This window comes from Cupriavidus phytorum (assembly GCF_003254285.1).
Lineage (GTDB): Bacteria > Pseudomonadota > Gammaproteobacteria > Burkholderiales > Burkholderiaceae > Cupriavidus > Cupriavidus phytorum.
The window spans coordinates 57,192-172,534 of the sequence record NZ_QKZN01000007.1; the positions used below are offsets into that span (position 1 = coordinate 57,192).

At 65.1% G+C, this 115,343-nt stretch carries 96 protein-coding genes (2 of these 96 cut by a window edge); 46 read left to right on the top strand and 50 right to left on the bottom strand.

The window, feature by feature from the left end; genetic code table 11:
- From C7416_RS18550 to C7416_RS18570, 5 genes are all read left to right on the top strand, one after another.
- Nucleotides 1-268: the 3' portion of an alpha/beta hydrolase gene (locus tag C7416_RS18550; protein WP_111520295.1), read on the top strand. Its footprint begins 659 nt before the window's first position; the window shows 268 of its 927 coding nt (coding positions 660-927); its start codon lies off the left edge, out of view; the stop codon is at nt 266-268.
- A 150-nt stretch (nt 269-418) separates the two neighbouring features.
- Nucleotides 419-703 carry a hypothetical protein gene (locus C7416_RS18555; protein ID WP_010812500.1) on the top strand — a complete coding sequence of 95 codons (285 nt, stop codon included), beginning with the start codon at nt 419-421 and terminating at the stop codon, nt 701-703.
- Between the two features lie 119 nt (nt 704-822).
- The gene (locus C7416_RS18560; RefSeq protein WP_111520296.1) at nt 823-1,515 is read left to right on the top strand and encodes an alpha/beta hydrolase; all 693 of its coding nucleotides are present in this window, start codon (nt 823-825) and stop codon (nt 1,513-1,515) included.
- Nucleotides 1,516-1,572: 57 nt separating this feature from the next.
- Nucleotides 1,573-1,941, top strand: coding sequence for a hypothetical protein (locus C7416_RS18565; protein ID WP_062803234.1), 369 nt, complete (start codon nt 1,573-1,575; stop codon nt 1,939-1,941).
- A gap of 110 nt (nt 1,942-2,051) precedes the next feature.
- A complete protein-coding gene (locus C7416_RS18570; protein ID WP_111520297.1) occupies nt 2,052-2,306 on the top strand; it encodes a hypothetical protein in 255 nt (84 codons plus the stop codon).
- Between the two features lie 146 nt (nt 2,307-2,452).
- Here C7416_RS18570 and C7416_RS18575 read toward each other — a convergent pair whose 3' ends face one another.
- Complete coding sequence (locus tag C7416_RS18575) at nt 2,453-3,580, bottom strand: AGE family epimerase/isomerase (RefSeq protein ID WP_111520298.1); 1,128 nt, start codon at nt 3,578-3,580, stop codon at nt 2,453-2,455.
- A 134-nt stretch (nt 3,581-3,714) separates the two neighbouring features.
- On the opposite strand from C7416_RS18575, the gene C7416_RS18580 reads away from it, so the two are divergent.
- Both C7416_RS18580 and C7416_RS18585 read left to right on the top strand, forming a co-directional pair.
- Nucleotides 3,715-3,963, top strand: a complete 249-nt coding sequence (locus tag C7416_RS18580) for a hypothetical protein (RefSeq protein ID WP_111520299.1) — start codon at nt 3,715-3,717, stop codon at nt 3,961-3,963.
- Between the two features lie 240 nt (nt 3,964-4,203).
- Nucleotides 4,204-4,482, top strand: a complete 279-nt coding sequence (locus C7416_RS18585) for a hypothetical protein (RefSeq protein ID WP_111520300.1) — start codon at nt 4,204-4,206, stop codon at nt 4,480-4,482.
- A gap of 33 nt (nt 4,483-4,515) precedes the next feature.
- Here the strand turns inward: C7416_RS18585 and C7416_RS18590 are convergent, their stop codons facing one another.
- Nucleotides 4,516-6,150, bottom strand: coding sequence for an acyl-CoA synthetase (locus C7416_RS18590; protein WP_111520301.1), 1,635 nt, complete (start codon nt 6,148-6,150; stop codon nt 4,516-4,518).
- 197 nt (nt 6,151-6,347) lie between these two features.
- Between C7416_RS18590 and C7416_RS18595 the strand changes: the two genes are divergently transcribed.
- Nucleotides 6,348-7,064: a Crp/Fnr family transcriptional regulator gene (locus tag C7416_RS18595; protein ID WP_111520487.1), complete on the top strand. Its 717-nt coding sequence runs from the start codon at nt 6,348-6,350 to the stop codon at nt 7,062-7,064.
- Nucleotides 7,065-7,181: 117 nt separating this feature from the next.
- Nucleotides 7,182-7,826: an AraC family transcriptional regulator gene (locus tag C7416_RS18600; protein WP_111520302.1), complete on the top strand. Its 645-nt coding sequence runs from the start codon at nt 7,182-7,184 to the stop codon at nt 7,824-7,826.
- A 135-nt stretch (nt 7,827-7,961) separates the two neighbouring features.
- On the opposite strand, the gene C7416_RS29340 is transcribed toward C7416_RS18600, so the two are convergent.
- Nucleotides 7,962-8,291, bottom strand: coding sequence for a hypothetical protein (locus tag C7416_RS29340; RefSeq protein ID WP_240988275.1), 330 nt, complete (start codon nt 8,289-8,291; stop codon nt 7,962-7,964).
- Between C7416_RS29340 and C7416_RS18605 the strand changes: the two genes are divergently transcribed.
- The 3 genes from C7416_RS18605 (at nt 8,278) to C7416_RS18615 (ending at nt 12,423) form a co-directional block, all read left to right on the top strand.
- Nucleotides 8,278-9,642, top strand: a complete 1,365-nt coding sequence (locus C7416_RS18605) for a hypothetical protein (protein WP_240988274.1) — start codon at nt 8,278-8,280, stop codon at nt 9,640-9,642. The two genes, C7416_RS29340 and C7416_RS18605, sit on opposite strands and share 14 nt — an antisense overlap.
- A gap of 310 nt (nt 9,643-9,952) precedes the next feature.
- Complete coding sequence (locus C7416_RS18610) at nt 9,953-10,585, top strand: response regulator (RefSeq protein ID WP_111520304.1); 633 nt, start codon at nt 9,953-9,955, stop codon at nt 10,583-10,585.
- Nucleotides 10,582-12,423 (top strand): ATP-binding response regulator, encoded by a 1,842-nt coding sequence (locus tag C7416_RS18615; protein ID WP_111520305.1) that lies wholly within the window; start codon nt 10,582-10,584, stop codon nt 12,421-12,423. Before C7416_RS18610 ends, C7416_RS18615 begins: the two co-directional genes overlap by 4 nt.
- A gap of 44 nt (nt 12,424-12,467) precedes the next feature.
- Here C7416_RS18615 and C7416_RS29190 read toward each other — a convergent pair whose 3' ends face one another.
- The 7 genes from C7416_RS29190 to C7416_RS18645 all read right to left on the bottom strand — a co-directional run bounded on the left by C7416_RS29190 (nt 12,468) and on the right by C7416_RS18645 (nt 22,910).
- A complete protein-coding gene (locus tag C7416_RS29190) occupies nt 12,468-12,635 on the bottom strand; it encodes a hypothetical protein (protein ID WP_010812488.1) in 168 nt (55 codons plus the stop codon).
- Nucleotides 12,636-12,842: 207 nt separating this feature from the next.
- The gene (locus tag C7416_RS18620) at nt 12,843-13,265 is read right to left on the bottom strand and encodes a VOC family protein (protein WP_111520306.1); all 423 of its coding nucleotides are present in this window, start codon (nt 13,263-13,265) and stop codon (nt 12,843-12,845) included.
- 29 nt (nt 13,266-13,294) lie between these two features.
- Complete coding sequence (locus tag C7416_RS18625; protein WP_111520307.1) at nt 13,295-14,410, bottom strand: NADH:flavin oxidoreductase/NADH oxidase; 1,116 nt, start codon at nt 14,408-14,410, stop codon at nt 13,295-13,297.
- Nucleotides 14,411-14,973: 563 nt separating this feature from the next.
- Nucleotides 14,974-16,095, bottom strand: coding sequence for a T6SS immunity protein Tli4 family protein (locus tag C7416_RS28960; RefSeq protein ID WP_146604286.1), 1,122 nt, complete (start codon nt 16,093-16,095; stop codon nt 14,974-14,976).
- Nucleotides 16,092-18,623: a phospholipase D-like domain-containing protein gene (locus tag C7416_RS29375; RefSeq protein ID WP_146604287.1), complete on the bottom strand. Its 2,532-nt coding sequence runs from the start codon at nt 18,621-18,623 to the stop codon at nt 16,092-16,094. The genes C7416_RS28960 and C7416_RS29375 overlap by 4 nt, the downstream gene beginning before the upstream one ends.
- Nucleotides 18,624-18,625: 2 nt before the next feature.
- Nucleotides 18,626-21,922, bottom strand: coding sequence for a type VI secretion system Vgr family protein (locus C7416_RS18640; protein ID WP_111520308.1), 3,297 nt, complete (start codon nt 21,920-21,922; stop codon nt 18,626-18,628).
- Between the two features lie 151 nt (nt 21,923-22,073).
- Entirely contained in the window at nt 22,074-22,910 is an 837-nt protein-coding gene (locus C7416_RS18645) for a hypothetical protein (protein WP_111520309.1), read from the bottom strand.
- Between the two features lie 276 nt (nt 22,911-23,186).
- On the opposite strand from C7416_RS18645, the gene C7416_RS18650 reads away from it, so the two are divergent.
- The 6 genes from C7416_RS18650 (at nt 23,187) to C7416_RS18675 (ending at nt 31,843) form a co-directional block, all read left to right on the top strand.
- On the top strand, nt 23,187-24,044 hold the full coding sequence (locus tag C7416_RS18650; RefSeq protein WP_111520310.1) for a M15 family metallopeptidase: 858 nt from the start codon (nt 23,187-23,189) through the stop codon (nt 24,042-24,044).
- An 87-nt stretch (nt 24,045-24,131) separates the two neighbouring features.
- Entirely contained in the window at nt 24,132-24,401 is a 270-nt protein-coding gene (locus tag C7416_RS18655; RefSeq protein ID WP_018007548.1) for a PAAR domain-containing protein, read from the top strand.
- Nucleotides 24,402-24,459: 58 nt separating this feature from the next.
- A complete protein-coding gene (locus C7416_RS18660; RefSeq protein WP_111520311.1) occupies nt 24,460-25,953 on the top strand; it encodes a hypothetical protein in 1,494 nt (497 codons plus the stop codon).
- Between the two features lie 60 nt (nt 25,954-26,013).
- On the top strand, nt 26,014-29,982 hold the full coding sequence (gene tssM, locus C7416_RS18665; RefSeq protein WP_111520312.1) for a type VI secretion system membrane subunit TssM: 3,969 nt from the start codon (nt 26,014-26,016) through the stop codon (nt 29,980-29,982).
- Nucleotides 29,979-30,968 carry a type VI secretion system-associated protein TagF gene (gene tagF, locus C7416_RS18670; RefSeq protein WP_111520313.1) on the top strand — a complete coding sequence of 330 codons (990 nt, stop codon included), beginning with the start codon at nt 29,979-29,981 and terminating at the stop codon, nt 30,966-30,968. The genes tssM and tagF overlap by 4 nt, the downstream gene beginning before the upstream one ends.
- A complete protein-coding gene (locus C7416_RS18675) occupies nt 30,965-31,843 on the top strand; it encodes an OmpA family protein (RefSeq protein ID WP_111520314.1) in 879 nt (292 codons plus the stop codon). The genes tagF and C7416_RS18675 overlap by 4 nt, the downstream gene beginning before the upstream one ends.
- A gap of 54 nt (nt 31,844-31,897) precedes the next feature.
- Here the strand turns inward: C7416_RS18675 and tssA are convergent, their stop codons facing one another.
- Complete coding sequence (gene tssA, locus C7416_RS18680) at nt 31,898-32,989, bottom strand: type VI secretion system protein TssA (protein WP_111520315.1); 1,092 nt, start codon at nt 32,987-32,989, stop codon at nt 31,898-31,900.
- Nucleotides 32,990-33,048: 59 nt separating this feature from the next.
- Between tssA and C7416_RS28970 the strand changes: the two genes are divergently transcribed.
- Nucleotides 33,049-33,630: a hypothetical protein gene (locus C7416_RS28970; RefSeq protein ID WP_146604288.1), complete on the top strand. Its 582-nt coding sequence runs from the start codon at nt 33,049-33,051 to the stop codon at nt 33,628-33,630.
- Here C7416_RS28970 and C7416_RS28975 read toward each other — a convergent pair whose 3' ends face one another.
- The 15 genes from C7416_RS28975 to C7416_RS18750 all read right to left on the bottom strand — a co-directional run bounded on the left by C7416_RS28975 (nt 33,631) and on the right by C7416_RS18750 (nt 54,483).
- On the bottom strand, nt 33,631-34,128 hold the full coding sequence (locus tag C7416_RS28975) for a DUF6708 domain-containing protein (protein WP_146604289.1): 498 nt from the start codon (nt 34,126-34,128) through the stop codon (nt 33,631-33,633). It abuts the gene before it with no gap.
- 150 nt (nt 34,129-34,278) lie between these two features.
- Entirely contained in the window at nt 34,279-35,418 is a 1,140-nt protein-coding gene (locus C7416_RS18695) for a DUF6708 domain-containing protein (protein WP_111520318.1), read from the bottom strand.
- Between the two features lie 128 nt (nt 35,419-35,546).
- Nucleotides 35,547-36,617, bottom strand: a complete 1,071-nt coding sequence (locus C7416_RS18700) for a DUF6708 domain-containing protein (RefSeq protein ID WP_146604290.1) — start codon at nt 36,615-36,617, stop codon at nt 35,547-35,549.
- A gap of 207 nt (nt 36,618-36,824) precedes the next feature.
- Nucleotides 36,825-37,904, bottom strand: coding sequence for a hypothetical protein (locus tag C7416_RS28980; protein ID WP_146604291.1), 1,080 nt, complete (start codon nt 37,902-37,904; stop codon nt 36,825-36,827).
- A 19-nt stretch (nt 37,905-37,923) separates the two neighbouring features.
- Nucleotides 37,924-41,163, bottom strand: a complete 3,240-nt coding sequence (locus C7416_RS28985) for a toxin VasX (RefSeq protein ID WP_146604292.1) — start codon at nt 41,161-41,163, stop codon at nt 37,924-37,926.
- Nucleotides 41,164-41,165: 2 nt separating this feature from the next.
- Nucleotides 41,166-42,095: a DUF4123 domain-containing protein gene (locus tag C7416_RS18705; protein ID WP_111520320.1), complete on the bottom strand. Its 930-nt coding sequence runs from the start codon at nt 42,093-42,095 to the stop codon at nt 41,166-41,168.
- 7 nt (nt 42,096-42,102) lie between these two features.
- A complete protein-coding gene (locus tag C7416_RS18710; RefSeq protein ID WP_111520321.1) occupies nt 42,103-44,892 on the bottom strand; it encodes a type VI secretion system Vgr family protein in 2,790 nt (929 codons plus the stop codon).
- A 40-nt stretch (nt 44,893-44,932) separates the two neighbouring features.
- Complete coding sequence (gene tssH, locus C7416_RS18715; protein WP_111520322.1) at nt 44,933-47,662, bottom strand: type VI secretion system ATPase TssH; 2,730 nt, start codon at nt 47,660-47,662, stop codon at nt 44,933-44,935.
- Between the two features lie 80 nt (nt 47,663-47,742).
- Nucleotides 47,743-48,834 (bottom strand): type VI secretion system baseplate subunit TssG, encoded by a 1,092-nt coding sequence (gene tssG, locus C7416_RS18720; RefSeq protein ID WP_111520323.1) that lies wholly within the window; start codon nt 48,832-48,834, stop codon nt 47,743-47,745.
- The gene (tssF, locus tag C7416_RS18725) at nt 48,798-50,645 is read right to left on the bottom strand and encodes a type VI secretion system baseplate subunit TssF (protein WP_111520324.1); all 1,848 of its coding nucleotides are present in this window, start codon (nt 50,643-50,645) and stop codon (nt 48,798-48,800) included. The genes tssG and tssF overlap by 37 nt, the downstream gene beginning before the upstream one ends.
- Nucleotides 50,646-50,734: 89 nt before the next feature.
- Nucleotides 50,735-51,208, bottom strand: a complete 474-nt coding sequence (gene tssE, locus C7416_RS18730; protein ID WP_012355845.1) for a type VI secretion system baseplate subunit TssE — start codon at nt 51,206-51,208, stop codon at nt 50,735-50,737.
- A gap of 60 nt (nt 51,209-51,268) precedes the next feature.
- Nucleotides 51,269-51,772 carry an Hcp family type VI secretion system effector gene (locus C7416_RS18735; protein WP_012355844.1) on the bottom strand — a complete coding sequence of 168 codons (504 nt, stop codon included), beginning with the start codon at nt 51,770-51,772 and terminating at the stop codon, nt 51,269-51,271.
- A gap of 94 nt (nt 51,773-51,866) precedes the next feature.
- Entirely contained in the window at nt 51,867-53,357 is a 1,491-nt protein-coding gene (tssC, locus tag C7416_RS18740) for a type VI secretion system contractile sheath large subunit (protein ID WP_062803262.1), read from the bottom strand.
- Nucleotides 53,350-53,865 (bottom strand): type VI secretion system contractile sheath small subunit, encoded by a 516-nt coding sequence (gene tssB, locus C7416_RS18745; RefSeq protein ID WP_012355842.1) that lies wholly within the window; start codon nt 53,863-53,865, stop codon nt 53,350-53,352. Before tssB ends, tssC begins: the two co-directional genes overlap by 8 nt.
- A 36-nt stretch (nt 53,866-53,901) precedes the next feature.
- Nucleotides 53,902-54,483, bottom strand: coding sequence for a tetratricopeptide repeat protein (locus C7416_RS18750; RefSeq protein ID WP_111520489.1), 582 nt, complete (start codon nt 54,481-54,483; stop codon nt 53,902-53,904).
- 302 nt (nt 54,484-54,785) lie between these two features.
- On the opposite strand from C7416_RS18750, the gene tssJ reads away from it, so the two are divergent.
- From tssJ to C7416_RS18790, 10 genes are all read left to right on the top strand, one after another.
- Nucleotides 54,786-55,478 carry a type VI secretion system lipoprotein TssJ gene (gene tssJ / locus C7416_RS18755; RefSeq protein WP_111520325.1) on the top strand — a complete coding sequence of 231 codons (693 nt, stop codon included), beginning with the start codon at nt 54,786-54,788 and terminating at the stop codon, nt 55,476-55,478.
- Nucleotides 55,479-55,518: 40 nt separating this feature from the next.
- On the top strand, nt 55,519-56,865 hold the full coding sequence (tssK, locus tag C7416_RS18760; RefSeq protein ID WP_018007532.1) for a type VI secretion system baseplate subunit TssK: 1,347 nt from the start codon (nt 55,519-55,521) through the stop codon (nt 56,863-56,865).
- Nucleotides 56,862-57,656 carry a type IVB secretion system protein IcmH/DotU gene (gene icmH / locus C7416_RS18765; RefSeq protein WP_111520326.1) on the top strand — a complete coding sequence of 265 codons (795 nt, stop codon included), beginning with the start codon at nt 56,862-56,864 and terminating at the stop codon, nt 57,654-57,656. Before tssK ends, icmH begins: the two co-directional genes overlap by 4 nt.
- A 78-nt stretch (nt 57,657-57,734) precedes the next feature.
- Nucleotides 57,735-60,569 carry a type VI secretion system Vgr family protein gene (locus C7416_RS18770; protein WP_240988273.1) on the top strand — a complete coding sequence of 945 codons (2,835 nt, stop codon included), beginning with the start codon at nt 57,735-57,737 and terminating at the stop codon, nt 60,567-60,569.
- A gap of 2 nt (nt 60,570-60,571) precedes the next feature.
- The gene (locus tag C7416_RS28990; protein ID WP_146604293.1) at nt 60,572-62,323 is read left to right on the top strand and encodes a hypothetical protein; all 1,752 of its coding nucleotides are present in this window, start codon (nt 60,572-60,574) and stop codon (nt 62,321-62,323) included.
- A 9-nt stretch (nt 62,324-62,332) separates the two neighbouring features.
- On the top strand, nt 62,333-63,427 hold the full coding sequence (locus tag C7416_RS18775; RefSeq protein WP_111520327.1) for a PoNe immunity protein domain-containing protein: 1,095 nt from the start codon (nt 62,333-62,335) through the stop codon (nt 63,425-63,427).
- Nucleotides 63,428-63,530: 103 nt separating this feature from the next.
- A complete protein-coding gene (locus C7416_RS28995) occupies nt 63,531-64,496 on the top strand; it encodes a hypothetical protein (protein WP_146604294.1) in 966 nt (321 codons plus the stop codon).
- Nucleotides 64,497-64,613: 117 nt separating this feature from the next.
- Nucleotides 64,614-65,636 carry a PoNe immunity protein domain-containing protein gene (locus tag C7416_RS18780; protein ID WP_240988272.1) on the top strand — a complete coding sequence of 341 codons (1,023 nt, stop codon included), beginning with the start codon at nt 64,614-64,616 and terminating at the stop codon, nt 65,634-65,636.
- Between the two features lie 382 nt (nt 65,637-66,018).
- Nucleotides 66,019-67,098, top strand: coding sequence for an Imm71 family immunity protein (locus tag C7416_RS18785; protein ID WP_111520491.1), 1,080 nt, complete (start codon nt 66,019-66,021; stop codon nt 67,096-67,098).
- A gap of 109 nt (nt 67,099-67,207) precedes the next feature.
- Nucleotides 67,208-68,143 (top strand): hypothetical protein, encoded by a 936-nt coding sequence (locus C7416_RS18790; RefSeq protein WP_111520328.1) that lies wholly within the window; start codon nt 67,208-67,210, stop codon nt 68,141-68,143.
- A 193-nt stretch (nt 68,144-68,336) separates the two neighbouring features.
- Here the strand turns inward: C7416_RS18790 and C7416_RS18795 are convergent, their stop codons facing one another.
- Nucleotides 68,337-68,768: a hypothetical protein gene (locus C7416_RS18795; protein WP_240988270.1), complete on the bottom strand. Its 432-nt coding sequence runs from the start codon at nt 68,766-68,768 to the stop codon at nt 68,337-68,339.
- Between the two features lie 129 nt (nt 68,769-68,897).
- On the opposite strand from C7416_RS18795, the gene C7416_RS18800 reads away from it, so the two are divergent.
- Complete coding sequence (locus C7416_RS18800) at nt 68,898-70,736, top strand: bifunctional metallophosphatase/5'-nucleotidase (protein ID WP_181461271.1); 1,839 nt, start codon at nt 68,898-68,900, stop codon at nt 70,734-70,736.
- 24 nt (nt 70,737-70,760) lie between these two features.
- Here C7416_RS18800 and C7416_RS18805 read toward each other — a convergent pair whose 3' ends face one another.
- A complete protein-coding gene (locus tag C7416_RS18805; RefSeq protein ID WP_111520330.1) occupies nt 70,761-72,101 on the bottom strand; it encodes an MFS transporter in 1,341 nt (446 codons plus the stop codon).
- A 277-nt stretch (nt 72,102-72,378) separates the two neighbouring features.
- Between C7416_RS18805 and C7416_RS18810 the strand changes: the two genes are divergently transcribed.
- The gene (locus tag C7416_RS18810) at nt 72,379-72,972 is read left to right on the top strand and encodes a TetR/AcrR family transcriptional regulator (RefSeq protein ID WP_111520331.1); all 594 of its coding nucleotides are present in this window, start codon (nt 72,379-72,381) and stop codon (nt 72,970-72,972) included.
- A gap of 109 nt (nt 72,973-73,081) precedes the next feature.
- Entirely contained in the window at nt 73,082-74,386 is a 1,305-nt protein-coding gene (locus C7416_RS18815) for an MFS transporter (RefSeq protein WP_111520332.1), read from the top strand.
- A 63-nt stretch (nt 74,387-74,449) separates the two neighbouring features.
- On the opposite strand, the gene C7416_RS18820 is transcribed toward C7416_RS18815, so the two are convergent.
- Together C7416_RS18820 and C7416_RS18825 are read right to left on the bottom strand one after the other, a co-directional pair.
- Entirely contained in the window at nt 74,450-75,088 is a 639-nt protein-coding gene (locus tag C7416_RS18820; protein WP_111520333.1) for a CDP-alcohol phosphatidyltransferase family protein, read from the bottom strand.
- 8 nt (nt 75,089-75,096) lie between these two features.
- Nucleotides 75,097-75,387, bottom strand: a complete 291-nt coding sequence (locus C7416_RS18825) for an antibiotic biosynthesis monooxygenase family protein (RefSeq protein WP_026164392.1) — start codon at nt 75,385-75,387, stop codon at nt 75,097-75,099.
- A 154-nt stretch (nt 75,388-75,541) separates the two neighbouring features.
- Between C7416_RS18825 and C7416_RS18830 the strand changes: the two genes are divergently transcribed.
- On the top strand, nt 75,542-77,353 hold the full coding sequence (locus C7416_RS18830) for an ExeM/NucH family extracellular endonuclease (protein ID WP_111520334.1): 1,812 nt from the start codon (nt 75,542-75,544) through the stop codon (nt 77,351-77,353).
- Here the strand turns inward: C7416_RS18830 and C7416_RS18835 are convergent.
- From C7416_RS18835 to C7416_RS18860, 6 genes are all read right to left on the bottom strand, one after another.
- Nucleotides 77,305-77,772 (bottom strand): DUF2127 domain-containing protein, encoded by a 468-nt coding sequence (locus C7416_RS18835; RefSeq protein WP_111520335.1) that lies wholly within the window; start codon nt 77,770-77,772, stop codon nt 77,305-77,307. The two genes, C7416_RS18830 and C7416_RS18835, sit on opposite strands and share 49 nt — an antisense overlap.
- A 90-nt stretch (nt 77,773-77,862) precedes the next feature.
- Nucleotides 77,863-78,984, bottom strand: a complete 1,122-nt coding sequence (locus C7416_RS18840; RefSeq protein WP_111520336.1) for a YbhB/YbcL family Raf kinase inhibitor-like protein — start codon at nt 78,982-78,984, stop codon at nt 77,863-77,865.
- 103 nt (nt 78,985-79,087) lie between these two features.
- Complete coding sequence (locus C7416_RS18845; protein WP_240988269.1) at nt 79,088-80,623, bottom strand: efflux transporter outer membrane subunit; 1,536 nt, start codon at nt 80,621-80,623, stop codon at nt 79,088-79,090.
- Nucleotides 80,624-80,634: 11 nt separating this feature from the next.
- Nucleotides 80,635-83,823 carry an efflux RND transporter permease subunit gene (locus C7416_RS18850; protein ID WP_111520338.1) on the bottom strand — a complete coding sequence of 1,063 codons (3,189 nt, stop codon included), beginning with the start codon at nt 83,821-83,823 and terminating at the stop codon, nt 80,635-80,637.
- Nucleotides 83,824-83,923: 100 nt separating this feature from the next.
- Entirely contained in the window at nt 83,924-85,165 is a 1,242-nt protein-coding gene (locus tag C7416_RS18855) for an efflux RND transporter periplasmic adaptor subunit (RefSeq protein ID WP_111520339.1), read from the bottom strand.
- A gap of 244 nt (nt 85,166-85,409) precedes the next feature.
- Nucleotides 85,410-86,318 carry an alpha/beta hydrolase gene (locus tag C7416_RS18860; protein ID WP_026164391.1) on the bottom strand — a complete coding sequence of 303 codons (909 nt, stop codon included), beginning with the start codon at nt 86,316-86,318 and terminating at the stop codon, nt 85,410-85,412.
- Nucleotides 86,319-86,736: 418 nt separating this feature from the next.
- On the opposite strand from C7416_RS18860, the gene C7416_RS18865 reads away from it, so the two are divergent.
- Both C7416_RS18865 and C7416_RS18870 read left to right on the top strand, forming a co-directional pair.
- On the top strand, nt 86,737-87,672 hold the full coding sequence (locus C7416_RS18865; RefSeq protein WP_092312674.1) for a LysR family transcriptional regulator: 936 nt from the start codon (nt 86,737-86,739) through the stop codon (nt 87,670-87,672).
- Between the two features lie 172 nt (nt 87,673-87,844).
- Nucleotides 87,845-88,417: a superoxide dismutase family protein gene (locus tag C7416_RS18870; protein ID WP_111520340.1), complete on the top strand. Its 573-nt coding sequence runs from the start codon at nt 87,845-87,847 to the stop codon at nt 88,415-88,417.
- 62 nt (nt 88,418-88,479) lie between these two features.
- Here C7416_RS18870 and C7416_RS18875 read toward each other — a convergent pair whose 3' ends face one another.
- Nucleotides 88,480-89,478 (bottom strand): isopenicillin N synthase family dioxygenase, encoded by a 999-nt coding sequence (locus C7416_RS18875; RefSeq protein ID WP_111520341.1) that lies wholly within the window; start codon nt 89,476-89,478, stop codon nt 88,480-88,482.
- Nucleotides 89,479-89,900: 422 nt separating this feature from the next.
- Here C7416_RS18875 and C7416_RS18880 point away from each other — a divergent pair, with 422 nt between their 5' ends.
- On the top strand, nt 89,901-91,478 hold the full coding sequence (locus C7416_RS18880) for a phospholipase D family protein (protein ID WP_111520342.1): 1,578 nt from the start codon (nt 89,901-89,903) through the stop codon (nt 91,476-91,478).
- 12 nt (nt 91,479-91,490) lie between these two features.
- On the opposite strand, the gene C7416_RS18885 is transcribed toward C7416_RS18880, so the two are convergent.
- Together C7416_RS18885 and C7416_RS18890 are read right to left on the bottom strand one after the other, a co-directional pair.
- On the bottom strand, nt 91,491-91,754 hold the full coding sequence (locus C7416_RS18885) for a hypothetical protein (RefSeq protein ID WP_092312685.1): 264 nt from the start codon (nt 91,752-91,754) through the stop codon (nt 91,491-91,493).
- Nucleotides 91,755-91,879: 125 nt separating this feature from the next.
- Nucleotides 91,880-93,139: a M20/M25/M40 family metallo-hydrolase gene (locus C7416_RS18890; protein ID WP_111520343.1), complete on the bottom strand. Its 1,260-nt coding sequence runs from the start codon at nt 93,137-93,139 to the stop codon at nt 91,880-91,882.
- 182 nt (nt 93,140-93,321) lie between these two features.
- Between C7416_RS18890 and C7416_RS18895 the strand changes: the two genes are divergently transcribed.
- Nucleotides 93,322-94,425: a GlxA family transcriptional regulator gene (locus C7416_RS18895; protein WP_111520344.1), complete on the top strand. Its 1,104-nt coding sequence runs from the start codon at nt 93,322-93,324 to the stop codon at nt 94,423-94,425.
- A gap of 18 nt (nt 94,426-94,443) precedes the next feature.
- Here the strand turns inward: C7416_RS18895 and C7416_RS18900 are convergent, their stop codons facing one another.
- Nucleotides 94,444-95,175, bottom strand: coding sequence for a BON domain-containing protein (locus C7416_RS18900; RefSeq protein ID WP_111520345.1), 732 nt, complete (start codon nt 95,173-95,175; stop codon nt 94,444-94,446).
- A gap of 178 nt (nt 95,176-95,353) precedes the next feature.
- The gene (locus C7416_RS18905) at nt 95,354-97,018 is read right to left on the bottom strand and encodes an AMP-binding protein (RefSeq protein ID WP_111520346.1); all 1,665 of its coding nucleotides are present in this window, start codon (nt 97,016-97,018) and stop codon (nt 95,354-95,356) included.
- A 233-nt stretch (nt 97,019-97,251) separates the two neighbouring features.
- Between C7416_RS18905 and C7416_RS18910 the strand changes: the two genes are divergently transcribed.
- A complete protein-coding gene (locus tag C7416_RS18910; protein ID WP_111520347.1) occupies nt 97,252-97,926 on the top strand; it encodes an SOS response-associated peptidase in 675 nt (224 codons plus the stop codon).
- Between the two features lie 157 nt (nt 97,927-98,083).
- On the opposite strand, the gene C7416_RS18915 is transcribed toward C7416_RS18910, so the two are convergent.
- On the bottom strand, nt 98,084-100,297 hold the full coding sequence (locus C7416_RS18915) for a TonB-dependent siderophore receptor (RefSeq protein ID WP_111520348.1): 2,214 nt from the start codon (nt 100,295-100,297) through the stop codon (nt 98,084-98,086).
- A 258-nt stretch (nt 100,298-100,555) separates the two neighbouring features.
- On the opposite strand from C7416_RS18915, the gene C7416_RS18920 reads away from it, so the two are divergent.
- Nucleotides 100,556-100,825, top strand: coding sequence for a BrnT family toxin (locus C7416_RS18920; protein WP_111520349.1), 270 nt, complete (start codon nt 100,556-100,558; stop codon nt 100,823-100,825).
- Nucleotides 100,809-101,147, top strand: coding sequence for a BrnA antitoxin family protein (locus C7416_RS18925; protein ID WP_111520350.1), 339 nt, complete (start codon nt 100,809-100,811; stop codon nt 101,145-101,147). Before C7416_RS18920 ends, C7416_RS18925 begins: the two co-directional genes overlap by 17 nt.
- A 14-nt stretch (nt 101,148-101,161) precedes the next feature.
- On the opposite strand, the gene C7416_RS18930 is transcribed toward C7416_RS18925, so the two are convergent.
- From C7416_RS18930 to C7416_RS18940, 3 genes are all read right to left on the bottom strand, one after another.
- Nucleotides 101,162-101,710 (bottom strand): TetR/AcrR family transcriptional regulator, encoded by a 549-nt coding sequence (locus tag C7416_RS18930; protein WP_111520351.1) that lies wholly within the window; start codon nt 101,708-101,710, stop codon nt 101,162-101,164.
- 113 nt (nt 101,711-101,823) lie between these two features.
- The gene (locus C7416_RS18935) at nt 101,824-103,215 is read right to left on the bottom strand and encodes a dihydrolipoyl dehydrogenase (protein ID WP_111520352.1); all 1,392 of its coding nucleotides are present in this window, start codon (nt 103,213-103,215) and stop codon (nt 101,824-101,826) included.
- Between the two features lie 155 nt (nt 103,216-103,370).
- On the bottom strand, nt 103,371-104,102 hold the full coding sequence (locus C7416_RS18940) for a glutathione peroxidase (RefSeq protein ID WP_111520353.1): 732 nt from the start codon (nt 104,100-104,102) through the stop codon (nt 103,371-103,373).
- Between the two features lie 256 nt (nt 104,103-104,358).
- Between C7416_RS18940 and C7416_RS18945 the strand changes: the two genes are divergently transcribed.
- Entirely contained in the window at nt 104,359-106,131 is a 1,773-nt protein-coding gene (locus tag C7416_RS18945) for a dipeptidase (RefSeq protein ID WP_111520354.1), read from the top strand.
- Between the two features lie 52 nt (nt 106,132-106,183).
- Here the strand turns inward: C7416_RS18945 and C7416_RS18950 are convergent, their stop codons facing one another.
- Nucleotides 106,184-106,663, bottom strand: coding sequence for a nuclear transport factor 2 family protein (locus tag C7416_RS18950; RefSeq protein WP_111520355.1), 480 nt, complete (start codon nt 106,661-106,663; stop codon nt 106,184-106,186).
- A gap of 209 nt (nt 106,664-106,872) precedes the next feature.
- Between C7416_RS18950 and C7416_RS18955 the strand changes: the two genes are divergently transcribed.
- Together C7416_RS18955 and ada are read left to right on the top strand one after the other, a co-directional pair.
- Nucleotides 106,873-107,679, top strand: a complete 807-nt coding sequence (locus C7416_RS18955) for a 2OG-Fe(II) oxygenase (RefSeq protein WP_258401120.1) — start codon at nt 106,873-106,875, stop codon at nt 107,677-107,679.
- Between the two features lie 7 nt (nt 107,680-107,686).
- Nucleotides 107,687-108,769 carry a bifunctional DNA-binding transcriptional regulator/O6-methylguanine-DNA methyltransferase Ada gene (gene ada, locus C7416_RS18960; RefSeq protein WP_111520357.1) on the top strand — a complete coding sequence of 361 codons (1,083 nt, stop codon included), beginning with the start codon at nt 107,687-107,689 and terminating at the stop codon, nt 108,767-108,769.
- Between the two features lie 13 nt (nt 108,770-108,782).
- On the opposite strand, the gene C7416_RS18965 is transcribed toward ada, so the two are convergent.
- Nucleotides 108,783-110,519, bottom strand: coding sequence for an FAD-dependent oxidoreductase (locus C7416_RS18965; RefSeq protein WP_111520358.1), 1,737 nt, complete (start codon nt 110,517-110,519; stop codon nt 108,783-108,785).
- 205 nt (nt 110,520-110,724) lie between these two features.
- Here C7416_RS18965 and C7416_RS18970 point away from each other — a divergent pair, with 205 nt between their 5' ends.
- The 3 genes from C7416_RS18970 (at nt 110,725) to C7416_RS18980 (ending at nt 113,280) form a co-directional block, all read left to right on the top strand.
- Complete coding sequence (locus C7416_RS18970) at nt 110,725-111,456, top strand: YceH family protein (RefSeq protein ID WP_111520359.1); 732 nt, start codon at nt 110,725-110,727, stop codon at nt 111,454-111,456.
- Between the two features lie 205 nt (nt 111,457-111,661).
- On the top strand, nt 111,662-112,564 hold the full coding sequence (locus tag C7416_RS18975) for a patatin-like phospholipase family protein (RefSeq protein WP_111520360.1): 903 nt from the start codon (nt 111,662-111,664) through the stop codon (nt 112,562-112,564).
- Nucleotides 112,565-112,680: 116 nt separating this feature from the next.
- Nucleotides 112,681-113,280: a TetR/AcrR family transcriptional regulator gene (locus tag C7416_RS18980; RefSeq protein WP_111520361.1), complete on the top strand. Its 600-nt coding sequence runs from the start codon at nt 112,681-112,683 to the stop codon at nt 113,278-113,280.
- Between the two features lie 17 nt (nt 113,281-113,297).
- Here the strand turns inward: C7416_RS18980 and C7416_RS18985 are convergent, their stop codons facing one another.
- The 3 genes from C7416_RS18985 to C7416_RS18995 form a co-directional block, all read right to left on the bottom strand.
- A complete protein-coding gene (locus C7416_RS18985) occupies nt 113,298-113,804 on the bottom strand; it encodes a hypothetical protein (protein WP_111520362.1) in 507 nt (168 codons plus the stop codon).
- 195 nt (nt 113,805-113,999) lie between these two features.
- A complete protein-coding gene (locus tag C7416_RS18990; RefSeq protein WP_258401121.1) occupies nt 114,000-114,731 on the bottom strand; it encodes an Hpt domain-containing protein in 732 nt (243 codons plus the stop codon).
- A 1-nt stretch (nt 114,732) separates the two neighbouring features.
- Nucleotides 114,733-115,343, bottom strand: the 3' portion of a protein-coding gene (locus tag C7416_RS18995) for a response regulator transcription factor (RefSeq protein ID WP_111520493.1). It continues 13 nt past the right edge of the window; the window shows 611 of its 624 coding nt (coding positions 14-624); its start codon lies beyond the right edge, outside the window — the gene reads right to left on this strand; its stop codon occupies nt 114,733-114,735.

Consider the following 115,343-nt stretch of genomic DNA (forward strand, 5'->3'; position numbering starts at 1 on the left):
TGCGAGCAAGCTGGAACGGCCGCTGCTGGTGGTGCACAGCCGTGACGACGTTGTCATCGTGCCGCCCCATGCGGAACGTGTGGCAAGCGCCGCCAGGCATCTGCATGCGCTGGTCATGCACGATGCCATGCCACACGATGCGGCCATATTGCCCGAGCATATCGACACCTTCTGGCCGCCGATCCTGCGCTTCATGCAGGCACAGGCAACCGGTCCCGAAGCGCCATCGCAGCAAGCGCGTGATAGCGGGCACATCATGGCCGATTAATCTAACGTAGAGTCCCGCAAGCGGCAATCATCCTTGTGGGCGAGGCGCCACGGCCAAGTGTCCGAGGGACGCTGTCGCGATTTCTTGTCTATATTTGTCCTCATGGCGAAAGCCCGCAAACTCGCTGTTGACAGCACTGGAGGTACTGCCATGCGTTGGCTTGCAAACTTGTTCAGTCCGCCGACCCCGGAAAAAATCGCCGAAAGGGAACTGCAAGACATGAGGCTGACGCTATTCCAGGCCGAACGGCGCTTGCTCGAGGCACAGATGCAGGTGGCCTACTACCGCGACATGGTGGCCTTCCTGGAAGATGTCGCGGCCAAGGGCGTCGAAGACGTGGTCGACAAGCGCCGCGCCACACCGCCCGCCATGCCCGAGCTGCCGGCGCGCACGCCCGGCCTGACCACGGTGCCGATCGTCCCGTCCGCGGCCTGAAGCAGCCCCATGCCGCGGCGCGTGCCAGGGCATGCGCCAAGGCAGGTCCGGACCTGTGCGATACTCGCGCTGCCTGACGCCCCCATGGCGCAGGCAGACCACCCACAGGAACCGGCCTCATGAGCGAACTGCTGCCCGCGATCGAAATTGAAACCGCGCCCAATCCCGGCTGCGCCGTTATCTGGATGCACGGCCTGGGCGCCGATGGCAGCGACTTCGCTCCGGTGGTGCCCGAGTTGCGGCTACCAGCCGCGCCGGGCGTACGCTTTATCTTCCCGCATGCGCCGGCAATACCGGTGACCTGCAATGGTGGCTATGTCATGCCGGCATGGTATGACATCGTTTCTCTCGACCAGGCAGGCCGCCGCGCCGACGAGGCCGGCATCCGCGCATCCTGCGAGGCCATTCGCGCGCTGATCGCACGAGAAAATGCGCGCGGCATCCCGAGCGGGCGCATCGTGCTGGCCGGCTTCTCGCAAGGCGGCGCCATCGCCTACACCGCCGGACTGACCCATGCGGAGCCGCTGGCCGGCATCGTCGCACTGTCCACCTACATCCCCGCACCGTCGACGCTCGCTGCCGAAGCCAACCCGGCCAACGCCGCCACGCCGGTGTTCGCCGCGCATGGCACGCAGGATGACGTGGTGCCGCTGGCCATGGGCGTGGCCGCACGCGATTTCGTGCAGGCGCGGCAGAATCCGGTCACATGGCACACCTATCCGATGGGCCATGCGGTGTGCCTGGAAGAGATTGCCGAGATCGGCGCCTGGCTGGCTTCGCGCTTTGCGCAGGCCGGCGCCGCACCTGCCTGACCGCCTTCGACATGACCACGGCCGGCCCGCTGCGCCGGTCCGCACCAAGCTGCAAGCATGACCCTCGCCCCACCCCGCCGGATCGATTTCAATACCCGCAAGGCGCTACTGTTCGCGCTGGCCGCGGAACGCCTGTCGGCCTACTACGAACACCGCAAGTGGATGACCGACGCCCAGGGCGCCACGCTGGCCGGCGAATGGCTGTCGCGCTCGAAGCTGCAGTTGCCGCTGTCGGAACGGCGCCTGCTGTCCGAACTGAGCGACCAGTTTGCGCGGCAGCTCGCCGAGACCCTGTCGCGCGAAGCCGGCCTCTATGCCGCGCACGAAATGATGGAAGCGCTCGACCCGAACTACCAGTCCGCGTTCGCCTACGACATGCTCGAGGAATGCGAGCGGCTGCTGCACGAGCACGGCGTCACGGAATAAGGACGACGGCGAGAAAGCCTGCAAAGCTGCTGCGTTTGCAAAGGTTGACAATCGCCCGGCGTACGCGCGCTTAAACTTCGCGCACCAATGACGCCCCACTGTCCGCCACCATGGAACGCAAGCACTGCCTGGCCTGGATTGCGCTGAGCATGATCGCGGCAGCCTTGCTGACGCTGCTGTGCCTGATCCTGAACGACCACGCCGAAACCCAGGCGCAGAAGCGCGTCGAGCAAATGGCTGTGCGCGTCAAGCCGGCCGGCGCAGGCCTGATCCAGGCCAATGCCCCTGCACCCTCTTCGCAATCTTCGCAACGCCCTCAGCCGGCCCGGCATGCCGAACGGCTGCAGCAGGCCAGCGCGCGCTGAACCAGCGCAGGCGCGCCCCGGCCCGCAACTTCAGAACGACGACCAGGTAGTTAAGAAGGATTGCGATGCAGGCCGGAGCGCGGGCTTGAGTGTAGACGCGCGCTTTCCCGGCAACTGCAAAGAATTGACAACGTCCTTCCGTGGGGTCATGCAGCCGGCGCCGGCCATTGCAGCCCTGCCGCCGCAGCCAGCGCCTGGTAAGACGTCGCCAGGTGATAGGGCGAGGTCGAGGGCATCTCCGCACGCACCACGTCGCTGCTCGGCGCCAGGCACTCATGCCAGCCTTGCGCAGACAGGAAACGGTTGCGGAACTGCGCGGCCCAGTCAGCCAGCGTGGCCAGCGACTGCGCCGAGCCTTCCACTGCCAGCGCGCGCGCGAACTCGGTCTGTGCCCAGATGCGCTCGGTGCCGTCGATCCGTGCGCCGCCCGCCTCCAGCGCCGCGCAAACGCCCAGCGTGCCCGCCGCCACGCCATGCTGCTGCGCAAACGCGAAAGCGCGGCGCAAGGCATCCGACAGCGGCAGGTCACCAAACAATGCCGGCCTGCCGGCCACCAGCGAAAACCATTCGAACTGGTGACCGGGTTCGATGCGGTTGTCCGCGCTGCCTTGCGGCAGCTCCGCCACGCAGCCGCTGGCGGGATCGACAAAACGCTCGTGCACCGCCATCGCAATCTCGCGCAGGCGTTCCGCATACCACTCGTCGCCGGTCGCATCCAGCGCGGCCAGGTAGGCCTCGGTCAGGTGCATGACGGGGTTCTGCAGCACGCCCGCGCCCTTGGGCCGGAAGTGCTCGGTCAGCGCGGCGTGGTACAGGCCCTGTCCGTCGGCGAAGCGGTCTTCGACGATATCGACAGTTTCATCGAGCACCTCCAGCGCATCCTCGTTGCCGAAGCGCGCGTAATACGCGGCGCAGGCGAAGATCACGAAGGCGTGCGTATAGAGGTCGCGGGTGCTGTCAAGCGGCGCGCCGGCCGGGTCGACGCTGTAGATCCACGCGCCCTCGCCATTGCCGAAATAGGCCTGCAGCGAGCCGAACAGCGTATCGGCATGCGCCTGCTGCCCTGCCAGCGAAAACACGTACAGCTGGCGCGCGCACGCCATGGCGCGATAACGCACGGGTGGCAGCGGCGCGGCGCTGCCGCCGTCGAGCCCTTCATAGGGCAGCAACAGGTCGGGATTCCAGCCGGAGGCGGTCCACAGCGGCAGCACGACGGCATCGTAATGCGCCGTCAGGGCGGCGATCCGTTGGTTGAGCTCGGGCGAGAGAGGCATGTTCAGGCGACAAGATCCGGCGCGGCAGCTGCCGCAAAGGCCGTATCTTGCCATGGCGCGGCCGCAATGCCTCATGGCATTTACGGCGCACACTTGCTAGCATCAATGCGCCTACCTGCGAACGGGAGACACCCATGTCGACTTTGCCTCTCACGCTGACCGACAATTACCGCACCCTGGTGCTCCATGTCCTCGAGGACGGGACGGGCCAGTTCACCTGGCGCATCGTCATGGAAGAACGCTGCGGCGCCGCCGACGAGGACTGCACGGTCGCGGCACCGGGCACCTACCGGTCCTATGCGGAAGCCGAAGCCGCATGCTGGGCCGCAGGCAACGGCATCCTGAACGGCCCGCGCGCCGCAGGCGAACTGCGCATCACCTGACACCCGCAAAACTCCGCGATTTACTTGCACTACGCGCCGCGTGACCTAGTCTGGAAGCGTGGCAGTGGCAACGCGGGCGATGCATTGCCTGCGATTCTCCGTTCCGGCCACGTCCCGGGCACGCACTGCTGCCCGGTGCGCTTTTCTGCCACCTGCCTGTCATCTTCCTGGCCTTTACTGACCTGGTCGCCATGCCGCCCCAAGAAACGGGTACGGTGGCCAAGGCCGCAGGAGCATGCAATGGACAAGCCGGTCGTCACACCCCAGCGCTTCGTTGAACTGATGAACGAACGCCTGACCAAGCACCCGCTGTTCCGCGAGGGCATGCGGGTCTATGCGATTCCGCAGCACAGCGACCATCCGCGCAGCCTGGTCTGCGTGGGACCGCGCGGCACCGAATGCGTATGCGCCACCATCGAGAGCATCGTGCGCGGAGAATGCGAGGTCTTCCCCGACATCGGCCCGGACTGGCACCAACCGCCGAGGACCGCAACGCCGCCCGAGCTGCGGGCGCGCTGAACGAACGCGGCGCCGTATGGCGCCGCTTGCATTTCAGACGTCGATGGCCGAATCCGACTTCACCTTGCGGCGCAGCTCGAATTTCTGGATCTTGCCGGTAGAGGTCTTGGGCAACGGTCCGAAGTAAACCGCCTTGGGCACCTTGAAGCCTGCCAGCAGGGTGCGGCAATGCGCGATCAGTTCTTCTGCGCTGACGCTGGCCCCGTCCTTCAGTTCGACAAAGGCGCACGGCGTTTCGCCCCACTTGGCATCGGGCTGCGCCACCACCGCCGCGGCCAGCACCGCAGGATGCCGGTAGAGCGCATCTTCCACTTCCACGCTCGAAATGTTCTCGCCGCCGGAAATGATGATGTCCTTGCTGCGGTCCTTGATCTTGATGTAGCCGTCGGGCATGCACACACCCAGGTCGCCGGTATGGAACCAGCCGCCGGCGAAGGCTTCGCGCGTGGCCTTCTCGTTCTTCAGGTAGCCCTTCATGCAGATGTTGCCGCGGAACATGATCTCGCCGATGGTCTCGCCGTCGGCCGGCACCGGCTGCATGGAATCGGGATCGAGCACGGCCACCTGCGACTGCAGGTGATAGCGCACGCCCTGGCGCGCCTTCCTGACCGCGCGATCCTGCTCGGACAGCGTGCTCCAGTCGTCCTGCTCGGCGCAGACCGCAGCCGGGCCGTAGACCTCGGTCAGGCCGTAGACATGGGTCAGCTCGAAGCCCATCGCCTCCATCTGCGCCAGCACCGCGGCCGGCGGCGGCGCGCCGGCCACCATGCCGCGCACCGGCCCGCGCACGCCCTCGCGCCATGCAGCGGGCGCATTGACCAGCGCGGTATGCACGATCGGCGCGGCGCAGTAGTGGGTCACGCCCTCGTCGCGCATCAGGTCGAACACCAGCTTGGGCTCGAACTTGCGCAGGCACACGTTGACGCCCGCGCGTGCCGCCACCGTCCACGGGAAACACCAGCCGTTGCAGTGGAACATCGGCAGCGTCCACAGGTAGACCGGGTGCTTCGGCAGGTCCCACTCAAGGATATTCGAGATGGCATTGATGGCCGCGCCGCGGTGATGGTAGACCACGCCCTTGGGATCGCCGGTGGTGCCCGACGTATAGTTCAGCGCGATCGCATCCCACTCGTCGGCGGGCAGTTGCCAGGCGTACGCCGGGTCGCCGCCGGCGAGGAAGGCTTCGTAATCGGTCTCGCCGAAGGGTTCCGCCTGCGGGCCCAGCACATCGTGCACGGCAATCACCTTCAGCCCCGGGAGTTCCAGCGCCATCTGCCGCGCCACGTCGGCAAACTCGGTATCGGCCAGCAGCACGCGCGCCTCGCCATGGCGCAGCATGAACAGCAGGTTGGCGGCGTCGAGGCGGATATTCAGGGCATTGAGCACGGCACCGGCCATCGGCACGCCAAAATGCGCTTCCACCATCGCCGGCGTATTGGGCAGCAGCGCGGCGACGGTATCGCCCTTGCCGACGCCGGCGCGTGCCAGCGCGCTGGCCAGGCGCCGCGCGCGCGCATAGGTGTCGCGCCAGTTCTGGCGCAGCGGGCCGTGCACGATGGCCAGGCGATCGCCATACACCTCGGCGGCGCGGACCAGGAAATCAATGGGTGTCAACGGCACGAAGTTGGCCGCGTTGCGGGCCAGGCCGCTGTCGAAATCGGTTGGCATTACGGGTGTCTCCGCCTTATCGAGTCAATCGGGCGCTGTCATTCGGGCGCCTTGCGGCGCTGTCACTTTTTCCGGCACAAGGCTATCATCGCACACGCCGGCGCACTGTCGTCGAGACGACAAACCTGCCGCAAACCCGCGCCAGGCAAGGCTTACACGATTCTTACAGGATGCGGCGCAGCCCGCCCGTCCGTGCCATGAGCGAACCCGCAGACCTCACTTCCCTCCCCGCCCCGGCGCCCGCCGCGGTGCTGGCCGGCCATGCCTGGTTCGGCGAACTGGCCCCGGCGCACCAGGGCCTTGCCGCGCGCGAAACCCTGCTGCAGTCCTTCGCCGCGGGCAGCTTCATCGCCCGGCGCGGCGAGCCATCACGCCACTGGATCGGCGTCGACAGCGGCCTGATCAAGCTGGCGGTGTACACGCCCGATGGCCGTGGCTGCACCTTCTCTGGCGTGCCTGCCGGCGGCTGGTGCGGCGAAGGCAGCGTGATCAAGCGCGAGGACCGCCGCTACGACGTGATCGCGATCCGCGACTCGCAGGTGCTGCTGGTGCCCGAGCCGGTGTTCAACACCTTGCTGGCGCAGAGCCTGCCATTCGCCAGCTTTGTCGTGCGCCAGCTCAACGAACGCATGGGCCAGTTCATCGCCACCGTGCAGAACGACCGCCTGCTTGGGGCCGATGCGCGCGTGGCGCAAGCCATCGCGCAGCTGTTCCATCCGGACCTGTATCCGCGCACCAGCCCGGTCCTTGAGCTGTCGCAGGAAGAGATCGGCCTGCTTACCGGACTCTCGCGCCAGCGCGTCAACCAGGCGCTGCGCCGGCTGGCCGATGCGGGCATGGTGCACCTGTCGTACCAAAGCATCCGCGTGACCGACCTGCCACGGCTGCGCCACTTCGGGATGTCTGACCTGTAACGCGGCCGCCACCAGGGGCCAGGCCGACCTTAAACCGCTGTCCGCGGCTTGCGCCGTCCGCCGAATCCTGCGACAGTTACCCGCCGCACCGCCGCCAGCTTCCGGGTCGTTTTCCGCATGCCGCTTGTCAGCCGTCACCACGTCCGCTTTGCCCGCCTGCGCTTTCCCTTTGCCGTCCATGTGCAAGCCCTGCACGGCACGGCCAGCTTGCGCGATGCCAACGCGCGGCGCGAAGTGCGGCCCGGCGACCCGTTCGTGGTGCACGCCTTCGCCCACTTCGACTGCGACCTGCCTGGCACCTGGCAGCAACCCTGCGCCATCGTCCTGACCGCCGTACCGGACAGCGACTGTCCGCGCCTGGCCGGCAAGCCCGCGGATCGTCCGTGGTCGCGCCAGTTCGCCGGCCTGGTCTTTTCCCGCCCCGACACCGACTGGAACGCCGAGCGCCTGGCGGCGCAATGGCAAGTACCGGCGCGCCTGGTGCGCGCGCGCCTCTTTGCCGAAGGCGAGGCGCTGCATCCGCTGCTGCGCGAGCAACGCGCCGCGCATGCGCTGCACGCGCTGGCCAGCGTCGGCGGCCTGGTGCCGGCGCTGGACCAGCTGGCCGCGCATGCGGGCCTGCGTTCAGCCAGCGCGCTGGCGCGCGCCTGGCACGACTGGTTCGGCATCGACGCGATGCGGCTGCTCGAAGATTGCCGCGCAGGCGGACACACGCTCGCGCCGACAGCAACGTGGCCGGGATTGGTACGGGCGGCTGCCTGATTCGTCCTTCCTTGGCGGCAAGCCTCCCGCCACGCCGCGCGTGGTTTGTCAATCACCTCAACGCGGGTTGGGCGCCATCAGGCATTTCCCGGAAAATCGCGCCCGCGGGGCGGGTCAGCCGTTCCGTGGGCGGGGTCATGCATTGAGCCAGTGTTCCACCACGCAGCGCCCTGCCATAACAAAAATCACAGAAATCAATACAGGGATGAAAACAAAACATCTGTTTTTGACGGGTCTGGCGGCGGCCGTACTGACGGCCTGTGGAGGCGGCGGCGGAGATTCGGCGACCACCACGGCGCCCGCTGCCACAAAAATCACCGGCACTGCAGCCGTGGGCGCGGCGTTGGGCGGTGCCACGGTCCAGGCCAAATGCGCCGCGGGGAGCGGCACGGCCACCACCGCCGCGGACGGGAGCTTCACACTCAGCATCAATGGCGCGACGCGCCCGTGCGTGCTCAGCGTCAAGACGCCGGATGGCACCACGCTGCATTCGGTGGTCGAGGCCGGCACCGGTACCACCGCCGTGGCCAACATCACGCCGCTGACCGAACTGGTGACTGCGTCGCTGGCACAGGGCAGCACCGCCACCTTCTTCGACCAGTTCGATGCCGCCGCGCAGGCCAAGCTGACTTCCGGCAACCTGACCAGCGCCACGGAATCGGTGCGCCTGGTGCTGACTGGCGTGGTGGACCTGAGCGGCGTCGACCCGCTCAAGGATCCGCTGGTGGCCGCCAACGGCGCCAACGCCGGCAATGCGCAGGACAAGCTGCTGGACCAGTTGGGCGATCGCCTGGAAGCGTCGCAGACCACGCTGGGTGAGTTGTCCTCCGCGGTGGCTGCCAATGCCGATGCAGCGGCGGTCAAGACCGCGCTGCAGCCGGCGGCGGCAACCTGCGCCGGGCTGAAGACGGGCAAATACCATGTGATCGGACTCGGTTCCGCAGCGGCGGAAGCCGGCGACCTCGACGCCGCCGCGCTAAAGCTGCAGGTCGGCAACGAGACCGTGCCCTTCACCGCCGTTGCCAACGACAACTGCCGCTTCACCGTGCCGGGCACAAACGGGGCCACCAACACCGTGATGGTCGCCAAGTCCGGCATCGCACTGGCCGTGCCGCCCGCGGGCCCGATGAGCGATCTGCCCACCCTGCTGGTGCCCGCACAGGCGGTCGCCCTGGCCGACCTGGCAGGCGACTGGAACGGTCTCGGCATGGAGCGGGACAACAGCGGAACCCCCTACGCATCGCGCCGCGTGACCTTCAGCATCGATGCCGCGGGCAAGCTGACCAAGGGCGCGGACTGCTCCGGCGTGAACACCTGCGAGGCATGGCTGCCTGAAGAACTGCCGACGCTCAGCGCCAATGCCGACGGCAGCTTCAAGATCACCGACAGCTTCGGCTCGCAGCTTGCCTATGCATTCAAGGGCACCGACGGGCAGGTGACGGTCGTGATCACCCACGACGATGGCTTCATGCTCGCGAGCAAGCAGGTGGTACGTCCCCTGCCGGTGGTGGGTGCGACCAACTCTTACTGGGACACGGTCATGTTTGGCGGCCTGGTGCCCACGCTGCAAAACGCCGGCACGTGGTCGACCGTCGTGACTGTGGTGGATGCGCAGACGGGCAGCTACACGCGCAAGCGCGTGGAAGACGGCCGCCTGGACAGCTGGAAGGTTAATAGCCCGGCCAGCGGCCTGCGCTACCGTGCCGCCAGCAGCAACGCTTCCGAGATGATCTCGCTGGTCCCCGGCAATATCGGCCTGAGCTGGGGGATCGCCGTGAACGGATCGTACTACGATATCTCGGTGAACCGCCCGTAACCGCCCCGCGAGGCGCCGGTGCGGGCGCCTTGCATCACGCATGTCAAGCCGGTGCCGCCATGCAGCGCCGGCTTTTTTTCTTTTACGCCAGCAACTGCCGCGCTTCGCCCAAAAAAATACCCACAGCCGGGTGGTAGTGGGTAACAAAGTGGTGCGGGCACGTCGCGGAACTGCCCACGGCTCGCATCTTTGCATCGACATTCCCGCGCGCCAATAATCTTTCCGGACTAGTTGCGCCCCCACAGCGGTTGCATGGACAAGCGCCGGCGATTCTTGTTCAATGGATCGCCCCTCGCACCCCCTCTGTTCAATGCCCCACGCCCGCCTGCTGCTGATCGACGACCATACCTTGTTCCGCACCGGCCTGCGCCTGGTGCTGGCCGACAGCCCCAGCGTGGCCCATATCATCGAAGCGGGTTCGGTCATGCAGGCGGTGCAGGACCACGGCGGCGCGGCGGTCGACATCATGCTGCTCGATATCCAGATGCCCGGCCTGAACGGCATCGAGGGCGTCAAGGTATTGCGCCGGCATTTCCCGGGGGCGCGCATCCTTATCGTGTCGGGCACTTCGGGGCTGGACACCATCCCGGCCGAAGTGCGGCGCGAGATTGCGGGCTTCCTGCCCAAGTCCGCCGACGCAAACGAAATCGAGGAAGCGATCGCGTGCTGCCTGGCCGGCGGCACGCATTTTTCCGGTGAAGCCGATGCCGCGGCACTGCCCCAGCCGTCCTACGCTGCGAGCAACCTCACACCGCGCCAACTGGAGGTGCTGCATCAGCTGACGCTGGGCCGCTCGAACAAGGTCATTGCCTACCATATGGGCCTGTCCGAGAATACCGTGCGCGTCCATGTCGCGGCCATCCTGGACCATCTCGGCGTGGTCAGCCGCGTCGAAGCCATCCTTGAAGCCCAGCGGCGCGGACTGGTACAGGCGGCGCGATGACGGTGGAGACCACAGCCCCGGCCGCCCCCGCGCGCGGGCCGCTGCGCTGGCTGCCCCGCTACGATGCGCCACGCATTCTGGCGGCGCAGATGAGCCTGATCGACCAGAGCTTCGGTTGCGCGATGGCAGGCAGTTCGCTGGCAGCGATCTTCCTGGCGGCGGGCCTGGTCCTGAACTGGGACCGTCCCGGCGCCCTGCCCTGGGCCGGTGCGATGGTGCTGGCTTGCGCCGTGGCGTACTTCGGCCGGCTGCGGCTGCCCGGGCGGCTGACCGAAGCCGGCGCGGCGCGCTATGCGCGCGGCATGACCGCCATGCTGATGCTGATCGGCGCGCTGTGGGGACTGGTGGCATGGCTGTACCTGGACGTGCGCATGCCGGCGGTGGTGATCTGCATCCTGTCGCTGATCGCCGGCATGAGCGCGGCGGCTCTGGCGGTATTCTCGGCATGCCTGCCGGTGGCGATCGGTTTCTTCGTGCCGGCGATCGTGCCGGTCTGGATCGCGTTCCTCGCTACCGGCGATATCGAGTACCTGCCGATGTTCCTCGCCACGCCGCTGTACCTGTGCGTGCTGCTGGTATTTGCGCGCAACTACGCGCGCGTGGCGCGGCAATCGATCGCGCTGCGCTTCGAGAACGTGGAACTGATCTCGCAGCTGCGCGAGCAGACCGCGCGCGCCGAGGCCGCGCAGCACGCGGCCGAAGAAGCCAGCCGCGCCAAATCGGTGTTCCTGGCCTCCGCCAGCCATGACCTGCGCCAGCCGCTGCACGCGATGGGGCTGTTCCTGGTATCGCTGGGCCGCACCAGCCTGGATGAACGCCAGCGCCAGCTGCTGGCGCATATCGAGGCCTCTTCCGGCGCCGCGCGCGAGATGCTGAACTCGCTGCTGGACTTCTCCAAGCTCGAGGCCGGCGTGATCACGCCGCGCGCGCGTGCGTTCCGCCTGCAGCCGCTGCTGCACAAGCTGGAGAACGAGTTCGCGCCGCAGGCCGAGGCGCGCGGGCTGGTGTACCGTACCCGCGATACCACCGTCACGCTGCATGGCGACCCTACTCTGGTCGAACTGGTGCTGCGCAACCTGATTGCCAATGCCATCCGCTATACGCAACGCGGCGGCGTGCTGGTGGCGTGCCGCAAGCGCGGCGAGCGCGCGACGATCGAGGTCTGGGACACCGGCATCGGCATCCCCGCCGCGCAGCACCGCGACATCTTTCGGGAATTCCATCAGCTGGGCAATCCCGAACGCGACCAGCGCAAGGGGCTGGGGCTGGGACTGGCCATCGTCGAGGGCCTGGCGCGCACCATGCAGACGCGCGTGACGCTCGCGTCCAGCCCCGGGCGAGGCTCGGTGTTCCGCTTCGGCATGCCGCAGGCCTGGGAGTCGCCCGAAGAGAGCCCGCGCCCCCCGGCGGCGCGCGCACTCGATGGGCTCCGCGTGCTGGTGATCGACGATGACGAGGCCATCCGCAACGCAATGTCCGAGCTGCTGTCGGCCTGGCGCTGCGAGTGCCGCACGGTCGAATCGGAAGAACAGGCACTGGCAGCGCTGGCGGAATTCACGCCCAGGCTGGTGCTTGCGGATTACCGCCTGCGCGGACACCGCACCGGCCAGCAGGCGCTGGACGCGATCCGCCAGCGGCTGGGCCGCCACGTGCCCGCCATCATCATCACCGGGGATACCGCGGCCGACCGCCTGCGCACCGCGCACGCGAGCGGTACCGCATTGCTGCACAAACCGGTGGTACCGCAGGAATTGCAGGCGGCCATCGACACCCTGTTGCGCGAATTCCCGGCACAGGTCAGCTGCGCTGCGGACCGCCAGGCGGCGATCACGAAATGAACGACGCCCCGGTCACGCCGGGGTCGGGGCCAAGCCAGGGCTCATCAACCGCCCGAATGCAGCGGCGACAGCGAATAGGCCAGCACCAGCCCCGCCACGATCGCCGGCGACCCGAGCCGGATCGCCGTGCTGCGCGACAGCACGCCCAGATACACATACAAACACACCAGCACCATCGCAGTCACATACAGCAGGCTGTCATAGACTTGCATGGACGTCTCCCTTGCCATTGTTCTTATTGCTTTACTTCGGTGGGCTGCCAACGGGGCGGGATGCGTGGGGGTGTTGCGGAACTGCGTGGGGCGCTCCGTCGACAGCATGCTATGGCTGTCTGTTCAAAGGATAGTCCGCACTTCGGCGGCGCGTGGCAATTATGGAAATCCCTTTGCGGCGCTGCACCAGCAGCGGTGAGGGTCGGCTCAGTCGGCCGGCAGCATCTCGGGGTTCCATGCGATTTCCCACAGATGTCCGTCCGGATCGTGGAAGTAGCCGGCATATCCGCCCCAGAATGTGTCCTGTGCCGGCTTGACCACGCTTGCCCCCGCGGCCAGTGCCTGCGCCATCACCGCATCGACTTCGGCCTTGTCGGCGACGTTATGGGCCAGCGAGACATCGGTCAGCGCGCGCGGCGTTACCTGCAGTCCGGCATCATGCGCCAGGCTGGCGCGTGGCCAGAGCGCCAGCTTGAGGCCAGCCTGCAGGTCAAAGAACGCCACCGCGCCGTGCTCAAACTGCTCGCCCACAATGCCGGCGGTAGGCAGGCCAAGTCCGTCGCGATAAAAGCGCACTGCACGCTGCAAGTCATCGACACCCAGCGTGATCAGCGTAATCCTCGGTTTCATGGCAGTTCCTCACGTTGTTGGTCGACAGCCTAGCGCTGTCCAAACGCCGCACCGGCGAACAGGTCTTTCAGCTCGCGCGGCTGCGAACGCCAGTATTGCTTCGGCGCCTGCACGCTCGCGCCGAGGCGAGCGGCCGCATGCCAGGGCCAGCGCGGGTCATACAGCATGGCACGCGCCAGCGATACTGCATCGGCTTCCTGGTTGGCGATGATCGCTTCGGCCTGTTCCGGTTCGGTGATCAGGCCCACCGCAATCGTCGGCAGGCCTACCTCCGCCTTCACCCGCTGCGCGTAGGGCACCTGGTAGCCGGGCCCGAGCTTGATAGCCTGCTGCGGCGAGACCCCGCCGGTGGTCACATGGATCGCCGCGCAACCGCGCGCCTTCAGCGCCTTCGACAACGCCACGGTGCCGTCGATATCCCATCCGCCCGACACCCAGTCCGTCGCCGAGATGCGCATCCACACCGGTTGCTGCGCCGGAAACGCCTCGCGCACCGCGTCGAACACTTCGATGGGGAAGCGCATGCGGTTCTCCAGGCTGCCGCCGTATTCGTCGTCCCGGTGGTTGGCCAGCGGCGACAGGAACTGATGCAGCAAATAGCCATGCGCAGCGTGGATCTCGATGCCATCCAGCCCCAGCCGCGCGGCGCGCCTTGCCGCAGCGACGAAGTCATCGCGCACCTTGTCCATGCCTGCGCGATCCAGCGCAACGGGCGCAAATTCCTTAGCGCCGTGCGGCACCGCAGAAGGCGCCACTGTGTGCCAGCCACCGGGTGCATCGGGGGCTATCTGCTGGCCGCCATCCCATGGCGCCTGGCTCGAGGCCTTGCGACCGGCGTGCCCCAGCTGGATTGCAATGGCGATCGGCGAATGGGCGCGCATCGCGTTGACCACGCGGCCCAGCGCCGCTTCGTTGTCATCCGAATACAAGCCCAGGTCATGCGGCGTGATCCGCCCTTCCGCCGACACCGCCGTGGCCTCCACGATCAGCATGCCCGCGCCCGACAGCGCCAGCGAACCCAGGTGGATCATGTGCCAGTCACCCGCATTGCCGTCGTGCGCGGAGTACTGGCACATCGGCGCGATGGTGATGCGGTTGGCAAGGGTGAGGCCGCCGATGGCGAGCGGCGCGAACAGTTGGCTCATGCGTGGTGCTCCTTGCGGAATCCTGCTGTCGTCGCGGACAGGAATCCCGATTCTAGGCCTATGCCGGTGTTGCTGCAGACGGCTAATCATCGTCCTGCACCCTGCTCTCGCCGCCCCGCCCCCCACCGGCCCCAAATAAGCGCCACGCCATGAACCATGCGGGGGCCACCGGCGTCAGTGCATGGGGTTGGAAAAAATCGATGCGGTTCACCCATACACGGACCAGGCCGCGTGCATGGCGTTTACGGAAGGAAAGTCAGGAAAAGGCTGGCAGAGGTCAACCGTTGCTGGCGCCTAGCGGCGGCAGCCCCAGCAAGCCCAGCGTCGGCCGCGCCCTCCCCTCAAGCAGCGCGCGCTCCGGTGGGCGCGTACCAACATACGCATGCCGAGCAGGATGGGCAGCAATTGTGCAGAAAGCGTCCAGGGCGGCCGGGAGGGGAACCTGTTCGTCGAATATGGGGGGCTGGCATCGGCGTGTCTTGTATCGATCGGTATGAAATCTGCTTATAGAGCGGGGGGTACAAAACGCAAGCCTAGATCGAGAAGGCCCCTTTCTCTCGCGGTTATTGCGATGGCAACGGGCGCATACCAGCCGCAATAGTCTTGCCCAGGTCAAGCACACCTTCACGGCTAACCGGCGCGACCCCTTTAGCACGGGCGTAGGCCGCGTCGCGAATCACATACATCATCAGATCTGGCCGGTCGTCCTTAGCGTTAGGCTCGCCACGTAAGGACAGTAGGTAACCATAGTCTTCGGTGCCGTCCTTGCGCTTCAACGCGACGAACGATTCGACCCCTCGGCCTGCTGGCACTGTTACGTCTTTGTACAACTCTCGCCAAAGGCTCCTGACGCTTTGGTAATTTCCGGCATAGTCTTGCATCCAGAAGAAGTCCGCCCGAGCTGCTGCAGAATAGGCCGACGGATTCTCATTCTTGTCCGCCACACGGGCATTTCGATCCTCCATCCATACCGTGATATCGGGGTGCTCGCGCAAGCGATACGCTACGCTGATTGAACGCGGATTCGTTCCATCGTCGCCAATGAACATATGGGGCAAGCAAACGCCTGGCGCAGTAGGAATAGTAAATAGTGGTCGGGGCTGCACGCCATTTATTAAGGTACGGTAGTACTTTTCCAACACCGCCATCTCTTCTGGGCGGCCTGATACGCCCCACCAAAGCGCGTTCCGCCCGACTTCGATATACGCAGAATAGTGAGATCCCATGCGCCACGCGACGCCAGCGTGTCGAGCCGTTGCAAGCGTATCGAGATTTGCTCTCTGCCCACGCGGCGTTATGCCGTGATTGGCCTTCAATCTCCTCAAATCGGTTGCTTTTCTTTCCTCCGCGGCTTGCCTGAACTCCCGGAGGCGGGGTTCCCCCTCCGGCTGCGAAACCATCATCAATCCCATGAATGACTGCATCGGGCCAAATGCATACTGCCCGTCCGGAAATTTGCTTCTGGGATAGGCATCGCCGTTGCCAGCCGCGTACTTGCGAAAATCCGCCGCCGATAACGCCGCCACTTCTACTTCACCAGGCAATTGAAGCAGTGTGCGCCCAACACATTCAGTTCTCCAACTAGGCGGAACCTCTCCTGCTGAGGCGCCGAATCCTAACCCGGCACTACAAACGGCAAACAGAAAACGGCGGACTAGTTTGGCCTGAGCGTTCAATATGGTCATGCGTGTTCCTTGCGGGCGGTATCATCTGTGGAGAACACGGTCAGTCCTTCGTCGTCGCCCGACTGCGTTTGCATCGCGTAGCGTTCTCCGCTGTCATGCGGCTCGTCGTTATGGGCCACCAACGCGGTCGGGTAAGGGAAACGGTTATTCTCGCCTCGTGTCCAATGGATCGGCAGCGAAGTTATAAATCCGGTAACTGATTCAAGCAGCTTTACGCCCGCCGGTTCATGGCGCGGCTTTTGCCAGAATGCGTCCTCGGCGGGTTGAGGATATGCTGGTGCACCGCTGGCACCTGCGCCTGCGGACTTCTGCGCGAGCGGATCCCAATTGGGCAAGATCGAGGCAGGCCGGTTCGGTTCAAAAGGCGACCAGTTTCTCGGCACATGCTTGAAGGCAGCCTCATAAGCCTTTGCATTTGCTTCCGCCCGCTTCTGTATCATGCGCCAACTATCTGGCTTGCCCGGTTGCAACACCGCATCTCTTAGCTCGTTAGCCGCCTTCCTGCCGCCAGCCGTCAACCCGAACAATTTTCCCCAGATTTTCTTTCGTAGTTCATGCGCGAAAACCCGGACTGGCTGCTGGCTCCCCTTTCCATTGATATCCTCGCGGCGATGATCGTCGTCCATGACCAAGACCGCGATCTCTGAATCACGCTCCCCTAACAGGCTTCGGTCATTGATATTCGCACTACCGAGCAAAGCGTACAGGTCATCGACGACCATCAACTTGCTATGCACATAAATCTGCTCAGTCACATAGCGCTCACCGAGCTTCTTCCAATTACGCAAATTAAGCAACGTTACATAGTCGAAGCAGGCTGCAACCGGAATACTCTCGTATTCACGATTTCTATCATCCTCGATAACCCGCATGTAGCGAGGATCTTTCTTCTCGCGTAGCTCTCTCGCCTTCAAGGCCCGGCGAATGCCGTTGAGCAAACTCTTGCTTCCGAAAGCGATCGTCTGCATTGTCCAATAGACCTGCACCGCAATGCTGGCGTTTAGCAAACTTCCCTCAGGGTGCACTGGCAATGTAATATAAACATGAAAAGGCGGCCTGTCTTTATCGAGAATAGCTCGAGTAATTCTGGTAACGAGAGCGGAGCATACACGGTTGGTTGGTGGATTGAGGAGTTTGCTATCGTCCACCTTCAACCGGGGCTTGAAACCATCCAACGTTATTCCAACTGGCGCATCGTCATCGAGAACGCCGAGCCGCTTAGCCGTCTTGCTGGCGTCTTTACCTCCGAGATCATTGATGTACTTCGCTGCAGGAGACAAGGAACCGGTGACAAAATCGGCCTCTTCGCCGAAATCTGATACAAAAAACTGGCTCTCAATATAAATGAAACGCCTACTCTTGGCGATCAATTGCAACATCGCCCGGTGAATATCATCCTCTGTGCCGGTTGGTGCTGTTTCCGGCTTTTTCTGCATCGCGTCGTACTCGGCTTTCCGCATACCGGCTGGGGCGCTTCGCAAAACTTGTACATGAGCATTCCCGCGCTTTTCGTATGTGCTCGGTGGCTTAGGCATAGGCAGCTTCATTTTGCTTACCACGTTCCACCGAACAACGAAATTGCGAAGCAGATCCGAAACCGCTGGCCCCTCGATACGGCTGTGTACGTCTTGCCATGGCATTCGTGGTTGAACGGCTGCATTCAACGTCACGTATTGGACACGGTTTCGTTCTGCGCGACGGCCTAGCCCAATAGCATTTGCTCCGACGGCATCCATCGTCGGTTCACTATATGGTACTTGAACTCCACCGGAAGAGATTTGCTTAAGCACTCCGTCGGCCGTGCTGTTGGTCAGACCAGGTAACTTGAAACTATCTGCTGCGCCGGTAAGCAGATCGGGATCAACGATATCCTTCGCCCCCTTGTCAAGTGAACCTAGCCAAGCAATGCAGGGATTGTAACGATTAAGGGCCTTGCGGCCGTCTCCATCCGCACGCAAGTCATAGCTAGCATCGTCATAGCGGCCATACGCTAAATCGATGCCACCGACAAAGGCAATCTCTCGGTCTATGACTACGAGCTTTTGATGATGACTGAAATATGTAGTATTTTTAGTGGCATTGGATTTCGCGACCGCCACGTGCACACACTTTTCCTTGCTGGAGTAGCCAAGGTGAGTATTGATTGCTTCCAGTGCATTACATGTTTGATCATCATAAGTTTGTACCGGGCTGGTATCGTCCCAAGGCAACACATAAATCTTAACCTTACGCTTGGCCGCTTCACACAACACGTCCCAGAGGCGCTTGCCGGGTGCCAGCATCGCATCCCAGTTCACTTGCCATCCTATGATGCAGATCTCCTGCGATGCCTTTTCACAGGCGGCGATAAAGTCGGCAAAATACTCTCGCCCGGTAGTGAAGGATACAACCTTGTTGCCCGCAGTCTCTTTGGAGAACACTGCGCTGTGTCCTACCCACAGATTGCTGGTCGCTGCGCCTTGCGCGGCCCTTCCTTCTTTACCAATAATTTGCGTAAGGACACGAGAAGATTTTTCTTGCCCAGCCATGCTCACTTGACCTTAATATGGTTTAGCAGCGCGTCACCTGCCGTATGTTTGATGTCACGAGTTGCAACGTCAGCATAGTATTCTTCTACTGGATGTCCTTCTGCGACTCCCAAACTATCGGCGTATCCCATAGCGTTGAGCGCATGCGCCATCTTTTGCCGGTCATCCCACTCTTCCGATTCGCGCAAAAGCGAAACCCGGTGCACCTGACTATCACAGACAAGCCAGATCTGATTGATATGCTTATTACAAGCACCTTGTAATACTTTTTGTTCAGCCGTTGATAACGCCAGCTTTCCAGCGTCGTCGCTCTTACCCCGCAGAATCTCGTCATCGCTATATAGGGCTTCGAGTTCGCTCTCGGCCTTGACAATGCGCCAATCGGTCAGGGGGAACGCCGCACCTAGCGGACCCGGCACATCCTGCAATGCAATATTGAATTGCACAGGAATGTCCTCTATGGCCGCATCCGGGAATGACGGCAGAACGTAGGCACTATTCACCGCCCCCTCAAACTTCCTCTGCGCCGCCTTATAGGTAATCGCCCCCGGACATTCCACCGTAATATTCCCGCCCTCGATCAATATCGACGCTCCGCCCGCCGTGGCAATGCGGATCCGTTTCGCCGCCGCGAAATCCACATTCATGTTGGCCGACACCACGGTCAAGTCGTCCCGCGCCGCCAGCTTCAACAAATCATGCTGCGCCTGGATATCGATATCATTCTGCCCTGCCGTCAATTGCAGGCCGATATTGTTGTCCCCAGCGCCCGACAGTCCTGCCGCAACCCCAATGGCCTGCCCGGCATGGACGCGGGCCTGGCCGGCTACCGCGATGTTGCTGTCCTGGCCACTGGTCAATGCCACGCTTTCGCCATTGGCGACCTGCAGGTCCTGGCCCGCAACCACGCTTAGCCCGGCCCGGCCGTTCAGATGCACCATGGCCGCGGCCTGGTGCGGAACCTTGCCGGGGGTTGTGGTGGTGCCGCTCGACGCATCGTCCTTGGCCGCTTCTAGCGCTTGACCATCGACCATGCCGGAAGCAGCCTGGGTCTGCTTCAGCAACGGGGCTTCGTCGTCCTTGCCGGTGGACAGCGCCTGGGTCTGGTGCGTGGTTGCGCCCTGGCTCAGGGTCTTAACGAGGTCGCCTGCCTGGCGCAGCAACGCGATGCCGGCGGCGTTGTCGCCGGTGGGCAACGCGCGGCCGGTGGCGGCGTCGCGGTAGGTGGTCAGCAACAGGCCGGCCTGGCCGCGCACGGCGGCGTGGCCGTCGGTGCGCAACTCGAACCCCTGGCCGCGGAAGCTGCCGCGGCGGTTGTCCTGCTGATGGATCAGGTGGCCAAGATTGAGCTGGGTCGATTGCAGCGTGGTGGCCAGTTGCGTGCGCAGCTGGCTGTCGCTGTCGTCCAGCACCAGCTGGTTGTAGCCCTTGCCGCCGTGTTCCTGGCTCTTGAAACCGGTCAGCGCGGCGGCATTGCGGTGGCCATCGGGCTGTGAACCCAGGCCGTGCCAGGCGGGGCTGTTGCCACCAGCGAGGTTGCCTTGCGCGCTGGTGGCGCTGTCCGTGCCCTGTGCGTACAGGGATTGGCTGTCGCTGCCCGCCGCGGCACTCTTGCCGCCTGGCGTCGGTGCGTGGCCGGCTTCGCCCTGGCCGTTGTACAGCGCGCCGATGACGAACGGCTGGTCGATGTCGTCGTCGGCGAACTTGACCAGCACTTCCTGCCCGATGCGCGGCAGCCATTGCCAGCCCATGCCGGCGCCGGCCTGGCGCTGTGCGACGCGGATCCAGCGGCTGCTGCGGTCGTCGGCGCGCTCGCCGCGCTGCCAGTGGAAGCGCACGCGGATCTCGCCGGCGGGGCTGGCGTGGTGTTCGGCGTTGCCATCCGCTTGGGACTGGCCGTCAGGACCGACGACGATCGCGCTATGCACTCCCAGCGGACTGGACCGGCTGTAAAGACGCGGACAATCGACGTCGAGTACGCAGGCACGCCAGGGACGTCGGGCGTCGATGGCGCGGAAGATTGCCGCGTAGCCCTGTTCGCGTGCTGCCGTCTGCAGCGCTTGCGTTGGCGCCAGGCGCACGGGCTCGTGATCCGGCAGCACGCCCAGCAGGCCGGGCGTTGCCTCTGCAGCGTCCGGTGCGGCCGGGGGTGTGTCGAAACACAAGGCCGCCTCGAGCGGCCCCATGCGATCCGCCAGTGCGGCACGCGTGTCGGCCGCCAGGTTGTTGATGCCGCAGTGCTCCACCGCATCTAGCAGCAGCGGATACCCTGCCGCATCGTCTTCCTGCAGCGGCAGGTGCGGGCAGCCAGTGACAGTCAGGCGCATGCCGCTGCGCAGCGTGCGCACGGATGCCCGGCCGGTGAACAGCAGTGCGCGGGCCTCGACGGCTTCGATCACCTGCTCGGCAACACGCTGCGCGCTCGCGGCGTCCGGCGCCAATGACAGGCTGACGGACAGGTACGGATCCGGGCTGAACGCCCGGCCCGCATTGCCAACATAACGTGCCGGCGCGTGGCCGCGGATCGCACGCTTGGCCTCGGGGTCCCATGCCGTTACGGCCACGCCGCCCACAGTCGCGCGGGTCTCGCACGCCAGCTGCTGGATGGCATCGGCCGATTCCTGGCTGTGCGCGCGATGGAAGCGGATGCCGCCACCTGCCGCGGATTCTTCGTCTTCCGGCAATTGCGCGCTGTCGGCAAAGATCACTACGGCATGACCGCTGGGCGCTTCCTCGTCTTCCACGACGGTATAGCCCAGGCCGGCTTCGGCCAGCAGGCGCGACAGGAAGTGAAAGTCGGTCTCTCGGAACTGCGCGACATGGGCACGCTCGCCGATGGCGGCGATGCGCGCCTCGGCGCCGGCCGCGTAGCGCCATTGCGCGTGCGGCGCATAGGGCTGCAGCACGGTCTCGATGATGCTGTCGAGCTTGCGGTTCTGGAACACCTGGCTGTTGCGCTGCTGCGTGGTCAGCCACAGCCACGGCACCACGGTCAGGCGATAACGCGCCAGGCTGCCGTCGGCGCCGAGCTTCTCGGCCTGCCGGATCAGGCCGGTGCGGCGCGACTGGCCGCCGCCGGCGAGCGTGGTCAGCAGCGTGACACGTTGGCCAAGCAGGCTGTCCAGTGCGATATCGGCGTTGGCACTGACCGCGACGATGCGCGACTCGGCCAGCGCGGACACGCCTTCGCGGCCGATCCAGGCCTCGACGGCGAGTTCGCCCAGCGCGCCTTCACCTTCCAGCGCATACAGGCGGTGCGCCGCGCTGAAAAGATGTTGGTAAAGAGTGGTTACATCCATTCGCTGTCCGTTCGTGCAGCCGCAACTGCGTCAGGGGCCGACATGCCCGCGGGTCTACCGTGGCCGGTGCCCGCCTTGATTGCAAGCACGGTGTGGCGCATGCCGGGCCGTCACACCGATTCTCTGTAATGCGATCGAACCGTCGCGGGGTTCAGTTGCGCGCCTTGGAGGTAGAGCGCGTGCTGGCCGTCGCCGTGCTGATCGGCTTGCCCTCGGGTTGGGACAGTAGCGCCGCCAGGACTTCGGCGTCTGGGTCTGCCGTTGTGGCGGAGGATTTGCGACGCGTTGTTTTCGACTTGGCCGACGTGTTGGCCTTGGCGACGGTCTTCTTGTCCTTGCTGTTCGCAGCGGTACTGGTGGTGCCCTTTTCCACCGGCGTCGTAGTCTTCGACGTTGCTGCCTTTTTGGTATTTTTGCTGACTTCAGCGGTCTTCGGCCGGGTCCCGGCTGGCTGGGTACCGAGGGACGTCAGCGCGGCCAGCGTGGTCGCGCCCGCGACGGCACCCGCGGCAACTGCTGCACCGTCGACCTTGCCGAGCCGATCCAGCGCAGGGTCGCTGTTGTCGGCATCGACGATGGTTGCGGCCTGCGGCTGGGAATTCTCGGCAACCGATTGGGCGGATTCCGCTGGCACGGCGGAATTGACCGGCGCCGATGCGGGCGCATTGTCGGCCAGCGTCTGCCCGCCGGGCGTAGCTACGCCGGCGGCAGGCTGTGAGGGGACCGCCGGATTGCCCGCCTGAATCGATACGGGCGCATCGGCGCCGCGGTCCAGCCATAGCCAGCCGGCCACAGCCGTAGCGGCAACAGCGACCAGGCCGGCTCCCAGGTAGCGCCCAGCCGACTTCCTGGCCGGTGCCTTGGCCGCCATCGGCACGCGGCCTTCCAGGCTGGCCAGGATGCGGGTCTGCCCGGCGGCGGCGGCGTCAGGCTCGCTGCCGAAGAGCGTTGGTGGCGCTGACGGCTTCACATCGTCGCTATTGCTCATCTGTCATCAAGAAATTTGAAATAAAATGCGCCGCGGACGCTACCGGCCGGATTTACAATTACCGGCCCGTTGTGTCATATATGGCAGATTCGATCATTTTGGCCTTAGACTCCCGGATTCTACGGCTGGCATCGTCGAAAGACAAACCCCGATACGGGGACATCACCCCGGATTGAGATCAAATCGAACACAGATGTAAAAAATACTGAATATGCTCGGCACCCTTGCGGAGGCTTCGCCGCAGCGGCACAGCCCAGCCCGGTCAAGCAGGTAAGCATGGTCTTTGTCGCACTGGTCCTCTATTTCGTGTTGATGGTTGCCGCTGCTGCCGTGCTGCTTCTTCCCGCAGTACGGCAGCGCTGCTTTGCGATGGCGCGCTCGCAGTGGCGCCGCCTGAGCACCAGCGCGGCGTCGGCGGGCTCGCAATCGGCCAGTTCGATCCGCCACTCCATGGGCAGCGCCACCACGACACTGGCTTCGGCCCGGGACTTCCTGGCCAAGCGCCGCGCACTGGTGCTGGCTGCCGCGGGGGTGGTGACTTTGCCGCCGGTGCTTGCGCTGGCGTTGCGTCACCGGCAGGTCTTCCAGTTCGAGGACGATGACGGTGTGCGCGAACCGGATCCGCAGATCGCCGCGCTGCTCAATGGCGAGCGCCTGGTGCCGCCGCCACCGCTGCCGCCAGAGGTGTTCACCACGCGCGAAGTGGAGCTGATCCGGCCGGCGATCCGCGAGGCCAGCCGGGATTGGGAGCAGCTGGATGCCGAATTCAGGCAGCGGCTGCTGCTGGTCTACAAGATCATGCGCGACGAGCATGGCTATGAAATGGCGCTGCTGGAGGGCTACCGCAGCCCGGAACGGCAGGCCAGGCTGGCGGCGATGGGCAGCCATGTGACCCAGGCCGGCGCCTACCACAGCTACCACCAGTTCGGGCTGGCCGCGGACAGTGCCTTCTACCGCGACGGCAAGCTGGTGATCAGCGAGAAGGACCCGTGGGCCATGCGCGGCTACGAGCTGTATGGCCGCGCCGCCGAGTCAGCCGGCCTGGTCTGGGGCGGCCGCTGGAAGATGATGGATCTCGGGCACGTCGAGCTGCGGCGTCCGGGTGTGCTGGGCAAGCGGCCGGCACAGCAATAACGGCACGATCGCCCCGCATGGCGGGGCTGGCAGGGACATGGATACAGGACCGGCAGCGGTTGGCCGGCGCAATTTGGGGAGAGCGTAGTGGCACGTCCTTTCATTCTGCTGGGCGACAAGACCGACCACGGCGGCGTGGTGATCACCGCCTCGGGCAACACCAGCACCAACGGCAAGGGCATTGCGTGCGTGGGGGATCGTGTCACCTGCCCGCGCTCCGGGCATGGCGGCACCACCGTCATCGTCACCGGCGACCCCAACGTGATCATCGATGGCCGTGCCGCCGCGCGGCACGGCGACAAGACCGCTTGTGGCGCAACCTTGCTGTCCAGCCAGGGCGTGACCGGCAGCGCATGAAGTCCCGGCAACGAACGGCCGTTTCAAACGCCCTTGCGCCGCTACTCGACACGAAACCATGTTTCCAAGACTGATCAAGTCCACGCTGATCCTGTTCGCGGTGTTCGCCGTCGTGTGGGTCGCGACCATTGCCTGGTGGCAGTCGATCAACCGCATGCCGACCACCACGGATATCGTCACGCACCTGGCGCTGATGCCGGCGGGCATGGTGGCTGCCTACCTGGTCATCAAGCGGGCCCTGGACGGGATCCGCACCAATGTCGCGGCCGCCAGCCAAACACCCGCCACGGCGACGCCCGGAGAAGCCGGCAATGCCGTGGAGGGGGTGCAGGCGGAGCCCAATGATCCCACCCGTACCTGGCGCGCGGCGCTGCTTGCCACCGCCGTGCGCACGCCCGCAGGCAACGCGCCCGATGCGCTGGCGGAGGCCGCCAAGGCCGGCAACCGGCCTGGCCTGGTTGCGTTGGATGGCTTGCCCGCACCTGTCTTTGCTGCCCAGGTCGAGTCGCTCGATATCGAAAGCCTGCGCACGGAAGTCACCGCGCGCACGCCTGATCTGGTCTGGGACGACGAGGCCCTGCGCGCGCTTGCGCTGGCGGCCGAGGTCACCGACGAGCTCGCCATGCAGGCGGCGGTCTACGCGCCAGCCGGCCACGACATGGCCGTGCCGGACAGCACCGCGCCGCTGGTGGCCACCCTGCTGCTGCCGCGTGGCTGGCCGGAACCGCGCCAGGCCGCGGCAGGCGACTGGTTGCGCGAGCGCTTGTCCCAATACTGGCCAGCCGCGCGACTCACGCTCGAAGCCACGGCCGCGCGCGGCGACGGCGATGCCCTGCTGTTGCTGGATCGCGCCACCCAGGCCGTGAACCGCCCGGTCGACGGCCAGCCGGCGCTACGCATGCTGGTGGCCGCCGATTCGCTGATCGGCGCCAATGCCGTCGAGGCGCTGGAACAAGAAGACCAGCTCTTCAGTGCGCGCTGCCCGCATGGCCGGACTCCAGGCGAGGCCGCCGCCGGCGTTCTGCTGGGGGCGCACCAGCCTGCCGCCGGCGCGGCCAAGACCGGGACGGACGAGGCTACCGACGCCCAAGCCGACAGCGCACCGATCCTCATTACGCGCGCGGCAATGGCCCGCCTGGAAGCGCCTACCGCAGACCGCGGCCAGCCCCGGCTCGAGGCGCTGGCCCAGGCTGTCACCCAGGCGCTCGAGACCATTGCCGGCGAGGCCGAAGCCGCGCCCCGGGATGCAGCAGACACCGCGACTCAGTCCGAAGAAGCCCCGGCGGCAGTGGCAACCATCGTCACAGACATCGGCGTCCACCCCGTGCGCACGGTCGAGATCGCCCAGGTCGTCAGCACCCGTTTCCCCACGCTGGATCCCGTTGCCGACCTGCTGGCGCTTGGCCTGCCGTGCGGCTACGCCGGCGCCGCCAGTGCGCTGCTGCCAGTGGTCGTAGCCCATCAGCTGGCGCTCGATGGCGGCCGGCCCGTGCTGGCACTGAGCGCCGGCGACGCGCAGCAGCGTGGCGCCGTCGCGATCCTGCCGGCGTGACCCATCGCCTGACCCGAACCACGCCCCCGAATCCCGTATTGCTCCCGAGCCAAAGGCAACATGCATCGCATCCTTAACTTCCTGACCCACACACGCACGCTGTCGGTATTCGGCGTGGTCGTGCTGACCGTCTTCCTGTTGCTGATGGCGCAGACTTTAGAAATCGGGTTGGCCTGGGTCGCTATCGTCCTGGGCGTGTTGTTGCTGGCGTGGTTGGCCACCTACCTGTGGAAGCGCTGGCGCGCGCGCCGGGCCAGCGGCAAGCTCGAGGGCATCCTCGAGCAGCAGGCCGACATGGCCGCCAAGTCCGCACCGCCCGACAAGCGCGACGAGGTCGAGGCGCTGCGCACGCGCCTGGCCAGCGCCGTAAAGACCATCAAGACCTCGAAGCTGGGCCAGATGTCGGGGAGCGAGGCGCTGTACGAGCTGCCCTGGTACATCGTGATCGGCAACCCGGCGGCGGGCAAGAGTACGGCCGTGCTGAACTCCGGCCTGCAGTTTCCGTTCGCCGACAAGAACAGCGCCGTGATCCACGGCATTGGCGGCACGCGCAACTGCGACTGGTTCTTCACCACCGAAGGCATCCTGCTCGATACCGCGGGCCGCTATGCCGTGCATGAGGAAGACCGGCGCGAATGGCTGGGCTTCCTGGACCTGCTCAAGCGCTACCGGCCCAAGGCGCCGATCAACGGCATCGTGGTCACGGTCAGCATTCCGGAACTGACGCAGAACCGGCCCGAGTTCGCCATCAACCTGGCCAAGAACCTGCGCCAGCGCGTGCAGGAACTGACCGAGCGACTTGAAGTATTCGCGCCGGTCTACGTGATGTTCACCAAGGCCGACCTGATCACCGGCTTTACCGAATTCTTCGGCGACAACGAGAAGCAGGAGCGCGACCGCGTCTGGGGCGCCACCTTGCCCTTCGCTCCCGAAGAGCGCCGCGACGTCGCCTCCGTATTCGACCAGCGCTTCGACGAACTGTGCGACGGCCTGAAGGAGATCAGCGTGGCGCAGATCGCGCAGCACCGCAACGGCAAGCTGTCGCCGGGGCTGCTGAGCTTTCCGCTGGAGTTTGCCTCGGTCAAGCCCACGCTGCGCGCCTTCCTGGTCACGCTGTTCGACGAGAACCCGTTCCAGTACAAGCCCGTGTTCCGCGGCTTCTACTTCACCAGCGCGGTGCAGGAGGCCAGCACCACCAGCGTCTCGGCCGAGCGCATTGCGCGCCGTTTCGGGCTGAAGCTGGAAGGCGTGGCCGGCAATCGCGAGGTGTTCTCGAAGAACGGTTTCTTCCTGCGCGACCTGTTCTCGAAGGTGATCTTCGCCGACCGCCGCACCGTGCGCCAGTTCGCCAGCCCCGCCAAGACGCGCCTGCGCTTTGCCACGTTCTTCGGGCTGGTGCTGGTGCTGGGCCTGCTGCTGGGCGGCTGGACCTGGTCGTTCCTCGGCAACCGGCAGCTGACCGCCAACGTGCAGGCGGATCTGGACAAGATCGTCAAGATGCAGCAGAACCGTGTCGACCTGCAGGCGCGGCTGGAAGCGCTGGACATCCTGCAGGACCGCATCGAGCAGCTGGAACGCTTCCGCGCCGACCATCCGCTGGCGCTGTCGCTGGGCCTGTACCAGGGCGACACGCTGCAGCACAAGCTGCTGGACGAGTACTACAACGGCCTGCGCCAGGTGATGTTGAAACCGGTCGGTGGCGCCATCGAGACCTTCCTGGCTGAAGTCAACGCCCATCCCGAGCAGCTTGCGCCGATGGTGCGGCCGCCGGAAACCGGCGCAGTGGCCGCAACGTCGCTGGCGTCGGCAGCACCGGCTTCCGCACCCGCTGCCGCCACCGCCACCACCGCCGCGACAACCGCCGCCGCGCCCGCTGCTGGCAAGCGCTACACCGACGCCTCCCCCACCAACGTGGAAGACGCGTACAACGCGCTCAAGACCTACCTGATGCTGGCCGACAAGCGCCACGTCGAGGTCGCGCACCTGACCGACCAGATGACCCGCTTCTGGCGCGGCTGGCTCGAAGACAATCGCGGCAACATGCCGCGCGAGCAGCTGATCCGTTCGGCGGAGCGCAACCTGTCGTTCTTCCTGGCCCGCGTCAATGACGACAACTGGCCGCTGCTCGAAGGCAACCTGTCGCTGATCGACCAGTCGCGCGAAAACCTGCGCCGCGTGGTGCGCGGCATGCCCGCGCGCGAGCGCGCCTACGCCGAGATCAAGGCCCGCGCCTCCACCCGCTTTGCCCCGATGACCGTGGCCCGCATCGTGGGCGACACCGGCGCCTCCGTGGTCGCCGGCAGCTACGCCGTGCCCGGCACCTTCACGCGCGAGGCCTGGCTTGGCTACGTGCAGCCTGCCATCCGCGAGGCCGCCAGCAAGGAACTGCAGAGCAAGGACTGGGTGCTCAACGTTGCCGCGCGCGATGACCTGACCCTGGAAGGCAGTCCCGAGCAGATCCAGAAGACGCTGGTCACGATGTACAAGACCGAGTACGCACGGGAATGGCAGCGCTTCATGCAGGGGGTGACGATCCAGGACTTCGGCAGCTTCGAGCAGGCCGTGGCCAGCATGAACCTGCTGGGCGACCCGGCCAACTCGCCGATCCGCAAGGTACTGGACACCGCGTATGAGCAGACCTCGTGGGACAACCCGTCGCTGCTCAATGCCGGTCTGAAGCAGGCCAAGTCCGGCATGCTCGACTGGTTCAAGCGCCTGATCTCGCGCGGCACGCCCTCGCAAGTCAGCGTCAATGTCGATGTCAGCGGCGCCAATACCGCGGCGGGCACCATTCCGATGGGCCCGGTCGGCAAGGAGTTCTCCGGCCTGGCGCGCATCGTCGTCATGCATGACAACAACTCGATGCTGCGCGGTTATATGGAGTCGCTGTCGAAGGTCCGCACGCGTTTCAACCAGCTCAAGAACCAGGGCGATCCCGGCCCCGGCGCACGCCAGCTGATGCAGCAGACGCTGGACGGCAATGGCTCGGAGCTAGCCGATGCGCTGAAGTATGTCGACGAGCAGATGATGACCGGTCTCACCGACAGCCAGCGCCAGGCACTGCGGCCGCTGCTGGTGCGCCCGCTGCTGCAGTCTTACGCCGTGGTGATCCGCCCGGCCAGCGTCGAGATCAACAAGGTCTGGAACGCACAGGTGTACCAGCCGTTCAGCCAGACCCTGGCGACCAAGTATCCGTTCGCATCGGATGCCAAGATCGAAGCCAGCGCGGCCGAGATCGGCCAGATCTTCGGGCCGGAGGGCGCGATTGCCAAGTTCACCACCGCCACCATCGGCCCGCTGTCGGTGCGCCGCGGCGACATGCTGGCCGCGCGCACCTGGGGCGACCTGGGCCTGACGCTGGCGCCGGAGTTCACCACCAACTTCACACGCTGGGTGGCGCCGCTGACCGGCGGTGCCGCGGGCAGCGGTGGCGGCGCCACGGCCGCGGCGGCGCAGCAGACCGTGTTCCAGATCCTGCCCACACCCGCGACCGGCACCACCGAGTACACCATCGAGATCGATGGCCAGCAGCTGCGCTATCGCAATACGCCGGCGCAGTGGGCCAACTTTGTCTGGCCTAACCCGCAGGGTTCGCCGGGCGCGAAGATCACGGCAACGACCTTCGACGGCCGCTCCGTGGAGCTGCTTAACGAGCCGGGTCGCTTCGGCCTCGAGCGCCTGATTGCGACCGCTGCACGCAAGCGCCGCCCCGATGGCGCCTTCGACCTGACCTGGAGCCGCGACAACATCGCGGTCAGCGTGGCATTGCGCATCATCAGCAGCCCGCAGACCGCCGGCAACGCCAGCGCATCGGATTCGCCGCAGAGCCAGGGCCTGCGCGGCCTGCGCCTGCCGACCGCGATCGCCGACGCCAATGTGCCGCTCAATACCGCGACGCCACCGACCGCTTCACCGTCGACTTCGCCCGCGGCAGCGCCGTCCGCCCCGCCTGCCCCGAACCCGCAGGCCAGCACGCCGGGCAGCGCGCAGGCCTCGGCCCAAGTCAACCAAGGAGGTACGGCGCAATGAGCCAGCCGACCCAACTGCAGCTGTCCTATTTCGGCAAGATCCCGTCCCGGGGCGACTTCGTCAAAAGTGCCAACAACACCCAGCTGCTCGATACGCTGGACCGCTGGCTCGCGCAGGGCATGGAACTGCTGGCCGAAGACCCGGCCTGGAAGGCTTGCTATGACGCGTGGAAGCCGATGCACTTCGCCTTCCTGGGCTCTCAAAGCAAGCTCGCCATCGCTGGTGTGCTGATGGCCAGCAGCGACCTGTCGTCGCGACGCTTCCCGTTCCTGACGGCAGCGGCGATGGAGGTGGAGCGTCCCTTGCAATTCATCGCCCGCAGTCCGCTGGCGCTGGCCCGCCTGTGGACGCGCGCCGGACAGCAGATGCATGCGCTCGCCCAGGCCTCCGATGCCACCGAAGGCCTGCAGCTGCTGGCCCAGTCCCAGCTGGGCGTGGAAACCGGTGCCGGCGCGCAGACCCACGACGCCAGCTTTGCCGACTTCATCGACTTCCAGACCGTGGCCGGCCTGGAACACATGCTGGCCGGCCAGGGCCAGCATGTGCGCTTGCGCCGCACGCTGCTGGCGCTCGGCATCCTGCTGCAGCCGCTGATGTCGTCCGGATCGTCGCACCTGGAAAAAGGCCTGACCCTGCCGCTGCCCGCCGACCCGCTCTACCGCAGCCTGGTCGCGAGCTTCTGGCTCGAACTGGTATCGCGCTTCCTGCACCGGGCCGATTTCGAACTGTCGATCTTCCTCGGGCAGATCGGTGGCAACGAGCGCCTGGTGATCGGCTTCAACGGCGCCTCGTCACGCACGCTGCACGGCGTGATCTCGCCGCTGGCCTATGCCGAGCAGAACATCAATATCGATGACCCGGAATGGGTCGAGCAACACGTCAACGGAGACTACGGCATGGCCAAGTTCGTCAGCTACATGGACCAGCCGCAGCTGTCGCTGCGCCTGGCGCTCGACACCTTCCGTGAAGTCTTTGCCGGGGAATGAGCATGGGTGTCAATGCAGTACGCAACCGGAAGGCCCACTTCAAGGCCGCCTCCGCTGTGGTTGGAACACGCACGCCTGCACTGGCCGCGGGCCTGCTGGCCGCGCTGGTCATGCTGCCCGGCCATGCCGCGCCCGGCGATCCCGGCACCACCGCCACGCCTGCCGCGTCGGCAGCGGCCCCTTCAGGCCGCGTCGTCGCAGGTGGCGCGGTCCCTGACGAAGCTACCAAAGCCAGCGTGCTGGCGCGCCTGCGCGAGCTGTATGGCAGCGCCAACGTGGTGGACCAGATCGAAGTCGGCAACGTGGTCTCGCCCCCGAACTGGTCGGCCAATGTGCAGAAGATCCTCTCGCCGCAGATCAAACAGGTCAGCCGCGGCCAGCTGAGCATCGATGGCACGCAGGTATCCGTGCACGGCGACGTGCGCAACGAGGCCCAGCGCCAGCAGATCGCCAGCGACATGGCCACCGGCCTGGGCCAGAGCTATACGGTGAAGAACGGCCTGCGCGTGCCGGCCTCCGAACAGAACCTGCTGGACCAGACCCTGGGCAACCGGATCATCGAATTCGAAACGGGCGCCGCCACGCTGACGCCCAAGGGCCGCGCCATCCTCGATGAAATGGCCGCGGTGCTGCCGCGCCTGAGCGGGCGCAAGATCGAGATTGTCGGCCACACCGACAACTCCGGCAGCCGCGCGCTGAACCTGACGCTAAGCCAGGCGCGCGCCGAGACGGTGAAGAACTACCTGATCGGCAAAGGCGGCGAGCCCGGCATGCTGACTGCGGTGGGCGTGGGGCCGGACCAGCCCGTGGCACCGAATGACAAGGAGGAAGGGCGGGCGAAGAACCGGAGGATTGAGTTCCGGGCGGGGCAGTAATCCAGCATTGTGTGATCCACGCCGGCGCATCGATACTGCCGGCGTGGCTTGGGATTACGCGTCGTTATCGGTTGAAGGATCCGCGCTAACGCCAAGCAGTTCCTCGATCTGCAACAGCGTGGCATCGTCCTTGACCACCGTACGCAGCCAGGCGTGCAGCGGCATGTCGCCCCACTTGGCAGCGCGCGCCGCCAGGTAAGCCACCGGGCTGTGCGGCTCCGTACGTCGGAAGAAATCCGCGACATCGCGCAATTGGGCCAGGGCCTGGCCACGCGTGCGAATCGGGCCGGAGTGCACGGCGTCGGCAGCGCCGGCCGGCGCGCCTGCGTGTCCGCCCTGCGCCGGCGAGGACGATGCGTGGGCAGCCTCCGCGCCGGCTGTCCGTTCCACCGGCTTGCCGACAAAGCGCTCCACCAGCATACGCACCGCCTCCAGCGCCTCGCGCGCCTGCCGGAAGCTGGGCGCATGCTCGCCGGCCCGCTCGTCCAGCACATCGCCGAGGTGCTTCAGCGCTGCTTCGCAGGACACCAGGTCCGCATGCAGTGCCGTATAGAACGCCGCAGGCGTCTTCTTGCGCGCCGCCTCGAACTGCTCCTGGCTGGTCTTGCCCTGTGCCAGTTCGTCCGCCTGCTCCGGATCGCGACGAATCGCTTCCGCGAGGTGCGTCGCCACCTCCCAGTCGACGTAGGTATATCCACCCGCCGATTCATCGACCAGTGGAATCTCGCGAATCAACTGGCTCGACCGCCCCGCCAGCCACGTCACGCTGCCGGTACGGTAATCGACATCGTCGGCTTCCATCACCGGATGCAGGTGATCCCAGTATTGGCCACAAAGCTCGGCCGTCAGCTGGTAGCCGTCGCGCAACCCGGCAAAACCCCTCTCCTTGGAAAGCGCCTCGGTCAACCAGACCGCCAGGCGAAGGTCCTTGGTCCGATCCTGCAGCAGCGAGGTAGCGATGCCGATCACCTCGCGCCAGTCTGCCTCCTTGATATCCGTCACCCAATCGCCCTGGTCCAACGAAGGATCGTCAGCGCGGCGCGCCTCCTGGATGCGATCGAATTCAGCGGAAAACAGCAGATCATCACCGCAGGGCTGGTCGCCGGGAAGCGGGGCAAGCAAGCGGTCGAACTGGAGGGATGCCATGGTGGTCAGTCAGCCTTGGGAACAAGAGGTAAGTGTACCGTTGGAGGTGTGGTAAGGCCATGGGCGTGGTGCCAGAGCGCGAACTTGAGACGTACACTCTGCTGGATATTCAAAATTCCGACTTGTGCGGTCCAGATCCGCAAAATCACCATTGCCGATTGTCCGCGCTTCCGCCAATGAAAAGTCTGCTTAGAAACCTGTCACTACATGCCACGCTGGTCCTGATCGTTTTACTCGTTCCCGGGGCAGTGTATGAACTGGTCTCGCAATCCAGGTTTCGAAATGTGGAATTGTTGGCGTTTGGCGGCGCCGTCACCTACCCCGCATACATTGGACTGTGGACCCGCAAACTTCGAAGTGAGCGGGCGAGGTTCATTCTGTTTCATTTGCTACTGGTACTGGTGACTGCATTCGTTGCGTTTATCGTTGGCGGAAATCAGCCTTCACTGGCCAGGATCATGACTCCCGCGGCAGTGGGTGCCGCAACGCTGCCCGTCGCAGCGATTGCAGCGCTGCGCGGCAACCGATGGCTCGCGGTTACGAGCCTGGGCAGTGCCGCCATATCGTTGCCTGTCGGCGCCATCCTGTCGTGGGTCATATTCGTTGGTGCGGCGCTGTCCGGTATGCACGGGGGCATGTAGCTACTCTGCCGATGATGACTTGTGCCGATCGGATCCAGCAGCAGTCCCGTCCGGACCGAGCCGCTCTCTGAGCTCGGCATCGTATTCAAGGGCCATCTTCACGGCCCGTTCGCGGTATGCCAGCAACCGCTCGTCTCCCTCAAGGCCGCGGGTCTTCGCGTTGCCGGCATAGCTGGGCTCCTCGAGAATGAAGGGATCCTGCGGGTCGATTGCACAGGCATCCTCCACATCCTTTGGCCAGACAAGACGCTTGCAAGTCTTCATAGCGTAGCAAGGTAGCGAAACAGAGCCCATGGCAAAGTGATGGGCAGCATCAGGATACATAGAAAGCCCGAAAACTGCCCGCTCACCGGGGTGATCACCATATTGCTCAACGTTGTTTCTGTCGAAACGGTGGCCAGCAGTGGAAAAGGCAGGTTCTGCGGGGCCTTCTTCCATGTAGCGACGCACCATCGCCCAATGCTCCAGTACCGCACCGCAGTTGGTGTTGCCATCCATGCCGACAGCGAAGGCGTCGCACACCATGCGTTGATCATCAAGGACGTTGCAACGAGTCGTCGCGGCAAGACAGGCGGTCGGTAGCTCTCGCACTAGTTGCGCTCCCATAAAGTGCCACGCAACCCCTTAAACGTCCCGGATACCACCCTCTTAGCGCGCTAGTGCTTCCTGAAGCCCTTCCTCCGTCCCCCAATGTTTCATAAATTGCACCTCATCTGCCTGCGACAGCTTACCTTCGGCGCGATAGACCATAGCTGTCATCACCGCGCCAGTTTGAACCGGCCTGTCCTCTGGCTCTCCCATGCCTGAATCACTTTCCCATGCCGTCGGGAAGCGCGGCCAGAAACAAGTGGATTGCACAAGCGCCATATACAACGGAAGATAGAGCGACACGTCCATTTCCAGCCTGCATTGAGCAGCGCTCGGCATGCCGCAGTAAGTGCTATATGCCGGCGGCAAGAAGCGCGGGATCTGTTGGAATGTCACCGGTGCTTTGGGCGGGATCACGTCGATGGAAGGACCGTACTCCATGTACCGACGAATGTATTCCCATAGTCCCGCCACGGCTTCCGGGTAGTACGCGGACGTTGCCGAGTCGATGAAGATAACATCTTCACCTTCCGCTGCAGGATCATCTTCGGCGAAGGGCGGATGGTAAAGCGCCAGCGGCTGGGCCTGGTGGAAACGGACAACTTTTTGTTCCATACGCGCAGGGAATGGCTTAAATATCGCTTGCAGCCGATCCCACTCAAATACCTTATTGCCGCCGCAATACCTTGGGCGCAATACATAGACCTTTCGTGTTTTTCGGTTGAAGCGGATCCGCCCCCGCAGCGGACCAAAGAATGCCGTCCGTGCCCCAAGACCCACAAACATCATGAAGACAAAAAAGATACACCCGACCACGACGAAAAGGACGAGAGTCCAGCCTCCGATCAACAACGGCAACATTTCCGATTCATAAGCTTCCGACCATCCAAGAAAGAATATCCTGCCGAACACTAGCGGATGAATGGCCAGCCCATACCACATCCAAAGCGTGAACAAACAGGCCAGCAATACCAGCAGTGCCCATGAGGCCACCAAGCTTTGCACACTAAATCCGGGGTTGGCTAGCTCCAGATAGGCATCATTTTGCGCGTAGGCGCACCGCCCTGGGATAAACACGCCTTCTGCCGCGCCAGCCTGCTCGACACGCCAGCGGCGCTGCCCATCGATATTCAATAGTTCTCGACCTTTCGCGATGGATTTCCGCCTCGCGCGTATATATTCGTATTCGCGACCGAACATGAAATTCCTTGCCTGTTTCTGCTTTTCCGTCCGGCAATTTGGGCCGGCAAGAATGGGAAGCGGTTGTCAAATCGACCAACGCCCAGATCGCTAGAGTCCAACAGTACAATTCAGAACGCGAATTTACTTTAAGCAGCTGTGCCATCCGGACCGAGACGATTTCTACGCTCGGCATCGTACTCCAGGGCCATCTTCAGCGCACGCTCGCGGTAGGCCAGAAACTGTTCGTCACCCGCAGCACCGCCGGTCTTGGCATCGCCCGCGTAGCGCGGCTCATCAAGGATAAAGGGATCATTCGGGTCGATTGCGCAGGCCGCCTCAATATCCGCCGGCCAGATGGGTCGCTTACAGGTTTTCATCGCTAGGTAACGAAACAGGGCCCAAGGCAATGTGATGGGCAGCATCAGGATGCTTAAGAACCCTGAAAACTGCCCGCTGACCTGGGTGATCACCATATTTCGCAACGTGGTTTCCGTCGAAACCGTCAGCGCCAGCGGTGGAAACGGCAGGCTCTGCGGGCCCTCTTCCATGTAACGGCGCACCATCTCCCAATGCTCAAGTACTGCCCCGCGGCTGCTGCTGCCATCCATGCCAACGGCGAAGGTATCGCGCACCATCCGCTGTTCATCCAAGACATTGCAGCGCAAGTCAAAAGTGAAGATGCTCTGCCCACCCATCGCGGGGCTGGAGCGCCCGATGAAAAAATGGGCTTTGTCCCAAGGTACTGTCAGTACGCCTCCTGGACCGTTGTGACGGAAAACGTAGATGGTCCCGTTCTTGCGATTGAAGCGAATCGGGTAGTGGGTGTAGCGAAAGAAGTCTTTGAGCCAGATGAATTTTATAACGCATAGCGCGAACAACAGCCACACGACAAAAAATATCCAATCTGCAGTAATGAACGACGGATCGCGCGGCATGCCATCGTCCTGGGGGGTGTACATTGTCGAAGCGATAAGCCACGCGAACGTAAGTCCCATTGCGACAAATGGTGCTCCGCCCATGGCAGCCCAACCTCGCTCCAGAAAGAAGCGGTCCATATACTCGACGAAGGTCGAGTTGACCCTGAGAACACCATGATCGTTCGGCGGAAGCTCATTGACCGGAAGCCTCGGGGCTAAGTGTTCGTCCTCTTCATAGGAATGTAGTGGGCGGTTTAGCTTGTATCGCGTCAACCACCCGGCGTACTGTCCCTCTTTCATATAGATCCTTACCACAACCCATCACGACCGTCCCGTCCTCCATGAACTTGGGCTGAGCTTGCTAAGCCAGCTTGTCGTCGCGGGCAGGGGTGGCAGATGGTCTAGCGCCGTGACCACTGCAACAACCTAAGCCGGCGACCGGGATCGCACAATCATTTTTGTTATTTTTGTCAATATGACTAGACGATCGCGTTGAGGAGATTTCTCTCACAAAGAAATTGCAAGACCGAGTACCAACGACAGCCATGCGCCACCCCAAAGTAGCGTGGATAACGCACCAAGGATAGCCCATCGAATCTTTAATCTTGGCAATCTCCCTTCAAACGCAGCTTGCTCAGTAGGCGACAAGGGCTCCTTCCGGTACGGATTAAGCCCGTCGAACGTCATCGCCTGCGCCATCGATTTAGAATATTCCGGATAGCGTCCGCGGCATTGCAGCCAAGCAGCGGCTCGAAACCACCAGTAGCCGACGAAACCGTAAAAATAATAATAACACCAAGCAAAAATACTTGGCTCCAAGCGAAAATCACGACGCACCAATCCGCTAAATCCTATTTGGTCCATTCTTGCAAAGATTGCGCGCTTATCATTCACAGGCGGCTGCGACAACACTGGTGGAACTTGGTCCGGAGTGCCATCCATATACCGACGAATGAACTCCCAATTCATTCCGCAGGCCGACGGAGACCTCGACGGCGGCGCCACTACTACTGACTCCACAATGGTCCGGTTGGCGTCAATAACCGCTGCCTGCACCGTATAAATAGTGGCTGCGCCAGCGGTGGAAATCATCTGTGCACGAAAGATGAAAGGGTGCACATCATCATAATTGAGCGCGCGCCAGCCCAGCTTCATACCTCGCCATACATAAATCTGTCGGCTTTTCCGGCTCAAAATGACCGGCGGCCGCACCGGCCTATTCACAAGCCTATATACGCCAACTGCCGGCCCAAGAATGGTCATCATGTATACCCCGAATACCACAGCAAGTACGCCAAGCGGCGCGCCGGAAGTAACCAACCTGGGTCCAAGAAGTACACTACCTACTAACATACAGCTCGAAACAAATATCCCCATCACCAGCCACATCCCGGGATCGACATTCATTTCGCTGTCAATGAACGTCATGAAGGCCGGGTTGATTTCCTGGACCTGGTCCCTGGCATCTGGTTCATGTGTAGCCGCATCCTTACCACGCGGTAATAGCATCCCCCAGGCTCCGCTTTCGAGAGGCAGTGACTTCAAACCTATTAGTTGAGCCTTAACAAAGGTCTTTGTTCCTTTCATACTCCAATTTCCTTTGTAACTATTCTGGTCTCACGAGAACCAAGCTCGTCTGAAGGGTTTTCATATTCTCGCGATCCGGCCAATAGTCGAGCTTTAGCTCAAATCCTTTCGCATACACCTGACCGTTTCGACCAGAAATTCGATCTATTACCTTTGTCAAAAAACCTTCTTGCATCGTAGCAAACATCCCCGTCAACCTCATAACCCCGGTTTTTGTGTCAATCTTAAGCACAGGACCCTGGCGCATACCAGTCAATCCCTCACTCAAAATAGAACTGGTGGGTTCCTGCCTTCCGTCTTCGCATAGAAGACCGCCTATCGCGGTACGCTTGCCTTGCTCGCCGATGGCAGTGAACGATATTTGCAGACGGGTACCCCGGGCATAACGGGGGAGTGCCACCTCATAGCTAGCTACGACCCCTACGGCATTGGAGTCTGACGCGACTGACAGTTTGGCCTGAGCAACCAGCATCATACGGTTCAGGACTAAGAGCTCTTCGTCCACTCCTGAAAAAGGAAAGACCCCTTTACGGGTCCCGTCGTAGCACGCGTTCTTGTTGCCCAACGATCGGAGCTTTCCGCTTCCAAAAACTCCATTATCTAGCCAATACTCAACAGGTAAGAAATTTTCGTCGTCGGTCGCAAATGCCTGCCAAGCGAAATACAGGGATGCCCCGATGAGGGCAATCGTAAGAAGCGCCCATCCGACTGGACCTAAGCTCAGACCAAGTATCGCAACGGTGCCGCCAGTGGCTGATGCAGTCGCCGCGGCTACGCCAGCAAAGCCAGCCGCAGCAACGAATACACCGGATCCTATTGTCCAAAGGCCGGAGTCATAGTCTTTTTTGTGGATTTTATTGCCTCCCTTGAAGAGCAGGAAAACGCCTTCAATAATGCCTGCAACAGCTCCAAACCGTGAAGCAATGATCATTCGTCGAGCGAGTCTGTCCTTCGCCGTTCCGCGCAAAATCGCTATTGCAGCTGAAACCTCAAGTCCAGCACCAATGGAAGAGAAGACCGCTGTAACCATGCCGACGCCTGCTTCAGTTTTCCCCAGGCCATCCTGCGCTTTGCCCCAATCCCCCAGTGCGTTGTTAAAGGCATTTGCCTGGAAGAAAATCACACCAGCGGAAAGCACCGCGTCAACCCCTGAGCTGCGAAGCGCCAAGGCGTTCTCCAGCCAAGGGTTCGATGGCGCGACTTGAGAACCAGCAACACGGGCAGCGGAAAGGTCGACCTCCCTGAGTCCAAATTTACGCATCATCTCTGGGCTTAGTTTTCCGTCCCCCGCCTGGACGCGCTGTACCACCCATGCCGCAGTAACCCCAGTTGCCCCAGATCCTGGGGGGTCGAAAAGAACGGCGCCGTCGACCGCCTCGGACAACGCCCAACCCCGCTGCCCCAGATTTCCTTTTGTGGACAAATACGGGCCTCGGCCATTCCTCGATGCGGTTCGAATCGGAGCCTGCGCCGCAAGCCTCGCCTCGCCGCTGCCAACAGCCATGATCATCTGCGCCATCTTTTCGAACGTTCCCTTCACCAAAACGGGTTGGGGAACAACATCGGCGCGAACGACCAGCGTCATCGCCACTCGCCGCATCAATCTTTGATAAGCCTGAGGATCACTCCTCAGGAGTCGTCCCATGCGCCCGGCAACCGTCTCAATCAAAGCTGCTGTCGCATCGTTGGCCGCGCGCTTCGCGCGGATCGCCGCGCGAAACTCGTTGGCCTTCTTTATGCCGTCAAATGACCAGTCTTTGGCCAGTGCGGTTGCGCCTTTGACGGAATCATAGACCTTGTCTTCTTTCTTCTGATCCGTCAGATACTGTTGGAAGTCCGTGTGCAGACCAGAAAGTGCCCGCTCGAACCAATTGTCCTCCGGACTTTTCGTCCCTCTCAGTACCGGCTCCCAGATCTTCTCGTGCTCAGCTTTCGTCAACCCGGACCCGCAAACGCATAGAGCCACCATCTGCTCTAAGTCATGGGCACTTACTGCGCTAGAGCTCGAAAAGTCCTCGCGTTGAATCTGAGCCCATTGCTGCGACTCTTTCCATTTCACATAATCATTACTCGCTCGCTCGATCCGCGCATTGAGTGCTTTGATTGCGTCTGCTTCACGCTTTGCTGCTTCCCACGCTGGTTGGTTAATGTGCTTCAGATACCGGTCCGGACCGTAGCTGTTGAACCACCCAGGATCCTCTTTGGCGCTCTGCACAATTCCGGCAATGACTTCCGCGATAATCCGCTTCCTCGCAATCTCTTCGTTCCCTACGCCATTCATGGCGGCCAACTCAGCTGTTAAGCGACTTCTGTACCAATTGAGCTGGCTAGTCACCCCCACTGGATCCGGCAGCGCTAAAATCACACCCGTCTTACCTGGCGTCTTCTGCGACATGGCTGCCATCTGACGCGCGAGTTCAGAGCCCTTGTTCCCCGAATTAGCTGACGAGGTTAACACTGGCGAAACTGGCTTGGCATTTGGCAGATACCAGGGAATTCCGCCGGTAGTCGTGGCGTGCTGCGCATCTGCGCTACGTGAATGAAGCGGCTCCAACAGCGCTTCATTGAGCTTGCTAATGGCAGCAGGAGAGGCGTAGTCCGCCACGTAATTTCCAACGTCAGGCCGCATACTCAAGGCGCTTGGAACGGCCCGCCCTTTGCCGACGTTGCCGGCAGCCATCGCGACCACGTCAATTTCCATCATCCGGCGATCGCGAGACCCTGCCTTATTTTCAGCGTAGCTCTTCAGCACATCATCAGCCCACCGGTAACGGCTATATGCTATCCATACCTTCGGCGTGGTTTGGGGATTTAGAACCAATACCTGCAGTGCAACAGGGTTATGCTCATCGCGCTTGCAAGCGGTTGGCGCATCCAACGGCTCTCGTTCACGAGGGTTCCCCGGCAACGCCGTAGCAGGCATCGATCGCAATAGCCCAGAAGAATCGATGAGATATGCGTCCCATGTTTTGTCTGGCTTCAATACATAGAGGTATCCTGCCAACACTGCCCGCAAGTAGCTCCAGCTTTCGGCAAGTTCCCCTGCACTTACCGCGTTCGCTAACATGTCAATTTCAGTGCCCGCTTGGGTTCTGAGCACAGGAAACGGATCAGACTTGACCGCCTTTGGCAGAACACCGACCAGAGTAGGCAACACGGCAAGACCTTCTTTTACGCAATCCGGACATCGTCCTCTACCACTAGCGCGGCTATTTGTTGAAGCTTTTTGCACCGCAACTGCAATTCCCGTATCCGACATGCTCATTCTCCGTCCCGCACCAACTGGGCGCCTTTCAATTCCATTTTCAAGGAAGTCCACCAACTATCAGTGAAGGCATCAAGACCGCATAAAGGTGATTTACTTTCCCTCCTGGCATTCAACATAGCCTCGCGTACCAGCGGATGCTCATCAAATTCCAGGCCAATCAAGACGGCAAACAGTGCATAGCGAATCTGCTCTTCCTGCGTATCGAGGCCCCACGTTTCTAACGCCTTCGTCACAGCCTTAGCGACACATTGCTGCAATCTTGGCGTACACGGAACATGATTCATGTCCTGCAATACATCCAGGGTACGGTTGGTGGATTCGGCAAGCGTCAGCAGCGGCAATTGTTCGTTATCCAAGGCAACTTGACTTGACCACCTAGAATCCGACTCGACCGAAATCACGCTTTCTAATTTCATATCTCGCCCCAGCCACCACCATCCTGACACGCAAGAAAAGAAGTCTTCGCGTTGATTCGAAGTTAAAATCCAAGATAGCAAATCCAGGACACGCGGATCCCAATAACGGAAAAGCCTACGTTGGTAAGCGACAGTCATTATTGAGCGTTCCGCCAACCGCTTCGCCAGTATCTCAGGGGGGGCATGACTGGCCACCCAGCCGCACACCGACCTACCGAATTCGCGCTGGTCTTCCTCGCGGAGTGCTTGCTCGATGGCAACACCAAGACTTTTGTCCAACGAAAGATCGCGACCAATATCGCCAAGCGGCGCTATGTAAGGGCGACGGTCAGTAGGTAGTCCCGCGTACGAGATCGGCAAGGTTACGGCTTTTGAGCGCGCAGGCTCCAGGTCCAGAGGATCGTGCAGAGCAGTGTCGACCAGAACATAGAGTTTTACCCCTTCCATTTGTTCGAGGTCAGCGAACAGTGCATCTCGCAGCCGCAATTGAAGCGCGTCTTTATCCATTACTGACTCAAGCAAACGCGGCCCCTCCCTGGGTAGCACCACCCAACGCCGCGGCGCAGCCCTTATAGTTGCCTGTTGGGAGCTCCATCTCCGCTCCACTACCCCCCGGCCCCACAAACAAGTGCTGCGCCCCCTTAAACGTAGTCATCCCCGGCGCATGCACCTCAATCGTGTTGCCAAGCACCCGGATCTGCGCCCCGGCCGCATTCAACAGCACATGCTCCTTCGCTTGCACATTGACCGCCCCCTGAGACGAGGACACGGTCACCAGCTTTTCAGCGGCGATGCGTCCGTGTCCCTGCAAGCTGGTAACACTCACCTTCCCGCTCGCCGCATGCATGGCAATCCCCGCCGCGGACTCACCCCCAGCCTTGCCATGCGTAAACAAGCTGAGCCCATCAGCCACCGCCACCGACAGATTCCCACCCGCCGCCACATTGGCATCCTTCTGCGCCGCCACTGTCAGCTGCGTACCCGCGACCAGCACCGCATCGGCGGGCGTGGTTGCGGCGATGCCCTTGGGTGCTGACACCTGCAGGTGGGGCTCGTTATAGGCAGTGGCGCTGGCCTTGCCATCGGTTCCTGTTTCCGTATGGCGCAGCACTTCGGTGGTGTGCTTCAACTGGGCGATGGCCGGGAGTTCGGCTGGAGCCGGTTCGTCCGGCAAGTCCGCCTTCTGCTTGCGCGCGACATCGGCCAGCGAGGTCAGCAGTTCGGTGCTGGCTTCCACCTGCGCTGCAGCGCCCTCGCTGTCGAGCAAGGGCACATTGGTGCCGGCGCCGTGCGCGGTCAGCAGCATGCCCGCGCCGCCTCGCAAGGCGCCGCTGTCTGCGGTTTCCAGCGCGGCGCCGTGACCGAGTGCTGCCTGGCGGGCGTTGTCGCGTTGTTCAAGGTGATGGCCCAGCGTCAGGGCCGAAGCCGCTTGTGTGGTGGATAGCAGGGTGCGGCTTTGTCCCGAGGTATCGTCGAAGACCAGTTGGTTGTAGCCGCCGGTACCGTCCTGGCTGTGGCCAAGCGCCTGGGTTTTGATGCCGGACAGGACCGCATTGTGAGCGTGGCCTTGCTGGCCGTCGGGCTTGCCGTTGCCGTCTTGCTTGCCATCGGCGGCCTCGTTGCTGCCGGCGAACCACGCCGGTGCATTGCCGGTGGCGTTGGCAGCGCCGGTCTGGTTCTGGTTGTACTGGGCGCTGGCCTGGCCGCGGCCGTTGTAGGCGGCGCCGATCACGACCGGGCGGTCGATGTCGCCGTGCTGGAATTCCACCACCACTTCCTGGCCGACGCGCGGCAGTGCCACGCCGCCCCAGTTGGCGCCGGCAACGGGGGTCGCTACGCGCACCCAGGTGCCCAAACCGGCTTCGGCGCGGGCGTTGTCGTCGCCCGCGGGATGAGCCAGCCGGCTGGCCGAGCGGGCGCCGCGTTGCCAGTGGAACTGGACCTTTACCCGATGGTCGCGTTCGGTATGCACGGGACCGTCGGTGCCGATGACGATGGCGGTCTGTGCGCCGGTGACGGTGGGCCGCGGGTGTAGTTGCCGGCCTTGTCCGTCAAGCTGCTGCGGGCGGTATGGGATCTGTGCCGGCACTACCGTAAATTGATTGCGGTAGAACGGCACGTCCCCGGCGGCCGAAGTATCTTCGGCTGGCGCCTCAGTCGGCTGCCCGGTCCCGAGCAATTGATCGATGACGCCGCGGAAGCGCTCGTTCAGGTTGTTGCGGGCCGCGTGCGCCACCGCCAGGACGACAAAGCGGCGCTCGTCGTCTCCGTGCACGCGCTCGTAGTCATAATGGCCGGTCAGCACGAAGCGGCTGGCGGGCGCCAGCGTGCGCACGCTGCCCTCGCCAGAGAACGACAGGCGCCGGACTTCCAGCGCCTCCACCAGTTGCCGTGCATGGCGCTGCGCCTGGTCGCCGTCTTCGAACCAGTATTGGCCGGGATAGTCGGTGTCCTGCAGGGCCGGGGCAGCGGAATTGCCCTCGGCCGGCGCACCGGCTTCGGCGCTGCGCACCGCCTTGGCGCGATAGTCCCAGCTGGCCACGGCGACGGCATTGGTCTGCAGCCTGCGCGCGCCTTGCCAGCGGTCGATCACGTCTTCGGCAGCGGTGGCATCGGCGCGGCCGAAGCGGATGCTGGCCTGTTCGTTGTCCTGGAAGACATCGTTGGCATCGGCGATCACCATGCGGTGCGTGCCGAGCGCCTCGCCGTCGCCGGCTTCATGTTCGAAGTAATAGAACAAGCCTTCTTCGGCGAGCAGGCGCGTCACGAAGTCGAAGTCGCTCTCTTCGTACTGCGTGACGATGCTGCGGCGCGGATAGGCCGAGGCGTCGCGCAGCGCCCAGCGCCACGCCGGCACCAGCTTGCCCTGGCCGTTGTAGTCGCCGAACACGCTGTCCACCACGTCGACCACCGACATGTCCTGGAACAGGAAGCTGTCGCGGCGGTGGCGCAGGAAGGCCAGCCAGGGTTCCACCACCATCCGGTAGCGCGCCAGCCCGCCGTTGGCACCCACCCGCTCAAAGCGCGTGACGTGGCCATGGAATGGCCGCAGCATGGTGCGGCTGCGCTGGGTCAGCAGGTCGATGCGCACGGCCTGGCCCAGCAGGCTTTGCGCCTCGATGCCGGCGTTATCCGACACCGCCGTCAGTTCGATGCGGAACCCGCCGCCGTCCAACTGCTCTGCCGCCTGCAGCTGCTCCGGCATCAGCGCGTCTTGCCCAAGGGGCGTCTGCAGGCGCAGCAAGCGGTTGGCCTGCGAGAAAGCGGCGCCAAGCAGTTTGGCCAGGTCGGTCGCTGAAACCATGAATTACTCCCGCGATGTCACGAGTCTGCGCATGCCGATATCAGCTGATGCGGTACTTGAACTCACCGTTCTTGCCCGTGGTGACCTTGATCTTGTCGACGCCACCGCCCTCTGCCATGCGCACCAGCACGGTTTGCGCGATCTCCGGAAGCAGCGTCCCGTTGAGGATATGGTCGACCGCACGCGCACCGGCATCGACTTCGGTGCAGCGCGCCAGCACCGCCTCGACCAGCGCGTTGTCCCACTGGAATTCCGCCTGGTGGTTGGCGGCCACACGGTCGCGGATGCGGCCCAGCTTGAGCGTGATGATTTCCACCAGCACGTCGTCCGGAATCGGGTAGTACGGCACTACCTTGGTACGCCCCAGGAAGGCCGGCTTGAAGGCCTTGTACAGTGTCGGTCGCAGCATCTCGGCCAGGGCGTCCGCGTCAGGTAATTCCTCTGCCGGCTTGTTCAGGCAGGCCTGCATGATCGCCGACGAGCCGACATTCGACGTCAGGATGATGATGGTGTTGCGGAAGTCGATGGGCCGCCCTTCGGCATCGTCCATCTCGCCCTTGTCGAACACCTGGAAGAACATCTCCAGCACATCCGGGTGGGCCTTCTCGATCTCGTCCAGCAGCACCACGCTGTAAGGGTTGCGGCGCACGGCCTCGGTCAGCACGCCGCCCTCGCCATAACCGACATAGCCTGGCGGCGATCCCTTCAGCCCCGACACGCTGTGCGCTTCCTGGTACTCGCTCATGTTGATGGTGATGAGCTTGCGTTCGCCACCGTAGAGGATGTCTGCCAGCGCCAGCGCGGTTTCGGTCTTGCCGACGCCGGACGGGCCTGCGAACAGGAACACGCCGCGCGGCTTGTTGGGATCTTCCAGGTTCGCGGTGGCGGTGCGCACGCGCTGGGCGATTGCATCCAGCGCATGGTCCTGGCCGATCACGCGCGCGGCCAGCAAGGGCTTCAGGTTCAGCACCGTGCGCAGCTCATCCTTGACCATGCGGCCGAGCGGAATACCTGTCCATGCCGATACGATCTCGGACACCACGTGGCCGTCTACCTGCAACGGCACCATCGGTGCTTCACCCTGGAGCGCACGAAGCTCCGCCAGCAGCTGGTCGAGTTCGTCGGGCTCCGCAGCCACAGCGGCTGCCTTGCGGCTGCCCTTGCGCGGCATTGCCACCACATCGCTGTTGGCGGCCATGGCCGGGGCGGCTGCTTCCGTCTCCGCATCGTTGCCGTGCTCTCGTGCCGCACGCAGTGCCTGGATGCGCGCCACCAGTTCGCGCTCCTGCGCCAGGCGCGCATCGGCGGCGGCCACGCGTTGCTCCAGTTCGGTACGCTGTGCTTCCAGCGTGGCCAGACGCTCCGCGTGCGCGGCGCCGACGCGCTGCTCGCGCTGCAGCGCGGCCAGTTCCACGGCCAGGCGCTCAAGCGCCTTGCGATCGTCCTCGATCGCGCCTGGCGTGGCGTTCTGCCCCAGCGCCACCTTGGCGCAAGCGGTATCGAGCACGCTGACCGCCTTGTCCGGCAGCTGGCGGCCGCTGATGTAGCGATGCGACAGGCGCACCGCCTCGGTGATGGCTTCGTCCAGCACGCGCACGCCGAAATGGCGCTCCATCAGCGGTACCATGCCGCGCAGCATCGCTGCGGCCAGCGTCTCGCTAGGCTCGTCGACCTTGACCACCTGGAAGCGCCGCGCCAGGGCGGCGTCCTTCTCGAAGTACTTCTTGTACTCGCTCCAGGTGGTCGCGGCGATGGTCCGCAGCTCGCCGCGCGCCAGCGCCGGCTTGAGCAGGTTGGCGGCATCGTTCTGCCCGGCCTGGCCGCCCGCGCCGATGATGGTATGGGCCTCGTCGATAAACAGGATGATGGGCTGCGGGCTCTTGCGGACTTCCTCGATGACGTTCTTCAGGCGATTCTCGAATTCGCCTTTTACGCTGGCACCGGCCTGCAGCAGCCCCATGTCGAGCGTACGCACGGTCACGCCCTGCAGCGGCGGCGGCACGTCGCCCACCGCAATACGCTGCGCAAGGCCTTCGACCACCGCGGTCTTGCCGACGCCGGCCTCGCCGGTCAGGATCGGGTTGTTCTGCCGGCGCCGCATCAGGATGTCGATGACCTGGCGGATTTCGGCATCGCGCCCGATCACCGGGTCGATACGGCCATCGCGGGCGGACTGGGTCAGGTCGACGGTGAACTGGTCGAGCGCCGGCGTCGCGGTCAACGCCGGCGCCGCCGTGGCATCGCTGGCGCTTGCCGTGATCCCGCTGCCCTCGGCCATGTCCACCGCCTGCTCCCGCTCTTCGGAACCGGCGGTCAGCTTGTCGAAATCATGCTTGAGGCGATCCGCATCAAACTCCGCAAAGCGATGCGAGCCGCGTACCGCCAGCGGCGCCAGCGCCGGCTCCGTCAGCAGGGCCAGCAGCAGGTGGCCGGATCGGATGCGGGTGGTCTGGGAGTCGAGCGACGCAATCAGCCACGCATGTTCGAACAGCTTCGGCAGATAAGGCGAGAAAGCCGGCGTGCGCGTGTTGCCGTCCTTGAAGCGCGCGATTTCCGCTTCCAGGTCGCGCTGCAGCGCCGAGGGATCGATGCCGCTGGCACGCACGGCCACCGAGAAATCGCTGCGCGCGTTTTCCAGCAACGCCAGGAACAGGTGCTCCAGGTCGACCTCATAGTTGCCGCGCGCCATGCACAGCGACGCGGCGCGCTCCGCGGCCTGCCGGCAGCTTGCATTCAGTTTGGCGATCAACGTCTTGAGGGGAATGGCCATGGCGGCTTGGGCTCCGGTAGGTGTGAATCGCGTTGGTGGCGCGCGTTAGTGGCGAAATCGGGACGAAAGCAAAGCTGTACTCAATGCACGGGCGCAAGCGTGTAGCGCGCATCGCTGCGGTCCTGGCGCGCGGGCCTGGTGCTGAGGAAAGTACCCCAGCCAAGCCTGCCGCTACCTTCGGCGCCGAGCGCGCAGCCGGATACGTCGCTGGCGCGCAAGATCAAGCCGACTTCGTACTCCAGCGTCGCACCGCACAGCACCGTCACCATCTTGCGCAAGGCCAGGGCGCCTTCGGCACCCGGCAGGAAGTTGCGATACTGTTCGCGGCCCAGCGGCCCCATCCAGATCCGCACGCGCAGGTCGCGCTGCCAGACGCGGGCCCCGGCAAGGGCGGTGGCACCCAACAGGTTGTTGGTGCCGCCAAGCCGCGAATACTGTGACGGCGGCACGTGGTACCAGCCGCCGACGAACTGCTCCACGCGTACTTCAGCCTGGAAGTAGTCGGACAGCACCTGCTGCAAATAGGCGGCCGATACCGGCCGGTGGCGCGCGGCGGTGGCATACCCGGCCAGCGCTTCGTCATGCACGACCCCTGCCGTGGCTGACAGGCTGCGCCGCATGGACTTGTCGGCCATGCCGGCCAGCGACAGCAGCAGTGGCAGGTAGTGCCGGGTGCGGTCGACTTCGTGCTGGAACGGCAGCCGGTACTTTTTCCACGCCTGGTAGAACAGCGCCGTCGCGCGATTGGAAAAGATATCGAAGAAGGCGCGTGCGGCGCGGTCGCGGCGCAGGGTTTCGCGCTCCGCCACGATCTCGGTGTAGTGCAGCGGCAGCGCGCCCTGCGCGCCCAGCATCCCGAAGAAGGTGGGAGTGATCGACACCTGGTCCAGCGCACCAGCGGCCAGGGCCTGCGCAAAGGCCGCATCGCTATCCAGTTCCCCATTCAGCGCCGTGGCGGCCTCGATGGACTGCAGCTCGCTCGGCGGGAACGACAGCGACAGGGTGTTGCGGAAGGCGACGCGCGTGGCCAGCACCTGCTCCGGTGTGCCAGCACCTTCGCGCGCATAGTGGAGCTCGAGCAACCGCACCGCCTGGAAGAACTCGTAGCGGTAGGGTTGCCGCAGCAGCGTGCGGATTACACCAGGATCGATTCGCCGCTGCGGGGTGCGCATCTTGCCAGTTCCTTGCCGCCGCGGCGCGATACCGCGACCAGCTGCACAAAGCTGTTCAGGTGGACATACAGGCCAAAGAAATGATCCATGACCCGGATAAAGCGATGCAGTCCCGTGCCGACGAAGGCATCCTCGTCCAGCGTCAGCTGGATCTCGAGCCCGCGCACAAAGGTGGCGAACGGCTTGCCGGCCAGCCACTGCGTCGTCGGCTTGTAGTCGAGGCCGACGATGCCTTCGATCTGCCGCGCCGAGATCGCGCTGCGCGGCAGGTCATGCAGGCGCAGCATCTCCTTGAGCGTGGCCAGGCCGTTCTGCACCAGGGACAGGTGATTCAGCGCCAGCAGCGAAACCAGCCGCCACTGCGACGAGCGCCCGCTGCTCAGCCGCATCGACGGCGTTGGCTTGCGCAGGAAGCTTATGCGGCGAGCGATCGAGCTGCCCTCCATGCTCAGGTCGCCATCGGGCTGCCCGAACGCCAGCAGCGCGGGCAGGTCGCGGTTGGTGCAGGTCACGCTCAGGCTCAGCGTTTCCGTGCGCGGGCTGGCGGGATCGAAGTCCGAATCGACGATGGAGATTTCGGTCTCGAAGCCCGGGCTGCGTTCCGCTACCAGGGCATTGCGGCGGGCGATCCAGTAGTGGCCGGCGCTGCCCGGATCTTCGCCGTGGTGCAGCGAGTAGAACGGCCGGAACTCCACCACGTCGTGACTGGCTGCGGTTTCGCGCACCAGTTGCACCTGGTCGATCGAATAAATCTCGAAACCGTGTGCGCGGCGGCTGTCGGCCACCACCGGATAAGCAGTGGCGGTATGCTCGATGCGGATCGGGTCGGCCTTTTGCCGGAACAGGTTGACCACCGGCGTGCAGTGCAGGCGCAGGTGAGCCGCGCCAAGCCCTTCGAGCAGACGCGCGGTGTTGCTGTCGCTGCGCACCTCGGTCAGTACCAGGTGCAGGGTCACGCGGCGCACAGCGCCGCCGGGCAACAGCGCCCGCTGAACCGGGTCCAGGTCGAGATCGAAGAAGTTGAATTTCTCGGCAAAGCCGAAATGCTCGCTCAGCAGGCGGTATGCCGGATGCGAGCGCGCGGGGGTGTCGATCAGCGCCTCGTCCGCACCGAATCCCACTTCGCGCAGCGGCACCCGCTGCAGGCGCTTCCACACGCCGGGGCGCTCTTCCACATATGCCGCGGCCACGTGCAGGAATAGCGCGTCGCCCAGGGCCGCAACGAACGACGGTTCGCCATCCAGGTAGACGCGCACCGCGTGGCGGCCCAGTGCATCGAAGCCGCCCTGCTCGCCGAGGTACTCCAGTTCGATCGAGATGGCGCCCGTGGCGCCCTTCGGCAAGGTCACCGTCGACGGCGCCGACACCGCCCGCTCAAAACCAGCGGCAGCGACCCGCAATGGCAAGAAGGTCACATCATAGGCCGTGCGGAAACGGCACTCCACCTTGCGCACCGGGCGCGTAGTCAGCAACGTGCCGCGCGGCACCGTGACCGGCGCGCTCAACTGCGCCGCCATGCCGGCCACGTCGAAATGCGCAATCGAGCAGGACGGAAACGGGCTCAGGTAGTGCGGATACAGTACCTCCAGCAGCGCTTCGGTGAATTCGGGGTACTCGTCGTCGAGCTTCTTGCTGATGCGGGCGGACAGGAAGGCGAACGATTCGATCATCCGCTCGACGTGGGGGTCGTCGCAGCCATCGGCCGACATTGCCAGGCGCGCCGCAATCTTGGGATAGCGCTCGGCAAAGTCGCGCGAATACCGGCGCAGGAAGGCCAGTTCGCGTTCGTAATATGGCAGCAAGTCTTCCATTCTGTATGGCCGGTGGTGACACTAGTAAGGCGGATACGCAGCGATGGAGGTCCGTAGCTCCGACGGCCAACCTGACCCGCCGCCGCGCTTCAACCCCGCCCTCGGGTGACCGAATACTGCAGCGTCGATGGCTGCAGCATGGCATCGAAGCTGACCGGCTCGCGCGCGGGCCCCACCAGCAGCACCGCGCTGATGCCAAAGCACAGCACGCTGGTGGCCCGCTCGTTGACCGACAGCGCGACGTTGACGTTCTGCAAGCGCGGCTCATGGCGCTCGATCGCATTGCGCAACGACTGGCAGATGTACTGGCGGTCATCGAAGCTGGCCAGGCTCAGCCCCGCGAAGTCATTCAGCCCATAGGTCAGCAGCGACCGCCGGCATTCCGGCAAGCCGTTGAAATCGGCATCCTCATGGACGATGCGCGTGTTCAGCAGCGACTCGATGTCGCGGGCAACCGTGGCCTTCAGCTCTTCCAGCGACAATTGCCGCAGCGCGCTGGGCAGCGGCGCGTGCGGCTCGTCGTCGAAGAGCTTGTCGAGCAGGCTGGGCTCAAAGCCTTTCATGGGAGCGAACAAGCAAATGCCGCGGCAACGCTGCCGCGGCAAGGCTTGACTGCAGGAACGTCAGACCGAGTAGGTCTTGTCGTTCTTGGTCAGGCTCCAGGCGCCCTGCGAGTTGCCGCCCTGGTTGCCGCCGATCTTCTGCTGCGTGTACTTCCACTGCACGGCAGCGTACTTCAGCGTGAAGCTGTCGCTGGGGATGCCCTCGGCAACCACGTTGGCCGACACTGCGCCAAGGATGGCGTTCTTCAGCTTGATTTCCAGGTACTTGACGCGCTTGCCTTCACCGTCGGCACGCAGGAAGTCGATGGTGACTTCGTCGAACGTGGTGCCGCCCGACACGTGCTGGTACAGCAGCGGGCTGACCACGTCCAGATCCTTGGTGAACACCATCTCGCCGTGCTCGCAACGCTCGGCGGTATGGCCGCCCGCGGTGGACGCGGTTGCCGAACGCGGCTGCGTGATGCTGTGCTTCCAGGTGTTGACCTCGATCCAGTCCTTGTGGTCCTTGTCTTGCGATTCGCCCTTGATTGCCGGGCTGCCGAACTTGACGTAGATATCCTTCATGGAAAGACCCTCGATGAAAATCGCTATTTAGGCTTCTTGCCAGTTGCCTGGCATTGCTAGGTACTGCGCCCGCATTCCCCCGCAGGGATCGCGGTCAGGAGTTTGCCGCTTTCGGCAAATCCGCAACCAGCCGCAGCGAGATCGAAAGTTCATCAAGCTGGAAATGCGGGCGCAGGAAGGCGACGGAGCGGTAGGTGCCCGGCTTGCCGGGTACCTCCGACACCTGGATCGAGGCTTCCCGCAGGGGGAACTGAGCCTTCTGCTCCTGGCTGGCGTTGTCGTCCAGCAGAACGTATTGGGAGATCCAGCGGTTCAGGAAGCTCTCCACGTTCTGCGCTGAAGCAAAGCTGCCGATCTTGTCGCGCATCATGGCCTTCAGGTAATGCGCCACGCGCGACACCGAGAAGATGTACTGCAGTTGGGCCGACAGCACGGCATTGGCGTTGGCGCTGTCGGTGTTGTACTTCTTGGGCTTCTGCACCGACTGGGCGGCGAAGAACGCGGCATAGTCCGAGTTCTTGCAGTGCACCAGCGGGATGAAGCCGAGGTCGCTCAACTCTTTCTCGCGGCGATCGGTGATGGCAATCTCGGTCGGGCACTTGAGTGCGATTTCGCCATCATCGGTCTTGAAGGTATGCGTCGGCAGGTCCTCGACCAGGCCGCCGCCTTCGACGCCGCGGATGGCTGCGCACCAGCCAAAATCCTCAAAGGCTGCGGTCAGACGCGCGCCGAAGGCCCAGGCGGCGTTGCACCACAGATATTTGCCATGGTCGGTGCCGTCCACATCCTCAACGAAATTGAAGCCCTCGACCGTGGTGCCGTCCTTCGGGTTGTACGGCAGGCGCCCCAGGAAGCGCGGCATGGTCAGGCCGACGTAGCGCGAATCCTCGGATTCGCGGAACGACTTCCACTTGGCATATTCGACGGTATCGAAAACCTTGGCCAGATCGCGCGGCTTGCCGAGATCGGCGAAGGTCTCCAGGCCGAGCAGCTCGGGCGACGCCGATGCGATGAACGGTGCGTGCGAGGCCGAGGCCACGTGCGACATCTGCTCGATGAAATACACGTCCTCGGGCTGGCGCGTGATTTCGTAGTCGCCGATCAGCGCGCCGAACGGTGCGCCGCCAAAGGTGCCGAACTCTTCTTCGTAGACCTTCTTGAACAGCGCGCTCTGGTCGAAGTCGATGGCGGTCTTGAAGTCACGCACGAGGTCGCGCTTGGTCGCGTTCAAGGCCTTGATCTTGATCATCGTGCCGGTCTGCGTTTCCTTGACCAGGTATGACAGACCGCGCCACGTGCTCTCCAGCTTCTGGAACTCCGGCGCATGCATCACGGCGCTGAGCTGGGCCGAGATCAGGCGATCCAGTTCGGCCACGCGCGCATCCAGCGTCGCCGACAGGTTGTCGGACACCACCACGGTACCATCCAGCACCTGGCTGACCAGCTCGCCGATGATGTCCTTGGCGCGGGCATGCTCGGAATCCGACTTCGCCACCTTGCTTTGCTCGACGATCTCGTCGAGCAGGTTCAACGTGCCGACAGCCGCACCGGGCTGGGCAACTGCAGCGGACTGGTTATCAAGCATCGTCGCCACCGTTCCTGGCATTGGCACCGAGCTTTTGCAGCGACTCGGTATTGGTCAGCACTTCCGAAAGCAGGTCTTCCAGCTTGTCGTTGCCGGCCAGCTTGTTGCGCAGGTCGGCCAGCTTGGAGCGGGCTTCGAGCAGCTTGCGCAGCGGCTCGATCTGCTCGACCACGGCTTCCGGATTGAAGTCTTCGAGGGAATGGAACTTCAGGTCCACGCCAAACTTGCCGCCTTCCTCCGAAAGCGTGTTCGGCACCTGGAATGCCGCGCGCGGCTCGATGCCGGCCATGACGTCGTCGAAGTTGTCGCGATCGATATTGACGAACTTCCGGTCGCGCAGCTTGGGCTGCGCCACTTCCGACTGGCCCGACAGGTCAGCCACCACGCCCACGACAAAGGGCAGTTCCTTCTGCTCGATGGCATCGCCCTTCTCGACGTCGTACGTCAGTTGCACACGCGGGGGACGCACCTTCTGCAGGCGCTTCTGGACACTTTCTTTCTTGGCCATCACTACTCTCCGATCTGGCGGAATCCGGTCTTGGAATCAGCGCAGGGCGCCGAACGGGTCTGCGCTGCCGCCGCCCGAAGCTGCGGGTTGTGCCGGCTGCGCCGCGGCGGCGGTCGGCTTGGCAGGCGCGGCACGGCGGCGCGGCACCGGCTTGGCCACGGGCGCGGCATTCTTGTCGCGGGGGAACAGCACTTGCTCGCCCAGCGTGTCGCGCAGCATCTGGGCCAGCAGCTGGGCGTCGGAACGGACGTCGCCAGCCAGGGCGCTGTCGGCGCGCAGTTCCTGCAGCGAGCGGCGCGCCACGCGCAGGCCGCTGACCGCCAGCACGCTCTTGGCCTTGCGGTCGGTGGCGTCGCGCTGCAGCGCTTCTTCGGCCGCGACGATCGCCTGCGGGTAGTGCTCGGCACCAAACTCGATTTGCGCCATGCGCGACCACGGTTCTTCGCGCGTCGGGTTGTTCTTGGCGATCTGCTCGAACAGGTTGATGGCCTGCTCGCGCTGTCCGCTGGCCAGCGCCGCTTCGGCCTCGGACATGCTCTGCTTGAACGACTCATCGCTCTGCGGCCCCGGATTGGAGGTTGCGCAGCCGGCGAGCAGCACGGCGGTGCTGGCCAGCATCACCAGGGTGCGATGGATTCCTGACTTGGGCTTGTAGTCGTTCACGGCGAGTCTCTGTGAAAGTTCAAGATTGCGGCGGGGCGATTCGGGCCCGGCCCTGGCAAGATCCCGTCTGGGAAAAGCGCCAAATGCCAATAATGTCAGAACTGTGTTGAACCCGAATTGGCCGGAATAGTACACTCTGCCGCTTACGGCTGACAACAGATCGGTGGATATTGTCAGCATTAGTACTTTTTGGTAGTTCTCTACCATTTTGTTGGATAGGTCTCCAACTGCTGAATTAGATATTCCTAACTTCTGTCATGCGACAAATTGAATTCAGTCGGGCGCCGGACAGCAAGCCAACCGGGCACGCCCCGCGCCGCGCCGCCGCAGGCCAGCGGGCGAGCTTGGCGGCGGGGCTGGCTGCGGCTGTCTGCGTTGCGGCGCTGACAGGCTGCGCGGTTGGCGGCACGCTGCTGGCGGGGGCGGCCAGCGGCGCGCTGGAAGCAGTTGGCCTCAAACCGTCCAACCTGCCGGAATCACAGAAGCCGCCGCGCGAAGTCCCGCTGAAGCTGTACGCCGGCAACAACCTCAATGCAGCAGCCGATAACCGGCCGGCCGCCATCGTGGTGCGGCTCTACAAGCTGAAGGACCCCACCAGCTTCCTGCAGGCGCCGTTCGATACCTTCATCGACCCGCAACGAGAACAGAAGACACTCGGCGCTGACCTGGTACAAGTTAGAGAGATGACTCTAATTCCCGGCCAGCGCTATGAAATCGTGGAAAAGATCACGCGCGAGGCAGGCACCTTCGGTGTGGTGGCACTGTTTCGCAGCCCTGCCCCGCAGCGCTGGAAATTCGCCTTCGACAGCGCCAGGAGCGAAAAGTCCGGCGTGACCATCGGCCTGCACGCCTGCGCCATGACACTGACCGTTGGCGATGCCATCACGCCGGCGGGCGCCGCGGCCAGCAGCAATCTGAACCTCGTCTCGGCGGCCGGCTGCCGCACCTGACGTAGCCGACCAGGCACCAACAAGGACAACAAAGGCAAACGTGAGTTATTCCGCCAAGATTCTGTGGGGCGAAGGCCTGTTCCTGCGGCCCCAGCATTTCCAGCGGCAGGACGCATACCATGAGTCGCGCCTGCACGCCACCGCGCAAGTAATCCAGCCCTACGGCTGGGGCGTGCGCAATGCCAGTTTTGACACCGATGCGCTCGCCAGCGGGGTGCTGCGCGTGACCGAGCTGTCGCTGTTTTTCCCCGACGGCGAACTGTATTCCGCGCCTCAGGCCGACGAGCTGCCACCTCCCGTGGTGCTTGACGCGATTCCCGCCGGCACTTCGGAACTGACTTTCTACCTGGCGCTGCAGCCGCTGCACGACGCCGGCGGCAACTACCGCGACGACGCGGAAGGGTCGCTGTCGTCCCGCTACGTCGGCCTGCAGACCGAAACCTCGGACCTGTTCACGGAAGCCGAGCCCGCCGCCATCACTTACCTGAAAAAGGCGGTCCGGCTGGTGGCCGAGACCGAGCCGCGCGACCAGTTCATCTCCCTGCCGGTCGTGCGCATCCGGCGCACCGCGACCGGCGGCTTCGAACTGGACGAGACCTTTGTCGCTCCCAGCCTGTCGATCAATGCGTCGGCCGTGCTGTACCTGCGCCTGCGGCGGCTGATCGACGCGCTACAGGCCAAGGTCAATGCACTGTACGGCTTCCATCGCGAACCCACCAAGAACATCATCGAGTTCCGCTCGGGCGATATCGCGTCGTTCTGGCTGCTGCACACTGCCAACGCCTCTTTCGCTGCGCTGGCGCACCTGTTCCACCATCCCGAACTGCATCCCGAGCGGTTGTTCCAGGAAATGCTGCGCCTGGCCGGCGCGCTGATGACCTTTTCGAAGAGCCACACGCTGGCCGATCTTCCGGTCTACGACCACGACAGTCCGGGCCCGGTCTTTGCGCGGCTGGACAGCATCATCCGCGACCTGCTCGATACCGTTATCTCCACGCGCTACTTCTCGATCGCGCTGGACGAGACCCGTCCTTCGTTCCATCTGGGGCGCCTGGATTCCGGCAAGATCGACGACAAGACCAGCTTCTACCTGTCGGTGAGCGCGGACATGCCCGTGGCCGAACTGGTCGAGGCCATCCCCAGCCGCTTCAAGGTTGGCGCCCCGGACGATGTGGACAAGCTGGTGCTGTCGTCGATGCCGGGCGTGCCGTTGACCTACACGCCGCAGGTGCCGCCCGCGATCCCGGTACGTCCGGGCGCGTGCTATTTCGCGATCGAGGCGCGCGGCGCGCTGTACGACCGCATGCTGCAGGCGCAGACCATCACCATCTACACCCCGGCCGGCATCCGGGAACTCAAACTTGAACTGATTGCGGTGACCTCATGAGCGCTACCTCCACGCCTTCGCTGTTCGGCGCCTCGCCGGCCGGCCAGCCCTCTCCCGCCGCCGCAAGCTCGGCCGACGGCGCCATGCACGCCCGCACGCTGCTGGACCTGCTCTACGATGGCTTTTTCATGCTGTTCCTGCTGCGCAATGGCCAGCAGCCGGGCAGCGCCGAAGAGTTCCTGCAGAAGGTGCGCGACTTCCTCGATGATTTCGAGCGCGGCGCCAAGCGGCTCAACGTGGCGGCCGAAGACATCTTCGATGCCAAGTACGCTTTCTGCGCCGCCATCGACGAAACCATCCTGGCGTCGAACTTCAGCATCCGCAGCACGTGGGAGCGGCGGCCGCTGCAACTGGTGCTGTTCGGCGAGCAACTAGCCGGCGAAGGCTTCTTCACCAAGCTGGAAGAACTGCGCGCACACGGCGCGCCGCGCCTGCAGGCGCTGGAAGTCTTCCACATGTGCCTGCTGCTGGGGTTCCGCGGCAAGTACATCCTGGAAGGGCCCGAGAAACTGGCCTACCTGACCGCGCGGCTGGGCGACGAGATCTCGGCGATCAAGGGCAAGCGCGCCGCCTTTGCGCCGCAATGGCCGATCCCGGACAAGATCTCGCACGCGCTCAAGCGCGAAACCCCACTGTGGATCTTCGGCGCCGTCTTTGCACTGATCGCACTGCTGGCCTTCCTGGGGCTGTCGACCACGCTGCGCTCGCAGACCAGCAACACGCTGCAGGGCTACTCGCAGGTGATCAAGCTGGGGCCGCGTTATTCGCACCTGACCATCTCGCTGCCCTGATGCCGCGTTGATGCCATCGAAGGCGGTCCTGCCGTATCCAGGGCCGCATGCCGAACCCTCTAGCGCGACCCTGCTCCGATGAAGCCATTGTCCTCTTACCCGTCATCCGCGATGGCCGCCCTGTCCGGGCTGCTGGGCCAGCGCACGCGCCAGATCACGCTGGAGACGGCGCTTACCGCCGACGACCTGGTAGTGGAGCGCTTTGTCGCACAGGAGGGTGTCTGCGCACCGTTCCAGCTGCAGATCGATTGCCTGAGCCCCTCCGCACACCTGGATACCGCGCGCCTGGCCACCGAGGAAATCACGCTGCGGCTGATGCTGGCCGACGGCACCTGCCGCGCCTGGCACGGCTATGTGCAAAACTGCGCGGCCATCGGCGGCGACGGTGGGCTGGCGCGCTACCGACTGACGGTGGGCACCTGGTTCGATCACCTGCGCGCGCGCACCGATTGCTATGTCTACCAGGACAAGACCGCGCTGGAGGTCGTCGAAGACGTGCTGGCTGACTACCCGCTGGCCCAATACCGCATGGCAGTGAGCCAGCCGCTGCGCAAGCGCTCGGTCTGCTGCCAGTATCGCGAGACGGATCTTGCCTTTGTCACGCGGCTGCTGGCGGAGGAAGGCCTGTCTTATCGCTTCGAGCATCAACAGGACGACGCCGACCAATCCAGCCAGGAGGACAAGGCCCAGTCCCGTCATTGCCTGGTGATCTTCGACAACCAGGCCGAACGCCCCGCCTGCGCGCAGCCCAGCATCCGCTTCCACCGCAGCGACGCCACCGAGCGCGAAGATGCCATCGATCATTGGTCGCTGCAGGCAGCCGCTGGCACCAACGCCGTCACCGTGGCCTCATGGGACTACAAGTCCCTGGCCGCCACCGCCGCCGACGCCGGCAGCGAAAGTCTGGGCGAATGGCCCACACTGGAGTCCTTCGAAACGCGCGGCACGTACCGCTTCCCCGACGCCGATGCCGCCCGCCGCGCCGCGCAGCTGCGCGCGCAAGCGCATGAAAGCCGCTACCTGCGCTACGCCGGCGAAGGCACCGTCCGCGCCTTGGGCGCCGGCGAACGCTTCTCGCTGACCGGGCACTTCGACAGCGCCGCGAACGAGTTCGTCACGCTGGCCGTGCGCCATGAAGCGGCCAACAACCTGGGGGCGGAGGTAGCGTTGCTGCTGGGCCTGTCCGACATCGAGGCCGGCAGCTACCGCAACCGCTTCGAAGCGGTGCGCGCCGATGCCCCGATCGTGCCGGTGTACTCGCCCAAGCCCACCGCACCGGAAGGGCAGCCTGCCGTCGTCATCGCCGAAGGCGGCGCCCCGCTGACCACCGAGCGCGATCACCGCGTGCGCGTGCGCCTGCCCTGGCTGCGCGCGCCGATGGCCGATCCCAGGGCCGACACCGCCGCCGACCCGGCCCAGGACGACCTGACCCAGGTCACCGCCTGGGTGCGCGTGGCCACTGCCGCAGCCGGTCCCAACTGGGGCGTGCATCACCTGCCCCGCGCCGGTACCGAGGTCATGCTGACCTACCTCGATGGCGATATCGACCGCCCGATGGTGGTGGCGCAACTGCACAACGAACAGGATGCCCTGCCCTGGCCTGCCACCCAGGCGCCGCTGAACACTGCGCTGTCCGGCTGGCATTCGCACAACCTCGGCGACGGCGGCTACAACCAGTGGGTGGTCGATGACAACACCGGCCAGTTGCGCATGCGCCTGGCCAGCTCGGCCGCCGACACCCAGCTCAACCTTGGCTACGTGATCGCGCAGGCCCCCGCCAGCGGTGAACGCGGCGCCTGGCGCGGCACCGGCGCCGAACTGCGCACCGACGCCTGGGCCATCGTGCGCGCCGGCAACGGCTTGCTGCTGTCGACCACGGTCCAGGCCAGGGCAGCAGGCACCATGCTCGACATCCGCGAAGCCCGCGGACAAATCACCGCCGCCGAGCGTACCGCACAGCGCCTGTCCGATGCCGCCACCTCGCAGCAGGCGCTGCCGCTGGGAGCCATCGCCGCTTTCGAACCGCTGACCAAGGCCATCGACCCGCAGCAGGACGGCAGCTATCCGGACCGCGTCAACGAGCAGGACGCCAAGCGCCCGGATACCGGCACCGCTGCCGAGCACTTCGGGCAACCATGGCTTGTCGCGGAATCGCCCAGCTCGATTGCGCTGGCCACGCAGGCCACCACCAGCATCTTTGCCGGACGCCACCTGCTGGGCCTGGCACAGGCCGACTGGCATGTCGGCGCCGGCAACACAGTCGCCGCGGCCGCGGCCAAGGGCGTGAGCCTGTTCAGCCAGACCAACGGGATTCGCGCCATTGCGGCTGGTGGACCGGTTTCCATCCAGGCCCACACCGATGCGCTGGCGGTGATGGCGGACAAGGCGGTGACGGTGACTTCATCGACCGACGGCATCGAGGTGCTGGCGCAGAAGAAGGTGGTGCTGCACGGCGGCTCGTCACGGATCGTGCTGGACGGGAATGCGATTACGTTTGAGACGCCGGGGTTGTTGTCGGTGAAGGGGGCTGGGCATCCGTTGGTGGGGGCTGGGGGGAGTCCGGCGGAGTTGGTGGCGCTGCCGGTGGGCACCTCAACTCTGTCCAACGCCATCGACCTCAACTTCCAATACGACGATCTTGAGCCCGTGGAAGGCGCACCTTACAAAATTGTCTTCAGCGACAACACGATTCGCGAAGGCAAGCTCGATAAACAAGGCTTTGCAAGGGTTGAAGGCGTGCCAAACTTGCCCTACTACGTTGAGTTTGGTGAAGATGAGCGACCCTGGAAGGCGCCACCTCTCGAAAAATCGACAGACTACAAGAAGGCGCAACCAGAAGCGGAACGAATAATCGAAGCCGAGCGACTGGAGCGACTGGCCGCTGGCGACCTGCGCGCGGCCGAGAAGAGCTGACCATGAGCCTGACAGACGATATCAGCAAGTTTTGCAAGGACTTGGTGCTCGGTGACTTCGAGGAGGAACCGGGTAATGCTGCGATGATCGTCGGAGGATTGATCTCCCTGATTCCGATCGCAGACCAGGTATTGGACGTCCGGGATTTGTCCGGCATGATCTACCGCGTTTCCAAAAAGGGCGCCAACAACTGTAAGACAGACGATTGGGTAGACCTGTCGCTTGCCGCCTTTGGCTGCGTGCCCGAACTGGGCAGTTTGTTCAAGACCATCGTAAAACCGCTATGGAAACGGCGGGCCGCTTTGCGCGGAACCATGCGTGGAGAGGCTTTCATCAGCGCCATGCTTGGGAAAGCCAAGGGCAAGGCGATCACTTTCATCAAGACGCTTGATTGGGCCGGCAATACTCAGCTGGCCATCCAGCAAATGGACGCGGCCCTTACCGCGTGCGACCAGTTCCTGGCGGAACTGGAAAAATCGAGGTGGTGGGTCCCGGATTCCTTGGAGGGCCTTGCGGGGGACTTGCGCCCCGGTCTTAAGTCTATCCGTGGCCCGCTCCATACCGGCATCCAGCAGGGGATTCGAGCGTTACGTCAATTCGTGACTGAGCTGGTTGGAGAGGACGGCTATCGCGTTGCACAACTCGCGGTTGCCGCAGCGTCATCTTCCGCTTCGCCCGCAAGCCGCAAAGCTGGGGCCCGCGGCAGCAGCGGGCCATCCCGTTCCAGTTCTCAATCAAGACAGACGCCTGCGGCAAGAAGCGATGCGCCTCCGCAACGTCGTTCCACACCGCCGGCGGAGCAGCAGCAGGCGAAGCATAAACAACAGAGAGATACCAATCGGCAACAGGTTGAACGAGGCGGTGGGCCAATGACCACGGCCACCCGGGTCACCCGCGCCTCCTGGAAAGCCATCGGCAACCGTTACAAGGGGCTGATTGGCGAGCACATGGCACACTATTACCACATGAAATTACATGCGCCCGAGGCTTGGCCGCATGGGAAGGTGGAGGGGCGACATAAGGGAGCAGAATGGAAAGGCCCGAAACGCCTAGTCACTGAGCAGAATATGGCTGCTACTCCCACAGAACTGATACCCGAACATTTGGTGCGCGTCAATCAAAGCGGGGTTGACGGGGTATGGTCGATGGGCGGAAACGTTTTCCACTTTGTTGAGGCAAAAGCCAGTGAGTCCGCCGGGGCACTGTTTGGACAGGCAGCAGAAAGCTGGCGTGAAAGAACTGATGGGAAGCGCTCAGCAAAAATTCCGCCACCGGCCGGTCTGACAGAGCGTCAATATGCGCTTTGGTGCATGCTATCGCAACCGCGCAAGGGTCTACAAATGTCCCGCCCTTGGTTGCGGCGGAGCGTCTCACCATCGATGCTGCGTGGAAATGAAGAACACCGCTTTACCTATGTATTCTTCGCCATTCCGAGTGCCAGCCCTCCGAAGGGCTACGTACCCAGGCCAGGCCAAAGCCTAGAAAAAGGGGTTTCTCCTGGCATTATTGATCATGTCGCCGCAAGTGCGAAGATCGGCGCCATCACTTTATCGGGCGGTGACGTGTACGACCTAGCATTACACGACGAACACAAGCCGACACACGGATTATCAGACCAGTTCTCATATCACGAGCATGATGAGCTCAACGACATCTTCGAGCGCGAGCAAAAACTAGCCGGCACGCGCAATCGAGGAAGACAAACATCGGGCACGCCCTCCGGGCGAAGATCAAGCACAAGACGGAACCCCTAGAGCACTTTCATGGTAGAAAGGAAACGACCCTCTCTCTTGCCGTCGGCGGCTTCTTTGAAGAATTCTCGCCGTCAACAATTCTTGTACGACCCTCTGTATGAGAACGTTAGGGCTCGACTGATTGAAGGCATAGAAGCCTGCAAGGATAACGTTCGGCTCAAGCAGAACCATCCGCATCCTGGCTATCTTCGGGATGCGCAAGGCGGCCTCTACGAGGAGATGTTTTGGCTATGGATGCTCGACTACACTGCCGGAACCGATCTCGACCATCTTGCAAGGCAATTCGCCTCGATAGTTGAAGAGTTTTGCCGATGGAACGAACTCAATATCCCGTACCGCCTTTACCTGAAAGAGAAGTTCAAGGACCGCGGTGACACTGAACTGACAATTTGCTCGGTTGACTTCTTCAACCAGATCGAATACGAAAATGCATTACAACTCTTAAGCATTGCCATCCTCATCCGTGACGGACGCTCTATCAAGAGAATCATTGCAGCGATGGCAAGCAACCGCTATCGCGATGCCTTGTACGAGCAGTTGATCGTCGACTTCGTCCCGGATCCACAGGACGACATGGACGAAGTGATCTTCGCGGAGCCGTACGCGACCCTCGTCGAAGCATACTTTCAACAAGATCCCACGGAATCAATTCGACTAATAAAACATTACCTGAAAGCTTGGTACCGATACCAGGACGGCGCCCGATGGTACGATGGACACAAGAAAATCCAAAATGATGAATCGTTTTATTATGGATATTGGGCTTTCGAAGCTGGCGCGACGAGCTATCTGTTAGATATTGATGACAGCGGCATCGATCATATGGTGTACCCCAAGGATCTCGTAGCCTACGGCAGGCAGCTTCGCGAGAAAAATATTGTCACCAGCGATTTCAGTACACCCCTTGATTCAAACGATTACCCTCTTAGTCGGCTACGCTGCGATTCGGGCCAACCGTGTCCACAAGCGGGGTGGTGGATGACACCGGCAAAAATAAATAGTCGGCGTTGGTTTGCGAAGGACGAGATGATGCCGGACTTCGAGGATAGCGACTTCGGTGCAACGATATGGCAATGGGATATGGACCAGTCTGACGGCAGCTAGTCAGAATTCCGCACCAACCCGATGGCATCCCTCAAGTAACGAATGGCAACACTTAATCCCATTTCTGCGTGCGATAAAGAGCGGTACAGCCAGCATTGACAGTTTGCTGGATCTGATACGCAAATTTGGAAAGGGCGATCCGGAAAAGTTTCTCCGCGAAATGCTGGATCCGACCAAGCTCCAGAAGCTGCTCGATGAAATGCTTAATAACCCCACTCTTAGGCGTCAATTGAGTCCGAGTTCCCAACGTCAGTTGGACGGCATCCGGAATAACCTCGCAAAGCAGTTTGGTGCCTTTAAGCGGGAGGTAGATGGGTGGCTTACGCGCGGTCGGAAGACTTCAGCCGAAGCTCCTGCGATCAAGCCAAACAAGACCACCCCGCCAGCCAAGCCGCACACCGACGCCAAGGGCGGAACCAAGACCAGGGCCGACGCTAACGACACAACGCATGCGAATCAAACGAAGTCGTCAGAGCTGGCACGGCGCACCCTTGGACAATTGAAGCAGAAGTCCCTCGGAGTGCTCGGCGAGCACATGGCGGACTACCATTGTCAAGAAGTTAGACGTTGGGGTGTGCGAGCCAAACACGACAATGGGCAAAAAAACCTGGCCAAGCTAAATGACGATTCTGAACTGGTGCAGTTGTGGCCGCTCAAAGTTCGGGGTCGCGGCATCGACGCGGTTTGGAACTCGAACGGCCACAAGCCGTACGCGATTATTGAGGCGAAGGCCAGCTACGACCCTACCAAAACGTTAGCCTCATTACTTCGGGACTTGAGCGATAAGACAGGAATAGATGCACAAAGCAGTTCGAGTTCCCGATCAGGCCGGAAACAAAGAAAACAGCCCGCTTCACGATCCCGAAGTGGTACAGCAGCGGCCAACGCCGGGCGTCCATCCCGAACGCCAATGAGTAAAGACTGGATTGAAGCCCGCATTGCGAATGCCGTAAGGAACCCTCTGCTGGCTAGAACCATTATCATCAAAAGGCTATACACGACACGTTCTTTTTTTCTCTGTTCCTCAAGCGGTCAGCCATGCTCAAGCACTTCTCAAACACTTGGCTGACAAAAAGGTCGATGTATCCATGCACTCTGGCCACCAGGTAACTCGAGAATGGACTGATAATCAGATTCAAAAACTCGCTGATGGTCGGCAGGGGTTGACCGGTGTGGCACGCAAAAGATGATGACGCAATCTTTGAATTTTCACGAAAAACGTCGCCAGCAGTTTCTGAGCGAATTCAACTATCAGCGCTCTCTGGAGGAAATTCCAAAGGGCATAGAATTGTTCGAATCGATGCCGGCCGGCTCTGGAAGCTCCACGGCGGAGGGTTGGCTGATCTCATATCGCATGGTGGCTTTTGACTTATTTAATCTCCTGGTCTTGAAATATACAGGCGGGGAGCCCATCGAGCCCATGCGTGCCGAGCTGGAGAGGGTCGTGGTGGCGTATGAACGCGCCACCAAGCAACTCCGTATGTATTACGAAGACCCAAATGCGATCGGTTTTCAGATTGATTCTTTCGATGGATATTGCCATTGTCTTGGCTTGATAAGCCTCTGCTTCTTGCTGCATCGACGAGACCTACTCCCGAGAGTTGCTGAACTTTTGGACGGACCAGACGAAGCAAATGTTGGCGCTGATTTCCTGATCGAGGAATTTCTCTCGTACGCGCCTATGGATCGCTATGAGAGCGACACATTGCTCGCAACCAAGCCATTTGAATCATTGGCCGATGCAATGGATAGCACCGACAATGAAGATGCACTAAGACATCTGCAGAAATTCCTTAAACGTTGGTATAAAGATCTCGCAGGGGCTCCTTGGCACAACGCACACAAGCCGGATGCCCAGGGTCGGACGGGTGGTTACTATGGATATTGGTCATTCGAAGCCGCGGCGGCAGTCCTTTTGCTTGATATTAAGGACGACAGCTGCCTTCACTCCTACCTTTATTATCCCAAGGATCTTGTCGCCTGGGCAAAAGCACACCAAGAACTAGAGGGCACAGGGAATGTGACGGCAGCGGCTGGCCTACGCTGCGAAGGCGGGCAGCCTTGTCCGAAGGCTGGCTACTGGATGACTCCCGCAAAAAGCGGAACCCGGCGGTATTTCCTACAGGGCGAGATCATGCCCGATGTTTCGTCCGACTATGGCAGCACAATATGGCAATGGGACATCGACCAGGCAGATCCAAAACTCTGACGAAAGGCCATACCGAGAAGCAATCAATGACTCTGAAGCCGTGCGCTCAGCAGACGCGGTCGTCGCGCGCGGTGCTCAGGGTAGCATCACGCGCGGCCAAGGTACGCTGCCCTTCCAGCAAATGGCGCGTAGGCAAGTACACCAGCATGATCGGGGCAGCATTTCGTATGTCTTCTGCGCGCCCATTGCAAACTCAGGTCGACGCAACCGGTGCCTCGTGCCCAAGACACCCCGCGAATGGCACCGCCTAGGCGCGCCTGGCCCCGCCGCAGCGCGCCCTTCTGAAGTTGCGCTGTCCAACGTACATTCGCACAAGCGTAATCCTGCGGGTAGTGAGCAGGAAAGAACGGCAAAAGGAACCCTGCGAGTATTTGTGACGATCATGAGATCGGCCCAGTCCAGCAATATCCACTTTCCAAACGACGATGAACGGCGAAAACTCTTTCATTGGCTCAAGCGAATCAGTTCATACACAGCATGGAAGCGCATTCTTGGATACTACGAGGCCTGGACTTTCGCCATCGAAAAATGTAGAAAACTGGCTAGTGAATCGGGTAAGGAGCATTCTTCACAAATTACCGAATCTCACTATATCGACGCTCTGGAAGGGCTTGCCCACTTTGAGGATGCGGTACTTCGACTTAAAGCTGGAGACAAGCTAGTATTTAAATATGACGTTAACGGCCTCTTTTCACTGGCAGATCGGCCTCGATCGTATTGGGGAAATTACCTGGTTCGTGTTGATTGGCGAGAACAACCAGCGATCGAGGAGCCTAGCAGTCCTGGGGCGACTAGTTTCCTCAATACCTTTAAAGATCTCTCGGAGGCCTGGGGAGAGTGTTCCGACATACTTGAAAGCAAATGGCTTGATGACGCCGCGCCATATAGTTTTGGCAGCTGGCTGCGAGATCAACTCGCCAGCATGCATTTCCCCAATTTCCTAGTCGATGTACCTGACCCAAAGGTACCATTGCTCATTTCAACCGGAAACACCATTCCTTATTCCGGCATATGGGAACCTGTTGAGGTTCCGAAATCAGTTGGATTTTCGCTATTCAAGAAAAAGGAAGAGCCCAAAGGACCATTCCCGATCAGCGGATGTATGAACTACTTGCACGCAGGATCGCCAGCCCCAGCATCGAGGTACGAACATCAGGATGAGAGTTTTTCAGAACCTGTAACCTGGCGTCTGCTATGGAAGGATACGCGCTACGAAGATGGTTCAATCCCTGCGGAGGAAGACGAGTATGTCTTCCAGAAGCCAAATGGAGCTACAGATGATTCGTCCGCGACAAGCGAAACGGATAGCACCATGATTTGGTTCGAAACAGGCCAGCCCGCCCCAAAAGCGGGACGTTGGCTTCCAGAAGATGACCTCTCCGTGAGCATCGTCGTGCAAGCCGGCGAAAAACTTCCTATGCATCGAGGCCGCTCGACCCGGTGGGTTTTTGCCTCCGATTAGACGCTTCATTGATTCAGGAATACGAGGCAAGTCCCGAAACTGCGTGCGGTCTGGGGTACAAGGGCGAACGCCCCGCCCGCGCACAAGCCAGCGTTCCTGACGATATTTAATGAGTTCCACCAACCTGAAACACTATCCAGTCGCGCAGCGAAATCTCGACCAGGATGCTTGGTTCCTGTATCAAACCAGTTCGCTCGCCTACTATGAGTGTTGCGCGCGCCTGTGCGAGGACTTCGCCCACCTCTATGACTCCCTGATCACCGATAACGACGTACACGGTGCAGCAGCGCTAGACTACTGGGTAGCACGTTATCGCTCCCATGCGAGTAGCATCAGACGAGGCATCCGGTTCGTTGAACTTGGCGGCGATTACATGTCGCTCCTTGATCTGATCGAGGCACCGTCGACCGATTTTCGCGGCATGATTGAACAGCCGCTTGGCTGGATGTCGGATGAGGAGCGATCACGCTGGGACCTTGCCATCCAAAAGGTGATCTATGCCTGCGGCACCGCAGCTACCACACTTGACAATAACCGCGGCAAGGGCAGCCTTTGGCTGCAGCGAATGAATATCGGTGCCGACCAGGTTTACTTGAACCGCGACGACAGCCATGCCGGTGACAGCACAGAGGCAATCGAGCTTCTAAACAGGCAAGGTCTCCTTCCTAAACCCTCCGTTTATCCTCGCCACACCATCGACCAAATTTTGACCACCGCCCCAGGACATGCATGCCCTCGAAGCGGAGTTTGGGTGCCCAAGCAATGGCTCGATGGCGTGAAAGATTTCAGTTTGGCCTTCGGCGTACACGGCCAGCCAATGCAGCCGGCCTATCGTATCATCGGACTGGAGACAGATAATCCCTTTGCCGGATTCGATGACGAAATGGCCGAAGCGTATGAAGCGGTGGCCCAGGGGTCGCCTGTCACCGAGGCAATGGATACAACGTGGTTCTTTATCGATCCGGCACCCATATCGACTCAAGGTGCCGAGGACCAAACCTATCACATGCGTTGTGAAGCCGGACAACGGAAAAACTCTGGCTAGTCCCGCTCACTGCAACGCCCCTTCGATCAGGATAGCCTGCATGCGCTGCTCACGCGCTGTCCACTAGGGAAGGCTGATTTTTCAGCTGTGCTCGGCTCGGGCCAATTGACCAAGGAAGAGATACGCGACTTGCTTCGCGCGTACAGCGAATGATCCGCGTGCAACTATCGCGCGCAGCCATTCCTCGAGCATTTCACCGCCCCCTCTCCCGCTCCATCTTCTCAATCACCCCCACCCTCTGCCCACAATCCCCCTCCACCGCCTTGCACAGCGTCTTGTCATCCACCCCCAGCTTGCGCTGCAGCGCCCGAAATTCCCGCAGATAGACCCGCGCCGCCGCCTCGGCCCCCGGCAGCGACAAACGCGCCGAACTATTGGCCCCGACCCACGCATAGTAGTAATGCCCGAGCAACCGCGCCGTCGTATCCTGACGGCCGCGCGGAATCTCGCGGGCGATGGCGTCGATGCAGGAGCGGTATTCGTCGGCGTCGTCATGCATGTACTCCTGGCAAGCCGCCATGGCATGCCGGCTTGCCTGCGCCACGGCTGGCGGCAGTTCGGTAGTGGCGGCTTGGGCAATGCCCGCGCACACGGCCAGTGCGCAGGCAATCGGGTTGGGATGCATTGGCATTCGGTGCATGGCGTTTGATGGCGCTTCAGGTTAGCGCCATGGCATGACATCCCCGCGTCATGAAGGAGTCACGATGGGCCCATAGAGTGGCTGCCTGCAGCCGCTTCCCAAAGGAATGGCCACATGACACGCAAACGGTATCTCGTCGCGAGCCTGGGTGCGCTCGCTCTTGCAGGCATCGTTGCCGCCTGCGGTTCCGGGAATGATGAGGGCGCTTCGGCGCCGTCAAGCCCCGCTCCGGTCGCAGATGCTCCGGTATCGGTCAAGATCATCGGTCTTAATGATTTCCACGGCAATCTGGAAGCGCCGGGCGGTAGCGTGATGGTGCAGGATGCCGCCAACCCGGCTGGTACTCGGGTGTCGGCGGGCGGTGCCGCGTACCTGGCCGCGCTGATCCAGACCCTGAAGGCGAAGAATCCGAACAACGTGGTGGTGGCTGCCGGCGACATGGTCGGCGCTTCGCCGCTGGTTTCCGGGGCGTTCCATGAGGAGCCGGCCATCGATGTGCTGGGCCAGATGGGGCTGGAGATCTCGTCGGTGGGCAATCATGAGTTCGACAAGGGCCGCGATGAGCTGCTGCGGCTGCAGAACGGGGGCTGCTTTCCGCGGTCGGCCGACGGCCGGCGCGGCATTGTCGGCGTGGATACGTGCATGACCAACGGCGCCTACGCCGGGGCGAAGTTCAAGTACCTGGCCGCCAATGTCATCGACCAGGCGACCGGCAAGCCGCTGCTGCCGGCATACCAGATCAAGACCTTCGACTGGGCCAAGGTGGCGTTTATCGGCATGACGCTGAAGGACACGCCGTCGGTGGTGACACCCGCGGGCACGGCGGGCCTGACGTTCGAGTCCGAGGCGGATACGGTCAACAGGCTGATTCCGGAACTGCGCCAGCAGAACGTCAATGCGATCGTGGTGTTGCTGCATGAAGGCGGATCGACCACGGCGGGCACGGTGAATGACAAGAGCTGCCCGGGACTGAACGGTGCCATCGTGTCGATCGTCGACAAGCTCGATCCCGCCGTGGATATCGTGATCAGCGGCCACACCCATCAGGAATATGTCTGCACCCGACCGGACGGCAAGCTGCTGACGCAGACGGGCTTCTACGGCCGGCTGGCCACGGAAATCGATATCACCATCGATCCGGCCACGCGCCGGGTCTCCTCCAAGCTGGCGAACAACCGCGTGGCGGTCAACGATCTGGTGATCAAGGACAGCCAGGGCAAGCCGATCCCGCTGCCTGCCGGCTATACGGCGCTGCCGAAGGACAGCGCGGTCGACGCCATGGTCAGCCGTTACGTGGAACTGACCGCGCCGATCAAGAACGCGGTGGTGGGCGCGATTACCGCGAGTATCGATCGCACCCAGACTGCGGCGGGCGAGTCGGCACTGGGCGACCTGGTGGCGGACGCCTACCTGGCCGGCACGTCGGATGCGTCGTTCGGGCCGGCGGTGATCGCCTTCACCAATCCGGGCGGGCTGCGCCAGAACCTGACGTACGACGCCGCCACCAATGGCCAGACCACGTTCGGGCAGCTCTATGCCGTCATGCCTTTCGGCAACAGCATGGTGACGATGGACCTGACCGGCGCGCAGATCCTGCGCCTGCTGGAACAGCAATGGGAAGCGCCGCAACCTGCAGGCGGTCGCGTGCTGCAGGTTTCCAGCGGCTTTAGCTATACCTGGGACGCGAGCAAGCCGGCAGGCGCCGCCGCGGGACAGGGCAATCGCGTCGACCCGGCATCGCTGCGGCTCAACGGCGTCGCCATCGACCCAGCCAAGACCTACCGAGTCACGGTGAACAACTTCATGGCCTCCGGCGGCGACAACTTCACAGTACTGAAGCAGGGCACGAACCAGCAGGCCGGCCCCGTGGATATCGATGTCTTCGAAGCTTATTTCAGGGCGAAATCCCCGGTCAGTCCCGGCACACCGAACCGGATCACGCGCCTGAACTGAAGGAGCGAACGGCGGCCTCCGCCGCTATGATCGTGGCGTGTCAGCGGCCAGCCGCATCCAACTGGCCACGGCACCGGCGCCAGCGAACGCCGCGCCCAATGCCAGCGCCAGGCCCGGCCCGTGGTCGCCGCCGATGCCGAAGCACAATGCCACCAGTGCCGCGCCCGTGGCCTGCCCCAGCAGCCGGGCCGTGGCCACCACGCCGCTGGCGCCGCCACTGCGCTCGCGCGGGGCGCTGGTCATCAAGGCCTTGAGATTGGGCGACTGGAAGAAGCCAAACCCGGCGCCGCACAGGCACATGCGGATGCCGATATCTAACGCGCTGGGGTTGGCTGGCAGCAGCGCCAGCGACAGCATGCCGGCACTGAGCACGGCCAGGCCCACGCCGCCGAGCACGGCGGGCGGATAGCGGTCGGACAGGCGCCCGGCCAGCGGCCCGATCAGCGCCACCACCACGGACCATGGCGTCAGCAGGAAGCCGGTCTCCACCTGCCCTCGGCCCAGCACGTGCTGGAAGTAGAACGGCAGCGACACAAAGGCCAGGCCCTGCGCCGCGAACGAACACACCGCGGTCAGCGTCGACAGCGCGAACATCGGCCGCCGGAACAGGTCCACCGGCAGCATCGGCGCCGGATGGCCGCGCTCGCGCCACAGCAGCAGCCCGAACGCCACTACGAAGACGCCGGCCGCGGCCAGCGACAAGTGCAGCGGCGCGCGCTGCCCGCCCTCGCCCAGCGCGAGGACCAGCGCGGCAAAGGCAATCACGCTGAGCACCGCTGCCACGCGGTCGAAACCATGCGTGCTGCGTGCCGTCTGCGGCAGCGAACCGCGCCCGATCGCCAGCGCCAGCAGGCCGATCGGAAGGTTGACGGCGAACAGCCACGGCCATGTGCCGAACGACAGGATCACCGACGCCACCGTCGGCCCCACCGCGAACGAAACGCCGACCACCAGCGCATTCAGCCCCAGCCCGCGGCCCAGCCGGTGCGTGGGAAAGATCGCGCTGATCAGCGCCGTGTTGACGCTCATGATGGCCGCCGCGCCGATGCCTTGCAGCACCCGCGCCGCCGCCAGCGTCGGCAGCGACCACGCCAGCGCGCACACCACCGATGCGGCCGTGAACAGCAGCACGCCGCCCAGGTAGATGCGCCGGTGGCCGACCACGCCGCCGAGAGCCGCGAACGGCAGCAGCGTTGCCACCATCGCCAGCTGGTAGGCGTTGATCACCCACACCGAGGCTGCCGGGGTGGCGCGCAGGTCCGCGGCAATCGATGGCAACGCGGTATTGGCGATGGCGGTATCGAGGGTGGCAAGGGCGACGGCAATCAGGATGGCGGCCATGCCGCGCCGCTCGCGCGAGGTCATGGCGTCGGCCGCGGAGGCGGTCTGGAGGGGGGCTGTGCTGGACACTGTCTTTACCGGTTGCCGCCAGGCCGGTTTCGGCGGTGCGGAGGCGCACTGCGGGCCGAGGCGATCATCAGGCAAGACGATACGGGAAAACCCTTCACCTTGCTGAAGACGCATTCATATGTATGCACATTACCTTCGAACAAGACAGATTAGATGATGCTCAACATCTATTGAATAAATGATGCGCATCATCTAAGCTTTGCGAAAGCCCACTTCCCAGCGAGGTCTAAAGATGGCACGCGCATCACGCGAGCAAACCGACAAGAATCGCGAGGCGATCGAACAAGCGTCGTCGCGGCTGTTCCGCGAGCGCGGCCTGAACGGGGTCAGCGTGGCGGAGCTGATGGCCGGCGCCGGCCTGACCCATGGCGGCTTCTACGGCCACTTTGCCTCGAAGGACGCGCTCGCTGCGCAGGCCTGCAAGCGCGCGTTCGAGGAGTCGACCGCGCGCTGGGAGCGCCGCCTCGCGCGCGCCGGCGGCGACCGCAAGGCCATGCTCGCCAACCTGGTCGAGCCCTACCTGACCACCGCGCATTGCGCCAATCCCGGCGTCGGCTGCGCGGCCGCCGCGCTGGCTGTCGATGTCGCCCGCGAGCCCGCCGGCAAACCGGTGCGCCAGGCCTATGCGGAAGGGCTGCGAACCATGATCGATGGCATGGCGCAGACCGTGGCGTCCGACGATCCGCAGGAACGCCACGACCAGGCGCTGGTGCGCATGGCGTTGCTGGTCGGCGCCCTCACACTCGCGCGCGCCACCGAAGGCGATCCGCTCTCCGACGAGATGCTGAACGCGGTGCGGGCCCACCTGCTGGACAGCACCGCCTAGTACCCCCAGCTTTTTTTGAAGACTGACCGACAACCCGCGGCCGAACGCAGCGGGATGCCCTTCCTTTGCCCTTTCCGACCCGCACCGAAACCGAGACCTCGAGAGCCCCATGTTCGCCCACGCCCTTTCCCGCCGGCTCGACCGGCGCGGCATCCACTACGCGTGGCTGATCGCCGCCCTGACCTTCCTGGTGATGCTCACCACTTCGGCCGCGCTTGGCCTGCCCGGGGCCTTCCTGCAGCCGCTGAGCCGGGAGATGGGCTGGAACACCGACCAGATCTCTTCGATCCTGGCGTTCCGCTTTGCCCTGTTCGGGCTGATGGCGCCCTTCTCGGCGCTGCTGATGGATCGCTTCGGCGTGCGCAACGTGGTCTGCGCAGCGCTGGCGCTGATTGCCGGCGGCATGGCGCTGGCCACGGTGTCGACCGAGTTGTGGCAGCTCTTTGTGGCATGGGGTCTGATGCTGGGCGTCGGCTCTGGACTGACGGCGCTGGTGCTGGCGGCCATCGTTGCCAACCGCTGGTTCAGCGCGCGGCGCGGCCTGGTGATGGGCATCCTGACCGCCAGCGCGGCCACCGGGCAGCTTGCATTCCTGCCGGTGGCGGCCTGGCTGATCGAGCATATGGGCTGGCGCGTAGCCGTGCTGCCGGTGCTGGTTGCGTGCGCGGCGCTGGCGCTGCTGGTTTTCGGGCTGATGCGCAGCCGGCCCGCCGACGTGGGCCTGGCGGCATTCGGCGAAGTGCCGGCCAGCGCGCCCGTGCCGCCCGCACCCCAGCCTGCTACGCCGTTCGCGCTGAGCGGCCCGTTCCGTGTGCTGCGCGACGCGTCGCGTACCCAGGCGTTCTGGGTGCTGGCGGGCACGTTCTTCATCTGCGGCCTGAGCACCAACGGCCTGATCCAGACGCATTTCATCGCACTGTGCGGCGACTTCGGCATGGGCCCGGTGCCGGCGGCGTCGGCACTGGCCATGATGGGCGCGTTCGACTTTGTTGGCACCATCCTGTCGGGCTGGCTCTCCGACCGCTACGACAGCCGCAAGCTGCTGTTCTGGTACTACGCGCTGCGCGGCCTGTCGCTGTTCTGGCTGCCGCACTCCACCTTCACGCTGTACGGGCTGTCGATCTTTGCGATGTTCTACGGTCTCGACTGGATCGCCACGGTGCCGCCGACGGTCAAGCTGGCGGCCACGGCGTTCGGGCGCGAGCGCGCGCCGATGGTGTTCGGCTGGATTTTCGCTGCGCACCAGATCGGCGCGGCGGTGGCGGCGTTCGGCGCGGGCCTGAGCCGCACGCTGCTGCTGACTTATACGCCGGCGCTGTACGCGGCAGGGGCGGCCTGCCTGGTGGCGGCATTGATGGCGCTGATGGTCAGCCGCCAGCGTGCGGTGACGGCAACGGAGGCCGCACGCGCCTGAGCGGCGCCTGCAATGCGAGACTGCGTCGAAGCGAGAGAACGCCGGCGCCGCGGCGCCGGCCACTCAGAATTTCGGTATGCGCAAGGTCTTGCTGACCATCAGCGTGCCAGACAGCGCGAACAGCAGCACCAGCGGATGCAGCACGGCGGGACCAAGCACCCACGCACCGCCAGGCAGTTCGGCACCCAGCAGCCCCTGCGAGGCGCACCACGCCAGCACGGCGGTCAGCAGCACGCTGGTGGGGATGGGCGTGCCTTCGAAGTACGCCACCTTGCCGCTGTCGCTGCCGGCCGCCAGCGATTCGGCGGTGACGTTGAAGCGCGCCAGCCGGCTGACGCCGCAGCAGACAAAGTAAATCAGCACCGCCAGGTCCCAGCCGCCGCGCATGCCGGCGGCAAAGGCCAGCGTGGCGGGGCCGACGCCGAACGAGATCACGTCGGCCAGTGAGTCCAGCTCGCGTCCCAATGCCGAATGCGCGTGGCGCCAGCGCGCGATGCGGCCATCCAGCACGTCAAAAATAAAGGCCAGCGGCGCAAGCGCCGCGGCCGTATAGAAATGCGACAGTTGCTGGTCGGCCACGTAAAACATCGCGAAGAACACCGACCCCATGCCGCAGGCCGCGTTGCCGAGCGTAAAGACATCGGCCAGCTGCAGTTCGCGCAGCATCGAGAAATGGCGGGGGCGTTCGGGGCGGGTGTTCATGGCACGGCTTACAGGACCTTGGACACGTGGTGCACGTTGGGCGGCGCGGCGAAGGTTTCCGCCACCAGCCCGCGCCATTGCTGGAACTCGGGCGATTCACGGAACAGGACCATATGGTCGTCGACGGTTTCCCAGTCCACCACCAGCGTGTACTGTTCCGGCTGCTCGATCGAGCGGAACAGCTGCACCCCGTGGCAGCCGTGCGAGCGCAGGAACAGCGGCGTGGCCTGGCTTACGCCTTGCTCGAACTGCTTGTCCATGCCGGGCTTGATGGTGATTTGCGCGATTTCCTTGATCATGTCGTCGTGGCGATGAGGTGGATGCCGGCGCCGGTCGGGTACCGGCGGGTCTCTACTACCTTAGCACGATCGCGGCGTCACATGCCCGCGGCAAGCATTCCGTTACAAGCGGGGGTTAGCATCGTCCACCTCGCCAACACCTGCCGAAACCGCCATGCGTCTGCCCCGGCCTGAATGCAGCATTGCGCTGTCCGCCCTGTCCCTGGCTTGCCTGATGGGGTATCCGTCCGGCGCGGATGCTGCAATGCAGCCATGCGGCAGCCCCGCGACCGCGCTTGCCGATATCCGCAGCACCGGCCAGGTCTCGCCGCTTGCAGGCCGCACGGTCGAAGTCCAGGCCATCGTCACGGCGGACTTCAGCGGCGACGGCGGCCTGCGCGGCTTCTTCCTGCAGACAGCGGATGCGCAGCGCCTGCGTCGACCCGGTCTTTCGGAAGGGCTCTTTGTCTACGCACCGCGCGCCCGGGCCGATGTCGGCGACATGGTGCGCGTGTCCGGAAAGATCGAAGAAAAATTCGGACAAACGCAACTGGTGCTGTCAGGCTCGCCAGTCGTTTGCGCACGGGGGCTGTCCGTCACGCCGCAAACGCTGACGCTGCCGCTTGCCGGCGAATCCGACTTGGCGGCCATGGAGGGCATGCTGGTACGGCTGCCGCAGACACTGACCGTCAGCGATGTCCACGAACTCGGCCGTTATGGCACCTTGGTGCTGAGCCACGGGCGCCCCATCGCGCCCACGCAACAGGCACTGCCGGGGCCGGCTGCGCGGCAAGCCACGGCGGCCAACGCACGCAACCGCTTGTTGCTCGACGATGGCTCGACACGCCAGTTTCCTGCCGTGGTGCCCTACCCGCCCCCGCGACTCTCGCCAGCGCATCCGGTACGCGCCGGCGATACCGTCACCGGCGTGCAGGGCGTACTGGAGCGGCGCCACGGACAATGGCGGCTGCAGCCGGTACGCGGTGCCGGCGCACCGGCCTACCAGCACGCCAACCCGCGCCCCGCGGCACCGCCGCGGCATCCCGCCACCGCGCTGCGCGTGGCGGCCTTCAACCTGCAGAACTACTTCAATGGCGATGGCCACGGCGGTGGCCTGGATGCGCCCGACAACCGCGGCGCGCCGGACACTGCGGCGCTGGCACGGCAACAGGCCAAGCTGGTGGCCGCGCTACGCGGCCTGGACGCCGACGTGATCGGCCTGATGGAAGTCCAGAACAATGGCTATGGCCCGACCAGCGCGATCCGCCAGTTGGCCGCGATGCTGGGGCCGGACTGGCGCGTGGCGAATCCCGGCACCCCCGCGCTCGGCACCGACGCCATCGCGGTCGGGCTGCTGTACAACGCCCGCACCGCGCTGCCCGCCGGCCGGGTGGCCACCACATGGCTGGGCGAGCGCAGCCGCCAGCCGCTCGCGGCCACCTTCCGTGCAGCTACGGGTGGCGCACCGGTGACGGTGGTGGTCAATCATTTCAAGTCCAAGAACTGCATCGAGGCCGCCGGCGCGCAAGCCGACCAGCGCGACGGCCAGGGCTGCTGGAATCCCGCGCGCGTGCAGGCCGCCGAGACCCTTGCGCGCTGGCTGGGCACCGCGCCGACCGGCATCGCCGACGCCGGCGTGCTGGTGATCGGCGACCTGAACAGCTATGCGATGGAGGACCCGATACGCCTGCTGGCGCAACACGGCTACGCCGACCTGGTCGCGCGCTTTGCCGGCCCGCACGCCTACAGCTACGTCTACGCCGCGCAGGCTGGCTACCTTGACCATGTGCTCGCCGACCCCTTGGCCGCCGCGCATGTGGTGGCCTTGCATGCGTGGCATATCAATGCCGACGAGCCTGCGGCCTTCTCCTATGCCACGGCCCCGGGCTCCGGCGCCGCGCCGGCCTTCTATGCGCCCGACCCGTACCGGTCTTCCGATCACGACCCCCTGGTAGTCGATTTCGCCAGCAGCCCGCGCGCCAGGTAGAGCACCACCAGCAGGTTGGCCGCGGCCAGCGCGCCATGCAGCCAGCTGGGGTGGACCAGCGCCTCGTACAGTTCCAGCGGGATGTAGATGCCGCCCGACCAAACGCCGAGCCAGTTGCCCCACGCCAGCCCGCGCCACAGCCCGTAGGCTTCGGCAAAGCGCATCAGCGCATAGACCGCGGCGGATCCGCCGATGGCCCACAGGCGCGCATTGTCGGGATGCTCGAGCAATGACAGGAAGATGGTGGGATAGCGGCTGGCCGGATTGACATGCCAGCGCTGGATGATGGCTTCGGCCAGGGCCTGGGCATCGCGATGCAGCAGTGCGGCCAGGCCCAGTCCGGCCACGATCACCAGCAGCCCCTTGGCGGCCTCGAACAACGCAATGCTCCTGAGGCCCAGTGCGCCCTGCTTTGCCATGCGGTATCTCCGGTCGATGCAAGATCTGCAAAGCCGGTATTGTGCAATATCGGCAAACGCAAGGGCTCGGCGAGCCGTGCGCGTGCCCGGCTACCGTTTCGACTTCTGGTAAGTGCCGATCAGTTCCGCCTTGGCCAGGATGTGGCCTTGCATCGCCCGCTCCAGGGCTGGCTTGTCCGGCTGGCCAATGTCCGGCAGCGCCACATCCAGCGCGTAGAGCTTGAAGACATAGCGGTGCCGCCCGATCGGCGGACACGGGCCGCCGTAGCCTGTGCGGTGCCAGTCGTTGAGCCCGTCGCGCGTGCCGGCCGGCAGCCCGGCAGTGGCGATGTCGGCGGGAAGCGCGGCGGCGTTTGCCGGCAGGTTGTAGAGCACCCAGTGGACCCAGGTCATCTTAGGGGCGGCAGGGTCGGGCGCGTCCGGGTCGTCGACGATCAGCGCCAGGCTAGCCGTGCCGGCCGGCAGCCCGCTCCAGGCCAGCGGCGGAGAAATATCGGCGCCTTCGCAGGTGTGCTGTGCGGGGATCGCGCCGCCCGGGGCAAATGCGGTCGATTGCAACTGGAACGGCATACGGGCCTCCCTGGACGCAATGCGCAATGGCTCCAACTTAGGCCGGATCGGTGCCGCGCGCAAGGCGCCGCGCTGCGATGGCGGCGGCTCGGTCTCGAGCAACGCCTTGAGCCGCCGCACGGCTTCGGTGGACTCGGCCTGCAACTGATCACGCAGCATCAGGTGATTGATCAGCGCAAACAGCAGCGTCGGCGAGCGGTAGTGGAATACGCGCTCGAAGCGCGTGCGCTCCGCCGTCGGCGTCAGCGAGGCGTTGATGGCGGGCGTCAGCCGGTAGGTGATGGTGCCGACGCGGCGCCCGTCGGCCACGCCTTCGATCGACCACGTGCGCGGCCGCTGGCTTTCGATCACGGTCCAGACCACCACGCCTCCGCGCCGCGCCAGCATGAAGGTCTCGGCGACGCGTTCGCCGCGCTCGAGCGGATGATCGGTGGCGCCCGCCACGCCGAGCGAGGCCGGATGCCAGGCGGGCCAGTGCCGCGGCGTCGCGACATAGTCGAAGACCTGCGCAGGCGGGCGCGCGATCACCACCTCGTCATGGATGGCGGTGCGCTCCAGCCCCGGCAGCGGCGCCACCAGCGCGCCCACGGTGAGCGCGGCAAAGACGAACCCCCAGAGCAGTTTCCTGTGTCGGACAAGCATGGCGGGACCGGACGCAACCGGGACGCACCCGTGCATCCCTTGCGCATGGCGCGATGCTTACAGTGTAGTGACTGCCCGGCATCGCGCCAGTCCCGTGCGTGGCTTAGCGCGCCACCGGGGTGGCGGCGCCCTCGGCGGCAGGCGCCGGCGCCGTGGCCACCGTTGCCGGCAGCGGGCCCCAGCCGCCGCCCAGACGGCGCACCAGCGATACCGTGGCGGCCGCGCGCAGCCCGGCAACCTGGTTGGCCTCGCGCTGCGACTGCAGCACGGTACGGTCGGCATCGATCACCGTCAGGTAGTCGACCGCGCCCGCGTCATAGCGGCTGCGCGAAATCCGCGCCGCACGCCTGGCGCCGCCGAGTGCGCTGTCCAGCGCGCCGGCCTGCTGGCTGAGCCAGCGCACGTCCGCGAGGCTGTCTTCCACCTCGCGGAAGGCGACCAGCACGGTCTGGCGATAGCTTGCCACCGTTTCCTCGTGCGCGGCGCGGGCACCGGCCAGGTTGGCGCTGTTGCGGCCCCCGTCGAACACGGTCTGCGCGATGCTGGAGCCGATCAGCGGGCCCAGCATCCAGGTGCGCGAGGACCACTTGAACAGGTTGGACAGGTCGGCCGATTCAAAGCCGAACAACCCGGTCAGCGTGATGCGCGGGAAAAACGCCGCCTTGGCCACGCCGATGCGTGCGTTGGCCGCCGCCATCTGGCGCTCCGCCGCGGCGATATCCGGGCGCCGCTCCAGCAGCTCGGACGGCAGCCCGGCCGGGATCGCCACCGGCGCGGCATCGAACGGCCTGGACGGCAGCGAGAACGCCGCCGGCGGCACCCCGGTCAGCACCGCCAGCGCATGCTCCTGGTTGGCGCGGCGACGCTCGATGCCGGCCAGGTCCGCGCGCGCGGTGCCGAGTTCGGCTTCGGCGCGGGCGGGATCGAGGTCGGTGGTTTCCCCGGCGTCATAGCGCTTCTTCAGCAGCGACAGCGCATCCTCGCGCAGCCTGATGGTGGCGTTGAGCAGCTCGCGCTCGCTGTCCAGCGTGCGCAGCGCGAAATACGCCTGCGCCACGTCGGCCTGCAGCGCCAGCTGCACCGAGCGGTACAGGTCTTCGGCGGCCTCGCCTTCGGCGCGGGCGGCATTGACGCTGGACGCGACGCGGCCGAACAGGTCCAGCTCATAGCTGGCGAAGGCGCGCGCCTTCAGCACCGTCTGCGGCGGCACGCGGGTGCCGTCGGGCAGGCCTTGCGACGCCGCCGACGGCTGCGAGCGGGTCGGGTCCAGCCCCACGCTCAGCTGAGGATAGAGGTCCGCCTCGGTCGCGCCGGTAAAGGCGCGCGCCTGCCTCAGGCGGGCCGCGGCGATGGCGAGATCCTGGTTGGATTCGCCCGCAGCGGCGATCAGGCGGTCCAGTTCGGCGTCGCCGAAGATCTTCCACCATTCGCCGCGATGCTGGCCCTCGGCCGGCGTCGCGGTCTTCCATTGCGCGCCTTCGGCCTGGGCCGCCTCGGCTTCCTTGAAGGCCGGCACGGTGGCCGTCTCCGGCACCTTGTAGGTCGGTGCGAGCGAGCAGCCGGCCAGGATCAGCGCGGCGGCCAGCGTCGCCAGTTTCGGCAACCAGTAGTTTGTTGTCGACATTGCAGGGGCATTCATGTTGATCACCATTATTCAGCCGATGCGGTCAGGCGGGCGGAGCCCTGCTCCTGCGTCGCCGCGCGGCGCTGGCCACGCGTGGCCAGCAGCCGCAGCGCCACGTAGAACACCGGCGTCAGGAACAGCCCGAAGAAGGTCACGCCAAGCATGCCGGCGAACACCGCCACGCCCATCGCATGGCGCATCTCGGCGCCGGCGCCGGTGGAGACCACCAGCGGCACTACGCCCATGATGAACGCGAACGACGTCATCAGGATCGGGCGCAGGCGCAGGCGGCTGGCTTCGATCGCGGCCTGCACCACGGTGCGGCCGTGATGCTCCAGCTCGCGCGCAAACTCGACGATCAGGATCGCGTTCTTCGCTGACAAGCCCACCAGCACGATGAAACCGATCTGCGTGAAGATGTTGTTGTCGCCCTGCGTCAGCCACACCCCGGTCATTGCCGCCAGCAGGCTCATCGGCACGATCAGGATCACCGCCAGCGGCAGCGTCAGGCTCTCGTACTGAGCAGCCAGCACCAGGAACACCAGCAGCACGCACAGCGGGAAGATCCAGATCCCGGCATTGCCGGCCAGGATGTCCTGGTAGGTCAGCTCGGTCCATTCGAACTTGATGCCCTTGGGCAGCGTTTCCGCGGCGATGCGCTCGGCGGCGGCCTGCGCCTGGCCCGACGAGAACCCGGGCGCGGGCCCGCCGTTCATGTCGGCGGCGGTAAAGCCGTTGTAGCGCACCACGCTGTCCGGACCGAAACCCTGCCTGACCTGCACCAGCGACGACAGCGGCACCATGTCGCCGGCCGCGTTGCGCGTCTTCAGCTGCAGGATGTCCTCGGCATGGGCGCGGAACGGCGCGTCGGCCTGCACCTTGACCTGGTAGGTCCGGCCGAACTTGTTGAAGTCATTGACGTACGCCGAGCCCAGGTAGGTCTGCAGCGTGTCGAACACATCCGTCACCGGCACGCCCAGCTGCTTGGCCTTGACGCGGTCCAGCCTGACGTCGAGCTGCGGCACGTTGACCTGGTAGTTGCTGAAGATGCCGGTCAGCTCGGGCGTGGCGCGCGCCTTGTTGGCGAACGCGTTGGTGGCCTCGAACAGCGCGTCATAGCCCAGCGCGGCACGGTCCTCGATCATCAGCTTGAAGCCGCCGATGGTGCCCAGGCCCTGCACGGGCGGCGGCGGGAACACCGCGATGAAGGCGTCCTGGATCGCCGCGTACTTCTGGTTCAGCTCGGCCGCGATGGCCGCGCCACCCAGCTCGGCGCTCTTGCGGTCCTCGAACGGCTTGAGCGTGGCGAACACGATGCCGGCGCTCGGGCTGTTGGTGAAGCCGTTGATCGACAGGCCCGGGAAGGCCACCGCCGATTCCACGCCCGGATGCTTGAGCGCGATGTCGCTCATCTTGCGGATCACGTCTTCGGTGCGGTCCAGCGTGGCGCCGTCAGGCAGCTTGGCAAAACCGACCAGGTACTGCTTGTCCTGCGCCGGCACGAAGCCCTTGGGCACCAGCTGGAACACGCCCCAGGTCAGTGCCAGCATCACCGCGTACACGCCGAACACCGAACCCTTGCGGCGGATCACGCCCTTCACGCCGCGGCCGTAGCTCTCGGCGCTGCGGCCGAAGAACTTGTTGAAGCGCTTGAAGAAGCCGCCGAAGACGCGGTCCATCCAGCGCGACAGCCAGTCCTTGGGCGCGTCGTGGCTCTTGAGCAGCAGCGCCGACAGCGCCGGCGACAGCGTCAGCGAGTTGAACGCGGAGATGATGGTCGAGATCGAGATGGTCAGCGCGAACTGCTTGTAGAACTGCCCGGTCAGGCCGGTCATGAAGGCCAGCGGCACGAACACGGCGATCAGCGTCAGCGCGATGGCGATGATGGGGCCGCTGACCTCGCGCATGGCCTTGTAGGTGGCCTCCTTCGGCGTCAGCCCTTCCTCGATGTTGCGCTCGACGTTCTCCACCACCACGATCGCGTCATCGACCACGATGCCGATCGCCAGCACCAGCCCGAACAGCGACAGCGCATTGATCGAGAAGCCGAACAGATGCATCAGCCCGAAGGTACCGACGATCGACACCGGCACCGCCAGCAGCGGGATGATCGACGCGCGCCAGGTCTGCAGGAACAGGATCACCACCAGCACCACCAGCGCAATCGCCTCGAACAGCGTGTGCGTCACCGCCTCGATCGAGTGGCGCACGAACTGCGTGGGGTCATAGACGATGCTGTAGTCGATGCCGTCGGGGAAGTTTTGCTTCAGCTCTTCCATGGTCTTGCGCACGTCATCCGAGATCTGGATGGCGTTGGAACCCGGCGCCTGGAAGATCGGAATCGCCACCGCCGGCTTGTTGTCGAGCAGCGAGCGCAATGCGTATTCCGACGCGCCCAGCTCAATGCGCGCGACGTCCTTCAGGTAGGTCACGGCGCCGTCGGCGGAGGTGCGCACGACGATATCGCCGAACTCTTCCACCGTGCTCAGGCGGCCCTGCGCATTGACCGACAGCTGCAGGTCGGCGCCCGGCAGCGACGGCGACTGGCCGATCACGCCGGCCGCCACCTGCACGTTCTGCTCGCGGATGGCCTTGATCACGTCGCCGGTGGCCAGCTGGCGCTCGGCCATCTTTTCCGGGTTGAGCCACACACGCATGGCGTAGTCGCCCGAGCCGAACAGCTGCACCTGGCCTACGCCCTGCAGCCGCGCCAGCCGGTCCTTGACGTTGATCACCGCGTAGTTGCGCAGGTAGGTCATGTCATAGCGGTCGTTGGGCGAGACCAGGTGGACCACCATGGTCAGGTCGGGCGAACTCTTGACCGTGGTGATGCCAAGCCGCCGCACGTCTTCCGGCAGCCGCGGCTCGGCTTGCGAGACGCGGTTCTGCACCAGCTGCTGTGCCTTGTCCGGGTCGGTGCCCAGCTTGAAGGTCACGGTCAGCGTGAGCAGGCCGTCGCTGTTGGACTGCGAAGACATGTACAGCATGTCCTCGACGCCGTTGATCTGCTCTTCCAGCGGCGACGCCACGGTTTCGGCGATCACCTTGGGGTTGGCGCCCGGATACTGCGCGCGCACCACCACCGACGGCGGCACCACTTCCGGGTACTCCGAGATCGGCAGCTTGAACATCGAGATGGCGCCGATCAGGAAGATCAGCACCGACAGCACCCCCGCGAAGATGGGGCGGTCGATAAAGAATTTTGAGAGATTCATGTTGGTCTCTGCTAAAAGCGCTCCCCTGGCGGCCCGCTCGTGGCGGGCACCATCAATAGCCTGGGGACGATGCAAAACTAGGGGCGCTGGGTGTGCGGGCTCAACTCACCGGCTTCGCGTCCGCGTCGACCTTCTCGCTCGCGGCCTGCTTGCGGTCAGGCGCTGCCGGGCGCGGTTCCAGTTCGCTGCGGTAGGCCATGGCCACCGTCTTGGGCTGCACCGTGTCGCCCGGACGCACGCGCTGCAGGCCATTGACGACGATGTTCTCGCCCGGCTTCAGGCCCTTGCGGATCACGCGCAGGCCTTCATAGTTAGGCCCGAGCTCGACTTCGCGGTAGACCAGCTTGTTGGCCTTGTCGACCACCAGCACGAACTTCTTGCCCTGGTCGGTGCCGACCGCCCGGTCGTTGACCAGCACCGCCGCATGCGGCGCGCCGCCCCCCATCTTGACCTTGGCGTACAGGCCCGGCAGCAGGCGACCGTCGTCGTTGCCGAACACCGCGCGCACGCGGATGGTGCCGCTGCGCGTATCGAGCCGGTTGTCGACCGACTGGATCTTGCCTTGATGCGGATGGCCGTCTTCGTTTGCCAGGCCCAGGAAGACCGGCAGGTTGGCCTGTCCGCCGCCGGCGCCAGGAGCGGTGTAGCGCAGGTAGCTCTGCTCGTCGATCTCGAAGCTCGCGTAGATCGGCGACACCGACACCACCGTGGTCAGCGGCGGCGTCGCCACGCCGGGCGCCACCAGGTTGCCCACCGTGATCTCGGCGCGCGACACGCGGCCGGACACCGGCGCGGTGATGCGGGTGTAGGCCAGGTTCAGGCGCGCGGTTTCCAGCTGTGCCTGCGCGGCGCGCACGTTGGCGCCGGTTTCACGCGCGGCATGGATGCGCTCGTCGAACTCGCGCCGCGAGATCGCGTTGTCGTCCAACAGGCGCTGAGCGCGTTCGCCCTCGCTCTTGGCGTGGGCCGCGCGCACCTGCGCGGCGGCCAGCGCGGCCTCGGCGCGTGCCACCTCCGCGGCATAAGGCCGCGGGTCGATGGTGAAGAGCGGATCGCCCTTCTTCACCAGCGCGCCTTCGCGGAAGTGCACGGCATCGATGGTGCCGCCGACACGCGGGCGGATTTCCACCCGGTCCACCGCTTCCAGGCGGCCGGAGAATTCATCCCACTCGGTGATGGTCTGCCCGACCACCGCGGCCACCTCGATGGCCGGCGCCGGCGGCGGCGTGTTGGCGTGCGCTTCGCCGCTGTGCCAAGGGCGCAGGATCGAACCGGCCACGCCGGCACCGAGCACCACGACGATGGCGAGGGCAATCAGGGTACGTCGCTTCTGCTGCTGCATTTCTCAAACTCCTGGATCGGGTTTTCTTCAACCGGAAAAGCAAATGGCCGAACGCCGCCTGCCGGTCCGCGCGGGCGGATCGGAACCATGGTCAAACTGATGGTCGGACTTGGGACCGCGCGCATCACAGCGCGCTGCGGTCCTGGCTCTGGCCGAAACAGAGCCGGCTGGCGGTTGTCTGGAGCGGCTCAGCCGGCGGGCTTGGCTCCAGGCCGGCTGGCATTGGCGCCAGCGCAGCGTTCAGTCAAGGTGAGGTAGCGTCGGCCACGGCCAGACATCGCCGCAGGAACCGCGCCCCTTCGTCGACCCATGCCTGACAACTGTCATGGGCCTCTTCCACGCCGTCGCCGCAGGCGCCGGGCATGATCATGGCTTGGGCCGGCACACCGGCCTTGCCCAGGCGCCCGGCGAAGGCTTCGCCTTCGGCACGCAGCGCGTCGTGTTCGGCCACCTGCACCAGCGTGGGCGGCAGCCCGGCCAGGCGCGAGGCCAGCGCCGGCGCGGCATACGGATGCACCGTATCGGCCGGCGTCGGCAGGTAGTCGCGATAGTTGTCGGCCAGCCGGCGCAGCGTTTCCATCGGCACCGTGCCGCCGCCAAAACCCGCGCAGGAGGCATGCTGCAGGCACGGGTCGGTCACCGGGCGGATCAGCCACTGACCGCGCGGTTGGGCGGTGCCGCGGTCGCGCAGCATCTGCGCCAGCGCGATCGCCAGGTTGCCGCCGGCTTCCTCGCCCACCAGCGCAAAGCGGGTCTTGTCGACCTTCAGGCGCCGGGCATTGCGCAATACCCATTGCACCGTGCTGTGCGCATCCTCGGGCGCCGCCGGGAACGGGTGGTCGGGCGCCAGCGAATACGCCGGCGTAACCACCACTGCGGGCACCGTCGTGGCCAGGTCCTGCACCAGGTGGCAGGCGTGTTCCAGGCCGCCGTCGACGAAGCCGCCGGCGTGCAGGTACACCAGCCACGGCAGCAGCGCGGCGCTGTCGATACCCGGTGCCGGGTAGCCCGGCGGATAGCACACCCGCACCAGGATCTCGCGGCCGTCGCTGGTCACCGTGTGCTCGGCCACGCGCGCCTGTCCCGGCCCGGCTGCCGCGGGGGCAGTGGCGGCGCTGGCGGCTGCGGAGCGTTGGCCTGGCTTCTGTGACATGGCGTCGGCGCACGGCATGGACAATGCGCTTGAGTGTTGCGATGCAACGGATTATGGTGATTGACGAGGATGGGATAAAGCGAGAGATCGCCAATGCACTGTTCCGGGATTGGAATAATCGCAAACCGGCCTGTCATCCGTCTGCAAAACGAAATCCCCACGCATGACAAGGTCTTGGATTTTGTGATTCACTCCCGCTCTCGGCACGCGCGGCGGTTGGCCAGGCCGTTGCGCGCCCGGCCCGTGGGTAAGCTCCCCGCGGCGCCGGACGCCTGACTGAATTCAGGCCGGCATCGCGCCCAGCCAGCGCGCAACAAGTGCCAGCAGCCGGCAGACTCCCCATCACAACAACAAGACAGGCCGCGTGCGCCACGAGCGCGGGCGGCACGCCGTTCGGATCTATCGTCGGAACCTCATCATGGACCGTCTCGTATCAATGCAGGCATTCACCCGGGTCGTCGACGTCGGCAGCTTTGCGCGTGCCGCCGAATCGATGGACCTGCCCAAGGCCACGCTGACCCGCCTGATCCAGAACCTGGAGACCCACCTCGGCGTGAAGCTGCTGCACCGGACCACGCGGCGCATCAGCGTGACCAACGACGGCGCCGCGTACTACGAGCGTTGCGTGCGCATCCTGGCCGATGTCGAGGAGGCCGAGCAGTCGCTGACGCGCCAGAACAATTCGCCGCGCGGCACGCTGTCGGTCGACACCACCGCCGGGCTGGCGCAACTGGTGCTGGTGCCGCACCTGCATGAATTCTTCCAGGCCTATCCGGACCTGAAGCTGGAGCTGACCATCAACGGCAAGCCGATCGACCTGCTGCAGGAAGGTGTCGACGTGGTGCTGCGCGTCGGCATTCCGCTGGACGAAGCCATGGTGGCCCGCCGCATCGGCCATGTGCAACTGGCGTTCTACGCCTCGCCAATCTACCTGAAGCGCAGCGGTACGCCGCGCGACCTGGCCGAGCTGGCGCAGCACAAGGCGGTCAACTTCCTGTCCAACCGCACCGGCCGGGAAATGCCGTGGCCGCTGGCGCGCGGCACCGAGCGCGGCGAGGTGCTGCTGCCCTCCGCCATTTCCACCAACGACGCCGATGTCTACCTTGGCTGCGCGCTGGAAGGCCATGGCATCGCCCGCATCTCGCGCGCGATGGCCGAGCCCTATGTGGCCAGTGGCAGGCTGGTGGAAATCCTGGCCGACTGGCAGACCGATGAACTGCCGATTTCGGCGATGTACCCGCAGAACCGGCACCTGTCGGCCAAGGTGCGGGTGTTCGTGAACTGGGCTGCGGAGCTGTTCTCGCGCCATCCGCACTTTGGTGCGGCACAGCAGCCGCTGCCCGTGGCGGCTTGAATGGCGGAGCTGCGTGGCGGAGCCGCGTGGCGGACCTGTGCGACCAAGCTGCGCTGGCGCGATCCGCCAGCGGCGCGTGTGCCAGGCGTCATGTAGGACAAAACCGGAAATCGGTTCAGCGGCCGCCGACCTATACTGTTTCTTCCGAAATCACGACAAGAAGAGGATTCCGATGAAACAAGTGCTTCTCCCCCTGGCGGCGTGCATCGCCGCAACCCTGGCACTGGCCGGCTGCGCCGGCTCCGGCATGTCTTCGTCGTCCGCGGCCCAGCCGTCCGCCACCGGCGCCACCAGCGGCGCGCGCGCGTCGGCCACGCTGCAGCCCAAGAGCGGCTCCAACACCGCGGGCACCGTCACCTTCCAGCAGCAGCCCGGCGGCGTGATGATGACCGCCTCGATTACCGGCCTGCCGCCCAATTCGGTCCATGGCTTCCACGTCCACGAGAAGGGCGACTGCTCCGCGCCTGACGCGATGAGCGCGGGCGGGCATTTCAACCCGACCGGCAAGCCCCACGGGCAGATGACCATGCCGGACCACCATGCCGGCGACATGAACAACGTCACCGCTGACGCCAGTGGCAACGTGCGCGTCAGCATGCTGCTGCCGTCGCTGTCGGTGGGCACCGGCGCCAACAGCGTGATCGGCCGCGCGGTGGTGGTGCACAAGGATCCGGACGACTACAAGACGCAGCCCACCGGCAATGCCGGCGGCCGCATTGCCTGCGGCGTGGTGGCGGCGTCCTGAGCGCAGCGCGGGCGGCGGGCCTGGACCACGCAGGTCCGGCTCGCCGCGCTGCCGCGCCCCTCTCAATACCCCTTGAAGTTCGCATTGACCCGCTGGCGCAGGTAATCCCCTGCGCTGATCGGCGGGTACTTGCCGCCCGGCCCTGCGATGGTCGCGCCGCGGTTGGCCTGGCAGAAGAACGCCATGCTGTAGCGCGGCCCCATGTATTCGCCCGGCGCGGGATTGCGGACGCGATGGAAATTCGACGGCAATCGGTCATCGCTCCAGCGCATCAGCATGTCGCCGATATTGCAAGTGATGACGGTTTCGTCCGGCTCGATCGGGGTCCATGCCTGCGCCGCCATCTCCTTGCCCGGGCACACCTGCAGGCCGCCCTGGCCGGGGCGCTGGAACAGCAGCGTCAGGCAGTCGAAATCCGTATGCGCGCCGGCGCGCCACAGCCCCAGCCCGTTGCGCAGCTCGGGCGGGATCGCGTAGTAGTGCAGCAGCCGCAGCGTGCTCTGGTAGTCCGGCGCGCGCGGATCGTGCGCCCGCGTGAAAAAGTCGCTGGCAAAGCCGAGCTTGTCGGCAAAGCATGACAGCACCTTCATGCCGACTTCCCAGCATTGCGCCTCGAAGGCAAGCATGGTGTCGCGGAAGCCTGCCAGTTCGTCCTCGCCCGGCCACAGGCCATCCATGTGCTGGCGCGTGATCTGGTAAGACTCCTTCTGGTCCGGCGTGCCGGTGGAAGGCCGGACCTGCGCGCGGCTTTCCCAGCCTGCGTTGTTGGCCTTCTGCAGCGGGTATTGCGCCTTCACTTCATCGGGCAGCGCAAAGAAGCGCTCGGTCATGGCAAAGGCATGGCGCACGCCGGCAAGGTCGATGCCGTGGTTGGCAAGCTGGAAGAAGCCGACGTCGACCGACGCCTGCCACAGCGCGTCGGCAATCTGCGGCTTGCGCCGCGCGTAGTCGGACAGGTCGATACGGCGGATCTCGCGCCGGCGGGTTTCGGAGCCGAACGCGCCCATGCGCGTTTCGCGGCGGAGTTCGTCCAGGGGGCAGGCCTGGTCTGGCTGGGTCATGGCATTCCTCGTGGCAAGCGGGTCAGGGACTTGCCCCGCGCCGGCCCAGGCCTGGCCGCCAACGACATTGCGCGCCGGGACCGCGCGCTCCTGAGGTCGACGGTGCCAGCCTGCGCAACGGCGCGGGGCACGGACTTCAAGAGCAATTCCCGGCCAGCCCGCGTGCGCATCGATCTGGCACGCGGCTGGTGAACGCTTCTACTCTTGCCATCGCTTATGCAGGTTCCGGGCCAGCGCTGTAGCCCACGACGCGACGGCCTTTTTGCCCTGCGGTGCTTCGCCATGGCGCACGCCAGGGCCAGCCTGGTGCATGGCGCGGCCGCTTTGCGCCTGCCCGAACCGCGACGCCCGCGGCGCGGCATGGCAACATGGCGCCATTGCCGCAACCACGGCGCCCCGCAACGGGGCCGTCCCGACGCCCAATGCCATTGCCGACCGACGCCGCATTCGCCCCCCACCGCCGCCTGCGCGCCAGTTCGCTGATGCTGTGCTGCGCCGCCCTGCTCGGCGGCTGCGCGCTGCCGCCGCTGAATCCCCGCACCGAATCCTCTGCGCTGACGCCGGCCGAAGCCCAGGCCACGCCGCTGGGCCAGGCGCTGGCCGGCGAAGTCGCGCGGCACCCGGGGCTGAGCGGCATCCATCCGTTGCCGAACGCCTACGCCGCCTTTGCCGCGCGGGTGCATCTGGCCCGCACCGCGCAGCGCACGCTCGACGTGCAGTACTACATCTGGCGCGACGACCTGACCGGCACGCTGCTGCTCGAGGCCCTGCATCAGGCCGCCGATCGCGGCGTGCGCGTGCGCCTGCTGCTCGACGACAACGGCATTGCCGGCATGGACGAACTGCTGGCGGCAATGGACGCGCACCCGCAGGTCGAAGTGCGCATCTTCAACCCGTTCGTGATCCGCCACCCCAAGGCGCTCAATTTCCTGACCGATTTCCGGCGCCTGAACCGGCGCATGCACAACAAGTCGTTCACCGCCGATGGCGTCGCCACCATCATCGGCGGGCGCAATGTCGGCGACGAATACTTCGGCGCGACCGACGGCGTGCTGTTCGCCGACCTCGACGTGATCGCCGTCGGCCCCGCGGCCGGCGACGTGGCGCAGGATTTCGACCGCTACTGGTCCAGCGCCTCGGCCTACCCGGTGGACCGGCTGCTGCCGCCGGTCAGCGTGGAACAGCTGCAGGCGCTGGTCGGGCACGCGCGCGAAGTCGAGCGCAACCCGGCCGCGGCGGCCTACCTGGCCGCGGTGCGCGAACTGCCCGACGTGCAGCGCATGCTGGACGGTACGCTGGAGTTCCAGTGGGCAAGCACGCGCATGGTCAGCGACAACCCCGCCAAGGCGCTGGGCGAAGCCTCGCGCAGCACGCTGGTAGCGCACCAGCTGCGCGAAATCCTGGGCGAGCCGCAGCGCGAGCTCGACCTGGTCTCGCCCTACTTCGTGCCCTCGACCGGCGGCACCTCTTTTTTCACCGACATGGCCGGGCGCGGCGTTACGGTACGCGTGCTGACCAATGCCCTGGAGGCCACCGACGTGGCCGCCGTGCATTCCGGCTATGCCAAGCGGCGCAAGGCCCTGCTCGAGGCCGGCGTGGACCTGTACGAACTGCGGCGCGCGGCCGCGCCGCGCAAGAAGGAGGAGCGCGCCGGCCCCTTCGGCAGTTCGGGTTCCAGCCTGCACGCCAAGACCTTCGCGGTCGATGGCACCCGGGTCTTCGTGGGCTCGTTTAATTTCGATCCGCGTTCGGCCATGCTCAACACCGAACTCGGCTTTGTCATCGACAGCCCCGCGCTGGCGGGCCGGATCGAATCCTCCTTCGCCAGCGTGGTTCCACAAGCGGCCTACCAGGTCAAGCTGGACGAGACCGGCCAGCTCTACTGGCTGGAACGGCGCGGCGACGAAGTGATCCGCCACGATACCGAGCCGAACACCAGCTGGTGGCGCCGTCTCGGCATCTGGTTCCTGTCGATCCTGCCGATCGAGTCGATGCTGTAGGAACGCGGGCGTTCAAATCTGGTCGATCAGGCTGCGCACCACGTCGGCCAGCCGGCCGGCGCGCTGGCGCCCCTTCGCGTCAAGACCCATGCCGCTGCCGCCGGCCAGCGCCTTCAGTCCGAACAACGCGTCGCCTACGTCGCGCCAGGCCGGGAAATCGGCGTGGATCTTCTCCAGAGCGGCGGCCCCCGCCGCCACCTGGGCTGGCGCGGGCGTGTTGCCGGCCGCCAGGTCTTCCAGCGCCATGGCGGCGTCGACCAGGCCTTTGCGATTCATCTGCTGTCTCCCCGGAAGCTCTTTTGTCATGGCCGCCTGCATGGCGGCCATGACACTGTAGCAGGCCTGCTGCTGGCCTTTGCCGGGATGGGGGAAAGTCCGGGGGCGGGCTCGGTTACGGCGGCTCAGTTGCGCCCGATATCCTGCAGGATCCGCGTCATCAGGTACAGGCGCGGCACGATCGAATCCAGTTCGATGTACTCGTCGCGTGCGTGGTAGCCGAAGCCCGCGAGGCCGAAGCTCTCGACCACCGCGGGCTTGCCCGAGCGGGCGGCGTAGCTGGCGTCGGTGGCGCCGCCGGTGCCTTCGGCCAGCGCCAGCGTGCGGCCATCCAGTTCGGCGTAGATTTCCTGCGCGCGCTTGGCGAGCGCGCGGCCGCGCGCATCGGCCACGAACGGCGGACGGCCCTCTTCCATCGTCACCGTGGTGTGCGTGTCCGGCACCAGCTGGCTGGTCTTGACCTTGTCCTGCAGCGCCACCTTCAGCTTCTCGGCGGCACCGGCGGCCGTGGTACGCACGTCGCCGTAGGCCACGGCGCTTTCCGGGATCTGGTTGCGCACCGTGCCGGCCTGGGCCTGGGTCCAGTTCAGTTGCGAGCCCGGCACCAGGCTGGCCGCGTCACGCGTCTGCTGCAGCTGGTGCGCCAGCTCCAGCAGCGCGTTGCGGCCGCGCTCGGGTGCGGCGCCGGCGTGGGAGGCACGGCCCTTGACCTGCATGGTGGCGGTGGCGGTGCCGGAAGCGCCCAGCAGCAGCGCCTCGGCCTTGACCACGTCCTTGGCCGCGGTGGGCTCGCACGACAGCACCACGTCATGCTGCGCCGCCAGCGTGGCAATGGTTTCGGCCGAACCGACCGAACCGACCTCCTCGTCCGGGTTGAACAGCACCGTGATCTGCGCGTAATCGCGCCAGCCCTGCTGCTTCAGGATCTCGAGCGAATGCAGGATCACGGCGATGCCGCCCTTGTCGTCGGCGATGCCGGGGCCATAGAGCCGGTTGCCTTCCTCGCGGATCGGCTGCGTGGCCAGCGTGTTGTCGGGGTACACGGTGTCGAGGTGGGCTATCAGCATGACGCGACGCTTGCCGGTGCCGGTGAAGGTGGCCTTGACCATGGTGCCCGGGCCCTTGGTCACGGGCAGCCGCTCGACCTTCGCGCCCAGCGCCTGCAGGCGCTTCTCGGTATAGCTGGCCATCTGCGCCAGCCCCTTGGCATTGGCGCTGCCGGATTCGATCGACACCATCTCCTTGAGCGACTGCACGACCCTGGGCTGTGCGGCCTGCGCCGCGGACAGCAGCGCGGCATCGGGCTGGGCGGCAACGGCCGGCATGCCGGCCCCGGCAAGCGTCAGGGCAGCGGCAAGGGCAACGTGGCGAACGGAAAACGGCATGGAATCTCCTCGGTGTGGTCTTGTTGGGGGTGCCGCGATCATGGCCGTTCGCCGCGGCACAACGGCACGATGCTAGTCCTTGCCAGTCACTATGGGGAGGTTCAATATCGCCAATCCGGATGCCGATCCCGCCACGGCGTTCGGCATCCGGCCTATCTTCAACCATTCGAACGCCTCAAGGCATGCCAGCCGCCACCGCCCCCATCGCGCCCTCATCACAGAACGTCCCGCTGCACGTGCGGCTGCTGTGGCTGCCACAAGCCATGCCCGGCAGCCTGTTCACCACGCTCGACGTGCTGCGCACGGTGGCCGGCGTGGCCAGCCTGCAGCGCCCCGGCGCGGCGCCGACGCTGAGCTGGCAGCTGTGCCGCGCCAACGGCCGCACGCTGGCCACCGAGCTGCCGGGACTGGTATCGTCGACGCGGCGCGCACGGGTACCGGGCAGCCGCACGCTGCTGGTGATTCCCGCGCTGCTGGCCAGCAATGCGCCGCAGTTGGGAGAGCTGGTGCTGCGCGACGCCTCGGCGCTGCGCCTGGTGGAGCGCCATGCGCGCGCCGGCGGCTGGATCGCCGCGTGCGCGTCCGGGATGGTGCTGCCGCTGCAGTTGGGCCTGCTCGATGGCGCCAGCGTGGGGGCACCGTGGATGTTCCAGAGCTGGATGGCGCGCCAGTACCCGCATTGCGATCTGACCAGCGACGCGGCCATGAGCGTGCACGGCCAGGTGTTTTCGTGCGTGGCGCCCGCGCTGCAAGTGGAATTCATGCTGCGCGTGCTGGGCCACCTGCACGACCCTGACCTGGCGCAGGCGGCGTCGCGGCTGATGCTGTTCCAGCCCGAGCGCCAGCGCAGCGTGCCGGCGCTGGTGTCGCAACGCTGGCTCGGCCGCACCGCCGACAGCCCGGTCTACCGCGCCATCCAATGGCTGCGCGACCATGTGTCCGAGCCCTACCGGCTGGCCGCGGTGGCGCAGGCGGCGGCGGTCAGCGAACGCACCCTGCTGCGGCATTTCGGCCAGGTCACCGGCATGACCCCGCTCGACTACCTGCATACGCTGCGCGTGGAGCGTGCCCGCATGCTGCTCGAGGTCACGCTGCACGGCACCCATGCCATTGCCGAGGCCTGCGGCTACAGCGACGCCGCGGCGTTCCGCCGGCTGTTCCAGCGCGCCACCGGCATGTCGATGTCGGATTACCGCGCCCGCTTTGCGCTGCGGGCGCGGCGGCGCTACTGGCGCATGGAAGATACCGCTGCAAAGCGCGCCGCGCAGCACGGCGCGCACCGCTAGCCGGTGCCGTGCCCGCGCTCAGGGGCGCAGCGAGATGTGGTTGACCACGTCCTCCACGCCCTGCACGTACCACGCATCGCGCTCGGCCTGGCGGCGCGTGCGCTCGTTGTTGACGCAGCCCTCGAGCGTGACCACGCGGTCCTGGGTATGCGCGCTGACCTGGGCGGCATCGACGAAGGGATCGGTCTCGAGCACCAGCATCAGCGCCTCGGTGATCTCATCGTCGCGGTCGGTCTCGGCGGGCGCCACCACCAGTTCGTTGACCACGCAGCGGCAGCCGCGCGACCACCACGCCAGCACGCCGGCCAGGCGCATGTGCGACAGGCTGATCACCTGCCCCCACAGCGTCACCACGCCGTCCTGCACCGCGACCTCGATCCAGCCGTTGCGTTCGTTCACCGGTTCGCGCATGGCCTCCGGCTTGCCCTTGATGCGCGCGCAGATCTTGCAATCGTGGAACTCGACGGCATTGAGCAGGCGCTCGCACACCGCGTCGCGCAGTTCGCCGTCGCCGACCGGCGCGCCGCCGTTGGCCACGCGCAGGTGGTCAATCACGCTGGTGACGCCGTCCACGCGCCGCAGCGTCGCCGCGGCCCGGGTCTTGTCGACGATATCTGCCACCTCGCCCTCGAGGATCAGCGCCCCGTCCGAGAGCCGCAGCTGGATGGTGGGATGGAGGACATGGCCCTGATAGGGCACATGGGCCAGGGCTGCGCGCGCCTGCGTCAGCACCGCTTCGCTACTCTGCATGTTGTCGCCTCGCCGGTTGGTATGGAGATGAGGGATGCGCGCCCCTGCCTGCAGGCGCGCGGGAGCGGCGCCGCGGCCTCCTTCACCCCCGGGACCCCGGCAACCGCTTCCTCATTATAGGAAGCGGTCCGCCGCGGGCCCGGCCGCCACCGGCTGGCCCATCCGTGCCGGCAGGGGCTCAGGCGCCCGCCGCCTCGCGCGCGCGGGCGACTTCCTGGTTGCGCAGGATAAAGCGCTGGACCTTGCCGCTGGGGGTCTTGGGCAGTTCGGCGACGAACTCGATCTCGCGCGGGTAGGCATGGGCGGCCAGGCGCTGGCGCACGTGCAGGCGCAGGGTCTCGGCCAGTTCGGGCGAGGCCGGGTGCTGCGAGTCCAGCACCACGAAGGCCTTGATCAGCTCCGTGCGCTCCGGATCCGGCTTGCCGATCACCGCGGCCTCGACCACCGCCGGGTGCTCGATCAGCGCGCTTTCCACGTCGAACGGCCCCACCCGGTAGCCGGAGGTGGTGATCACGTCGTCGGCGCGGCCGATAAAGCTGATGCTGCCGTCGTCGTTGAGCTCGGCGGAATCGCCGGTCAGGTAGTAATCTCCGGCAAAGGCGCTGGTGGGCGTGCCGTGGTAGCCGCCGAACCAGCACATCGGCGAGCGCTTCAGGTCCAGCGCCAGCGTGCCCGGCTGGCCGGGCGACAGTTCGCGCAGCGCGTCGTCGACCACCACCACGCGATGCCCGGGGCTGGCAAAGCCGGCCGCGCCCATGCGCACCGGGTGGGCCAGGGCATGGTGGTTGCACAGCACCATGCCCAGCTCGGTCTGGCCATAGTGGTCATGGATGGTGACGCCCAGTTCGCTGGCGAACCAGCGGATCACTTCCGGGTTGAGCGGCTCGCCGGCGCTGCTGACGGCGCGCAGCTGCCCGCGCAGCGGGCCCGACACGGCCTCGCCCGCCGCGATCAGCAGCCGGTAGGCCGTGGGGGAGCCGGCCAGGTTGGTGATGCCGTATTTGCGGATCACGCGGCAGGTGCTGTCGACGGTGAAAGGGCCGTCGAAGAACGTGGTGGCATGGCCCAGCGACAGCGGGCCAGTGACGGCGTAGTACAGGCCGTAGGCCCAGCCCGGGTCGGCCAGGTTCCAGAACGCGTCGTCGTCGCGCAGGTCGACCGCGTCGCGCATATAGCCGGCAAACGCCGCAATGGCCTTGAGCGGCACCAGCAGCGGCTTGGCCGGGCCGGTGGTGCCGGAGGTGAACATCATCAGGAAGGGGTCGTCGCCGCGCCGCATCACCGGCGCGAACGATGCCGGCTGGCGTGCCAGTTCGGCCCAGAAACTGAAATCGCCCGCGCTCAAAGCGTGTTGCTCCGCGCTCCCCTGGGTGCCGGTCACCGTGACGATGGCGGGACAGCCCGCCACGTCGTCCAGCTTGGGCCGGTTGGTGGTGTCTGTGACCACCACCTTCGCGCCCGACGCATTGAGGCGATGCTCGATGGCCTTGGGCCCGAAGGCGGTAAACAGCGGCTGGTAGACGGCCCCCGCGCGCCACGTGCCGAGGATCGTCACCAGCAACTCGGCGTTGCGCGGCAGCAGGCCCGCGACGCGGTCGCCCGGCTGCACGCCCTGTGCCTTGAGGAAGCCCGCGAACTGTGCCGACAGCGCCTGCAACTCGGCGAAGGTCCAACTGCGCGCGTCCCCGTTGCGCCCTTCCCAGTTCAGCGCAATGCGGCCGGGCTGTGCGTGCCGGTCGCAGCATTCGACGCAGGCGTTCATTGCCGCCAGGCTGCCGTGCAGTTGCCGGGCCACGGCGTCGTCATAGGAAAATCCGTCGAAAGCTTGGGCGTAGTCGCGCATGGGGTCTCCTGGATCCGGCTTGTGCCTTGTAGTAGGTGGCCGTGCGCGTTGGCCGCGCCACGGCTGCCGCAAGAGTGTGCGCTACGGCCCGCCGATCCGGCAATAACCGATTCCGCCAGCGCGGCTGACGGTTTTTGCCATCCCTGCCGTGCGGATCCACGGGGCGCCGAAGCGCGCTTGACGCGGCGCCGCCGGCCCCACACGATACGGGCATCACCTTCGGGAGACAGCGCATGTGCACCAACTATGCCCCGGTCCAGCGCCGCATCCTGCGGGAGATCTTCGGCGTGGAGCCACCCGCGGGCGTGTACAAGGCCGAGACCTACCCCGACTATGCGGCGCCGATCGTGCGCGCCGATGACGGCGGTGCACGCAGCGCCGACCTGGCCGCGTTCGGCATGGTGCCGCGCGCGCGCATTCCACCGGGCGCACGGCGTTACGACACCACCAATGCCCGCAGCGAAACCGTGGGCGAGCGGCCCGCCTTTGCGCGCTACTGGCGCCAGGGCCAGCTCTGCCTGATACCGGCCACGGCGTTCTATGAGTTTGCGTACCCCGAAAATGTCGCGGACGGTGCCGCGCCGGGCAAGCCGGTGCGCTGGCGCGTGTGGCTGCCCGGCGAGCCGGCCTTCGGCATTGCCGGGCTGTGGCGCGGCTGGCCGGACCAGGCGCTGTCCTTCACCATGCTGACCGTCGACTCGGCGCAGCACCCGCTGCTGCAGCGCTTCCACAAGCCGGGCGACGAGAAGCGCGCGGTGGTCATCGTGCCGCGCGCACAGTGGGACGACTGGCTGGCGTGCCGGGAACCCGAGATCGCGCGCACCTTCCTGAAGCTGTTGCCGGCCGATGCCCTGCAGGCCGAGCCCGCGCCCAAAGTGCATGGAGCGCCTGTTCCCGACGCGGATTAGCGCGACGGTCGCGGCGGCGGCAAGGCTCGATCCGCCGCTGCCCTTGCCATGGCGATTTTCCCGACTACACTCGTTGCTGGACGCCGACGGGCGTCTGATTGCTGATCGGGCCCCCGACCACCCCGGCCGGGGGCTCGATTCTTTGCGCCGGTCCGGCTCAGAAGCGATAGGTGACCGTGCCCACCACCGTGCGGCGCGCGCCGAAGTAGCAGTCGCCGCGCGCGAGGCAGGTGGTCAGGAACTGCTTGTCGAACAGGTTGTTGGCGTTCAGCGCGACCCGCAGCGGGCCGTGGTCATAGGCGATCATGGCGTCGTACAGCGTCACGCCGCCCACCCGGTTCTGGTCGTTGCCGTCATAGCTGGGCCCGACGTAGCGCAGGCCGCCGCCCGCCACGAAGCCCGGGATCCCGAACAGCTTGAAGCGATAGTTGGCCCACAGCGATGCCATGTTCGACGGCGTGCTCGCCAGCTTCTTGCCGACCTCGGCCGGGGTGCCGTCGATCACGCGCGCATCCAGGTAGGTGTAGGTCGCGATCAGGTCGAGCCGGTTCGTCAGCGAAGCCAGTGCCTCCACCTCGATGCCGCGCGTGCGCGCCTCGCCCACCTGCACCGAATCCGGAATGCCGTTGACCACGCCGGCGGTCTTGCGGTTCTTCTCGCGCATATCGAATGCGGCGATGGTCAGCGTGGCGTTCTTGCCCGGCGGCTGGTACTTGATGCCCGCCTCCCACTGCGAGCCGCGCAGCGGCTTGAAGGCCTGGTTGGCCTTGTTGAAGCCGGCCAGCCCCTGGAACGACTCGGAGTAGCTGACGTACGGGTTCAGGCCGATGTCCGAGCGGTACATCAGGCCGGCGCGCTTGGTCAGCTCGCTGTCGTCGCGGCTGGCCGACGGCGTGTTGTCCTGCGCGGCGCGCGACCAGTCATAGCGCAGCCCCAGCATCAGCAGCCATTTGTTCCAGGCCAGCTGGTCCTGCACGTACAGGCCGGTTTGCGCCTGCGTCGCGGGATTCAGGGCGCGCGAGCCCGGTAGCGTGAAATTGCCGTAGACCGGGTTGAACACATTGAGCGGCGCGGCGGAACCGCCCACGCCGGCGTTACCGGTGATTTCCGAGTGCTGGTAGTCCACGCCGGTCAGCAGCGTGTGCTGGACCGGGCCGGTGCGGAAGTTGGTCTGCGCCTGGGTATCTACCGCAAACGAGTTCAGCGTCGGCTGGCTGACGTAGACCGTGCGGCGCAGCAGCGAATTGCTGCCGGGCACCCAGCCGTGGCCGGCACCGTTGAAGCCGGCGGCATAAATGCTGCGGTAGTCCACCGAGCTGTGCGAGTAGCGCAGGTTCTGCCGCACCGTTACGGTGTCGTTGAACTTGTGCTGGAATTCATAGCCGACCGACTGCTGCTCCGCGGTGTAGCGGTCAAAGCCGGGTTCACTGATGAACAGGTGGTCGGGAATCTGCCCGCCCGGGTTCGGCGTCAGCGTGCCGCGCCACGGGAAGAATCCGACCGAAGTCCCGCTCACGTCGCGCTGGAAGTTGGCCAGCAGCGTCAGCGAGGTGTCCTGGGTCGGCCGCCAGGTCAGCGACGGCGCGATCAGGTAGCGGTTGTCCTGCACGTAGTCCACCTGCGTGTCGCTGTCGCGCGCCAGCGCCACCAGTCGGTACAGCCATTTGCCGTCCGCATCGAGCGGCCCAGTCAGGTCGGCTTGCACCTGCTTGCGGTTGTAGTTGCCGAACTGCACCCCGATCTCGCGCGCCGCTTCCGCCTGCGGACGCTTGCTGACCAGGTTCAGGATGCCGCCGACCGCGCCCTGCCCGAACAGCATCGACGACGGCCCGCGCAGCACATCGATGCGCTCGAGTGCATAAACATCGGGACGCACGTTGTTGTAGAAGCCGACCTGGTTCAGCAAGCCATCGCGATACTGCGTGAATTCGGTGCCGCGAAACCGGCCCCAGTCACCGCGCGCGTCGTTGCCGAACGGACCGGCGTAGACCCCGGCGCTATAGCCGATCGCCTGCTGCACGCTCTGCGCGCCCTGCGCCTCCATGCGGTCGCGCGTGATGACGGTGATCGACTGGGGCGTCTCCATGACCGGCGTGTCGGTCTTGGTGGCGGTGGCGCTGCGCTTCGCCACAAAGCCATGGACGGGGCCGGTGGCGGTTTCATCGTCGCTGGTCGCGCGCACCGTGACCGCCGGCAATTCCGCTGCGGCTGCGGCAGCCGGCGCGGCAGGCACAGGGCTCGCGCCGGCCTGCGCAAACACGCCGCCGGCCTGCAGGCTCAGCACAAGGGTGGTCAGGGAAAGACGGCAGGGGGTGACAAGCGCGGAGCGGGCAAAGCGCGGCTTTGCCCGACGGTTCGGGTGCAGAGGCATCACTCAGGGGTCTGAAGGTGGAACTGCCGCCGAAGCGGCATCACAAGTGGAAAATTCTGATTACGAATAGGAATGATTCGTGATTACGTCAGAATTGTAGCCTGAATGTGTCAGAAGCGAGACATATGAGCCGGACTTTTCGTGGGGTCTTCTTCGCTGCGTGACCGATTTTCCGCATTATGCGATGTCAGCTCCCATTTTTACGCTGTAGCATAAAAACATTGCTTACCTTATTTTCTGCTGCTACAGTAAATCCGAATGGAAATCGAGTTTGACATGGCAAAGGACGCCATCAACCAATGTCATCACGGGTTGTCACTGGCCGCTGCAGGGTTGATGGATTTCGATAACGCCCTCCTGAAAATCGATGACCGCAAGCCGTACGGCGAAACCCGTTACGTCGCCTATGGACCGATTGGTGCGCGCCTGTATTGCCTGGTATTCACAATGCGTGGCGACGCACTCAGGGCAATCAGCCTGCGTAAAGCCAATTCAAGAGAGCTGCGAGACTATGAACAGGAAACCTGACCTCATCCGCCCCACCCCGGCAGAGGACGCCGCCATCGCGCGCGGCATTGCGCAAGACCCCGATGCGGTGTCAGTGCCGACAGAGCAGTTCAGGAAGATGCGCCCGGCACGGGAGCTGCTCGGCGACGATAAAGCCGATGCACTGGCGAAACGTCGCGGCAGGCCGGCCAAACCGGTCGGCGAGCGCAAGGTCAATCAGACGCTACGCATCGATCCCGACGTGCTGGCGGCCTACAAGGCAACCGGCAGCGGCTGGCAAACGTTGATGAATGAGGCGCTGCGCGACTATGCGGCAGCGCTCCGGCTGCTGCCCCGGCGCTAGGCCGGACCATCCCGTCATTCGCCCTGCAAACGGCCAAGGAACCGCCGGCCTGCCTCGATCACTGCACTGTCCGGCTGCATCTGGTAGCGCACGATCATGCCCTCGATGCACAGCATCGCCTCCGCAGCCACCGCCCGTGGCTCGCGCAGTCCCAGGCGCGCGGCGATATCGGCGACGAAGGCCTCCAGGTCGGCCTTGTGGGCCGCGGCCTGCTGCTGCGCCTGCGCGTCGCCGCCCGCCTCGGCCACCACGTTGATGAAGGCGCAGCCGCGGAAGTCGCGGGCGAACCAGTCGGCCAGGGTGTCGGCGATCACGTCAAGGCGGGGCCGCTCGGCGAGCCGGGTTCCCACGTCCTGGCGGAACCACGCCATCCATTCGTCATGCCGGCGCGCCAGGAACGCCGCGATCAGCGCGTTCTTGGAGGCGAAATGCCGGTAGAGCGACATCTTGGCGACGCCGGATTCGGCAATGATCCGATCGATGCCGGTGGCGCGGTAACCCTCCTGGTAGAACAGGCGGGCGGCGGTGTCGAGGATGCGGTCGCGGGCGGAAGGCGTGGCCATGTGATGCAAGCGGGTAGCGAGAACAGGAGAGCGCCCGGGGCTGCGTGAAGCGCCGCCCCGGGCCTGTGCTTCGATACTATGACAGACAGACCTGTCTAGCAATCGCCGCGCGATCAGCCTTCCAGCTTGGCGGCGGCATCGCGCAGCGCCGTGCGCAGGCCTTCTTCCACCACCGGGTGGTAGAAAGGCATCGTCAGCATCTGCGCGATGGTCAGCCCCTGCTGATACGACCATGCCAGCAGGTGGGCGATATTCTCCGCGCGCGGGCCGGTCCATTCGGCGCCAAGGAAGCGGCCCGTGGTCTTGTCGGCATAGACGTGCATCAGCCCCCGGTTCTTCAGCATGACGCGGCTGCGGCCCTGGTCTTCAAAGCTCACCTCCCCGGTGACGAAGCTGCCCTCGGCCAGGTCCGCATGGCGCCGGCCGACCATCGCGATCTGCGGGTCCGTGAACACCACCGCGATCGGCGCGCGGCGCGCCAGCGGCTTCACCTGCGGATAGCTGGCGGCGTTCTCGCCGGCGGCCTTGCCCTCGTCCGCGGCCTCGTGCAGCAGCGGCAGGATGTTGTTGGCGTCGCCGGCAATGAAGACCGGCGCGTTGCCGCACTGGAGCGTGTTCGCGTCAAACACCGGCACGCCGCGCGCATCCAGCGCCAGGCCGGTGTTCTCCAGGGCCAGGCCGCGCACATTGGGCGCGCGGCCGGTGGCTGCCAGCGCGTAGTCGAAGCGCTCGGTCACGCTGCGGCCTTCGCGGTCGAGGTAGGTCACCACCACGTGGTCGCCATCGCGGCCCATGTCGGTCACTTGCGCGTCGGGATCGAGATAGAACTCCTGGTTGAAGGTGCGCGCCGCGTCGGCGCGGATCACCGGGTCGGTCAGCGGCCCGAGCGAGCCGCTGACGCCGAACACGCGCACCCGCACCCCCAGCCGCGACAGCGCCTGGCCCAGCTCCAGCCCGATCACGCCGGGGCCGAACACCACCACGCTGCCGGGCAGGTCCTGCCACGAGAACACATCGTCATTGACGATCAGGCGGTCGCCGAACACCCTGAACGGCGCCGGCAGCACCGGCGTGGAGCCGGTGGCGATGACCACGCGGTTGGCGCGCACGGTGGTATGCCCGTCCACTTCGAGCGTGGTGGTATCGATAAAGCGGGCATAGCCGCGAATGCGGTCGGCCGGCGCGATGTTCTCCACGCCGCGCACCACGAAGCCGACAAAACGGTCGCGCTCGCTGCGCACGCGCGCCATCACCTCGCGCCCGTCGATGCGGATCTGACCGTCGACATGCACGCCGAACGGCGCGGTGTGGCGCAGTTCATGCGCGGCCTCGGCGGCGGCGATCAGCAGCTTGGACGGCATGCAGCCCACGCGGGCACAGGTGGTGCCGTAGGGGCCGCCTTCGATGATCACGGCGCGCTTGCCGGCCGCAATCGCGGCGCGGTAGGCGGCAAGGCCGGCGGTGCCTGCGCCGATCACGGCGACGTCGGTCTGGATGGTGGTCATGGCGGTGGTTCCTTTGTGTTCTGAAGCGTTCAGGCTGGGTCAATCAGCGGGCTGGATGGCGCTGCCCGGCCCGGATCGGGCAAGGCGGCGCCATCGGGTCCGGCGACTGCCGGCCCCGTGGATCGGGGCAGGAATGGGAATCAGCTGATTGCGGCTCAGGCGGCCAGGTACTGCTGCAGCGCTTCGGCGCCGCCGATCAGCTTGCCGTTGATAAAGACCTGCGGTGCGGTCATCTCGCCCGACACGGCGCCCAGCACCTTGCCGCGCACCTTGTTGTCGAGCGGCACGTCGACGTAGTCGAAGCCGTTGTCGTCGAGCAGCTGCTTGGCCTTGGCGCAGAACGAGCAACCGACCTTGGAGAACACCACGACCTGGTCAGGCTTGCGCGCGCCGGGGGCGATGTGGGCCAGCATGGTGTCGGCATCGGACACCTTGAACGGGTCGCCCGGCTCTTCCGGCTCGATGAACATCTTCTGCACCACGCCATCCTTGACCAGCATCGCATAGCGCCAGCTGCGCTTGCCGAAGCCCAGGTCGGCCTTGTCCACCAGCATGCCCATGCCTTCGGTGAATTCACCATTGCCGTCGGGGATCATGGTGATGTTTGCGGACTCCTGGTCCTTGGCCCATTCGTTCATCACGAAGGTGTCGTTCACCGACACGCACAGGATGTCGTCGACGCCATGCCTGGCGAAGACGGGGGCCAGTTCGTTGTAGCGCGGCAGGTGGGTCGAGGAACAGGTCGGGGTGAAGGCGCCAGGCAGCGAGAACACCACCACGGTCTTGCCATCGAACAGCTCGCCGGTGGTGACGGTCTTCCACTCGTTGTCTTCACGCACACGGAAAGCGACATTGGGAACGCGTTGGCCTTCGCGGGATTGCAGCATCAGTTTCACTCCTGGTTCTGGATCGGGTTGGTTTCGGCTGCGGGTTGCAGCGAAGGCCCCATTCTGGAGACCGGGAAGTGATTTGTACAATTCATCGTTTCAAAGACAATGATTGTCAAAGACTATGATTAAGGCATAGGCACCGCCTATCGGTGCGGAAGCCATTCGGCCCGCGCGGACGAAAAAGCATATTTTTTCGGGAAAACCCCGGGGAGTGCCCTATCATGCGGCATCTCCTCCGACTCCCTTCTTCGCAATGACCCGACCTTGCCGCCTGCCGTACCGCCACCGGTGGGCATCCCTGCTCGCGCTGTCGCTTGCGCTGGCCCTTCCCGCGCACGCCCAGACGCTGAAGAAGCCGGCACTGGAAGCCCTGGCCGGCAACAGCGCGGCCGCGGCCAAGGCGGCCCAGGCCGACCTGCCTGCCTTCATGGCGGCGGCGGCCAAGGCCGAGCCGACGGTCGCGCCCGCGGTGGCGGCGTGGCAGTCGAAGGCGCCGCTGTCGGGCGACAACCTGGTCAATGTCGCCCGGCTGCTCGGGGTCTACAACCGGCTGCGCAACGAGGCCGCGGCCATCGACGTGCTCGGCAAGATGGTGGCGCTGCGCACCGTGCGCGAGGAAAAGATCGCCCAGCACGAGAATCCCGCCATCATCGAGTTCGGCAAGATGATCGAGGGCATGGCGCGCGAGTTCGGGCTGGCCTATCGCAATGTCGACAACCGCGTGTTCGAGGTGACCCTGCCCGGCGGCGGCAAGGACACCTTCGGCATCCTGACCCACGCCGACGTGGTGCCGGCGGTAGCCGAGGAATGGGTGCTGGACGACGGCACCAAACTTGACCCGTTCCGCATGACGCGCATCGGCGACCTTCTGTACGGGCGCGGCACCATCGACGACAAGGGCTCGATCGCCGCGGTGCTGTACGCGATGAAGACCGTCAAGGAAAGCGGCGTGCCGCTCGAGCGCAGCATCCGGCTGATGATCGAGACTACCGAGGAAACCGGTGGCGACGGCATGAAGTACTACCGCCAGCACACCTCGCTGCCCGAGTACAACGTCGTGCTCGACAGCAAGTATCCGGCCGTGGTGACCGAGAAAGGCGCGGGCACGCTGACCGTCTCGTTCGGCATCAAGGCTGCCGACGACAAGCGCGCGCCCAGCCAGGCCGAAAGCAAGGGCCCTGCGATTGTCGCGATGCGCGGCGCGGCCTCGGCCAACGCCATTCCCGAAACCGCGACCGCGCGCATCGCCGGCGGCGATCCCGCCGCGGTGGCCACCGCGCTGGAACAGGCGCGCGCGGAGTTCGTGCGCCGCTACACGCCGCGCGGCAAGTTCTCGATCGACGTCAAGCGCGCCGGCAACGATGTCGAGGTCAAGGTCACCGGCGCCTCGGCACACGGCTCGCGGCCCGAAGAAGGCGTGAACCCGCTGCCGCGGCTGGCGCTGTTCCTGCAGGCCAGCGGCGTGCGCTTCGCCGAAAACCACTACCTGAACGCGGTCCGCTACCTGAACGACCTGTATGGCCTGGACTACCTGGGCAACCGCATGGATGTGGCCTACCGCGATCCGTTCATGGGCCCGCTGACCATGTCGCCGACGCTGGTGCGCGAGCGCGGCGAATACGTCGATGTGGTCACCAACGTGCGCATGCCGCGCGGGCGCACGCCGGACGAGCTGGGCGGCAAGATCACCAAGCGCATTTTCGGCTGGGCCGCCACCCATGGACCGGTCGAGATCAAGTACGACCAGGGCAACTGGATGGCGCGCGATCCGAAGGGCGCGTGGCTGTCGACGCTGCTGAACATCTTTGGCGACACCACCGGGCTGGAAGCCAAGCCGGTCTCCACCGCCGGCAGCACCACCGCCAAGCTGATGCCCAACGCCATCAACTTCGGGCCGGCCATGCCGGGCAAGAAGTACACCGCGCACAACGCGCGCGAGTACAAGGAAGTGGCCGACCTCAATCTCGATATGCAGATGTTCACCGAGATGCTGGTGCGGATCGGCAACCTCGACAAGATGCAGTAAGCCGGCCGTTTGGTTTTGCCCCTGTCCCGCGCGCGGGACAGGGGCATCCCCATTACAACCCCAGCTCGCTCAAGCCCGGATGCCCGTCCGGGCGCCGCCCCAGCGGCCAGTGGAACTTGCGATCCTCTGACCGGATCGGTGCATCGTTGATGCAGGCAAAGCGCATGCGCATCAGCCCTGCCTCATCGAATTCCCAGTTCTCGTTGCCGTATGACCGGTACCAGTTGCCGGAATCGTCGTGCCATTCATAGGCAAAGCGCACGGCGATGCGGTTCTGCTCGTGCACCCATAGCTCCTTGATCAGGCGGTAATCCAGCTCCTTCTGCCATTTGCGCTGCAGGAAGGCGACGATATCGGTGCGGCCGTTGACGAACTCGGCGCGGTTGCGCCAGGCGCTGTCGATGGTATAGGCCAGCGCCACGCGCTCCGGGTCGCGGCTGTTCCAGCCGTCCTCGGCGGCGCGGACCTTGGCGATGGCGGTTTCGTAGGTAAACGGAGGCAGCGGCGGACGGGTCTCAACGGGTGAGGACATGGAAGCTCCTTCAAGGGAAAGGCATTGAACTGCGGAGAATTAAAACTGCGGAGAACTACAGGTGATACAGGTCTGTCTCATTATTGGTAGACAGACCTGTCTTGTCAACGCAGGATGGCGGACGGAATTTGAAAGCAAGACCCGGAGTGTGCCGCGCACGGGCCAGGCCTAAAGTTGGCACCATGCAGGCACAGGACAGGAGATTCGCAGTGGGCACAGGCCAGATTCAGCAGCGGGAAGTAGCGGTCGCCGGGCCGCGCCGTCCGGTACCGCAGGCACCTCGCGCCGATGTGGCGCGCCGGCATGAGGCAGACGTGGTGACCCGGGTCGACGGCATCGACTGGGTCGCGGTCGCGCGCGAGCTCGATGACTATGGCTGCGCATCCATCTCCGGCTTGCTGTCCGCCGACGAATGCGACGCGCTGGCGGCGGGCTATGGCAATGATGCGCTGTACCGCTCGCGCATCGAAATGCGCCGGCACGGCTTCGGCCAGGGCGAATACAAGTACTTCCGCTATCCCCTGCCCGGCCTGGTCGCGGGACTGCGCACGGCGCTCTATCCGCACCTGGCGCCAGTGGCCAACCGCTGGAATGCCGCGATGGGCATCGACGTCCGCTACCCCGCCGCGCATCGGGACTTTATCGCGCGCTGCCATCACGCCGGGCAGTCGCGGCCGACACCCTTGCTGCTGCGTTACGGCCCGGGCGACTACAACTGCCTGCACCAGGACCTGTACGGCGAGCACGTGTTCCCGCTGCAGGTCGCGGTGCTGCTCTCCGAGCCCGGTCGCGACTTCACCGGCGGCGAGTTCGTGCTGACCGAGCAGCGCCCGCGCATGCAGTCGCGCGCCGAGGTGGTGACGTTGCGCCAGGGCGATGCCGTGGTGTTCGCGGTCAGCCAGCGGCCGGTGCAGGGCAGCCGCGGCAGCTATCGCGTCAACCTGCGGCATGGTGTCAGCCGGCTGCATGCCGGACAGCGCTACACGCTCGGCATCATCTTCCACGACGCTACGTGAGGCATCCATGACCCGATCCATCCGCCGTTCCGCACCGCCAGCCGAAGCCACCCTGGTCGAACAGGATCCGCGCTGGGCGCGCGTGCTGGCGCGCGACCCCGGCGCCGACCGGGACTTCGTCTATGCGGTCCGAACCACCGGCGTGTATTGCCTGCCGAGCAGCCCGTCGCGCCTGCCGCATCCGGCCAATGTCGAGTTCTTCGACAACGCCGCCGCGGCCGAAGCCGCCGGCTACCGGCCCAGCCGCCGTGCCGCGCCGCCGGCGCTGGCGGCACGGCGCGCGGCCATGGTGGCCGAGGCCTGCCGCCGCATCGAGGCCGCCGACGCGGTGCCCACGCTGCCGGAGCTGGCCAGCGCCGCGGGCATCAGCCCCTACCACTTCCACCGCCTGTTCAAGAGCGGCACCGGCCTGACCCCGCGCGCGTACGCCGCCGCGCATCGGGCCAGGAAACTGCGCGAACAGCTGGAAACCAGCGACTCCGTGACCGAGGCCATCTACGACGCCGGGTTCGGCTCAAACAGCCGCTTCTACGAGACCGCCGACGCCGTGCTCGGCATGACCCCATCACGCTACCGCGCCGGCGGCGCCGACATCGATATCCGCTTTGCCGTCGGGCAATGCTCGCTGGGCGCGATCCTGGTGGCGCAGAGCCAGCGCGGCGTCTGCGCGATCCTGCTGGGCGACGATCCGCAAGCGCTGCTGCAAGACCTGCAGGACCGTTTCCCGCGCGCAAACCTGATCGGCGGCGACGCGCAGTTCGAGCAACTGGTGGCACAGGTGGTGGGGCTGATCGAAGCGCCTTCGATCGGCCTGGCACTGCCGCTGGACGTGCGCGGCACCGCGTTCCAGCAGCGCGTATGGCAAGCGTTGCGTGAAATCCCGGCCGGCAGCACCGCCAGCTACGCCGAGATCGCGGCCCGCATCGGCGCGCCGCGCGCGGTGCGCGCGGTGGCGCAGGCCTGCGCGGCCAACCACCTGGCGGTGGCGATTCCCTGCCATCGCGTGGTGCGCAGCGACGGCGACCTGTCGGGCTATCGCTGGGGCGTGGCGCGCAAACGCGAACTGCTGGAGCGCGAGGCGCAGGGCTGAAGCCGCGCGCCGCTCAGCGCAAAGCGGGCGCCTGGATCTTTGCCAGGTAATCGTGGATCTGCGCCACCACCGCCGCGCCTTCTCCGACCGCGGCGGCAACGCGCTTGGTCGATCCCGCGCGCACGTCGCCGATCGCAAACACCCCCGGCACGCTGGTCTGCAGTGGATACGGCACCGCCGCCGCGCAGCCCAGCGCGCCGCCGCCGGTGCGCACGAAGCCCTTGTCATCGACCTCGACATGGCAGGTGCGCAGCCACGCCGCATTGGGATCGGCGCCGATGAACAGGAACAGGTGCCGCACCGCCATGGTGACCGGCGCGGGATGCTCGGCGCGGCAATCGTAGTGCACCGCGCTGAGCCAGCCGTCGCCGTCGAGCGCGCTGATCTGTGCGTGCGTATGCAGCGTGACATTCGGCAGCGCGGCGATGCGGTCGATCAGGTAGCGCGACATGGTGGCGGCCAGGCCCGGACCACGCACCAGCATATGCACGTGCGCGGCGTGCGAGGCCAGGAACACCGCCGCCTGCCCGGCCGAATTGCCGCCGCCCACCAGCATTGCCGGCTCGTTCTTGCACAACTTGGCTTCCACCGGCGAAGCCCAGTAGTAGACCCCGCGGCCTTCGAAATGCTCGAGCGCGGCGATGCGGGGGCGGCGGTACTGCGCGCCGGTGGCGATCACCACGGTATGGGTCGGCACCATGCGGCCGTCGGCCAGCTCCAGCCGGATCGGATCGTCGCCACAGTGCAGTGCCTTCACCTCCAGCGGAATCGCGATGTGCGCGCCGAACTTGAGCGCCTGCACGAACGCGCGCCCGGCCAGCGCCTGTCCGGAGATGCCGGTCGGGAAGCCCAGGTAGTTCTCGATGCGCGCGCTCGCGCCCGCCTGCCCGCCCGGCGAGCGGCAATCGATCACCGCCACCGACAGGCCTTCGGAGGCGGCATAGACCGCCGTCGCCAATCCCGCCGGCCCGGCGCCGACCACCACCACGTCATAGACGTGGTCGGGGTCGAACTCCGGCAGCAGGCCGAGGCACGACGCCAGTTGCCCCTCGTCCGGGGCGCGCAGCACGCGGCCGTCGGCGCAGATCACCAGCGGAAAGTCGCTCGCGGGCGCGTTGGCATAGTCGAGCAATAGGGAGCAGTCGCGGTCGGCGTCGATATCGATGACGGTATGCGGGTAGCCGTTGCGCCGCAGGAAGGCCTGCAGCGCCAGCAGCTGCGGCTCGGTGCCGTGGCCCACCAGCACCGGGCCGCTGCCGAATTCGATCAGTCCGACGCGGCGCAGGATCAGCGCACGCATGATGCGCTCGCCCAGTTCGGCCTCGGCCACCAGCAGCGCACGCAGCCGGTCCGGCATGATCACGTAGCCGTGGGTCTCGGTGACGGCGACGCCGTCGACCAGCGCGGGGCGGCCGGCCAGGGTGCCGACCTCGGCCAGGAAGTGCCCGGCGCCCTGCTCGGTGATCTGGTGTTCGCGTCCCAGGCCATCGCGTCGCATCACGCGCACGCGGCCGCTGGTGACCAGGTACATGCCGCGCCCGGACTGGCCGATGGCAAACAGCTTCTCGCCCGCGTGCCAGCTCTGCGGCGTGCCGAAGCGGCGCACGCGCGCCATCTCGTCGGCGGTCAGTTGCGGGAACATCTGGTGCCAGCGTGATTCCAGCGTGGAGAAAGGTGCCTCCAGGCCGCCACCGGCCTCCGCGCCCGGCTCCGTTTCGGCCGCCACCGCCTCCGCCTGCAAGTTCGCCATGCTGCCTCCCTGATGACATCGGTACCTGCCGGATCGCCCGTAGCCCGGCTGCCGCGGCGCGGCTTATCGATAGTAGACGGCGCGGCGGGGAATGCGAGCCGGGGGCGTGAACAGTTGCGCATTGCGCCGGCTTGGGATTGAATGGTCGCCTCGGCGCTCCGGCAAGCCCGGACCGCGCCGCCACCGTCAGCAAAATCAAGCCTTGATGCAATCCACCCCTGAATCCGATCCGACCCCGTCCAGCGACCGTCCCGCGCGCCCGGCATTGCGCGCGCTCACGCCCGTCGAAGGACGCGTGCTTGGCGTGCTGGTCGAAAAGCAGCACACCGTACCCGATACCTACCCGCTGTCGCTCAACGCGCTGGCTTCCGGCTGCAACCAGAAGACCGCGCGCGCGCCGGTGATGAATGTCAGCGAGGCCGAGATCCTGGAGGCCATCGACGGCCTCAGGAGCCTGAGCCTGGTGTTCGAAGGCAGCAGCAGCCGCGTGCCGCGCTTCGAGCACAACATGCAGCGCGCGCTCGGCGTGCCGAGCCAGTCGGTCGCGCTGCTGGCGATGCTGCTGCTGCGCGGCCCGCAGACGGCCGCGGAATTGCGCCTGAATACCGCGCGCCTGCACAGCTTTGCCGACATTTCCTCGGTCGAGGCCTTCCTCGACGAACTGGCAAGCCAGACGCCGCCGCGCGTGGTACGCCTGCCGCGCGCCCCCGGCGCCCGTGAAAACCGCTGGATGCATCTGCTGAGCGGCGAAGCCAGCGCCGCCGCGGCCGCCGAAGACAGCGGGCGTGCCGCGGACGGCGACGCCGCACCGTCGGCTGAACTGGAACAGCTGCGCGCCGAGCAGCAGGCCCTGAGCGAGAAAGTGGCCAGGCTGCAAGGCCTGGTCCAACACATGGCCGCGCAACTCGGCATCTCCGCCGACGAGTTTCTCGGCTGATTCCCGGCACCACCACCCCGCCGAAAACGCCGACCCGCCCTTGCTGGCCCAAGCCAACGGGCGGGGTAAACTTGTGGCGGTTAATTGCACTATTAAGCAAAAGATCGCACTCGCCGCGGTGGCAGGCCGAACTGTCGGATGGCCCGTACGTCGCCTATCCTTTTTTGCACAGGACGCCGACAAGCCAGGGGAGACCGCCGCAGCCATGGACAAGACAGCCTTTGTATTCGCCGGCGGCGGAAGCCTGGGTGCGATCCAGGTGGGGATGCTGCGTGAACTGGCGGCCTGGGGCGTGACACCGGACATCGTGATCGGCGCGTCGGCCGGGGCCATCAACGGCGCCTACTTTGCCTGCAACCCCGGCGTGGAGGGCGCGCACCGGCTCGACGCGCTGTGGCGCGCGATCCGGCGCACGGACATCCTGCCGTGGAGCTGGCGCAGTGTCTGGAACATGTTTGGCGGCAGCCGCGGCCACCTGGTGGAGGCGACGGGTTTGCGCAGCCTGCTGGCGCGGCATTTCGGGCCGCGCAACCTGGAGGCCGCCGACCTGCCGCTGCACGTGGTGGCGACCGACATGCACAGCGGCGACGAAGTGGTGCTGTCGAGCGGCAGCATCGTCGACGCGGTGCTGGCCAGCGCCGCCATTCCCGGCGTGTTCCCGCCGGTGCAGTTGGCGGGCCGTACCCTGATCGACGGCGGCGTGGCCAACAATACGCCGGTGTCGACCGCGATCGGCCTGGGTGCCACGCGGGTGATCGTGCTGCCGGCGGGCTTTACCTGCGCCGAGCGCCGCCCGCCGCGTGGCGCGCTGGAGCATGCGTTCAACGCGCTTTCGCTGCTGGTGGCGCGCCAGCTGGTGCACGACCTCCAGCACTTCGCCAATCAGGCGCAGATCAGCGTGGTGCCGCCGCTGTGCCCGCTCGACATCTCGCCCTACGACTACTCACGCTGCGGCGAACTGATCGACCGTGCCGCCGCCACCACGGCCGAGTGGCTGCGCGCCAGGGGCCTCGACACCCCCCGCATCCCCGGCGCCCTCGCCCCGCATTCGCATGACGAGACGGCACCGAGCTGCAGCGCCGACATTCCGGCGGCAGCGCCGCACTGAAGCCGCTGCTCAGCGCGGGCGCGCACCGCACGGGCCTGCATTCCCAGGCTGTAGCGAACTGCCGCGATGTCGCCGGGACGGCAAGCCGCCCCGGCACGATTGCTACAATCCGGCGCATGCCCAGCCAAGCCGAACGCAGCGCCAGTACCCGCCAGTCCCTGATCGACGCCGCCGCAACCCTGCTCATCGAGCAAGGCTACGCGGCCTTTGCCGAAGCGCGCGTGTGCGAGCTGGCGGGCACCAGCCGCGGCTCGCTGCGCCACCACTTTCCGGAAGGACGCTACGACCTGCTGCCGGCCATGCTGAAGTCGCTGCTGGAGCGCGAAGCCGACCGCCTGGCCGCGCTCGGGCCGCTGGGTCCGTCACTGCGTATGCACCTGATGCTGCATGTGCTGGCAAACCGGCCGCAACGGCATGCCTCGCTGGCGATCCTGGAGGTGTGGATGGCAACGCGCGGCGACATCCGCCTCGCCCGCGCCGTGCATGAACCACTGGCGTCGGTGCCGCAGCGGCTGTTCGGCCAGCCGCCGGACGCGCCGCCCCAGCCGGAATGGCTGGCGCTGCGCTGTTTCCTGCATGGCGCCACCTTGCACAGCTTCGCGCCGGACTACGATGCGCAGCAACTGTCCGAGGCCGTGCGCTGGCTGATCGCGCAGCTGCCACGACCCGACGGCCTGGACGCGGTGCTGGCCCGGATGCTGGCCCAGCCGCGCTAGCGTGCTGGCATGCCCACTCAAGGCAGCCGCGCCAGCAGCCGGTCGTGCAGCGCCGGCGGCAATGCCAGCCGACCTTTGCGGCCCGGCGCGGCCGGGTCGAACACCACCGCCTGCCCGTCCCAGCTGAGCCGCACCGGCCCGGTACTGGTGAAGGTGCGATGGGCCAGCACCCGGTCGCGTTCGGCGCCATAGATCCGCAGCAAGATGCGCTCGCCGCCCAGGTAGCAGTATTCGGCGGCATAGCGGGCTGCGGCGTCGACGGCCGGCACGCGGCGGCAGTTGTGCGCGCCGGCTCGCTCGGTAACGCCGTGGCCGTAGACGATCGCGGTCCAGATCGCGCCGACCGCCAGCGCGCGGCCGGCGCTGACCAGCAGCATGTGCCGGGCCCGCGCCGGGCGCCCCTGCGGCGATGCCATGACATAAGCCACCGCGCGGAACGCGGCCAGTCCCAGCAACAGCAGCGCCACCGCGGCCAGGTGGAAATAGACCGCCGAATCCGGCATTGACGCCATGATATGGGCCATCCCTGCCCTCCTCCCCGTAAATGCCTGAAGCCACGGCCGGCCAGGGCCAGCCCGCATCCGGCATTCAACCAGTCCCGAACCAAATAAATCGGCGGGATTTATTCCCGCTAATCAATAATGCACGCCTTATTTCCATTCACGGCACCAGAATAATCAAGCGCCGGGATCGCGCCAATTCGGTGTATTCCCGCTGTGCTATTTTTGCAGGGCGTTATGTGAATGATTTGCCGAAGGCAGGCTCGCCAGCAGCCAGAGCAGCCGTGCCGCCGTTGGCGCCACGATCGCTGCCAGCGCCGCGGCCGTGCCCGCATCACCGTCGCGGGTGGCATGCTCGAGCCGCTGCGCCATCAGCCGCAGCGCATGGCAGCCGACATAGTGGGCGGAGGCCTTGAGCCGGTGCGCGACGCCCCGCACCGCCTCCAGGTCCGATCCGGCCCGGCGCAGTTGCGCTAGGTCAGCGCGGGTCGAGGTCACCAGCGCCTGCAGCAGTTCCTTGGCGAATGCCGGATTGCCGAACGTTTGCGCGGCAATGGCCCCGGCGATGCCTGCGGCCTCGCGCGCGGACAGCGCCACGTAGTGCTGGCCGGCCAGCATGGCGAGCAACGTTGCTTCGGTGACCGGCGCGTACAGTATGGCCACGCCGGCGTCCGCGCCAGCCGCCGGTACCGCGCCCGGCGGCAACACCACGGCGCAAACCGCGCCGCGGGCGCGCCATGCGTGCATCAGCGAGGAAGGCACCGCGGCAGCGGCACACGCCATCACCAGTTCGACATCGGCGGCCATATCCGCCTCTGGCGCGCCCACGTCGATCCGCACCACAAAGCCGAGGTCACGCAGGATCCGGGCGGCATCCGCCAGCCAGCCAGGGTCGCCCGCGGGTGCCAGCAGCAAGGCCCTGGGGCGGGACTGCGCTTCGGCCGCGTCCACGTTATCCCACCGCAATATGGTGGCGCCGCGCAAAATCGATGACATCGACAATCGATTTTGCGCCCAGTTTTTCCATCACCCTGGTCTTGTGCGTGCTGACGGTCTTGTTGGATATAAACAAGACCTGTCCGATTTCCTTGTTCGTCATGCCCTTGGCCAGCATCTGCATGACCACCAGTTCCTTGTCCGACAGCGAGGCCAGGCGTTCGGCTTCATCAGCCAGCCCGGATTTGCCGTGGTCGATCTCCGGCATCACCGTATAGCCCGCCAGCACCGACTCCGTGCACCGCACGATTTCGGCCAGCTCCTGCGTCTTGCTGACAAAGCCGTGCGCGCCGGCATGGCGCGCGCGGGGCGCGAAGGCGTTCTGGTCCTGGCCCGAGATCACCAGGATGCGCACCGTGGGATGGCTGGCCTTGAGGCGCGGAATCACGTCCAGCCCGTTGATCTTGGGAATATCCAGATCCAGGATGACCACGTCCGGCATGTATTGCCGCACGATCTCGATGGCCGCCTGGCCATTGTCCGCCTCGAGCACGTGGGTGATGCCCAGCACCTGGGAAAAGTGCGTCTTGAGTACGGCACGCACGGGCGGGTGGTCATCGACGATCA

Bases quoted from the DNA above. Each gene is read 5' to 3' on its own strand.
- C7416_RS18555 (WP_010812500.1), top strand. From the start codon at position 419: ATGCGTTGGCTTGCAAACTTGTTCAGTCCGCCGACCCCGGAAAAAATC.
- C7416_RS18560 (WP_111520296.1), top strand. From the start codon at position 823: ATGAGCGAACTGCTGCCCGCGATCGAAATTGAAACCGCGCCCAATCCC.
- C7416_RS18565 (WP_062803234.1), top strand. From the start codon at position 1,573: ATGACCCTCGCCCCACCCCGCCGGATCGATTTCAATACCCGCAAGGCG.
- C7416_RS18570 (WP_111520297.1), top strand. From the start codon at position 2,052: ATGGAACGCAAGCACTGCCTGGCCTGGATTGCGCTGAGCATGATCGCG.
- C7416_RS18575 (WP_111520298.1), bottom strand. From the start codon at position 3,580: ATGCCTCTCTCGCCCGAGCTCAACCAACGGATCGCCGCCCTGACGGCG.
- C7416_RS18580 (WP_111520299.1), top strand. From the start codon at position 3,715: ATGTCGACTTTGCCTCTCACGCTGACCGACAATTACCGCACCCTGGTG.
- C7416_RS18585 (WP_111520300.1), top strand. From the start codon at position 4,204: ATGGACAAGCCGGTCGTCACACCCCAGCGCTTCGTTGAACTGATGAAC.
- C7416_RS18590 (WP_111520301.1), bottom strand. From the start codon at position 6,150: ATGCCAACCGATTTCGACAGCGGCCTGGCCCGCAACGCGGCCAACTTC.
- C7416_RS18595 (WP_111520487.1), top strand. From the start codon at position 6,348: ATGAGCGAACCCGCAGACCTCACTTCCCTCCCCGCCCCGGCGCCCGCC.
- C7416_RS18600 (WP_111520302.1), top strand. From the start codon at position 7,182: ATGCCGCTTGTCAGCCGTCACCACGTCCGCTTTGCCCGCCTGCGCTTT.
- C7416_RS18610 (WP_111520304.1), top strand. From the start codon at position 9,953: ATGCCCCACGCCCGCCTGCTGCTGATCGACGACCATACCTTGTTCCGC.
- C7416_RS18615 (WP_111520305.1), top strand. From the start codon at position 10,582: ATGACGGTGGAGACCACAGCCCCGGCCGCCCCCGCGCGCGGGCCGCTG.
- C7416_RS29190 (WP_010812488.1), bottom strand. From the start codon at position 12,635: ATGCAAGTCTATGACAGCCTGCTGTATGTGACTGCGATGGTGCTGGTG.
- C7416_RS18620 (WP_111520306.1), bottom strand. From the start codon at position 13,265: ATGAAACCGAGGATTACGCTGATCACGCTGGGTGTCGATGACTTGCAG.
- C7416_RS18625 (WP_111520307.1), bottom strand. From the start codon at position 14,410: ATGAGCCAACTGTTCGCGCCGCTCGCCATCGGCGGCCTCACCCTTGCC.
- C7416_RS28960 (WP_146604286.1), bottom strand. From the start codon at position 16,095: ATGACCATATTGAACGCTCAGGCCAAACTAGTCCGCCGTTTTCTGTTT.
- C7416_RS29375 (WP_146604287.1), bottom strand. From the start codon at position 18,623: ATGGCTGGGCAAGAAAAATCTTCTCGTGTCCTTACGCAAATTATTGGT.
- C7416_RS18640 (WP_111520308.1), bottom strand. From the start codon at position 21,922: ATGGATGTAACCACTCTTTACCAACATCTTTTCAGCGCGGCGCACCGC.
- C7416_RS18645 (WP_111520309.1), bottom strand. From the start codon at position 22,910: ATGAGCAATAGCGACGATGTGAAGCCGTCAGCGCCACCAACGCTCTTC.
- C7416_RS18650 (WP_111520310.1), top strand. From the start codon at position 23,187: ATGGTCTTTGTCGCACTGGTCCTCTATTTCGTGTTGATGGTTGCCGCT.
- C7416_RS18660 (WP_111520311.1), top strand. From the start codon at position 24,460: ATGTTTCCAAGACTGATCAAGTCCACGCTGATCCTGTTCGCGGTGTTC.
- tssM (WP_111520312.1), top strand. From the start codon at position 26,014: ATGCATCGCATCCTTAACTTCCTGACCCACACACGCACGCTGTCGGTA.
- tagF (WP_111520313.1), top strand. From the start codon at position 29,979: ATGAGCCAGCCGACCCAACTGCAGCTGTCCTATTTCGGCAAGATCCCG.
- C7416_RS18675 (WP_111520314.1), top strand. From the start codon at position 30,965: ATGAGCATGGGTGTCAATGCAGTACGCAACCGGAAGGCCCACTTCAAG.
- tssA (WP_111520315.1), bottom strand. From the start codon at position 32,989: ATGGCATCCCTCCAGTTCGACCGCTTGCTTGCCCCGCTTCCCGGCGAC.
- C7416_RS28970 (WP_146604288.1), top strand. From the start codon at position 33,049: ATGGGCGTGGTGCCAGAGCGCGAACTTGAGACGTACACTCTGCTGGAT.
- C7416_RS28975 (WP_146604289.1), bottom strand. From the start codon at position 34,128: ATGGATGGCAACACCAACTGCGGTGCGGTACTGGAGCATTGGGCGATG.
- C7416_RS18695 (WP_111520318.1), bottom strand. From the start codon at position 35,418: ATGTTCGGTCGCGAATACGAATATATACGCGCGAGGCGGAAATCCATC.
- C7416_RS18700 (WP_146604290.1), bottom strand. From the start codon at position 36,617: ATGAAAGAGGGACAGTACGCCGGGTGGTTGACGCGATACAAGCTAAAC.
- C7416_RS28980 (WP_146604291.1), bottom strand. From the start codon at position 37,904: ATGAAAGGAACAAAGACCTTTGTTAAGGCTCAACTAATAGGTTTGAAG.
- C7416_RS28985 (WP_146604292.1), bottom strand. From the start codon at position 41,163: ATGTCGGATACGGGAATTGCAGTTGCGGTGCAAAAAGCTTCAACAAAT.
- C7416_RS18705 (WP_111520320.1), bottom strand. From the start codon at position 42,095: ATGGATAAAGACGCGCTTCAATTGCGGCTGCGAGATGCACTGTTCGCT.
- C7416_RS18710 (WP_111520321.1), bottom strand. From the start codon at position 44,892: ATGGTTTCAGCGACCGACCTGGCCAAACTGCTTGGCGCCGCTTTCTCG.
- tssH (WP_111520322.1), bottom strand. From the start codon at position 47,662: ATGGCCATTCCCCTCAAGACGTTGATCGCCAAACTGAATGCAAGCTGC.
- tssG (WP_111520323.1), bottom strand. From the start codon at position 48,834: ATGCGCACCCCGCAGCGGCGAATCGATCCTGGTGTAATCCGCACGCTG.
- tssF (WP_111520324.1), bottom strand. From the start codon at position 50,645: ATGGAAGACTTGCTGCCATATTACGAACGCGAACTGGCCTTCCTGCGC.
- tssE (WP_012355845.1), bottom strand. From the start codon at position 51,208: ATGAAAGGCTTTGAGCCCAGCCTGCTCGACAAGCTCTTCGACGACGAG.
- C7416_RS18735 (WP_012355844.1), bottom strand. From the start codon at position 51,772: ATGAAGGATATCTACGTCAAGTTCGGCAGCCCGGCAATCAAGGGCGAA.
- tssC (WP_062803262.1), bottom strand. From the start codon at position 53,357: ATGCTTGATAACCAGTCCGCTGCAGTTGCCCAGCCCGGTGCGGCTGTC.
- tssB (WP_012355842.1), bottom strand. From the start codon at position 53,865: ATGGCCAAGAAAGAAAGTGTCCAGAAGCGCCTGCAGAAGGTGCGTCCC.
- C7416_RS18750 (WP_111520489.1), bottom strand. From the start codon at position 54,483: ATGCTGGCCAGCACCGCCGTGCTGCTCGCCGGCTGCGCAACCTCCAAT.
- tssJ (WP_111520325.1), top strand. From the start codon at position 54,786: ATGCGACAAATTGAATTCAGTCGGGCGCCGGACAGCAAGCCAACCGGG.
- icmH (WP_111520326.1), top strand. From the start codon at position 56,862: ATGAGCGCTACCTCCACGCCTTCGCTGTTCGGCGCCTCGCCGGCCGGC.
- C7416_RS18770 (WP_240988273.1), top strand. From the start codon at position 57,735: ATGAAGCCATTGTCCTCTTACCCGTCATCCGCGATGGCCGCCCTGTCC.
- C7416_RS28990 (WP_146604293.1), top strand. From the start codon at position 60,572: ATGAGCCTGACAGACGATATCAGCAAGTTTTGCAAGGACTTGGTGCTC.
- C7416_RS18775 (WP_111520327.1), top strand. From the start codon at position 62,333: ATGGTAGAAAGGAAACGACCCTCTCTCTTGCCGTCGGCGGCTTCTTTG.
- C7416_RS18780 (WP_240988272.1), top strand. From the start codon at position 64,614: ATGATGACGCAATCTTTGAATTTTCACGAAAAACGTCGCCAGCAGTTT.
- C7416_RS18785 (WP_111520491.1), top strand. From the start codon at position 66,019: ATGAGATCGGCCCAGTCCAGCAATATCCACTTTCCAAACGACGATGAA.
- C7416_RS18790 (WP_111520328.1), top strand. From the start codon at position 67,208: ATGAGTTCCACCAACCTGAAACACTATCCAGTCGCGCAGCGAAATCTC.
- C7416_RS18795 (WP_240988270.1), bottom strand. From the start codon at position 68,768: ATGCATCCCAACCCGATTGCCTGCGCACTGGCCGTGTGCGCGGGCATT.
- C7416_RS18800 (WP_181461271.1), top strand. From the start codon at position 68,898: ATGACACGCAAACGGTATCTCGTCGCGAGCCTGGGTGCGCTCGCTCTT.
- C7416_RS18805 (WP_111520330.1), bottom strand. From the start codon at position 72,101: ATGACCTCGCGCGAGCGGCGCGGCATGGCCGCCATCCTGATTGCCGTC.
- C7416_RS18810 (WP_111520331.1), top strand. From the start codon at position 72,379: ATGGCACGCGCATCACGCGAGCAAACCGACAAGAATCGCGAGGCGATC.
- C7416_RS18815 (WP_111520332.1), top strand. From the start codon at position 73,082: ATGTTCGCCCACGCCCTTTCCCGCCGGCTCGACCGGCGCGGCATCCAC.
- C7416_RS18820 (WP_111520333.1), bottom strand. From the start codon at position 75,088: ATGAACACCCGCCCCGAACGCCCCCGCCATTTCTCGATGCTGCGCGAA.
- C7416_RS18825 (WP_026164392.1), bottom strand. From the start codon at position 75,387: ATGATCAAGGAAATCGCGCAAATCACCATCAAGCCCGGCATGGACAAG.
- C7416_RS18830 (WP_111520334.1), top strand. From the start codon at position 75,542: ATGCGTCTGCCCCGGCCTGAATGCAGCATTGCGCTGTCCGCCCTGTCC.
- C7416_RS18835 (WP_111520335.1), bottom strand. From the start codon at position 77,772: ATGGCAAAGCAGGGCGCACTGGGCCTCAGGAGCATTGCGTTGTTCGAG.
- C7416_RS18840 (WP_111520336.1), bottom strand. From the start codon at position 78,984: ATGCTTGTCCGACACAGGAAACTGCTCTGGGGGTTCGTCTTTGCCGCG.
- C7416_RS18845 (WP_240988269.1), bottom strand. From the start codon at position 80,623: ATGAATGCCCCTGCAATGTCGACAACAAACTACTGGTTGCCGAAACTG.
- C7416_RS18850 (WP_111520338.1), bottom strand. From the start codon at position 83,823: ATGAATCTCTCAAAATTCTTTATCGACCGCCCCATCTTCGCGGGGGTG.
- C7416_RS18855 (WP_111520339.1), bottom strand. From the start codon at position 85,165: ATGCAGCAGCAGAAGCGACGTACCCTGATTGCCCTCGCCATCGTCGTG.
- C7416_RS18860 (WP_026164391.1), bottom strand. From the start codon at position 86,318: ATGTCACAGAAGCCAGGCCAACGCTCCGCAGCCGCCAGCGCCGCCACT.
- C7416_RS18865 (WP_092312674.1), top strand. From the start codon at position 86,737: ATGGACCGTCTCGTATCAATGCAGGCATTCACCCGGGTCGTCGACGTC.
- C7416_RS18870 (WP_111520340.1), top strand. From the start codon at position 87,845: ATGAAACAAGTGCTTCTCCCCCTGGCGGCGTGCATCGCCGCAACCCTG.
- C7416_RS18875 (WP_111520341.1), bottom strand. From the start codon at position 89,478: ATGACCCAGCCAGACCAGGCCTGCCCCCTGGACGAACTCCGCCGCGAA.
- C7416_RS18880 (WP_111520342.1), top strand. From the start codon at position 89,901: ATGCCATTGCCGACCGACGCCGCATTCGCCCCCCACCGCCGCCTGCGC.
- C7416_RS18885 (WP_092312685.1), bottom strand. From the start codon at position 91,754: ATGAATCGCAAAGGCCTGGTCGACGCCGCCATGGCGCTGGAAGACCTG.
- C7416_RS18890 (WP_111520343.1), bottom strand. From the start codon at position 93,139: ATGCCGTTTTCCGTTCGCCACGTTGCCCTTGCCGCTGCCCTGACGCTT.
- C7416_RS18895 (WP_111520344.1), top strand. From the start codon at position 93,322: ATGCCAGCCGCCACCGCCCCCATCGCGCCCTCATCACAGAACGTCCCG.
- C7416_RS18900 (WP_111520345.1), bottom strand. From the start codon at position 95,175: ATGCAGAGTAGCGAAGCGGTGCTGACGCAGGCGCGCGCAGCCCTGGCC.
- C7416_RS18905 (WP_111520346.1), bottom strand. From the start codon at position 97,018: ATGCGCGACTACGCCCAAGCTTTCGACGGATTTTCCTATGACGACGCC.
- C7416_RS18910 (WP_111520347.1), top strand. From the start codon at position 97,252: ATGTGCACCAACTATGCCCCGGTCCAGCGCCGCATCCTGCGGGAGATC.
- C7416_RS18915 (WP_111520348.1), bottom strand. From the start codon at position 100,297: ATGCCTCTGCACCCGAACCGTCGGGCAAAGCCGCGCTTTGCCCGCTCC.
- C7416_RS18920 (WP_111520349.1), top strand. From the start codon at position 100,556: ATGGAAATCGAGTTTGACATGGCAAAGGACGCCATCAACCAATGTCAT.
- C7416_RS18925 (WP_111520350.1), top strand. From the start codon at position 100,809: ATGAACAGGAAACCTGACCTCATCCGCCCCACCCCGGCAGAGGACGCC.
- C7416_RS18930 (WP_111520351.1), bottom strand. From the start codon at position 101,710: ATGGCCACGCCTTCCGCCCGCGACCGCATCCTCGACACCGCCGCCCGC.
- C7416_RS18935 (WP_111520352.1), bottom strand. From the start codon at position 103,215: ATGACCACCATCCAGACCGACGTCGCCGTGATCGGCGCAGGCACCGCC.
- C7416_RS18940 (WP_111520353.1), bottom strand. From the start codon at position 104,102: ATGCTGCAATCCCGCGAAGGCCAACGCGTTCCCAATGTCGCTTTCCGT.
- C7416_RS18945 (WP_111520354.1), top strand. From the start codon at position 104,359: ATGACCCGACCTTGCCGCCTGCCGTACCGCCACCGGTGGGCATCCCTG.
- C7416_RS18950 (WP_111520355.1), bottom strand. From the start codon at position 106,663: ATGTCCTCACCCGTTGAGACCCGTCCGCCGCTGCCTCCGTTTACCTAC.
- ada (WP_111520357.1), top strand. From the start codon at position 107,687: ATGACCCGATCCATCCGCCGTTCCGCACCGCCAGCCGAAGCCACCCTG.
- C7416_RS18965 (WP_111520358.1), bottom strand. From the start codon at position 110,519: ATGGCGAACTTGCAGGCGGAGGCGGTGGCGGCCGAAACGGAGCCGGGC.
- C7416_RS18970 (WP_111520359.1), top strand. From the start codon at position 110,725: ATGCAATCCACCCCTGAATCCGATCCGACCCCGTCCAGCGACCGTCCC.
- C7416_RS18975 (WP_111520360.1), top strand. From the start codon at position 111,662: ATGGACAAGACAGCCTTTGTATTCGCCGGCGGCGGAAGCCTGGGTGCG.
- C7416_RS18980 (WP_111520361.1), top strand. From the start codon at position 112,681: ATGCCCAGCCAAGCCGAACGCAGCGCCAGTACCCGCCAGTCCCTGATC.
- C7416_RS18985 (WP_111520362.1), bottom strand. From the start codon at position 113,804: ATGGCCCATATCATGGCGTCAATGCCGGATTCGGCGGTCTATTTCCAC.